Source organism: Methanobrevibacter olleyae, assembly GCF_900114585.1.
GTDB lineage: Archaea > Methanobacteriota > Methanobacteria > Methanobacteriales > Methanobacteriaceae > Methanobrevibacter > Methanobrevibacter olleyae.
Genome location: NZ_FOTL01000001.1, coordinates 1 through 115,343 on the forward strand (window position 1 = coordinate 1; position 115,343 = coordinate 115,343).

102 protein-coding genes and 2 pseudogenes (1 of these 104 running past the window's edge) are annotated in these 115,343 nt (G+C 27.4%); 32 read left to right on the forward strand and 72 right to left on the reverse strand.

Translation table 11 applies throughout. From position 1 onward, the window contains the following. A pseudogene (locus BM020_RS00005) lies at positions 1–310 on the forward strand (ISNCY-like element ISM1 family transposase); the annotation flags it as partial. Between the two features lie 108 nt (positions 311–418). Here the strand turns inward: BM020_RS00005 and BM020_RS00010 are convergent. From BM020_RS00010 to hypD, 3 genes are all read right to left on the reverse strand, one after another. Next, positions 419–1,723 carry a TldD/PmbA family protein gene (locus tag BM020_RS00010; RefSeq protein WP_067147557.1) on the reverse strand — a complete coding sequence of 435 codons (1,305 nt, stop codon included), beginning with the start codon at positions 1,721–1,723 and terminating at the stop codon, positions 419–421. A gap of 117 nt (positions 1,724–1,840) precedes the next feature. Next, positions 1,841–2,545 carry a phosphoglycolate phosphatase gene (locus BM020_RS00015; protein WP_074797794.1) on the reverse strand — a complete coding sequence of 235 codons (705 nt, stop codon included), beginning with the start codon at positions 2,543–2,545 and terminating at the stop codon, positions 1,841–1,843. Positions 2,546–2,637: 92 nt separating this feature from the next. Continuing rightward, complete coding sequence (hypD, locus tag BM020_RS00020) at positions 2,638–3,681, reverse strand: hydrogenase formation protein HypD (protein ID WP_067149109.1); 1,044 nt, start codon at positions 3,679–3,681, stop codon at positions 2,638–2,640. Positions 3,682–4,043: 362 nt separating this feature from the next. Here hypD and BM020_RS00025 point away from each other — a divergent pair, with 362 nt between their 5' ends. The 5 genes from BM020_RS00025 (at position 4,044) to BM020_RS09525 (ending at position 10,386) form a co-directional block, all read left to right on the forward strand. After that, entirely contained in the window at positions 4,044–5,762 is a 1,719-nt protein-coding gene (locus tag BM020_RS00025) for a cytidylyltransferase domain-containing protein (RefSeq protein WP_074797796.1), read from the forward strand. Between the two features lie 129 nt (positions 5,763–5,891). Beyond that, positions 5,892–6,962 carry an N-acetylneuraminate synthase family protein gene (locus BM020_RS00030; protein ID WP_074797798.1) on the forward strand — a complete coding sequence of 357 codons (1,071 nt, stop codon included), beginning with the start codon at positions 5,892–5,894 and terminating at the stop codon, positions 6,960–6,962. 120 nt (positions 6,963–7,082) lie between these two features. Further along, positions 7,083–8,717: a sialyltransferase gene (locus BM020_RS00035; protein ID WP_074797801.1), complete on the forward strand. Its 1,635-nt coding sequence runs from the start codon at positions 7,083–7,085 to the stop codon at positions 8,715–8,717. Next, entirely contained in the window at positions 8,718–10,160 is a 1,443-nt protein-coding gene (locus BM020_RS00040; RefSeq protein WP_074797804.1) for an oligosaccharide flippase family protein, read from the forward strand. 79 nt (positions 10,161–10,239) lie between these two features. After that, positions 10,240–10,386, forward strand: a complete 147-nt coding sequence (locus tag BM020_RS09525) for a hypothetical protein (RefSeq protein WP_159428546.1) — start codon at positions 10,240–10,242, stop codon at positions 10,384–10,386. Between the two features lie 59 nt (positions 10,387–10,445). On the opposite strand, the gene BM020_RS00045 is transcribed toward BM020_RS09525, so the two are convergent. From BM020_RS00045 to BM020_RS00070, 6 genes are all read right to left on the reverse strand, one after another. Continuing rightward, entirely contained in the window at positions 10,446–10,952 is a 507-nt protein-coding gene (locus tag BM020_RS00045) for an acyltransferase (protein ID WP_067147575.1), read from the reverse strand. Positions 10,953–11,048: 96 nt separating this feature from the next. Further along, a complete protein-coding gene (locus tag BM020_RS00050) occupies positions 11,049–13,094 on the reverse strand; it encodes a hypothetical protein (protein WP_074797806.1) in 2,046 nt (681 codons plus the stop codon). Positions 13,095–13,443: 349 nt separating this feature from the next. Beyond that, positions 13,444–14,643 (reverse strand): glycosyltransferase, encoded by a 1,200-nt coding sequence (locus tag BM020_RS00055; RefSeq protein WP_067147581.1) that lies wholly within the window; start codon positions 14,641–14,643, stop codon positions 13,444–13,446. A gap of 137 nt (positions 14,644–14,780) precedes the next feature. After that, positions 14,781–16,697 (reverse strand): glycosyltransferase family 39 protein, encoded by a 1,917-nt coding sequence (locus tag BM020_RS00060; RefSeq protein WP_074797808.1) that lies wholly within the window; start codon positions 16,695–16,697, stop codon positions 14,781–14,783. A 70-nt stretch (positions 16,698–16,767) separates the two neighbouring features. Further along, the gene (locus BM020_RS00065) at positions 16,768–17,640 is read right to left on the reverse strand and encodes a UbiA family prenyltransferase (RefSeq protein ID WP_067147586.1); all 873 of its coding nucleotides are present in this window, start codon (positions 17,638–17,640) and stop codon (positions 16,768–16,770) included. 177 nt (positions 17,641–17,817) lie between these two features. Next, entirely contained in the window at positions 17,818–19,305 is a 1,488-nt protein-coding gene (locus BM020_RS00070; RefSeq protein WP_200781232.1) for a glycosyltransferase, read from the reverse strand. Between the two features lie 332 nt (positions 19,306–19,637). Here BM020_RS00070 and BM020_RS00075 point away from each other — a divergent pair, with 332 nt between their 5' ends. Both BM020_RS00075 and oadA read left to right on the forward strand, forming a co-directional pair. Beyond that, positions 19,638–20,732: an inositol-3-phosphate synthase gene (locus BM020_RS00075; RefSeq protein ID WP_074797810.1), complete on the forward strand. Its 1,095-nt coding sequence runs from the start codon at positions 19,638–19,640 to the stop codon at positions 20,730–20,732. A gap of 482 nt (positions 20,733–21,214) precedes the next feature. Then, the gene (gene oadA / locus BM020_RS00080; RefSeq protein ID WP_067147591.1) at positions 21,215–22,945 is read left to right on the forward strand and encodes a sodium-extruding oxaloacetate decarboxylase subunit alpha; all 1,731 of its coding nucleotides are present in this window, start codon (positions 21,215–21,217) and stop codon (positions 22,943–22,945) included. A gap of 214 nt (positions 22,946–23,159) precedes the next feature. Here oadA and BM020_RS00085 read toward each other — a convergent pair whose 3' ends face one another. Further along, positions 23,160–23,768 carry a hypothetical protein gene (locus tag BM020_RS00085; protein WP_074797813.1) on the reverse strand — a complete coding sequence of 203 codons (609 nt, stop codon included), beginning with the start codon at positions 23,766–23,768 and terminating at the stop codon, positions 23,160–23,162. Between the two features lie 193 nt (positions 23,769–23,961). Then, complete coding sequence (gene larC, locus BM020_RS00090; protein WP_067147597.1) at positions 23,962–25,236, reverse strand: nickel pincer cofactor biosynthesis protein LarC; 1,275 nt, start codon at positions 25,234–25,236, stop codon at positions 23,962–23,964. 243 nt (positions 25,237–25,479) lie between these two features. Between larC and BM020_RS00095 the strand changes: the two genes are divergently transcribed. Together BM020_RS00095 and cobS are read left to right on the forward strand one after the other, a co-directional pair. Beyond that, the gene (locus BM020_RS00095) at positions 25,480–26,682 is read left to right on the forward strand and encodes a phosphatidylglycerophosphatase A family protein (protein ID WP_082762154.1); all 1,203 of its coding nucleotides are present in this window, start codon (positions 25,480–25,482) and stop codon (positions 26,680–26,682) included. A gap of 34 nt (positions 26,683–26,716) precedes the next feature. Continuing rightward, positions 26,717–27,553, forward strand: coding sequence for an adenosylcobinamide-GDP ribazoletransferase (gene cobS / locus BM020_RS00100; RefSeq protein ID WP_067147600.1), 837 nt, complete (start codon positions 26,717–26,719; stop codon positions 27,551–27,553). A 537-nt stretch (positions 27,554–28,090) separates the two neighbouring features. On the opposite strand, the gene BM020_RS00105 is transcribed toward cobS, so the two are convergent. The 5 genes and pseudogenes from BM020_RS00105 to BM020_RS09760 all read right to left on the reverse strand — a co-directional run. Then, entirely contained in the window at positions 28,091–28,849 is a 759-nt protein-coding gene (locus tag BM020_RS00105; RefSeq protein ID WP_067147604.1) for an ABC transporter ATP-binding protein, read from the reverse strand. An 8-nt stretch (positions 28,850–28,857) separates the two neighbouring features. Beyond that, positions 28,858–29,904 (reverse strand): FecCD family ABC transporter permease, encoded by a 1,047-nt coding sequence (locus BM020_RS00110; protein WP_067147608.1) that lies wholly within the window; start codon positions 29,902–29,904, stop codon positions 28,858–28,860. Continuing rightward, the gene (locus BM020_RS00115) at positions 29,905–30,954 is read right to left on the reverse strand and encodes a methyltransferase (protein ID WP_158499601.1); all 1,050 of its coding nucleotides are present in this window, start codon (positions 30,952–30,954) and stop codon (positions 29,905–29,907) included. 21 nt (positions 30,955–30,975) lie between these two features. After that, a complete protein-coding gene (locus BM020_RS00120) occupies positions 30,976–32,091 on the reverse strand; it encodes an ABC transporter substrate-binding protein (RefSeq protein WP_074797817.1) in 1,116 nt (371 codons plus the stop codon). Between the two features lie 247 nt (positions 32,092–32,338). Further along, positions 32,339–33,024 (reverse strand): annotated as a pseudogene (locus BM020_RS09760) (IS5/IS1182 family transposase); the annotation flags it as partial. Between the two features lie 189 nt (positions 33,025–33,213). Between BM020_RS09760 and BM020_RS00125 the strand changes: the two are divergent. Then, positions 33,214–33,771 carry a tRNA (cytidine(56)-2'-O)-methyltransferase gene (locus BM020_RS00125; RefSeq protein ID WP_067147618.1) on the forward strand — a complete coding sequence of 186 codons (558 nt, stop codon included), beginning with the start codon at positions 33,214–33,216 and terminating at the stop codon, positions 33,769–33,771. 60 nt (positions 33,772–33,831) lie between these two features. Here BM020_RS00125 and BM020_RS00130 read toward each other — a convergent pair whose 3' ends face one another. The 6 genes from BM020_RS00130 to rplJ all read right to left on the reverse strand — a co-directional run bounded on the left by BM020_RS00130 (position 33,832) and on the right by rplJ (position 41,024). Beyond that, a complete protein-coding gene (locus tag BM020_RS00130; protein ID WP_067147621.1) occupies positions 33,832–34,953 on the reverse strand; it encodes a DUF763 domain-containing protein in 1,122 nt (373 codons plus the stop codon). Positions 34,954–35,109: 156 nt separating this feature from the next. Beyond that, positions 35,110–35,610, reverse strand: coding sequence for a fumarate hydratase C-terminal domain-containing protein (locus tag BM020_RS00135; RefSeq protein WP_067147624.1), 501 nt, complete (start codon positions 35,608–35,610; stop codon positions 35,110–35,112). Positions 35,611–36,070: 460 nt separating this feature from the next. Continuing rightward, positions 36,071–36,448 (reverse strand): hypothetical protein, encoded by a 378-nt coding sequence (locus BM020_RS00140; RefSeq protein ID WP_067147627.1) that lies wholly within the window; start codon positions 36,446–36,448, stop codon positions 36,071–36,073. A 293-nt stretch (positions 36,449–36,741) separates the two neighbouring features. Next, positions 36,742–37,908: a tyrosine decarboxylase MfnA gene (gene mfnA, locus BM020_RS00145; RefSeq protein ID WP_074797821.1), complete on the reverse strand. Its 1,167-nt coding sequence runs from the start codon at positions 37,906–37,908 to the stop codon at positions 36,742–36,744. 197 nt (positions 37,909–38,105) lie between these two features. After that, entirely contained in the window at positions 38,106–40,379 is a 2,274-nt protein-coding gene (gene ppsA / locus BM020_RS00150) for a phosphoenolpyruvate synthase (RefSeq protein ID WP_067147633.1), read from the reverse strand. A gap of 162 nt (positions 40,380–40,541) precedes the next feature. Further along, positions 40,542–41,024, reverse strand: coding sequence for a 50S ribosomal protein L16 (gene rplJ / locus BM020_RS00155; RefSeq protein ID WP_067147636.1), 483 nt, complete (start codon positions 41,022–41,024; stop codon positions 40,542–40,544). Between the two features lie 682 nt (positions 41,025–41,706). On the opposite strand from rplJ, the gene BM020_RS00160 reads away from it, so the two are divergent. Both BM020_RS00160 and BM020_RS00165 read left to right on the forward strand, forming a co-directional pair. Next, a complete protein-coding gene (locus BM020_RS00160; RefSeq protein WP_067147639.1) occupies positions 41,707–41,952 on the forward strand; it encodes a KEOPS complex subunit Pcc1 in 246 nt (81 codons plus the stop codon). A 208-nt stretch (positions 41,953–42,160) separates the two neighbouring features. Beyond that, positions 42,161–43,375, forward strand: a complete 1,215-nt coding sequence (locus tag BM020_RS00165; RefSeq protein WP_067147643.1) for a B-box zinc finger protein — start codon at positions 42,161–42,163, stop codon at positions 43,373–43,375. A 392-nt stretch (positions 43,376–43,767) separates the two neighbouring features. On the opposite strand, the gene BM020_RS00170 is transcribed toward BM020_RS00165, so the two are convergent. From BM020_RS00170 to BM020_RS00310, 29 genes are all read right to left on the reverse strand, one after another. Continuing rightward, a complete protein-coding gene (locus tag BM020_RS00170) occupies positions 43,768–44,502 on the reverse strand; it encodes a peptidylprolyl isomerase (protein ID WP_067147647.1) in 735 nt (244 codons plus the stop codon). A gap of 465 nt (positions 44,503–44,967) precedes the next feature. Next, positions 44,968–46,113: a nucleotidyltransferase family protein gene (locus tag BM020_RS00175; RefSeq protein ID WP_394326397.1), complete on the reverse strand. Its 1,146-nt coding sequence runs from the start codon at positions 46,111–46,113 to the stop codon at positions 44,968–44,970. Between the two features lie 41 nt (positions 46,114–46,154). After that, positions 46,155–46,334: a hypothetical protein gene (locus tag BM020_RS00180; RefSeq protein WP_067147651.1), complete on the reverse strand. Its 180-nt coding sequence runs from the start codon at positions 46,332–46,334 to the stop codon at positions 46,155–46,157. 503 nt (positions 46,335–46,837) lie between these two features. Beyond that, positions 46,838–48,079, reverse strand: a complete 1,242-nt coding sequence (locus BM020_RS00185) for a dihydroorotase (RefSeq protein ID WP_074797825.1) — start codon at positions 48,077–48,079, stop codon at positions 46,838–46,840. A 341-nt stretch (positions 48,080–48,420) separates the two neighbouring features. Continuing rightward, entirely contained in the window at positions 48,421–49,653 is a 1,233-nt protein-coding gene (locus BM020_RS00190) for a 4Fe-4S binding protein (protein WP_067147657.1), read from the reverse strand. Positions 49,654–49,668: 15 nt separating this feature from the next. Next, positions 49,669–51,093 (reverse strand): Ni/Fe hydrogenase subunit alpha, encoded by a 1,425-nt coding sequence (locus tag BM020_RS00195; protein WP_067147660.1) that lies wholly within the window; start codon positions 51,091–51,093, stop codon positions 49,669–49,671. Between the two features lies 1 nt (position 51,094). Continuing rightward, positions 51,095–52,021, reverse strand: a complete 927-nt coding sequence (locus BM020_RS00200) for an NADH-quinone oxidoreductase subunit B family protein (protein ID WP_067147663.1) — start codon at positions 52,019–52,021, stop codon at positions 51,095–51,097. Between the two features lie 20 nt (positions 52,022–52,041). Continuing rightward, a complete protein-coding gene (locus BM020_RS00205; protein WP_067147666.1) occupies positions 52,042–52,467 on the reverse strand; it encodes a hydrogenase iron-sulfur subunit in 426 nt (141 codons plus the stop codon). Positions 52,468–53,544: 1,077 nt separating this feature from the next. Next, entirely contained in the window at positions 53,545–54,786 is a 1,242-nt protein-coding gene (locus tag BM020_RS00210) for a SufB/SufD family protein (RefSeq protein WP_067147669.1), read from the reverse strand. After that, positions 54,758–55,516 (reverse strand): Fe-S cluster assembly ATPase SufC, encoded by a 759-nt coding sequence (gene sufC / locus BM020_RS00215; protein WP_067147672.1) that lies wholly within the window; start codon positions 55,514–55,516, stop codon positions 54,758–54,760. The genes BM020_RS00210 and sufC overlap by 29 nt, the downstream gene beginning before the upstream one ends. 369 nt (positions 55,517–55,885) lie before the next feature. Beyond that, positions 55,886–56,164 (reverse strand): PRC-barrel domain-containing protein, encoded by a 279-nt coding sequence (locus tag BM020_RS00220; protein ID WP_067147675.1) that lies wholly within the window; start codon positions 56,162–56,164, stop codon positions 55,886–55,888. A 421-nt stretch (positions 56,165–56,585) separates the two neighbouring features. Further along, a complete protein-coding gene (locus BM020_RS00225; RefSeq protein WP_067147678.1) occupies positions 56,586–57,218 on the reverse strand; it encodes an NTP transferase domain-containing protein in 633 nt (210 codons plus the stop codon). Between the two features lie 181 nt (positions 57,219–57,399). Beyond that, a complete protein-coding gene (locus BM020_RS00230; RefSeq protein WP_067147681.1) occupies positions 57,400–58,878 on the reverse strand; it encodes a methanogenesis marker 14 protein in 1,479 nt (492 codons plus the stop codon). A gap of 837 nt (positions 58,879–59,715) precedes the next feature. After that, positions 59,716–60,654 carry a tetrahydromethanopterin S-methyltransferase subunit H gene (gene mtrH, locus BM020_RS00235; protein WP_067147684.1) on the reverse strand — a complete coding sequence of 313 codons (939 nt, stop codon included), beginning with the start codon at positions 60,652–60,654 and terminating at the stop codon, positions 59,716–59,718. Positions 60,655–61,423: 769 nt separating this feature from the next. Further along, entirely contained in the window at positions 61,424–62,356 is a 933-nt protein-coding gene (mtrH, locus tag BM020_RS00240; RefSeq protein WP_067147687.1) for a tetrahydromethanopterin S-methyltransferase subunit H, read from the reverse strand. Positions 62,357–62,371: 15 nt separating this feature from the next. After that, on the reverse strand, positions 62,372–62,620 hold the full coding sequence (gene mtrG / locus BM020_RS00245; RefSeq protein ID WP_067147690.1) for a tetrahydromethanopterin S-methyltransferase subunit MtrG: 249 nt from the start codon (positions 62,618–62,620) through the stop codon (positions 62,372–62,374). An 11-nt stretch (positions 62,621–62,631) separates the two neighbouring features. Beyond that, positions 62,632–62,838, reverse strand: coding sequence for a tetrahydromethanopterin S-methyltransferase subunit F (locus BM020_RS00250; RefSeq protein WP_067147693.1), 207 nt, complete (start codon positions 62,836–62,838; stop codon positions 62,632–62,634). Positions 62,839–62,852: 14 nt separating this feature from the next. Then, positions 62,853–63,590: a tetrahydromethanopterin S-methyltransferase subunit A gene (gene mtrA, locus BM020_RS00255; protein ID WP_067147696.1), complete on the reverse strand. Its 738-nt coding sequence runs from the start codon at positions 63,588–63,590 to the stop codon at positions 62,853–62,855. Then, complete coding sequence (locus tag BM020_RS00260) at positions 63,591–63,908, reverse strand: tetrahydromethanopterin S-methyltransferase subunit B (protein WP_067147699.1); 318 nt, start codon at positions 63,906–63,908, stop codon at positions 63,591–63,593. 13 nt (positions 63,909–63,921) lie between these two features. Beyond that, positions 63,922–64,740 carry a tetrahydromethanopterin S-methyltransferase subunit MtrC gene (gene mtrC, locus BM020_RS00265; RefSeq protein WP_067147702.1) on the reverse strand — a complete coding sequence of 273 codons (819 nt, stop codon included), beginning with the start codon at positions 64,738–64,740 and terminating at the stop codon, positions 63,922–63,924. A 1-nt stretch (position 64,741) separates the two neighbouring features. Beyond that, entirely contained in the window at positions 64,742–65,443 is a 702-nt protein-coding gene (gene mtrD, locus BM020_RS00270) for a tetrahydromethanopterin S-methyltransferase subunit D (protein ID WP_067147705.1), read from the reverse strand. Between the two features lie 12 nt (positions 65,444–65,455). After that, entirely contained in the window at positions 65,456–66,328 is an 873-nt protein-coding gene (mtrE, locus tag BM020_RS00275) for a tetrahydromethanopterin S-methyltransferase subunit E (protein ID WP_067147707.1), read from the reverse strand. Between the two features lie 783 nt (positions 66,329–67,111). Continuing rightward, a complete protein-coding gene (gene mcrA, locus BM020_RS00280; protein ID WP_067147710.1) occupies positions 67,112–68,764 on the reverse strand; it encodes a coenzyme-B sulfoethylthiotransferase subunit alpha in 1,653 nt (550 codons plus the stop codon). A 15-nt stretch (positions 68,765–68,779) separates the two neighbouring features. Next, on the reverse strand, positions 68,780–69,532 hold the full coding sequence (gene mcrG, locus BM020_RS00285; RefSeq protein ID WP_067149118.1) for a coenzyme-B sulfoethylthiotransferase subunit gamma: 753 nt from the start codon (positions 69,530–69,532) through the stop codon (positions 68,780–68,782). A 2-nt stretch (positions 69,533–69,534) separates the two neighbouring features. Continuing rightward, positions 69,535–70,131, reverse strand: a complete 597-nt coding sequence (gene mcrC, locus BM020_RS00290) for a methyl-coenzyme M reductase I operon protein C (protein WP_067147713.1) — start codon at positions 70,129–70,131, stop codon at positions 69,535–69,537. A 23-nt stretch (positions 70,132–70,154) separates the two neighbouring features. Continuing rightward, the gene (mcrD, locus tag BM020_RS00295; RefSeq protein ID WP_067147716.1) at positions 70,155–70,610 is read right to left on the reverse strand and encodes a methyl-coenzyme M reductase operon protein D; all 456 of its coding nucleotides are present in this window, start codon (positions 70,608–70,610) and stop codon (positions 70,155–70,157) included. A gap of 99 nt (positions 70,611–70,709) precedes the next feature. Further along, positions 70,710–72,041 carry a coenzyme-B sulfoethylthiotransferase subunit beta gene (gene mcrB / locus BM020_RS00300; RefSeq protein ID WP_067147719.1) on the reverse strand — a complete coding sequence of 444 codons (1,332 nt, stop codon included), beginning with the start codon at positions 72,039–72,041 and terminating at the stop codon, positions 70,710–70,712. Between the two features lie 610 nt (positions 72,042–72,651). Further along, positions 72,652–73,905 (reverse strand): methyl coenzyme M reductase-arginine methyltransferase Mmp10, encoded by a 1,254-nt coding sequence (gene mmp10, locus BM020_RS00305; protein ID WP_067147722.1) that lies wholly within the window; start codon positions 73,903–73,905, stop codon positions 72,652–72,654. Positions 73,906–74,163: 258 nt separating this feature from the next. Then, positions 74,164–75,078 (reverse strand): methanogenesis marker 7 protein, encoded by a 915-nt coding sequence (locus tag BM020_RS00310; RefSeq protein WP_067147724.1) that lies wholly within the window; start codon positions 75,076–75,078, stop codon positions 74,164–74,166. A 340-nt stretch (positions 75,079–75,418) separates the two neighbouring features. Between BM020_RS00310 and BM020_RS00315 the strand changes: the two genes are divergently transcribed. Continuing rightward, the gene (locus BM020_RS00315; RefSeq protein WP_067147726.1) at positions 75,419–75,787 is read left to right on the forward strand and encodes a hypothetical protein; all 369 of its coding nucleotides are present in this window, start codon (positions 75,419–75,421) and stop codon (positions 75,785–75,787) included. A 60-nt stretch (positions 75,788–75,847) separates the two neighbouring features. Here the strand turns inward: BM020_RS00315 and BM020_RS00320 are convergent, their stop codons facing one another. From BM020_RS00320 to BM020_RS00335, 5 genes are all read right to left on the reverse strand, one after another. Further along, positions 75,848–76,537, reverse strand: coding sequence for a nitroreductase family protein (locus BM020_RS00320; RefSeq protein ID WP_234970487.1), 690 nt, complete (start codon positions 76,535–76,537; stop codon positions 75,848–75,850). Next, entirely contained in the window at positions 76,521–76,646 is a 126-nt protein-coding gene (locus tag BM020_RS09765; protein ID WP_234970488.1) for a 4Fe-4S binding protein, read from the reverse strand. The genes BM020_RS00320 and BM020_RS09765 overlap by 17 nt, the downstream gene beginning before the upstream one ends. Before the next feature lie 116 nt (positions 76,647–76,762). Further along, on the reverse strand, positions 76,763–77,302 hold the full coding sequence (locus tag BM020_RS00325; RefSeq protein ID WP_067147729.1) for a glutathione peroxidase: 540 nt from the start codon (positions 77,300–77,302) through the stop codon (positions 76,763–76,765). A 155-nt stretch (positions 77,303–77,457) separates the two neighbouring features. Beyond that, positions 77,458–77,916, reverse strand: coding sequence for a flavodoxin family protein (locus tag BM020_RS00330; RefSeq protein WP_067147732.1), 459 nt, complete (start codon positions 77,914–77,916; stop codon positions 77,458–77,460). A gap of 227 nt (positions 77,917–78,143) precedes the next feature. Next, positions 78,144–79,274 (reverse strand): low temperature requirement protein A, encoded by a 1,131-nt coding sequence (locus BM020_RS00335; protein ID WP_067147735.1) that lies wholly within the window; start codon positions 79,272–79,274, stop codon positions 78,144–78,146. Positions 79,275–79,432: 158 nt separating this feature from the next. Here BM020_RS00335 and BM020_RS00340 point away from each other — a divergent pair, with 158 nt between their 5' ends. Continuing rightward, the gene (locus tag BM020_RS00340) at positions 79,433–79,783 is read left to right on the forward strand and encodes an arsenate reductase family protein (RefSeq protein ID WP_067147737.1); all 351 of its coding nucleotides are present in this window, start codon (positions 79,433–79,435) and stop codon (positions 79,781–79,783) included. Positions 79,784–79,984: 201 nt separating this feature from the next. Here the strand turns inward: BM020_RS00340 and BM020_RS00345 are convergent, their stop codons facing one another. The 4 genes from BM020_RS00345 to BM020_RS00355 all read right to left on the reverse strand — a co-directional run bounded on the left by BM020_RS00345 (position 79,985) and on the right by BM020_RS00355 (position 82,961). Continuing rightward, entirely contained in the window at positions 79,985–81,187 is a 1,203-nt protein-coding gene (locus BM020_RS00345; protein WP_067147740.1) for a MalY/PatB family protein, read from the reverse strand. Positions 81,188–81,248: 61 nt separating this feature from the next. Beyond that, positions 81,249–81,764 (reverse strand): nitroreductase family protein, encoded by a 516-nt coding sequence (locus tag BM020_RS00350; protein WP_074797828.1) that lies wholly within the window; start codon positions 81,762–81,764, stop codon positions 81,249–81,251. A gap of 161 nt (positions 81,765–81,925) precedes the next feature. Continuing rightward, a complete protein-coding gene (locus tag BM020_RS09530; protein WP_158499603.1) occupies positions 81,926–82,096 on the reverse strand; it encodes a hypothetical protein in 171 nt (56 codons plus the stop codon). Positions 82,097–82,121: 25 nt separating this feature from the next. Beyond that, the gene (locus tag BM020_RS00355; protein WP_067147746.1) at positions 82,122–82,961 is read right to left on the reverse strand and encodes a potassium channel family protein; all 840 of its coding nucleotides are present in this window, start codon (positions 82,959–82,961) and stop codon (positions 82,122–82,124) included. A 273-nt stretch (positions 82,962–83,234) separates the two neighbouring features. Between BM020_RS00355 and BM020_RS00360 the strand changes: the two genes are divergently transcribed. After that, a complete protein-coding gene (locus BM020_RS00360) occupies positions 83,235–83,726 on the forward strand; it encodes a DUF308 domain-containing protein (protein WP_067147751.1) in 492 nt (163 codons plus the stop codon). A 136-nt stretch (positions 83,727–83,862) separates the two neighbouring features. Here BM020_RS00360 and serS read toward each other — a convergent pair whose 3' ends face one another. Together serS and BM020_RS00370 are read right to left on the reverse strand one after the other, a co-directional pair. Beyond that, positions 83,863–85,140, reverse strand: a complete 1,278-nt coding sequence (serS, locus tag BM020_RS00365; protein WP_067147754.1) for a serine--tRNA ligase — start codon at positions 85,138–85,140, stop codon at positions 83,863–83,865. Between the two features lie 254 nt (positions 85,141–85,394). Next, positions 85,395–86,018 (reverse strand): hypothetical protein, encoded by a 624-nt coding sequence (locus BM020_RS00370; RefSeq protein WP_067147757.1) that lies wholly within the window; start codon positions 86,016–86,018, stop codon positions 85,395–85,397. A gap of 292 nt (positions 86,019–86,310) precedes the next feature. Between BM020_RS00370 and comB the strand changes: the two genes are divergently transcribed. The 5 genes from comB to BM020_RS00395 all read left to right on the forward strand — a co-directional run bounded on the left by comB (position 86,311) and on the right by BM020_RS00395 (position 91,554). Then, positions 86,311–87,063 (forward strand): 2-phosphosulfolactate phosphatase, encoded by a 753-nt coding sequence (gene comB / locus BM020_RS00375; protein WP_067147760.1) that lies wholly within the window; start codon positions 86,311–86,313, stop codon positions 87,061–87,063. A gap of 210 nt (positions 87,064–87,273) precedes the next feature. Further along, the gene (locus BM020_RS00380; RefSeq protein WP_067147763.1) at positions 87,274–88,440 is read left to right on the forward strand and encodes a TraB/GumN family protein; all 1,167 of its coding nucleotides are present in this window, start codon (positions 87,274–87,276) and stop codon (positions 88,438–88,440) included. A 96-nt stretch (positions 88,441–88,536) separates the two neighbouring features. Then, the gene (locus tag BM020_RS00385) at positions 88,537–88,797 is read left to right on the forward strand and encodes a DUF1922 domain-containing protein (RefSeq protein WP_067147767.1); all 261 of its coding nucleotides are present in this window, start codon (positions 88,537–88,539) and stop codon (positions 88,795–88,797) included. Between the two features lie 313 nt (positions 88,798–89,110). Further along, positions 89,111–90,451: a hemolysin family protein gene (locus BM020_RS00390; protein WP_067147770.1), complete on the forward strand. Its 1,341-nt coding sequence runs from the start codon at positions 89,111–89,113 to the stop codon at positions 90,449–90,451. Between the two features lie 179 nt (positions 90,452–90,630). Next, positions 90,631–91,554: a calcium/sodium antiporter gene (locus BM020_RS00395; RefSeq protein WP_256379548.1), complete on the forward strand. Its 924-nt coding sequence runs from the start codon at positions 90,631–90,633 to the stop codon at positions 91,552–91,554. Positions 91,555–91,876: 322 nt separating this feature from the next. Here the strand turns inward: BM020_RS00395 and BM020_RS00400 are convergent, their stop codons facing one another. Beyond that, positions 91,877–92,728, reverse strand: a complete 852-nt coding sequence (locus BM020_RS00400; protein WP_074797831.1) for a TIGR00269 family protein — start codon at positions 92,726–92,728, stop codon at positions 91,877–91,879. Between the two features lie 205 nt (positions 92,729–92,933). Between BM020_RS00400 and BM020_RS00405 the strand changes: the two genes are divergently transcribed. Further along, positions 92,934–93,254: an MTH1187 family thiamine-binding protein gene (locus BM020_RS00405; RefSeq protein ID WP_067147776.1), complete on the forward strand. Its 321-nt coding sequence runs from the start codon at positions 92,934–92,936 to the stop codon at positions 93,252–93,254. A gap of 73 nt (positions 93,255–93,327) precedes the next feature. Here the strand turns inward: BM020_RS00405 and BM020_RS00410 are convergent, their stop codons facing one another. Next, complete coding sequence (locus tag BM020_RS00410; protein ID WP_067147779.1) at positions 93,328–94,425, reverse strand: DegT/DnrJ/EryC1/StrS family aminotransferase; 1,098 nt, start codon at positions 94,423–94,425, stop codon at positions 93,328–93,330. A 364-nt stretch (positions 94,426–94,789) separates the two neighbouring features. On the opposite strand from BM020_RS00410, the gene BM020_RS00415 reads away from it, so the two are divergent. The 3 genes from BM020_RS00415 (at position 94,790) to mptA (ending at position 98,553) form a co-directional block, all read left to right on the forward strand. After that, positions 94,790–96,001: a tRNA (guanine(10)-N(2))-dimethyltransferase gene (locus BM020_RS00415; protein WP_082762159.1), complete on the forward strand. Its 1,212-nt coding sequence runs from the start codon at positions 94,790–94,792 to the stop codon at positions 95,999–96,001. 599 nt (positions 96,002–96,600) lie between these two features. Continuing rightward, positions 96,601–97,080 (forward strand): Lrp/AsnC family transcriptional regulator, encoded by a 480-nt coding sequence (locus BM020_RS00420; protein ID WP_067147782.1) that lies wholly within the window; start codon positions 96,601–96,603, stop codon positions 97,078–97,080. Positions 97,081–97,614: 534 nt separating this feature from the next. Next, entirely contained in the window at positions 97,615–98,553 is a 939-nt protein-coding gene (mptA, locus tag BM020_RS00425; RefSeq protein WP_067147785.1) for a GTP cyclohydrolase MptA, read from the forward strand. A 485-nt stretch (positions 98,554–99,038) separates the two neighbouring features. Here mptA and BM020_RS00430 read toward each other — a convergent pair whose 3' ends face one another. After that, entirely contained in the window at positions 99,039–99,311 is a 273-nt protein-coding gene (locus BM020_RS00430) for a zinc ribbon domain-containing protein (protein ID WP_067147787.1), read from the reverse strand. A 529-nt stretch (positions 99,312–99,840) separates the two neighbouring features. Here BM020_RS00430 and BM020_RS00435 point away from each other — a divergent pair. Together BM020_RS00435 and cofG are read left to right on the forward strand one after the other, a co-directional pair. Next, complete coding sequence (locus tag BM020_RS00435; RefSeq protein WP_067147790.1) at positions 99,841–100,293, forward strand: DUF2120 domain-containing protein; 453 nt, start codon at positions 99,841–99,843, stop codon at positions 100,291–100,293. A 32-nt stretch (positions 100,294–100,325) separates the two neighbouring features. After that, positions 100,326–101,456 (forward strand): 7,8-didemethyl-8-hydroxy-5-deazariboflavin synthase subunit CofG, encoded by a 1,131-nt coding sequence (cofG, locus tag BM020_RS00440; RefSeq protein WP_074797834.1) that lies wholly within the window; start codon positions 100,326–100,328, stop codon positions 101,454–101,456. Positions 101,457–101,480: 24 nt separating this feature from the next. Here cofG and BM020_RS00445 read toward each other — a convergent pair whose 3' ends face one another. Then, on the reverse strand, positions 101,481–102,245 hold the full coding sequence (locus BM020_RS00445; RefSeq protein WP_067147799.1) for a class I SAM-dependent methyltransferase: 765 nt from the start codon (positions 102,243–102,245) through the stop codon (positions 101,481–101,483). A 743-nt stretch (positions 102,246–102,988) separates the two neighbouring features. Between BM020_RS00445 and psmB the strand changes: the two genes are divergently transcribed. The 4 genes from psmB to comC all read left to right on the forward strand — a co-directional run bounded on the left by psmB (position 102,989) and on the right by comC (position 108,425). Continuing rightward, positions 102,989–103,612: an archaeal proteasome endopeptidase complex subunit beta gene (gene psmB, locus BM020_RS00450; RefSeq protein ID WP_067147802.1), complete on the forward strand. Its 624-nt coding sequence runs from the start codon at positions 102,989–102,991 to the stop codon at positions 103,610–103,612. Between the two features lie 408 nt (positions 103,613–104,020). Next, the gene (locus BM020_RS00455) at positions 104,021–105,931 is read left to right on the forward strand and encodes a beta-CASP ribonuclease aCPSF1 (protein WP_067147804.1); all 1,911 of its coding nucleotides are present in this window, start codon (positions 104,021–104,023) and stop codon (positions 105,929–105,931) included. 257 nt (positions 105,932–106,188) lie between these two features. After that, positions 106,189–107,208 (forward strand): phosphoribosylformylglycinamidine cyclo-ligase, encoded by a 1,020-nt coding sequence (gene purM / locus BM020_RS00460; protein ID WP_067147807.1) that lies wholly within the window; start codon positions 106,189–106,191, stop codon positions 107,206–107,208. Between the two features lie 188 nt (positions 107,209–107,396). After that, positions 107,397–108,425, forward strand: a complete 1,029-nt coding sequence (comC, locus tag BM020_RS00465; protein WP_074797838.1) for an L-sulfolactate dehydrogenase — start codon at positions 107,397–107,399, stop codon at positions 108,423–108,425. A 619-nt stretch (positions 108,426–109,044) separates the two neighbouring features. Here the strand turns inward: comC and BM020_RS00470 are convergent. From BM020_RS00470 to BM020_RS00495, 6 genes are all read right to left on the reverse strand, one after another. After that, a complete protein-coding gene (locus BM020_RS00470) occupies positions 109,045–109,437 on the reverse strand; it encodes a hypothetical protein (protein WP_074797840.1) in 393 nt (130 codons plus the stop codon). A 34-nt stretch (positions 109,438–109,471) separates the two neighbouring features. Continuing rightward, on the reverse strand, positions 109,472–109,858 hold the full coding sequence (locus tag BM020_RS00475) for a putative zinc-binding protein (protein WP_067147816.1): 387 nt from the start codon (positions 109,856–109,858) through the stop codon (positions 109,472–109,474). A 127-nt stretch (positions 109,859–109,985) separates the two neighbouring features. Then, positions 109,986–111,905 carry a DNA-directed DNA polymerase gene (locus BM020_RS00480; RefSeq protein ID WP_074797843.1) on the reverse strand — a complete coding sequence of 640 codons (1,920 nt, stop codon included), beginning with the start codon at positions 111,903–111,905 and terminating at the stop codon, positions 109,986–109,988. A gap of 67 nt (positions 111,906–111,972) precedes the next feature. Then, entirely contained in the window at positions 111,973–113,028 is a 1,056-nt protein-coding gene (locus BM020_RS00485; RefSeq protein WP_074797847.1) for an AI-2E family transporter, read from the reverse strand. A 146-nt stretch (positions 113,029–113,174) separates the two neighbouring features. Continuing rightward, positions 113,175–113,984 (reverse strand): dihydroorotate dehydrogenase electron transfer subunit, encoded by an 810-nt coding sequence (locus BM020_RS00490; RefSeq protein ID WP_067147826.1) that lies wholly within the window; start codon positions 113,982–113,984, stop codon positions 113,175–113,177. A gap of 81 nt (positions 113,985–114,065) precedes the next feature. Continuing rightward, complete coding sequence (locus BM020_RS00495; protein ID WP_067147829.1) at positions 114,066–114,974, reverse strand: dihydroorotate dehydrogenase; 909 nt, start codon at positions 114,972–114,974, stop codon at positions 114,066–114,068. A gap of 296 nt (positions 114,975–115,270) precedes the next feature. Here BM020_RS00495 and BM020_RS00500 point away from each other — a divergent pair, with 296 nt between their 5' ends. Beyond that, positions 115,271–115,343, forward strand: the 5' portion of a protein-coding gene (locus BM020_RS00500) for an NOP5/NOP56 family protein (RefSeq protein ID WP_074797852.1). The gene runs 1,154 nt beyond the window's last position; only the first 73 of its 1,227 coding nucleotides appear in the window; its start codon is at positions 115,271–115,273; the stop codon falls past the right edge of the window.

Below are 115,343 nucleotides of genomic sequence, written 5' to 3' on the forward strand. Positions count from 1 at the left end.
AAAAATTGTTTTAAACAAAATTCTTCAAAAAAAGCGATTGAAAAATTTAAAAATTATTATAGAAAATTATGATTCGATTCCAGAAGTTTTAATGCAATTTGTAAACAAACATGTCTTAAATCACTTCAAAAGATACATAGAATACTTAGATGATGAAAATATTGAAAAAACATCAAATAAAGTAGAAAATTACTACAGACAAACAAATCCAGAAAAAATTAAGAAAACTTACAAAACTAAAAATGGAATTCTAACATTTTTAGACTACCAAATGAAAAACTGGACAAAAAATCACATAAAAATAAAATAAGCCTATAAAATTTTACAACCTCTAAAAATTTAAAAAAAGCTTTTTATCATTAAAGTGATAAAAATTTTGCTTAAATGTTTTTAACTCAAAGCTCAAAAAGCTTGGTGGTTAAGTACCAATAATCCTCACATCATGTAAAAGCAATTTAGGAATAATGAATGATCCTCTTTGTTTTAACTCATCACCTACAGCTATAGCATCAGCTAATAAATCATAAATATTACCAGAAATCATAGCTTTTTTAATAGGTTTCTTATCACCTTTATTTATTAAAAATGAATTGCTTGCTTCAACTGAAAAATCACCAGTAATAGGATTAGCTGTATGGGCACCTAAAAGATCAGTTACTAAAAATGCATCCTTTATTTCAGATTCTAAAACAGAATTTTTAAAGTCAAAAATAATGTTTGAACCACTTACTGAAGGTGTTCCTGCATAAGAAGCTCTAAAACCATTTGAAGTACTTTTTACCCCATCTTTATTTGCTGTGTAAATATCATATAAATATCCTTTAAGAATCCCATCTTCAACTAAAGTAGTTCTTTTTGAAGCAGTACCTTCATCATCTGAAATTGCAGAGTTTAATCCACCGTCATGAGTTCCATCATCAAAAATAGAAAGATTATCAGTTACAACCTTTTCACCAATTTTACCAGCAAGCCTTGATCTTCCTCTTTGGATATTATCTGCACTGAAGCCACTCATAAATGTAGAAAGTAATCCAGTTACTGCATGATAATCTAATACAAGATCTTTATTTGAAGTTTCAATATCTTCTCCACCTAAAGAAGATTTTGCTAAATTACAAATATCTTCAGCTAATTTAATTCCATCTAAATCATAAACACATGATGAGGCAGAATCATAAGCAGTTGTTAAATCACCATCTTTTACAGCATTAATTGAAATACCTAATGAAAATCCAGTAGATTTATCATAAGTTTCTACACCATTAGAATTTAAAATTAATCTTTCTTCTTCTGCAGCTGAAAATCCTCCAGAAGTAGTTTGACAACCATTATCCTCAACACAATTTAAAACTGATTTTAAGTAAGTTGTAAGTTCATCTAAATCAAGCTCTCTGAATTTTTTATCAAGAGTTCCCTTTATTTTTGGTAATTTTTCTACTTCTGCAAATGAGAAATTTTCATCTTTAGAGTTAAGTTTAGAATTTAAGTAAGCATTTTCACAAGTTTTTGCGATTTTTTCCATATCTGATGTAAAAGCAAATCCTACTGCACCATCTCTAATAATTCTTATACCAATTCCTAAGTTAATTTCTTCTTTTGCAAAATTCAAATCAGTTTTTTGAGAATCTAATTGTAATAATTCCATATTATCCAAATAAATTTCATAATCATCAGAATATTTTAAAATTTCCCTTTTTGCCTCTTCAGCTAATTCATATAACATACTATCACACAGTAAAAATAAAATTCTATAGAATAAAGTAAAAATAAAATAAAATATAATAAAAATAAAATATAATATAATAAAAGTAAAATAAAAAAGTGACTAGATAAACTTTCTCTAACATTGGTTAAAGAGGAATTTATCAATAGCCTCTGCTACTCCATCACCATATTCCTTCTGACAAACATAATCAGCTATTTCTTTAAGCTCATCACATGCATTAGCTACTGCAACTTTAAATCCTCCAGCAAGTAAAAAATCTATATCGTTTTCACTATCACCAATACACATAATACTCTCAATATTATAATCTAAAAGTTTAGCTAATTCAACTAAGCCAGTCCCTTTATCAACATCCAGGTCTGTTAAGTGAAGTGCAAATCCACTATCATAAACTTCTACATCAAAGTCCTTTAATAATTCTTTAAGGGGTTTTGAATCCATATTTTTATAGAAAGCAATTTCAGAAACCCTTGCATCTGAATCTTCTACAATCTTAAATGGAATATCTTCACCAAATTTCTCAAGTAAAAAATCATAAGCTTTTTGGGCTTTTGAGATATCTCCTAAAATGATCACTTCATTGTTATTATACCCATCTTGATAAATAACTCCACCATTCTCACAAACTAAACCTCCAGTAGTTCCAACAAGTGTAGCTACTGCATAAGAAAAGTGAGAAATATTTCCAGTAGAGATTATAACTGGAATTCCTGCATCTTCAGCTTTACGAAGAGCATCTAATGCACTATGACAAATTCTTCTTTTACCGTCTGTAATTGTTCCATCTACATCTACAGCTATTGCTTCTATTTTAACCATTAAAACCACTTAAATTAAAGACTCTTAAAAATAAACTAAAAATTAAATTTATCTTAAATAATGAGAAAATTTTCTATTGAAACTAGAGAAATTTATCTACTGTATCTATGGGCAATATTACAAGTTCCCTCTTTACTAACCATACATGCACCAATTGGATGCATTGGATTGCATGCTTTTCTAAATAATTTACAATCAGTTGGTTTAGCCATACCTCTTAAAATAGGACCACAAATGCAGCCTTTAGGAGCTTCAGTAACCTCTTTTACTTCAATATCATATTTTTCTCTTGCATCCCAACTAGCAAATTCATCATTGAGCTCTAAAACAGAATTAGGTATTTTAGGGAAACCTCTCCATTCCCTACTTTCTACATGGAATACTTCTTCCATCATTTCTTTAGCAATGATATTACCTTCAGCTCTTACAGCACGTTTATATTCATTGTCTATCCTTGGAGTTCCATTTTCAATTTGCCTTAAAATCATATAAACAGACATTAAAATATCTAAAGGATTGAAACCTGCAACTGCTTGAGGAATACCATACTCTGTAGAGAATTTTTCAAAGGGTTCCATTCCAAGAATTGTACATACATGTCCTGGTTGAATTAAAGCATTTAAACTAGTTTCACCAGAATTAATCAAAAAATCAAGTGCTGGTGGAATTAATCTATGACATGATATGATTGAAAAGTTTTCAGGTGGTTTATTTAATAATTCAGAGGCAGTTGCTGGAGCAGTTGTTTCAAAACCTGCAGACATAAATACAACATCATTATCAAGTTTTTCTGCAATTTCTACAGCATTTGGAATACCATAAACAACTCTTACATCAGCTCCTTCAGCTTTAGCTTCAGCAAGAGAGCCATTAGAACCAGGAACTCTTAACATGTCCCCAAAAGTAGTAACAGTAATTCCTTTTTCGATTAATTCTAAACATTCATCGATTTCTCTTGAAGGAACAACACATACAGGACATCCAGGACCTGCAACAATTTCTACTTCCTCAGGAAGTAAAGATCTAATACCATGTTCCATAATAGTGTGTTCATGAGAACCGCAAACATGCATAATTTTAATGGGAGTAGCTAAATCATTAATTCTTTTTATTAAAGTATTAGCCATCTCTTTCATACTAACCATTATAACACCTAAAATTTTTTAAAAATACATTATCAAAATAAATCTCTTTATAGAAATATAAAATTTTTCAATAATTCTTTTTAAAAGAGAATCTAAAAAATCAATTCTTAATATAATTAATAAAATTTAATATCAATTAAATTTAATATTATATAAAATTTAATATTAATTAAATTTAATATTAATAAAACTTAATATTAATTAAATTTAATATTAATTAATAATATACTATTATTAATTTGTCTTAATTAATAATATTTTAATATACTATTATTAGTTTCTCTTAATTAATAATATTTTTTAAAATTTAGAAAAATATTCATATAAAATAATCAATAGCTAAAGGTTTTAAAATGTATAAAAATAATAAAATTTTAGTTGTGATACCTGCTAGAGGTGGTTCTAAAGGTATACCTCGAAAAAATATGCGGCTTCTAGGAAAAAAACCACTTATAGCACATACAATCCAAATGGGAAAATCATCAAAATATGTTGATGACGTTCTTGTATCAACAGATGATAATGAAATAAAATTCATTGCTGAGAAATTCGGAGCAGAAACAATTAAAAGAGATGGAAAACTTGCTGAGGATTCAATTCCACTTGATCCTGTAATTTATGACGCTACAATTCAAAAAGAGAAAAAAGTGAATGTTAAATATGATGTTGTAATTACTGTACAAGCTACTTCCCCCCTTCTTAAAACAAAAACTTTAGATTTAGCTATTGAAACTTTATTAAATCCAAATAATGATAATGAATATTATAGCACGATTATAAGTGTAGTTGATGATAGACACTTAAGTTGGGGTTATAGTGAGGAAAATAAAAAGTATTTCCCACTTTATAAAGAAAGATTAAATAGACAATACTTACCAAAAGCATATAAAGAAACTGGAAGTATTTTTGCAACAAAAAGAGAATTTCTTAAAGAAAATAGTCGTCTTGGAGATAATATTGGACTTATTGAAATATCTAAAGAAGAAAGCATAGATATTGATAACTATGAAGATTGGTGGGTAGCTGAAAGAATCTTAAAGAAAAAGAAAATCCTAATCAAAGCAGATGCTTCTCATGAAATAGGAACTGGACATATCTACAGAGGATTATCAATAGCCTCTAAATTAGTCAATCATGAAGTTGTATTTTTACTTGATGAAGCACAGCCATTAGGGATTGAAATAGTTAGTAATAACAATTATCCTTACATAACTCATAATAGTGATAAAGGTGGAGGAAAAGAAGCTGATGATAAAGCTAAAGATGAAATAATTGAAAAAATAGTAGAATATGACCCAGATATTATAATAAATGACATACTTAATACAAATTCCAAATACATAAAAACCCTTAAGAGCAAAGGTTTCTTTATTGTTGACTTTGAAGATCTTGGAGGTGGAGTGAAATATGCCAATATGGTCTTTGATGCATTATATGAACATAAGATACCTCTTAAAAATCTTTACTCCGGACATAAATATTATATTTTAAAAGATGAATTTTATTACCAGCCATTTAAGGAAATTAAAGAATCTGTAGATAAAGTACTTCTTACCTTTGGAGGAACAGATCCAAACAATCTTACTGAAAAGGTTCTTGAAGCAATCTTAGTAAGTAATTATAAAAACAGAATAGAAATAATATTGGGTCTTGGATATGCTAATAAAAATGAAATCCAAGAAAAATACAAAGATAATGACAGAATAGAAATCTATGAGAATGTCAGAAATATGAGTGAGCATATGCACAGTGCTGACTTGATATTCACTTCAGCTGGAAGAACTATGTATGAAATAGCTTCACTTGGAGTTCCTTGTATCTGCCTTTGTCAAAATGAAAGAGAATTAACTCACATCTTTGGAAATGTGGAACATGGATTTATTAACTTAGGTTTAGGTTCTGAAGTTTCTAAAGAAGAAATCCTAAAAACATTTGAAAACACCGTTGATGATTTCCAATTAAGAGAAGAAATGAATAAAAGAATGGGTGAAGTAGATTTAAAACACGGATTTGATAATGTAAAAAAACTGATTAAAAAATCCTATAAAGAATGGAAAGAGGAAAATAAATAATTTTTATTAAATAAAGTCATACGAAATTAAATTAAATTAAATTAAATTAAATTAAATTAAATTAAATAAAGTCATGTCAAATTAAATTATTAAAATTAATCAAAAGTTATAGGTCAATAAGGTGAAAATATGAGCATATTTAATGAAGAGCCATTTTTAATAGCTGAAATTGGTGTAAACTACTATGATATTGCAAAAAAAGAAAAGATGAGCAATATTGATGCAGCTAAATTGATGGTAAAAGAAGCAAAAGATGCAGGTTGCAATGCAGTTAAATTCCAATCATATAAAGCAAATACAATAGCTTCTAAGAACTCTCCTGCTTATTGGGATACAAAAGAAGAACCTACAAAATCACAATATGAATTATTTAAAAAATTTGACTCATTTGGAAAAGAGGAGTATAGGGAAATAGCTGATTACTGTAATGAAATTGGAATTATGTTTTTATCAACACCTTTTGATTTTGACTCAATAGACTATTTAGATGAATTTATGGATGTTTATAAAATATCCTCCTCAGATTTAACAAACATTCCATTTATTAGAAAAATAGCTAAAAAAGGAAAGGATATTATTATTTCAACAGGAGCTTCTAATCTTGATGAGATAAAATTAGCCATTGATACAATAGAAGAAACTAATGAAAAATACACCAATAAAGAAGCAGGAATAGGGATTATGCACTGTGTTCTTTCCTATCCAACAGATAATAGTGATGCTAATCTGCTCATGATTAAGAATCTTAAAGATTTATATCCAAACTATGAAATAGGATATTCAGATCATACTAAACCCGATGAAAACATGCTTATTTTAACAACCGCTTATCTTTATGGAGCTACAATCCTTGAAAAACATTATACCTTAGATAAAACTTTACAAGGAAATGACCATTATCATGGAATGGACCCGGAAGATATAAGAAAATTCTATAAAAATATAGAACTTATTAAAGCAATCAATGGACAATATGATAAAATTCCCCTTCCATGTGAAGGAGAATCTAGAAAACAAGCAAGACGTTCTATTATTACAAAAGAAGAAATAAAAAAAGGAACTGTAATTACAGAAGAGATGCTTACATATAAAAGACCGGGAACTGGTATTTCACCAAGTGAAATAGCTAATGTTATTGGAAAAAAAGCTAAAATAGACATTGCTGAAGATGAATTGCTTAAATATGAATCTTTAGAATAAAACAATGAAAAACTTTAGATTATTTAAAATAAATCTTCATAATAAAACACTGAAAAACTTAGATTATTTAAAATAAATCTTTAGAATAAAACACTTAAAAAACTTTTAAAAGGAATAAATATGGCTTTTACAGTAAAAGAAATTTGTCAAAATATTTGGAATCTTGAAGAAAAATATGAATTAAACCATAAAGAGATTCAAGATTGCTACCCTTGGCAATTAATTAGAATGTATTTATATTATGAAATAACAAGAAAGACAAATCTTTTTGAATCTGCCCAACAATCAAGTCTTTCTTTATATAATAAAATAACCTCATTATTACCTTTTATTAAAAACAGCATATTGTCAAATCCTTTAAGTGGAAAAGAAAATCCAGATGTTTTAATATTTGACCATCCAAGAAAAGTCATATTTAATGATGAATATCAGGATATTTATAGCTATTTTTTAAAAGATGCTTTAAATGAATATAATAAAAGTTTTGAAACTATAGAATCCCCCTATCTCAATCAACATTTTAGAAATGATATAAATAAAAAAGAAAATAATGTTAAATTTAATGATAGAATTCTATTAGGTTCATTTATTCACAAAACAAGAAATAGGGGGAAAGTTCCATTTACAGATAAAGAAAAAGAATTAATAAATACTGTAAAAGAAGAGCTTGAATCTATTTTTAAAATAAAATTAGATTTATTTAGAATTTTAGAAGATCATATCCTTAATTTCCAATATGACTATAAAAAGTATATAGAACTTCTAGAAAAAAGAAAAGCAAAATTTGTATTTCTAGTAGTAGCTTATGAAAATAAAGCATTAGTTGCAGCTTGTAAGAAAATGAATATTCAAATTATTGAATTACAGCATGGAACTATAAGCCCATATCATTTAGGATATAGTTATCCAAAAAATACTATGAAATTCAATGATGAAATTAAGAAAATTGAATACTTTCCAGATAAAATACTAAGTTTTGGTAACTACTGGAAGAATGCTAGCTATTATCCTTTAGAATCTGATAATATTATCTCAATTGGTTTTCCCTACTTTGAAGAAAACTCAAAAAACTATATAAAAATAGCTAAAAATAAAGGAAATAAAAGTAATAATAAAAATAATGAAAATGAAAATAATAATAATGAAAATAATGAAAATGAAAAACAAATTTTATTTATTTCACAAGGAGTTATTGGGAAATATTTATCTAAATTAGCTTACGAAACAGCAAATTCTTTAAATAAAAACAACAATAAAGAAAATAAAACCAATAATACTTTAAATAAAAACAACAATAAAGAAAATAAAACCAATAATAATCAAAATTACAAATTTATCTATAAACTACATCCTGGAGAATATGGAACTTGGAGAGAAAATTACGAATATCTAAACAAAGCAGTGAGTAAGTTTGATAATTTTAAAGTTGTTTATGAAAGTCAACCTCCATTATATGAATTATTTGCAAAAAGTGATTATCAGATAGGTGCATTTTCTACAGCAATCTATGAAGGACTTGCGTTTAATTGTAAAACATTTATCATAGATGTTCCAGGAGTAGAATATTTAGATGATTTAATTGATAAAAATATTGTAAAAAAAGTTAAAAATAGTGAAGAACTAATAAATTATTTAAAAGAAGAAAAAATAGATTTGAAAGAATATGATAAAGATTTCTTCTTTAAAAATTATGACAAAACTGTTTTTGGTGAAATTTTAAATAACTTAGATTCTAAAAAATATAAGTGTGATTAAATGAGTGAGTATGTGCGATTTATACAGAGGATAGGTTTAGTGGGATTAACCAATATTTTAATCTCCCTAAGTAGTCTTATTTTCATACCTATTATTACAAAATCCTTTACCACAGCAGAATATGGCATGTGGGCACAAGTAAATACAACAATCGCACTGGTTCCAAATATTGCCAATTTAGGCCTTCCATACACAATGGTAAGATTCTTATCTGCAGAAAAGGATAAAGAAAAGATAAAAGATTCTTTTTATCCAATGATTAGCCTAACATTTATTTCAACAATAATCCTATGTACACTTTTCTTAATATTTGGAAATATTATTGCAGATACACTATTTAATGGAAGTATGCAAGTATTATACATTACAACTGCAATTTCCTTCTTTGCATCTATGAATTTAATGTTAATTACTTTCTTTAGAACTTTCCAGCAAATGAAAAGATACTCATTATTCTTAGTTTTCCAAAGTTATATAGGAGTCTTTGTAAGTATTTACCTTACATATGCAGGTTATAATATTGAAACTGTTGTACTTGGTCTTTTAACAGGTTATGCTACAGTGTTTATTATGATGGCATTCTTAATTCTTAGATATCTTGGAATTGGATTTGGAAAATGGTCTAATTTAAAAGAGCAACTTGCATTTGCTATACCCACTATCCCAAGTAATGTATCTAGTTGGGTGGTTGATTCAAGTGATAAATATGTTATTGGTATCCTTATAGGATCTGTTGCTGTAGGATGTTATTCACCAGGATATGCATTAGGAAGTATATTACTAATGTTTCTCTCTCCCTTTGCTGTACTACTTCCTGCAATTTTACCAGAACATTATGAAAAAGGAGATCTTGCTGAGGTAGATAAATATCTTAGTTACTCTATGAAATACTACCTACTCTTAACTGTTCCAGCAGGAGTAGGTATGAGTGTACTTTCTAAGCCATTATTATATATTATAACAACTCCAGAAATCGCTCTTGGAGGTTATATGGTAACTCCATTTGTCTGTCTAGGGGCAATATTTATGGGAATCTATGGAATTATTAATAATATTCTTATTTTAGAAAAAAATACAATGATCCTTGGTAAATTGTGGATTTTTGTAGCTATTTCAAATATAGTTCTTAATTTATTACTTGTACCCTATTTAAACATTCTTGGAGCAGCTATTGCTACACTTTTATCCTATATTATTGCTTTTAGTGTAACAACTATTGCAAGTAGTAAAACTATGAAATTATCATTTAATATTAAAGATATACTAAAAATAGTTATTGCTTCAGCGATTATGGGAGTTGTAGTTTATAATATGAAACCAGATGGAATTATTAATGTTCTGATATCCATCCTCGTAGGTGTAATTGTATACTTCGCCATCATCTTCATTTTAAAAGCAGTGACAAGGAAAGAAATTGCAATCTTTAAAGATTTACTTCATTAAATTGAAGCTAAAATTAATTTAATCAAATGAAAATTCTAATTAAAAAATAGATTAAATGAAATTAGTAAAAATAGAATAAATGAAATTAATGAAAAATATAATAAATGAAATTAGTAAAAATATAATAAATGAAATTAGTAAAAATATAATAAATGAAATTAATAAAAATATAATAAATGAAATTAGTAAAAATATAATAAATGAAATTAATGAAAAAAAGTTTTAAAAAACATTAACAATCAAATTATTTAATTAAAAATAATTAAATAATAGATTTAAATAGAATTAATGGAATTTACCTTCTTTTTTTAACTTATCATAATGATCTTTATCTCTTGAAGAAAAGACTTTTGCAGGGTGACCTCCAGCAATTGCATATTTTGGAATGTTACTTACTACAACACTACCTGCTTGAATAATGGCTCCTTCACCAATAGTAACACCGGGAAGTATAATTACACGATTTCCTAACCATACATTATCTTCAATAATCACATCTTTAGAAATAACAGTAGAATCATAAGGGATAGCTTTACCTTCGTAATTATGACTATCAGTAATTATCATACACTCAATTCCAGAATGAAAATTATCTCCAATAATCACATCAGCTGTTCCTTGAATTTTCATACCATTAAAGTTAACATTATTTCCTAAAGAAGTTTTAGGGGTAATATAAGAATAATTGTTAACTCTTAAATCATATCCACATGATTTAGATACTCTTTTTACTCTAAAAGTATAATATTCTCTTTTAATATTTTTAATAAAATTGAAGATATTTGAAATCATATAATCACGAGATAAATTAATATATAAATAAAGTTCTTAAAAAAATAAAAAATAGCTGTTTTAAAAAATAAATAAAAAAAGTGAAAAATTAAATTATTATACTACAGAACAATCTGTAGAATAATAAGATAGAAGTCTTGCTATTTTAGCAACAGTTAATTCATCAATTCTTCTTTGGCCACGAATCATTTTATTAAATAATTCATCAATAAACAAGTCTTCATTTGTAAGAATAACATTTAAAATAGCTAAATCATCATTTACAAAACCTATAAGAGGTTCAATATAAATACCGCTAAATCCTTTATTATCTAAGAAAATAGCTAAGTCTTCATTTAATTCTAAAGCTTTACGTTTTATTTGACTATTATTTACAAAATGAATTTCCTCATTACCAAATTGGAACCTTGATTGATTATCATCATAATCAGTTTGAAGTTCTAAAGTATTTTTCCTATCCATATAATTTTGAATGGAAGCAGAATCATTTACCATTGCATCAGTTTCATTATCTGATTTTACTTTATTTTTATACTCCTTTGAATCGTATCTTTTAGATAGAATAGTAAATAATCCAGTTGGTCCAACAACTACATGGTTAATAATATCTTTAGATTGTGGTGGTTGAACTGCATAGAATACATAAAAATCACTTGGAAGAGCAAGTAATCTTTCACGAATGATTCTTCCACGAGCAATATAATTATTAAAAGTGTATTTTTTATAAATACCAAAACTTAAAATAAGAATACCTAGCGCTACAGTAATTAATACATACCATATTCCACTTACAAAGAAATAATAAGCAGCAAAAACAATTAAAACAAATGCTCCCATCAATATATAAACATCTGCATAGGTTTTTTTAGGTTCATATGCTCTATTTTGAGATTTCATTAGATCAATTGTTGCTTGATTAACTAAAGCATCATCTTCACCTGCAGTTAAGTTGCCACGTTTAACACTTTCTTCACCTTTTTTAATTAAACGTTTAACAGAGCTCTCTTTATAAAATTCTTTGTCCATTGATTTAATATAATCATCTTTAAGAATATCTATTATAAATACATAATATTTATATCTGGCAAGTTTAAATGCCTCATATTCCTCAGGACTATCGAAAACCATTTCATTTTGAACTCTTGAGAATAATTTTTGGTCTTCTTCAGATAATTCTTGTCTTCCTAAAGAAACTGGTGATTCTGGCAATTCATCTTCTGGGATATCTGTCACTTCAACTAGCCTAGCTTCTTGGCTTTCAAGTTCCTCTGCATATTGGTAAATATCACTACCATCATAATTTGATTTATATGCAAAACCAGAAGAAATGTCTCTTGAAGTTTCCATATGTCTTTTTTCTGCATGAATAGGAACTATATCATCACTATCTCCTAATGAAGAATCATATATAGAACCATAGGAAATCATTTCCCCCTCATCATAATTAGATTCTAATGTATCTACATCAGGTAAAGCTGATTCAGTTTCATAATAATAATCACTATCTAAATATTCATCACTTTGAGCATTAAGCTCTCTATGAATAGGAACAATCTCATCTAAACCATCATCAAAATTAGCTTCAGCATGAATAGGAACAATCTCATCTAAACCATCATCAAAATTAGCTTCAGCATGAATTGGTATGATTTCATCAACTTCAGACTCTGCATAAATAGGAACAATCTCATCAACTTGAGACTCTGCATGAATAGGAACAATCTCATCAACTTGAGACTCTGCATGAATAGGAACAATCTCATCGATTTCAGTTTCATCATCAATAACTATGTTTTCAGTGAGTGGGTTATCTATAAAATTAGTAGAAGTAGTAGAATAGGTTGATGTAGAATCCATATTTGAAACATAATCTAAAGATCCTCCACAACTATTACATTCAAATTCATTTATATCATCATCTTCAGTTAATTGATATTTTAATCCGCAATTTGTACAATAAACAACTATTGAATTAGAAACATTCTGCGAATTATAATCTGAGGAAACTCCTTTTTCATTATTTGAGAAATTTTCAAATTCCTCTAGATTTCCAGAACAAACAGAACATTCAAATGCATTAATATCATCTTCATCATCTAGTTGATATTTTGCACCACAGTTCTTACAAACTACCACTTTCATCTTATCCCTACTCAATTTGATTAATAATCTTAGATTTAATTAAAAAGTTTAATCGAAAAAATAATTAAAAAGATTACTTTATTAAATAAATATTAATATAATCTTTATAATTTATTAGATTTAAACATTATGTATTTATTTAATCAGAAAAATAATATTCTTTAGATTAAAATTTAAAAATTTAAAAAAATATTGATTAAATTATAAAAAGAATAAGGTAAAAATAGATTTTAAAGAAATAATTATTTTAAAATGAATAAAAAACAATAGAACAGCAAAAAATATTAAAAAATAATAAACAGCACAAAAAAGCATGCCAAAAATAAAAAAAAGCATTTAAAAAAGTTTCTTAAATAAATTTCTTATAAATTTCTAAAATTTGATTATTAATTATATCCCAATTATATTTCTCTTTGATAAGTTTTTTGCCATTTTCACCATATAATTTAGACAAACCCTCATCAAATAATATTTCTTGAATAGCAATTCTTAAAGAATCTTTATCATAATCACAAGCTAGACCAACATTTTCATCAACCCAGTTATGAATATGATTGTTTTTTGTTAAAACTAATGGTTTAGAACATGCCATTGCTTCAAGGCCACTTGTTGTAAAAGATTCATATTTAGAAGGCATGACAAATAAATCACAATCAACTAAAGCTTCTTGTTTTTCTTCTTTATATAATGGACCTGTAATAATTAGATTTTCTTCAAGAGAATATCCTTTAATCTTTTCTTCTAATTTAGATAAATAACCATCATCAGGACCGACAATAGCTAATTTAATTCTTTTACCATTATTTTTATTATCTTTATTATCACCATTTAAATGAATTAAATCATTAAATGCATCAATTAATAAATCAAGCCCTTTAATTTCATGAATTCTACCTACAAAAAGAATTAATTTATCCCCCTCATCAATATCGAATCTAGATCTAAATTTACCGTAATCCGGAAGAGTTTCATACTCTTCTAAATTTATTCCTAGTGGAACAATCTCAATTTTATCCTCATCAATACCCATTTTTAAATATTGCTGCTTTTCTACTTCACTAAGTGCAAATACGCAAGATGCATTATGAAGGATTTTAAATCCGAATATTTTATCAAAAAGATTTTTTAAACCTTCTTTTTGGAAAAAAGGAAGTACAGAGCCGTGAGCTTGTACAATGTATGGAATATTATTACGACGAGCAAAATAACTTACAATAATAGCTAAGGTCTGTCTATGTTCATGAATATGTATTATATCATAGCTTTTTATATCCATTCTAATCTTAAAAGGAGCAGATAAAGGAGTATCTAACATAGTAGAAAGTTTAAATTTATTAGATAAATTTTTAAAGTAATCGACTTTAATTCCATTAACATCTACATCATATCGGCCATTTAAGAATTTTAATCTTTCTTTACATGAATCTGAGCTAATAACTTTAATATCATTATCAATGCTCTGTTTAGATGCAATCTGATAACTTGCATTAACTACTCCCCCTGCAGATAAACAAGGATAAAAGAAATGGGCAACATGTAAAATTTTCATAAAATTCACCTTCGTTAAAACTAAATCCAATTAATTAAATTCATAGAATAGACAATATTCCATAAATTAAAATAAAAAACTAAATCAAAATTAATTAATCCTCTCATATAATACTAAAATAAAAAACTAAATCAAAATTAATTAATCCTCTCATATAAATACAAACCATTTTTATTATAAATCATAGTATAATTTTCTAGCTTAAAATTATCATCCGAAATATAATAATCAATATCGCTTGATTCTAAGAAACTTAATTGATTATCTGTTAATGGAATAGTGTACATTTTTAAAAACCAATTATAAGACCTCTGATTAAATACTGCAACATCTTTTGAAGCATAATTTGAATCATACTGGATTAAATAATCTGCAATCACTTTATTTTTATTAAAATCTTCCTTTAAGTGAACAGTTGAAGGAAATGTAAATGCAGAGAATATGCAAAATATTATTAAAATTATTGGAATAATATTTAAAAGATTCTTTTTCTTAAACTCAAAAAACTTAAATCTAGAAGCGAAATCTAATATCCCATTAATAGCAAAAATTACAAAGTAAATAAAAGCTGGAAATACAGTTATAATATATCTATTTACCTTAATATTCAAAAATGTAAAAAAGATAAAGTAAACTAAAAACCATGCTAAGAATAAAATATTTGAGGAATATAATTCTCTATTAATATCATTTTTCTTTAAGAATGCAAACAGAATAACTAAATCAACTAATAAAATAGTTATTGTTATAATTGAATTTATCTTAAAACTTAAAATTGAGATAAATAATAATAAAACAAATAAAATACCTACAAAATACTTAAAATATTTTTTTATATATTTATTGTTCAATCCATTAAACTCTCTTAATTCATTATCACTTTTTAAATCTTTATCACTTAGTCCATTAAACTCTTTCAATTCATTATCACTTTTTAAATCTTTATCACTTAGTCCATTAAACTCTTTCAATTCATTATCACTTTTTAATTCACAATTTAACTTGTTTTCCCTAAGATTATCAAACCTAAAATCCTTTTTTCTTTTGCTATTAAATAAATTATATATAAATAAGAAAATTCCAATAGCAAATAGTCCAATTAGCAAATATGATACATAGTTTGAGCCAAATAATATAGGTATTACTCCATCAAATTTTACATTATCTGAAAATAAGAAATTTGGAAAATCATGAAGATAGAAAAACGTATCATTTGTATAGGCATTATCAATAATTTCTCCTTTAGAACCTGAAGCAAATGTAGAAGTTTGAGTTAAAAATGACAAATTAGAGCCATAATTTAAAATTGAAGCTGAGAATAGAATTATTAAAATTAAGGCTAAAATGCAAGATTTTAATATATTTCTAAATTCTTCACTTTTTAGGTATAATCTAATTTTTAGAAAAAATTCTTCTCTATTTAAAAATAATAAATCTAAATTACTAAAGAAATCATGATAAGAAATATAATATAATACTATCAAAGGTAATAAAAATAATGCTGTATAACGTGTGAAAATAGCTAAAACTAATAAAGGAATTGCAACTTTATAATATTTTGAATCTTCATCAATAGCAAGAAGTGTGAAAATAATTACCCATATAGATAAAGCAGCTGCAGGTACATCTAATGTCCCATTTGCCCACCAAAGTAAATTAAGAGAGAAACTGCCAAAAAGAAATGCACCACAAAGAGATAATAAAGAACTAAACTTATTCTTTAGAAGTACATAGATGCCAATATTTCCAAAAATACAGAAAACGCCAGTTACTAAGTAAAGAGATATTTCAGATAAAAAGCCCAGTCTAAATAAAATAGATGTTAAAAAGCAGATGAAAGGAGCCAAATACAAATATAAAATACTGGAAGAATAGCCTGCAAAAACCAATGAATTAGATAAATAAATAAAAACATCTGAACAATATATTCCAATATATTCGTTAAGATTTATAAGGACATATGTAATGAGAATACTGAAAACTGTTAAAATAAATAAATATAAAAAATCATTTCTAGAGATATTCAAATCCTCAAAAACACTTTTAAAAGCCATTTTAACACTATTCCCATCACTATTGTTCCAATTTAAATATGATAACATTATTTAAAAACTATTCTAAAAACTATACAAAATTAAAAAAATTAAAAGATCCTACTACAAATGCTAGAAAACTAATTAACATAGCTATTTTTAGATTTTTAGAAACTTTTGTACATGTTTCTTCAGAAGGATTTAATTTTAAACTATATGCACTATATAAAAAAATGACTATTGGAATAATCATAATAATCATATAAGAAATATTAAAAATTTTAAAAATATAAAGAATGGGACAGATTAAAGTTGTAGCAACGATCAAAATAATTGATATAAATGAGGGAATTCTCTTGCCATATAAAATTGGAAAAGTTCTTGCACCCTCTAATTTATCACCTTCAATATCCTCCATATCTTTAACAATTTCACGAGCTAAAGTCATAAAAACAGCAAATAATCCTAAGTAAATTGAAATAAATAAAATATTTAATGACTCTGTAGCACAGGCTATGACAGTACCTGCAATAACAAAGCAGAAGCCTGTTAAAATAGCAACAGTAATATTTCCTAGTAAAGGCATCACTTTAAGGTTTTTTGCATATAAATACATTATAATTACTGCAGGAATAACAATTACAGAAGGCCAAATAGAATTTACCAAATAACTATCAATGATACTTAATATGATTCCAATTCCAAATAATAAATAAGAGTAATTTCTTGCATTTTTAAGACTAATTCTTCCTGATGGAATTGGACGATTAGGCTTGTTAATTTTATCTATTTTATAATCAAAAACATCATTAATAGTATTTCCTGCTCCAGTAGATACAAATACAATTAAAGCACAAAGTATTATAGCTAAATCATAATAATGACCAACAAACATCATCAAAATTACAGCAATAGCTGCCATAATTGCATTTCCTGGACGAATTATTTCTAAATAAGCATTCATATAATACCTCACTATTTTCCAATATAAACTATATAACTTTATAAGTATAAATTTATTTATTCTATCTATTATCTAAGTCATTGAATTAATCATTTTATTACTAAAGTCATTAAATTAATCTATCCATTATTAAAGTCAATGAATTAATCATTTTATTACTAAAGTCATTAAATTAATCTATCTATTATTAAAGTCATTTAACAAATCTGCGAATTTTTTTGCCATATTTTCCATAGAATAATCTTCAATATTAATATCTGAATTAAACTTAACTGTTCCGTTTTCAATAAATTCATTATACATGTTTAGTAAAACTTCTTTAGTTGATTCTAAATCAGAAACATGATACCCTACCTTTGTTTGATTGATTAAATCTTTTAAAGAACCTTCTTTATAACCAATAGATAAAACAGGTTTTTTTAATGCGAAGTATTCATAAATCTTACCTGGAATAAACATTTTTTCCTTTTCATTATCCCAAGATATTAATAAGAGAACATCACTATCCAATTGTCTTTTTAAAACTTCTTCATGAGATATTTTACCACCGATTTTAAGAATATTTAAAAGATTGTATTGGCTAGCTATTTCTTCTAAGTTAGTACTATCCCCATAAAATTCAATAGAGAATTTAGAGGAATCTAATTTATATTCATCTTCTAATTGACGAATAGCTTTAAATAAATTACTAGGATCTCTTTTTCCACCATATAATGATCCCGCATAAATAAATTTTAGTTTATCTGAAGAAGAATTTGAAAAATTTGAATTAAGCAAATTATCTTTATTAACTAATAAATCATCTAAATATTTAAAATCATCTTCATCATAACCAGATAAAATTGGAACTATTTTATTATTTGGATGTAAAGTTTTTAATGTTTTTGAAGCTAAATCTGTAGTAGTTGTTAAAATATCTGTATTTTCAAAGGTTTTTAACTCTAATCTCATCTCAAAATACTTTCTTATAAAAGTATGTGAAACATAAGGATTTAAATTCCAAAGATCCCTCAAATCAGCTATCCAAAAAATATCATATTTATCTTTTAAACCTTTTGCAACAGTGTGACATGTAATTGGCCATGAAGAACTTATAATCCCATAGATTTCTTCTTCTTCAATGATTTTAGAAGCCTCTTTAAATGCAGAATTATACCAATATTTCATAGCATCAGGATATGCAAAAACTTCACCAGCTATTGAAATAGCTTTAGAAACTATTGGATTAGAAAAAGATGTGGAATCTTTTAGTTTATCTTCCACATTACTATTTTTTAAATCTTCTTTAGATTCATATTTAAAATCATTTTTAAAATTATTATTATCACTATCACCATTACTATTACTATTACTATTACTATTACTATTACTATTACTATTACTATTACTATTACTATTACTATTACTATTACTATTACTATTACTATTTGAGTCAATAGACAGTTTAAATTTATTTAAAAAATGAGCAAACATATCTTCATAATCGGTGTAAATGATTCTGCAATTTAAATCATTATTTTCTTTAGGAATAAAACCTAAATCTGGAACTATTATAATAGGTTCCCATCCAAATTGAGGTAAATATTTTGCTAATGCTCTTAAACGTTTAGAGGCAATCTCATTTACCTGATTGAAATAAAATGCTATTAAGATAACTTTTTTCATTTAACCACCAACTAAGAAAAACTTAGCTAAATTTATAAATCTTATTTGATATGTTTTAAAAAGATTTATATAAACAATAAATAATATATTAAAATAATTATAAAATATATTTATACAACAATGTTTATATAAATTTTTAAAAATTATATTTTAAATAAAAAAAAAATATATTTAAAGTAAAAAAATTACATTTTAAGTAAAAAAAAAAAAAAAATATATTTAAATTAAAAATTACATTTTAAGTAAAAAATATATTTAAATATATTGATATAGATAACTTCTATAATATAACTTTTATAAAAATTTTTATTATTAAAATTACTGGTGAAAATATGAGTAAAATTAAAATAGCCGTTGTAGGAATTGGAAACTGTGCAAGCTCACTTATACAAGGAATTCATTATTATAAAGATAAAAACCCTAAAGATGCAATTGGTCTTATGCACTGGAAAATTGGTGAATGGGATCCAACAGATATTGAAGTAGTAGCTGCTTTTGATATTGATGAGCGAAAAGTAGGAAAAACTATTGATGAGGCTATTTTTGCAAAGCCTAATTGTACCACTATATTCCAAGCAGAAATCCCTAAAAGTGATGTGAAAGTTTGTATGGGACCTGTTTTAGATGGTGTAAGTGAACATATGACTGATTTTGAAGATGATTATACATTTAAAGTAGCAGATTGCAAACCAGTTGATGTGGTTGAAACCTTAAAAGAAAGTGGTGCGGAAATATTACTCAGTTATTTACCAGTTGGTTCTGAAGAAGCTGCAAGGTTCTATGCACAATGTGCTTTAGATGCAGGAATTGCTTATATTAACTGTATGCCAGTATTTATTGTAAGTGATTCAGAATGGGATGCGAAATTCAGAGAAAAGGGACTTCCAACAGTTGGTGATGATATTAAAGCACAAATTGGTGCAACTATTACTCACAGAACTTTAAGTAATTTATTTAAAGAAAGAGGAGTTAAGTTAGACCACACCTATCAAATTAATACCGGCGGAAATACTGACTTTATGAATATGCTAAATAGAAAACGTTTAGACTCTAAAAAAGAATCTAAAACTGAAGCAGTTCAATCAGTACTTGCAGAAAGAATGAATCCTAATGACATTCACATTGGCCCAAGTGATTATGTACCATGGCAAAAAGATAACAAAGTTTGTTTCTTAAGAATGGAAGGTAGAACATTTGGTGATGTGCCAATGGAAATTGAACTTAGATTAAGTGTGGAAGATTCACCAAACTCCGCAGGATGTGTAATTGATGCAATCCGTTGTTGTAAATTAGGCTTAGAAAGAGGAATTGGTGGACAATTAACATCCATTTCATCCTATGTTATGAAACACCCTCCAATACAATTTAATGATGATGAAGCAGCAGCAAATGTTGAAGCATTCATTAATGGAGAAATAGAACGTTAATTAGAATATTAAGAATTTATTTCTTAAGTTTTTAACTTTTCTACTTTTTAATATTTTAACTTTTTCATGATTTTTCTTATATTTTAAGTTATCTTTCTATTATATTTAATTATCTTTCTATTATTCTTACTTTTCTTCTATTAGACTATTTTTAATAATTTAAAAATTATTTAATCTTATTTTTATCATTAACTAAATTTATTTATCTATTAAAAAAATACTTAATCAAATCTGTTAAAAAAACACTTAATCAAATTAATAGAATTAGAATAAAATAGATAAGTATTATTAGTAGTTATAACAATAAATAGTAATATAATGTAAATTAATCTTATGTGTTTTATAAATGACATTATTTATAAAAATAAAAAAGTCATTTTTGTAAATTTTTTATAAATTTTTTATAAATCTTTTATAAATTTTTTTGAAATTTTTAAATCATATTTATTGAAAATATTTGAAAATTTTAGTGAGGTGTAAAGATGAAAGTAAAAATTACAGAGACCGCATTCAGAGATGCACACCAATCCCTTTTAGCAACTAGAATGAGAACTAGAGATATGCTGCCTATTGCTGAAGAAATGGATAAAGTTGGATATCATGCTATTGAAGCATGGGGTGGAGCTACCTTTGATACTTGTATAAGATTTCTAAACGAAGATCCATGGGAAAGATTAAGAATATTAAAAGAAAACTTTACTAAAACTCCATTACAAATGCTCCTTAGAGGTCAAAACCTATTAGGATACAAGCATTATGCTGATGACATTGTAACTAAATTTGTAGAAAAATCCTATGAAAGTGGTATTGACATTTTTAGAATTTTTGATGCAATGAACGATACAAGGAATATGGAACAATCTATTAAAGTAGCTAAAGCACAGGGAGCCCATGTTCAAGGAACTATCAGTTACACTATTAGTCCAGTGCATACTGTAGACAAATTTGTGGAATTTGCTAAAGAACTTGAAGCTTTAGAATGTGACTCAATAGCTATTAAAGATATGGCAGGGTTAATTAATCCAGCAACTGTTTACGAGTTAGTTATAAGATTAAAAGAAGAAACTGATTTATTAGTTAACTTACATTCACACTGTACCAGCGGTATTACTCCCATTAGTTATTATGCCGCTTGTCAAGCAGGAGTGGATATTTTAGATACTGCAATTTCACCTATCGCTTGGGGTACTTCCCAACCTCCAACAGAAAGTATTGTAGCATCATTACAAGGTACTGAATATGACACTGGTCTTGATTTAAAAGCATTAAACCAAATTAAAAAATACTTCGAAAGTCTTAGAGAAAAATACGAAGGATACATAGATCCAATTAGTGAAAGAATTGATACTGATGTATTAATGTACCAAATCCCTGGTGGAATGCTTTCTAACTTGATTTCACAATTAAAACAACAAAATGCATTAGACAGATACCAAGATGTATTAGAAGAAATGCCTCGTGTAAGAGAAGATATGGGATTCCCTCCTCTTGTAACTCCAACAAGCCAAATTGTTGGTATTCAAGCTGTAATGAATGTTATAAATGGAGAAAGATACAAAATCGTCTCTAACGAAGTTAAAGAATATATGAAAGGTAACTATGGACGTTCTCCAGCACCAATTAATCAAGAAATTGCTAAAAAAATCATTGGTGATGAAGAGCCTATTGAATGCAGACCTGCAGATTTAATAGAACCAGAATATGAAAAATTCAAAAAAGAAGGGGAAGAGTTAGGAATAATCAAAAAGGAAGAAGACATTCTTACTCTTGCAATGTTGCCTCCAGTTGCTAAACAGTTTTTAAAAGGTGAACTTGAAGAAGAACCATTCCCTGAGGCTCATAAAATTGGAGACTCTGGTGAAAGTGATTTTGGAGCCATTCCAACCGAATACTCTGTAGAAGTTGATGGAGATGTTTTTGATGTTAAAATCATGCCTACCGGATACTTACAAATCGAAGCGAATAAGGATGGAAACATAGGACCAATAACAGGTGCGCTTACTGCATCTATGCAGGGTATGGTACTTAAAATCAAAGTGAATACTGGAGATAAAATCCAAAAGGGCACTGTAGTTGCAGTTCTTGAGGCTATGAAAATGGAAAACGATATCTATGCTGAAGAAGACGGTATTGTAGAACAAATCTTCATAGAGGAAGGAGATACTGTAAATGCAGGAGACAACTTAATGTTGATTAAGCCTTTAGAGGAATAATGGTAATCATTTTACCATTTTTTTATTTTTTTTATTTTATTAAAATATTTTCAATCTCCCTACACCTTTTTAATCACTTAAAACCACTAAAACACAAATCGTTAATAAATTATTAGTTCCTTTCAATGAAATATTCAAGTTTAATAAAACTATTTCTTTAAATTTAAAATTAGAAAGAGCTGGAAAAAATAATAAAGAGAACTAAAATATAATATTATCCATTTCCAATTCCTAAAAAGAAATAATCATAAGTATTATCTAATGTATCTGGAGCCATCCAAGGATAAGTTTTAGCTAAATATTCTTTTATTTCATCACAACGTGTAATTACATCTGCTTTATTTGCAAATTTCTGAGATCTGAAATAATCATTTAAATCATCACTAATCTCACGAGATTCCTCATATAAGTACATTAAATGAGCTGTTGGAACATTAGGTAAAATATCATGAAGTATTTCAACAGGAATTAAATCAAAATGATTAGCAATTGCAAAATTAAAAATCACATTTAGCAATAAATCTTTTGTATCAAGAACAAAACGCTTTTGAATAGAATCTGCTTGTTCTTTAGAAATTACTCCATCTTTTAAAGCTCTGTCTACATCTGTTTCAACAACTATCTGAAAAGATTGATTATATTTACCTTGTTTTAATCGAATAGCAAATATGACCATAGAAATAATCGATAAAGAAGCACATATTAGAGAAATTATTTCTAATAAATCAGATTTAAGATAGAACTCATTATAAATCCATAAAACAATAGCTAACATGATAAAAAATCTTGAAATGAATGCTAAGTTTAAACTTGGAAGTTTCATATTTTCACATATAATAGTTATAATTAGTCCTATTTATAAATTTGGTAAAAATTATTAAATCTTAATTAGGTTTATTTATAAATCTAGTAAAAATTATTAAATCTTAATTAGCTTTATTTATAAATCTAGTAAAAACTATTAAATCTTAATTAGCTTTATTTATAAATTTGATTTATATAAAATTGATTATTTCCTACTGTCTATTATTCTCTAAAAAGTCACGAATCATTGTATTTGCAACATCTCGAACTTCAATTAAAGGAATATCTTGTTCTACAGATATTCTACGTAAATCTTCATATTCTGCCCTATGGGAAATTATTTCATCACCAATTAAACCTATTTTAAAGTTTATTGTATAAACATGATTCCCTACATTAATATCTAAAGGAACAAATTGCCTCTCAGCAACTCCCCTATGAGTATTTTCAGAAATTCTAATACCTAAAGTACCAGTCTCTTTAAATAAAATATTAACTAAATGATCAACTAAATTTGGCTTAGAAATAATCTTTATTAAATGCCCTGGCCTATTTTTCTTCATAGTAATAGGAACCATAGAAACATCAGAAGCTCCTTCGATTAATAATAAATCAAACAAGAACCCTAATTCCTCTCCAGACATATGGTCAATATTTGTTTCAATAACTGAAATTCTATGTTTTTCATTTGTCTCTTTTGACTTAATAACTCTTAATATATTTGGGAAATCAAAATCTTTTGAACCACAGCCATATGCAATTTCTTCAGGAGACAAGATCGGAGCAAATTCTAAAAATTCATCACAAAGTTCCATATATAAAGCACAGCCAGTAGGTGTTGCAAGTTCACTATTTATAGGACCTCCAATACATTTAGCTTCTCCTTTTGAAAAGTCTCCAAATTCATCATCACTTAATCCTTTAAGAATATCTATAGTTGCAGGAGCTGGAACTGGGATTATACCATGAGCAGTTTTAACTACTCCTCCACCTACTGCAATAGGAAGTCCAACTACCTTATCTTTATCCATACCTAAGTCATAATAAGCACAAATAGAACCTAAAACATCCGCAACTGCATCTGCAGCCCCAACTTCATGAAAATGAACCTCTTCAAGAGTTTTACCATGAACTTTTGATTCAGAAATAGCTATTCTCTTAAATACCAATTTAGCCCTTTCAACCATTTCATCAGTTAAATTTTCAATATCTGCAAATTTTAAAAGGTCAATTTTTTCTATAAACTCTGGAAAATGAATGTGATGATTGTGTTCATGCTCTTCATTAATAGTTTTTACATTACAAAATGTAGCATCAATTCCAGCTTTATTTACTTTAGTTAAAGATACTTTCACCTCACCAAAGTCAATTGCTACATCTTCCATAAGATTTTTTATTTTTTCACCATCAGCTCCTAAATCTACTAGAGCTCCAATAATCATATTCCCAGAAATTCCTGCATTCTGAGGATCTATAATATAAGCCATAAAATTACTTCCTTAAGTTTTAAAAAATCATAATAAATATTAATAAAAATGAAAAGTTATTTATATTAAATTTTCTAATAATATCTGAACTAATATATATAATTACAATTAAATAATATTTGTTATAAAAATATATCTATTAAAATATTTTAATCGATTAAGAATTATAAAAGTCAATTAGAAATAAAAATTCAAAAAAGATTAATATTGTATAATAATTAAAATTTAAAAAAGAGGAATCTGATGGCTAAAAAAAATAAAAACATTAAAGAAATCAAAAGCATCAAAAATAAATTATTAAATGGGGAATTGATAAAAAATGAAGATGTTTTGTATATTAATAATCCAAATTATTTTTTAACATTCAGCGATTTAGAAATTAGTGATGGAATCGATATAATTGAAAATATTATGGTTCTATCAGATGATTATATAAGCTTTAATAGGCAAAATGAAGATGAAACATTAACAGATGTTGAATTGATGGAAATTACTGAAGAGTATAAAGAAAATAAAGCTATTGATGGAGGGTATATTTGCCAAAGCTTTGATAAAATAGACTATATAATTAATTCTTACAATGACATAACTGTTATTACAGTAATTTCTAATGATCTTGAAGTTCAAGAATTCTTTAATGAATTAAAAGTAGTAAATAGTTGGAAAGGATTTAACAATGCAAAGGTTGATTTTGGACAAATAATCCTATTAAACCATGCATTTAGTCCAAAATTACTTATACAGCTTTATAAAACAGCTATTAAACAAAAAACTAAATTCTTTGAATCTCTTCATCTGCCAATACATATAAACAATATTTTAAATAATGAAGATTTCTTAGTTATTGCATCCAATCTTCCAGAAGAAACTTTAAACCAAGATTATATTATGGAAATTGGTTTAGATATAACCAATATGGAATATGAAGATGATAATATAGATTTAGATGAATTTATTGAAAGAATTGAAGATGCAGTTGTTATAAGCTGTGAAGATGCATTAGAAAAGATTAATTTAAAAATGGGAATATTAGATTATCTAGTTAGCAAAGGTATTCTTATTGGAGATTTAATTGAAGTGGGAACAAGCCTTTTAGAAGATGTAGAAGCAAGTGATGAATTAAAAGAAAAATTAGAAAACCAACTACTTAAATCAATAAGTGATAGAAACATTAACGCTCTTTTAATGGGAGCTATTAGAATGGAAGAAGACATCCAAAAAGGAAGAGTTCGTGAAATAAGCTTAAATGAAAAACTAATTCATTTCTATCCAGATGAACTTATTGGTGCTACAATTGCTAATCAAATAGCTGGAACAAAAGCTATATTAAACTTTAGAAGATATTCTAAAAATAAACCTGGAATATTATATGGATTAGGACCAATTTTGTCAAATACTTTTGCTGGTTTAATTGCAGGCTCCATAACCAAGACACTTGAAGAATGAAATTATTAAATAATAGATTGGCAGATTTGATGATATGAAAGAAAAGAACAATGATGATTATTTTGAAAAACAAAATCCTTCTATCCTACGTTCAATAGGGGGATTATTAACTTTTTCAACAATCCTACCTTTAAATATTTACACAACAATTGATGAAATGGCAAAAATTACTTGGTTTTGGCCAATTATAAATGGAATTATAGGGCTAATAGCTACAATTATTGCTTTTATATTAATAGAATACATACATTTTGATGCATTATTGATAGCCACCATAGTTTATGGATTTTTATTAATTATTAATGGATTTAACCATTTTGATGGGCTGATGGACTTTGGTGATGGGATAATGGTTCATGGAAGTCCTGAAAAAAAATTAAGTACTATGAAAGACCCTATGACTGGTGTTGGTGGAATAGTTAGTGGATTTATAGTAGGAACCATTACAATTGCATCATATTGTTCTCTGATTGATTATGCATATGCAATTAACTTAGATTTAATTTTATTAATTATAGTTGCAGAAATTTCTGCTAAAATAGGATTAACAACTTGTTGTATAAGTTCTAACCCATCAGAGGATGGGATTGGAAAATACTTCATTAAGTATATGAACTTTAAAAATTATGTTTTTGGATTAATTATTTCCTTTTTAATTTCTCTATTACTTAGTTCAACTATAGGATTCCAAATAGGTATTATGGGTATTATTGGTGGAGCATTTGGTGGTGCTTTAACTTCATTAATTGCAAACAAACATCTTAAAATTGCAAATGGAGATGTTCTTGGAACTTCTAATGAATTAGCTAGGCTTTTCTCATTACTAGCAATGTTAATTGTAATTTCAACAAGTTTTACTACCTTAATCTAATCAAACAGATTTTAAACAGTTTTAATACCTAATTTAATACTAAAAATAGTATTTTAAGAAAGTTAGTGCTTATAAATTGAAAAAATATTAAAAAATGATTATATAGACTCCCAGATTTTTCACATTTTTACAGGCTTTTGTAGGTCTGTTTTTGTGGTTTAACCTTGTAATGTGATGATTCAGCTAAAACAACATTTAAATATACTGTTCTTTTTATCGTGTGTATATTTGTGTATATTTCACATGTTGAGTCCATCTTCAGATATGGAAGTCTTCTATTTTGCCTCTTATTTGGTTTTTATTTTTACTATGAAAAATCATAGGATATTGAAAACATAGAAAATAATAACAAAAAATACCCTAATTTTTAAAAAAAATCTAGGATTCTAATTTATTTTAATAATCATATAATTTCTTTGCAATTTCATTTAATATAAAAAAACAAAAAATAGCAAAATTAGATAAATTTCTAAAAGTGCAAAGATATAGCTTATCAAAATAAAATATAAGAAAAAATATATATTAAATTAAAAAATATTAATAAGGCTTTGGAATAACTGTTTTAATGCCATTTATGTCTTTAACATAAGCATCTATACCATATACTTCTTTTATAGTGTTAACATTAATAATATCTTCACCACCACAACTAAAAACCTTTCCATCTTTTAGTAGTATAAATTTATTAGAATATCTTAATGCTAAATTTATATCATGTAAGACAATTATTGGAGTTATTTTTTTATCTTTTGCTATTGTTTTAAGTAAATTCATTACATCATATTGATTTTTTAAATCCAAGTCACTTGTAGGTTCATCAAGAAGAAGAATTTCAGGATCTTGAACAAGTGCACGAGCTAAAACAACTTTTTGTAACTCCCCTCCACTAAGTTCATTAATATATCTTAATGCATATGAGTTTATATTTAATAATTTCATCATATTTTTTGTTATTTCAATATCTTTTTCTGATACATTCCATGTTATATATGGTCGTCTGCCTAATAAAATAGCATCAAAAACAGTTGACCTTTCAACTGAAAATTTTTGTGGTACATAAGCAATTTTCTGTGCTATTTTAAAGTTGTCAATATTTTTAATATCTTCATCATTTAAAGAAATAGAACCACTTTCATAATTTAATATTTTATTTATACATTTTAAAAGTGTAGATTTTCCAGATCCGTTAATTCCTAAAATAGAAACAAAATCTCCCTCTTCAACTGTAAAATCTATTCCTTTTAATATTTTCATATCTTTATACGAAAACTCCATATTATTAACTGATAAAAGCATATAATCACTTAATACCTCATTTTTATAATTATATAAAGAAACATAGGGGCTCCCATAAATGCAGTTATTATACCTACAGGTAAAATAATTGGTGCTAGAATTAATCTTGATAATGTATCTGAGATTAATAAAATCAAAGCCCCTAATAGTCCTGATGATGGAATTAAAAATCTATGGTCATTACCAAGAATTCGTCTCATAATATGTGGAGCTATTAATCCTACAAATCCAATAACCCCTAAAAAAGCAACAGTTAATGCAGATGTGAAAGAAGATAATAATAAACCAATTAATCGAATTTTTTCAGTGTTAATTCCAAAACTTTTAGCAGTAGTCTCTCCTGCAGAAAGACTATTATAATCCCAAGAATGATAAATAAAATAACTTATACTTGGAATAAGTATTATCAACATAATCCAAAAATCATTCCAAACAGCCCTACTAACATCCCCAAATGTCCAAAATATAGTTGCAGCAACTTGAGTATCACTAGCAAAATACTGTAAAAACATAGTTCCTGCTGAAAATAATGCACTCATTGCAACTCCAGCAAGTATCATTACTTCAGGAGCTAAATTTCGAATTTTAGAAATTATAATTATTGCAACAACACCAATCAAAGCACCTAAAAAAGCAAAAAACACTGTTAAATAAGGATTATTTAATATTACAGCATCTGCTTGAGAACTATACAATGTTCCTGCACCTAAAATAATTATAGAAAATGATGCTCCAAAAGCAGCACCCTGTGAAATACCCATTGTATAAGGACTTGCAAGAGGATTTCTAAGTACACATTGCAGTATTGTACCCTCAACACCCATAAAAATTCCTGCAACAATAGCAACAACAATTCTTGATATTCTAATATTCCAAATTATTGATGAATCCTTTGTATCAAAAAAAATAGATAATACTATCTCTTTAAAACTTAAATTAGTAGCACCGACTTTTATTGAAAATAGAGATACTATTAATAATAATATAAATAAAATCAAAATGATTATAAATTTTCTATTTATATAGTCTTGGTATGATTCAGTACTTAATTTCAACTATCTCACTTTTTTTGCAATTATTATTTTATCTTCAGCTGTTGTTCCAAAAGAGGCATTATGATGATTAATTGGGAATATATCTAAAATATCAAAGCCAAGATTTTCTAAATTTTTTAAATAGGAATCATAAGATAAATCATTTTTAAATGTATATCTTATTTTTCCTTTATTCGATTTATCAAAGTTTGTAAAATTCCATTCTAAATTATTTAAAATATCATCTAAATTTAACTCTTTTTTAGTTGGAAAATATTGTTTATTTATAAAAAGTCCATTTATGTTTAATGAATTATATATTTTTTCTGCAATTTTTGCATTTTTTCCACCAGGATTATAGGAAGAGAATATTATATCATAAGAACCTTCTAAATCATCTTCATAGAAATTTCCAGGAATCAGAATTATATCTGAATTATATTTATCACAAAAATTTTTAGTTTCAGTCAATACATCTGGAAAGTCAAACACAAATGCTTTTAAATTTGGATTTAATTTTTTAAATCCAATAGCATACAAACCATGTCCTCCTCCAATATCTAATAATGTTTTAGAATTTTTAAATTCAACATAGTTTTTAACTATATTTAAAGTTTCTTGCAACTCTCCAGATACTGCATCCTCAGCCATTGCTTTAATAATAAATTTAAAAAAATTTTCATCCTGCTTTATTTCTTTAGAATGCAAAATATTCTCTAAGTCATTCCAATATGCCAAAGGTTGATTTAAAGATTTTATTATTGTTTTTCTTTGGAAATGAGAATTTGAGTTTAGATAAATATTAGAAATCTCTTTATTCTTGTAATTTCCATTATTTTCCTCAATTAATCCTAATTTAACTAAAGATTCTAAAATATAGTAAAATACATCATAGTCTATTGAAAACTTATTAGAAAGTTCTAAACAACTATGTTCTTTTTCTAAAACATCAAATAAACCCATATTCACTGATGCTTTTATAATATTAAATACTTTAATTCCTTTTGTTGCAAAATTTAAAATTCTTTCAAATTCTAAAACAGAAATTGAAGGTTCTTCCATTATATCCATAAACATCATCCAAAGATTAAATTAAATTGTTGTCGCTTCAAATGCATTATAATGAGATATTATATTTTTTGCAGTCTCTCCACCATTTTCTCCATTGAATTTAATGAATATTTCCTCAGTTTTTTTATCTACATCAACATCCTTAAATTCATCAGGATATAAAATTTTACCAACATAATAAGAATTTGCAAACATTTCTTCCTTATTATAGCTATATAAACAGTAAGTTAATAAATTATAAACTTTTTTATTCTTTATAGCACTTATGTTTTTATAATCTGGGTTTTTAGAAATATCATCTTTAATAACTTGATTACTTGCACCTTCAATAAAAATATAATCAGGATCCCATTTAATTAATTGTTCTTTATCTATTTGAATCGCATGTAGAGTTGCATTGTCCCCACCAACTCCACTTACAACATTTGTAGCATTTAAATGCATGAAAGAAGGGTAATAAGGATTAGTAGAAGTTATACTATGAACACCATAAAATGCTTGTCCTGCAACATATACTTTTTTATCTTTATTAGCATTATTAGTTCTATCTTTAAGATCCTTTTCAATTTCATCCATATAATCAATTAATTCTTTAGCTCTATCTTCTTTGGATAAAACTTTCCCCATCATAGTTAATGATTTTTTATATTTTTCCATTTGTTCCTCTGTTCCAACAGATCCAACATAGCTAACAATTGTTGGAATACCTGTTTTATTTTGAATTAAGTTAGCTTGTTCTGGAGTTCCTGCAAATACAACATCTGGTTTAAGACTTGATAGCTTTTCATAATCAACAGTATCTGTTTTTGCATTACCAATTATTGGTAATTTCATTAAATCTTCATTAGATTTCATATATGGTAACTCATTACCCCAAGCGCCTTGAGAATTAGATTCTATCTGTTCAATTCCCACAATTTTATCTTCTGCATCAAGATAAACAATCTCTCTTGCACTACATCCAACACCTACAACTTTTTCCACATTAGCAGGAACATTAACTGTTCTTCCAGCCATGTCTTCTACTGATATCATTCCATTTGAACTTTCATTAGAGTTATCATTATAATTAAATGCTAAAATAGCAATTATAGCAATGACAACAACAATACCAACATATAATATTTTTTTATCCATTTTGACACCTATAAAATAACAATATTTTAAAAGTATTACTTAAATAACTAAAAATAGCAAATTAGTAATACAAAAAAGTATTTAAATAATACTTTTATTATTTAAAGTTATTTTTTTATTACTATTTAAATATTATTAAAAATATTTAGGGTTTTGAATTTTTTAGTTTTCTGAAAGTTTTTATGGTTTTAAATTGTCTTTTGGAAAAATAAAAAGAAGAATCTCTATTTATTAAGTATTATTTTATATAAGTCCAATATCCATTCAAAGAGCAAATATCTCTTCTTTTCTTGATTATTCCTATTTTTTTAAAAGTTTTCTAAAATCCCTTCAAAAAAGTTTTGCATTGATTAAAACTCCATGAATGGATTAAAATACAAATCAGATTTATAGAATCCTAATCCATTTACGGTTGTTGCTTTAAATCCAATACAATAACCTTTAGATGATGAATAGCTCCATTTTTGATATTTAATTTTTGAAGATGTTCTTTAGTCTTTTTATTTCTATGAAAATTAATATCTAAGTCCATTAGAGTCTCATCCAACAATGAAAATCTTTTTTTCATCTTCTTTTTATCATATTTCTTGAGTTTAGGATTCTGTTTAAAGATTTTAAAAGTTTTTTTAGAGTTTATTCTTTATTAAAAAATTTTATAAAACTTAATTTAGAGTTAAAAGTTCTGAAAATATTAAAATGTTTTTAGGAGATATTTTTTAAATTTAAATTCATTTTATAATAAAATGAAATCTTAAATCTGAAGATCATTACTTATAAAAATGATTAAAAGTAAATATTGTTCTATTTAAATTTTTAAATCCATAAGATACTAATATCATTTTTTAGATTTTTCTAGAATCCAATAATTTTAAATATTTCTTTTAACAAAGTATAATTTGGGCCTTCAATATCTAAATTTAATCTATGCTTCATTATTATCATAAATAATATATTTATAAAGTATTTTATTTAAATTTAACTATATTTAAGACCTATTTTTTTATATAACCAAAAATACAATTGTATTTTTAGAAATAAAACTAATTTTTTACGATAATGAATAAAAATACAGAAAATTCAAACCCCCTAAAATTATTATATTATTAAAAGAAGAGTGAAAAAATGAATATTAATGTTTTAAGATTAGATCATAGAATTGGAAGAGATACTCGTATTACAACACATGTATGTTTAACTGCAAGGGCTTTTGGAGCAAGTAAAGTATGGTTAGCTGGAGAAGAAGACCATAGCATGATGAAAAGTGTTAAAGACATTGCAAACAGGTGGGGAGGAGACTTTGAAATAGAGTATAATAACTCTTACATGGAAGTAATAATGAACTGGAGAGAAAATGGAGGAAAAATAGTTCATTTAACTATGTATGGTTCTCAAGCTCATGAAATTGTAGATGAAGTTCGTGAAACTGGTGAGGATATATTAATCATTGTTGGTGGAGCAAAGGTATCTACAAAAGTTTATAAAAATGCTGATTGGAATGTTTCTGTAACTACACAACCTCATTCTGAGGTTGCAGCACTTGCTATTTTCCAACATTTATTAATGGATGGAAAAGAATTTGATTTAGAATTTGAAAATCCTGTATTTGAAGTTATTCCAACAGCTCATGGAAAAAATGTAAATATTCATGATGAAAATAGGAAAATCCATAAAGAAGAGTAATTATTATTTATACCTATTAAAAAATAATAATTTTTAAGCTTTATTTTTCAATTTTTAAACCTAAGAAATAAAATCATCTAATCGTTTTAAAGCTTTCATTTTATCATATTTATCTAATTTTGCTTGATAAAGAGCATCTTTTACAGTAGATATAGAATTATCATAAGTATCCCTATCAACAGGATAGGGAAAGCCATCTTTACCTCCATGACTAAAAGAATATTTAACAGGATCTCTCCAACTAGCAGGTTCACCAAATACTAAATCTGAAATTAATGCCAAAGCTCTTATCTTTTTTGGGCCAATACCTTGAAGTAGAATCAACTCTTCATAATTTTTAGGCTGAATTTCCCATGCATTTTTTAAAACTTCAAATTCTTTATCAGATAAATCCATATCTAAAACTTGATGATGTGGAGCTAAAGTGAGAGAATTTGTTTCATTAATGCTAAAATCAGTTAAAAGAAGTTGATTAGAATCTTTCCTTTTAAAATAATTTCTTAGGTGGGATGGATTATCGTTAATTAAATCAACCCCAATTTTTTGAGCTTCAACACTTTCTTCTGAAGCCATATTCAATGCTTCATTTTCTTTTTTATCACAAGATATTCCATTATGTGGGTCTTCTAAGAAACTATCTACATTTTCTCCCATCCAATGATAACGTCTTGCATATTTTGTACTAGTATTCATCCCTTGTTGTACAACTGCCCAATCTCCTTTTTCAGTGATAAAGAAATTGTGAACATATAATGTATAGCCATCTTGAATACATGAATTATCCACCTTCGCAGATAGTTTACTTGAATTAATCATATCAACTATATTAGAATTTTTTAGATTAAATATCTCTCCAGCAAACTCTATTCCTTGAGGAGTTTTACGAGAAGCCGAACCTTTACCACCAGATATATAAACTCCATGCTTTTCAGGGTCAATTGAGGATTTTAATGCTCCGAGAGTTGTTGTAGTTGTACCTGAAGAATGCCAATCAAAACCTAGTACACATGAAAATGCTTGAAACCAGTAGGGATTAGATATACGGTTTAAAAACTCATTAGGGCCATATTCATCAATGACAACTTCTGAAATTGCACCAGATAATTTAGCCATTCTATCAAATAACCATCTTGGTGTATGTCCTCCATGTAATGGTAAATTAGTAGTACCTCTTCGTTGCATTAGAATACTCCTAAAAATAGTTTAAAAATAATCTCTTAAAAATAGTTTACAAATAATAATATCTTAAAAATAGTATATAAAATTTAAAAGAGCATTTGAAAAATAATGATAGAACAATAAGAAGAATAAAAGAAATAAAAAAATGGCAATGATTAATTATAAAAATTCACCATGTGCAATAGCTACAATACCTGGAATGTCTTTAACTTCTAATTCAAAAAAAGCTTCCATACCTTCTTTTTCATAAGCTACACACTTTTTAGAGATTATATTATTTGTTAAAAGTGCTGCTAGCGGAGGGGTAACAATAAAAATAGAATTATATTCTTTTAAACTTTTTTTAGTTTCACAAGATAAAGAGCCTTTACCTATATGAAATTTAACTCCTGCTTTAGATAATGTTGGAATTGATGATTCAATTTCTGCTTTATTACTTGTAGTTGGAGCAATACCTGCAACACTAAATGCTGTATGCATAATAGCCATGCCTTTAAAATCAAAAGGATACCTATCAATATCCTCATTTTCTATAGATTTAACTAATTTTGGTAAAGCTGCATCTCTGCCACAATACATTAAACCTGAAAGAGATATTTTATCTCCAACTTTTAAATCATTTATTACATCATCACTAATAGGAGTTTGTATTTTTTTCATATAATTAAATATTTTTTTTAGAATTTATAAAATTTTCCAAGCATGTGAAAAATAATAATTGTCTAAAAGTGAAAATCTGCTAAAAAATTAAATATGTTTTAATTAAAAGTATGATTGATTAAATAATAAGTATTAGTAAAAACTAATAGAATTATAATATAAAATTTTAATATAATTAGAGCATATTCTAATTAATAATTTATGTACAGCTAATACTATAGATAAGGAGGTGTAAAAATTAAAAAATATTAAAAATTAAAAAAATAAAGAGAATAGAATAAAAAAATAATAAAAATTAAAACTAAAAAAGAATTAAAAATAGAATTAAAAATAAAATTAAAAATAAAATTAAAAAAGAATTAAAAAAGAATTAAAAAATAGAATTAAAAAAAATAAAAATAGAATTAAAAAAAAGAATTAAAAAATAGAATTAAAAAAAATAAAAATAGAATAATAAAAATTATTCTAAATTACCATCAACAACACCAAGTTCTTCTTGATCTTCATCATAAGAAGAACCTATAAGTTTTCCAGATGACTTATCATATTGGCGGAAACCACCATCTTTGTAAGTGACTTCACGGAATTGGCCTTCACCATTTTGATGATTAAATTTAACTATTTCACTTACAATATCACTACCACCATCTGAAGAGCTACTTGAACTAGAACTATCAGAAGATGTAATTTTGTCTACTTTATTAGCTATTTTATGAAAAGTACCAGAGTCACCATCATCACTAAGATCTGCAATCTCATCTACAAATGTATATGCAAAAGCACCACCTACAACAAATACTGCTAAAACAATACCTAAAATTAAAACAGAACTTTTCATATTATCACCTCTTTTAATCTTTCATTTATTTTATTTGCTATGATTATTAAAATACTTTTCTATTTTTCTAAAAATAAATAAATTTTAAAAAAGGATTAAAAGTGATAAAAAAACTTCAATAATAGCAATATAAGCCCCATAATAAAATAAATGAAAATCATATGGTTAAATATGAAATATTCTTATATTAATCTCGTAAGCTAAAAAATAAGAAAATTTTAATTTATATAAAATAAATAAAAATAGAACAAAACAGGCAGGAAAAAAATTAGAAAAAAATGAAAATAGATCAATTAAATAGACCTAGATATCTCATCCAAATCATTAATAAACTCAATTAGATGTTCTTTTTTAATATGATTCATTAAAATAATCCTAATTGCCTTAGGGTAAGAAGAACAAGATATTTTCCAATTTCTATCTTCAAGCAATCTTGCTAATTCACCAGTTTCTAAATTCGGATGATTAAAGACAATTATATTTAATTTAGGTTCAACAATCAAATCATAACCTAATTTTTTAATATTTTCTGCTAAAAAATGAGTTTTTTCTAAAGCTATTTCAGCATGCTTTCTATAGCCTTCCCTACCTAAGTAACTCATTACAGCATAGGTTGCAGCTGCTGAAGCACCTAAACGAGTACCAACAATAGTAGATTGATTTTTAATAGTTAAATAAGGAGAATCAACAGACATTGCATCTAAAAAGGATTGATTCCTGAATAAAATACATCCTGAAGGAATAGGTGAGAGTCCCATTTTATGAGGATCTATAGTAATAGATTTAACACCTTCAATTGAAAAGTCAAAGTTTGGTAAATCATAGCCCTTTTCTTTTAAGAAAGGAATAGAAAAGCCACCAAATGCAGCGTCTACATGTAGGTGAATATCATTTTGGGTAGCAATTTTAGATAAATTTTCAATTGAATCAATCATTCCTAATTCAGTAGTACCTGCAATACCAACGATAGCTACAGTATTATCATTAATATTTTCTTTAACTAAATCAGTATTAATGGAATAATTTTCATCCAAAGCTATATGAATTAATTTTAAATTAAGCATATCTGCCGCTTTTTTAAAAGAAAAATGAGCAGATTTAGAAACTATAATTTCACCATTTTTAATCCCTTTACTGCCTCTTGCAATATTTCTTGCAGATCTAATTGCCATGATATTTGCTTCTGTACCACCTGTAACAATATGACCTACAGGATTTTCTATTGATAAAAAAGAACCAATCATTTTTAAAGCTTTATTTTCAATTAATTTAGTTCCTTTAAAGAGACCTGGATCCCCTAAATTAGAATCAATAAATTTAAAAAAGGCTTCTTTTGCAATAGGATGGGCCTCTGTACACATAGAACCTAAAATTCTACCATCAGAATATTTACAATCCATTGCTTGAAATTTATCTAATTGATTAAAAATATCATCATGGGATTTTGGTTTTTCATTCATAAAGATTACCTTAAAATTAAAATAAATATTCTATTTTTTAAATACTGTCCAATAAACATTAACCTAAAGAGATAATTAGGAAAAATAAATTAAAAATAAGCTAAGTTAATTAAAATAATATTAAAAAAATAAAAATAATTTAAAAATAAAAAATAAAGATTTAAAAGAATAAACTTTTAAATCAAAGCAATTTAGAATTATAATTGCTTTCTTGCCACATCAAGCACAATTTTCTTTTCAGCTCTTGCAACAGTTTTTCTTACTTCTTCTACAGCATCGATATTAGAAGAAACACTAGTGATTCCGAATTTAACAAGTTTTTCTACAATATGAGGTACACTACCTGCTTGGCCACAGATACTACAAGCTACACCTGCTGCTGCACAATGTTTGATAGTTCTTTCAATTAATGCCATTACTGCAGGGTGTTCTTCACTGTAGTGTTTTGCTACATATTCATTGTTACGATCAACTGCAAGTGTGTATTGAGTTAAGTCATTAGTTCCAAGACTTACAAAATCAATTCCTTCTGCAATGTAATCATCAATGATGATAGCTGCTGATGGAACTTCAACCATCATACCAAATTCAACATCAACTTGAGGTACTAAACCTACTTCTGCACATAATTCTTTTGCTCTTCTAAGTTCAGATGGATGTTGAGATAATGGAATCATAATTCCAATATTTTGATATCCTTTATCATGAAGCTTTTTAATTGCCTTAAATTCTGCTTTTAAGATTTCAGGTTCATCTAATTCTCTTCTGATACCTCTCCAACCAAGCATTGGGTTGTGTTCTCTTGGTTCATTTTCCCCACCTTTAAGGGTAATAAATTCATCAGTTGGAGCATCAAGAGTTCTGTACCATACTTTTTTTGGATAGAATTCATCAGCTACTTTTAAAACACTTTCAGCAATCACATTTACTAATTTATCTTCTTCACCATCAAGGATGAATTTTTTAGGGTGAATACCAGTAGATAACATCATATGTTCTGTTCTAAGTAAACCTACACCATCAGCACCAGTAGCTGCTGCTTTAGAAGCTGCTTCAGCCATACTTACATTAGCTTTAACTTCAGTAACAGTAATTAAAGGAGTTGCAGATACCTGTACTGCACTAGCACTAGTCTCTTCAGATTCAGCACCTTTGATGATTCCTTTATATACTAAACCTTTTTTACCATCTGCAGTTACTTCATCATTTTCTTTTAAGCTAGTAGTTGCATCCCCAGTACCTACTACACAAGGAATTCCTAATTCTCTTGAGATAATAGCTGCATGGCAGGTTACTCCACCTTCATCAGTTACAATACCGGTAGCTCTTTTCATAGCAGGTACCATATCAGGAGTAGTCATGGTAGTTACCATTACATCTCCATCTTGAACTTTATCAAGCTCATCAAGACTTAAGATAACTTTTACAGTACCAGACGCTAAACCTGGACTTGCTCCAAGACCTTTAATCAATACTTCCAAATCCACTTCTTCAGAAGATTCCTTTTCTCCATCCCCTAATGTAGTGATTGGTCTAGATTGTAATAAGAATAATTCCCCATCATGGAAAGCCCATTCAGTATCTTGTGGCTTACCGTAGTGACCTTCTACTCTTTTAGCCATTTCAACAAGTTCTATTAATTCTTCATCAGATAAAACTCTTTCATTTCTTAATTCTTCAGGAACTTCTACTTGAATAGAGGTTCCACCTTCTTCATTAGTGAACATAGTTTTCTTATCACTAATTTTAACATTTAGAATTTCATTGTTTTCTTTTGCTACAGCATAGTTATCAGGAGTAACAGACCCACTAACAACAGATTCACCAAGTCCCCAAGATCCTTCAATTAATGCAATATTTTCACCAGTAGATGGATTTACAGTAAACATTACACCTGCTTTATCAGAATCAACCATTTGTTGAACTACTACTGCAATATAAACTTGAGAATGTTCAAAGTTATTTTCTTCCCTATAGAAAATAGCTCTTGCCTCAAATAAAGAAGCCCAACATTTTCTTACATATTCAATTACATTTTTTAAACCTTGAACATGTAAAAAAGTATCTTGCTGACCTGCAAATGATGCCTCTGGTAAATCTTCAGCAGTAGCAGAAGAACGAATAGCTACATCTGCTTCTTCTTCTCCAACTCTTTGAGATAATTGATTATAAGCTTCAATAATATAAGTAGAAATATCTTCAGGTATAGGAGTTTCAATGATAATTTCTTTAATTTCCTCAGCAGCTTCTTGAAGCTCTTTAGTGTTATTAATATCCACTTGGTCTAAAATATCCATAACACTATTAAAAATCCCAGTATCTCTCATAAACTTATCATAAGTTTTAGAGGTTACAACAAAACCTGGAGGAACAGAAATACCTGCTTGGGTTAACTCACCTAAATTAGCGCCTTTTCCACCAGCAATACCTAAATCATCTTTGCTTAAATCTTCAAACTTTTTAACATACATTGTTCTTCACCCTTAAATAAACACATTTTTTAAACAATTTACACTAAAATTGAATGATAATAATGTTTGGATATAAATAAATTCCAAATAAATATTATATAATTAAAAAAAAATTAAGTTTTAAAATTTGATTTGAAAGCTTTAATTAAAAAGTCTTAAGACTTATTTAATTAATTCTGCACCTTTTTCAATAACAATTCTACAAGAAACTGGTAATTTCATACTTGCTCTTTTTAAAGCAACTTTAGCATCTTCGAAGTTTTTAGGGTTTACATCAATAGACATAACTTTTTGATTAGTTTTTACAAGTGCTTCTACACTAATTGCCTTACCAAAAGCATTTCTCATACCACTTTGTACCCTATCTGCTCCTGCACCAGTAGCCATTGGATTTTCTCTTACAATGTTATGAGGGTATACTCTTAATTTTAAATGATATCCTAATCTACCAGCAGATCTTTGCATGTATCTATTAGAAGCAATACGAGCTGCTTCTAAAGCATTATGCCTAATTTGAGCTGGTTTTTTAACTGCTAAAGATACTCTTACTGGGAAATCCTCAGATAAATTACCCATATCATATTGAACAATTCTGTTATTTGGTATTTTTCTAATATATTCTCTTCTTGAATAAGCACGAACCATTAAAAGTCCTCCATATAATCATAATTAAGAACCATTGTATAAAAGTTCTTTAGATATTCTATCAATTAAATGAAAATTCTAATTAATATTTTATCAACTAATATCTATTTAATTTTAAATGTGTTTTAATACAATTATTCTTTTAAAATTTTTAAATCAACTTAAAGTTGAATGTAATAGTTCTATCGGAACATTTGAAAAAATAATAGCTAATTTAAGTACAATCCCATATTAAGAAAATATAATCTATAATTATATTCTTATTATTATACTTATCACATATACTAGCCATATAAAATTGAAAAAATTAATAAATACATAATCATTATTAATTTATAAAGTTAGATAGAATAACATTATTTATTTTTTTAAACATTAATAAATGTTATTGTTATAAGATTGAAATTTGAAAAAAAATCTATAAAGAACTAGAAAAAAATAAAAAAATTCAAAGTTTACAAAATTAAAATAGAAAGTAATAATAAAAAAATTCTTTTCAAATTCCAAATTATAATTGAAATCATAAATTAGTTACAAAATTTAATAAACAATATCAAAATAAAATTAATAAAATTAATAAAATTAATAAAGTTAAATTAGAAATAAATTAATAAATTAAAATAGCATATTAAAATAGATCAACTTTAATAAATTAATTAACATATTACAAAAAGGTAAGAATATGATTATTAAATCAAATATAAAAATTGAATATGAAAGTCCAAAATATTCTGAAATTGTTTATAAATCTCTTGAAGTAGATAATGAAGGTTTTGTAGAAAGTGATTTAGAGGAAAATACAATAAATTTTAAAGTTGAAAGTAAAAGTTTAGCTAGTTTTTTAGCTACAGCTGATGATTTAATAGCTTCTGAGATACTTGCTGAAAATATAATAAAAAATACAAATAGTGAAAAATTTAGAAAATGATAATAAAAAACTTAAAGAATATAAAAAATAAGATTTTAAAAGATAAACTTAATAACAATTAAAACTATAAATATATATCAATATTTTTGTTTAATCAAAATTAAATAAAAATTTAAAAATTTATATTAAATATTTTAAAAATTTAATATTAAATATTTTAAAAATATTTTAAATTTATATTTATTATTAATATTGATGAAGTGTTAATATGGAATGTCATAATCATCCGGATAGAGAGGCTATGGCAAATTGTTCAGTTTGTGGAAAAGCAATTTGTCAAGATTGTAGTATGGAAATTGCAGGAAATATTTATTGTAAAGATTGTGTAAATGAAATCGTTACAAAAAGTATTTTGGAAAAGGCGACTCAAGAGCAAAATAATGCTCCAAAGCAAACATTAACTGAAAAACCTATAGGTGAAATTAAAGATGAACCTATGGATCTTATTGAACCAATAGAACCGATTACCCCAATTCAAGCAGAAGAGCGTGAAAGTGAGGAAGAACTTATAAATCAAGTAGAGAAAGCTCCTGAAAACTATGAAACTGATTACGAATATGAAACTGAATATGTCGAAACTTATGAAGAAGATGGTACTGAAGATAGCTACTATGAAAATCCTGAGCTAATTCCAGAACCCGAACCTGAATACAAAGAACATGAAAGACAAGTAAAAGCAAAAGCTAATGCAAAAAAAGACTCTATTGAACCAATCCATACTGGAAATAGAGCTGAAGATTATTATGAAGAACCTATTCCTAGTGAAGCTCCGAGTAATGAACTTGAAGCAAAATATGAAAGATACTTAGAAGATCTATATTATGACGAAGAAGATGTAGATAATGTAATTCCTCAAGAGCTTCTTGAAGAAAAGGTTCCTAGAGCTAGGCCTCCTAGAGAAAGACAAATAAGAAGAGGTCCAAGACCTGCAGAATATGATGAATATTATGAAGGTCCTAGAAGACATAGACCTAAAAATTATCCTGATTCAAATAATGGGGAATATTATATCAATCCTAGAGAAGAATATGAGGATGATTTTATTGTTCCTTCACATCGTAGAAACAGAAGAGATGCTGAAAGTTATGAAGATTTAAAAAGAAGAATCGAAAGAAACTATGAAAGGGAACAAGAAGCTAAGAAAAAAGATCCTTTTAGAAGATTTAAAAAACCTAGACATGACTATGATGAACTAGAAAATATCCAAGAAATGCATAGATTCTCAGAATTAGGGGAAGAAGAAAGTGAAAAACTTACAGTTACTGAAATCATTCTTGCAGTAATCTTAATCATTTTAATTATAATGCTTATTTTATATGTGGTATATTTATTTAGATTAAGCGGAGATTATACTAGTTTCATTGAAGCTATTATTGGATTAGTTCAAAATCCTGGTGAATTTATCAGTAATATGTTAAATTAAATTTAAATAGAGAATTTTATATTCTCTATCTTTTTATTAACACTTTATTTTATTTTTTTTATTAATTTTTACTATTTTTTATTTTTTCTAAATTTTTTAGTACTGTTTTTTCAAATCAATTATTTTTAATGAATTTTTAATTAAATATTTCCATCATACAACTCGATTTTTTTTTAACTTTTAATTTTAATACCCTATAAAAAATTCATTCTAATAATTTTAAAAAAATATCTAATTTTAAATAATATATAAAATATTTAAATAGAATATAAAAAGTTAGAAAATAATATTAAAAAAATAAAAATAAAAACTAAAAAGAATAAAAATAGTAAAAAATATTAAAAAAATAAAAACTAAAAAGAATAAAAAAAGTAAAAGAAAAATTAAAATAATTATTCTTCAGATTCTCCTTCAGGGTCTTCTTCTACTTTTTTCTCAAATTCATCTACGAATTCAACTTTTTCATAACCCATATTGTCCCAAATGTCTTTTGAAATTCTGAATCTAGCAAAAGTTACATCCATGTAAGATTTTTGATCAAATCTGGTGATTTCATCTAATTTAATACTTACTTTGTCACCATCAATTTTAATTTCAGTTTTATCTAAATCCATATTAGGGTAAGAGTAATGTAACTCGATCATACTTTTGATTTTTTCTTCATCTTCATCAATAACTTCTACTACAGAAACATCATATTCTAAGTTCTTACCTGCTAATTCATGGTTAAAATCAACTTTTACTCTGCCTCCATCTACAGAGATAATTTTACCAGTACCATTGTCAGAAGTAATTTTCATACCTCTAACAGGAGCCATACCTTGTTTTTTGAATTCTTTCATTGGTATTAATTGAATTAAATTAGGATTTCTTTGGCCAAAACCATTTTCAGGATTTACAGATACATGAATTGCTTCTCCAGCTTCAGTACCAATAATAGCATTATCAATAGCTTTTAATAAATGATTTCCTCCAACAATAATGGGAATTGGACCATAAACTTTATCTTCTACTAAAATATCTGCCTCTTTAGCGATATCTTCGGAAGTAGTATCAAACACTTCATCAGTTTCTTTTATTTTACCAGTAAAATTTAATCTTACAAAATCTCCTTCTTGAATTGCCATAAATAATTCTCCTATAATCTTTATGTAGATTAATCACATTATATCATAAAAAATATGTCATTAACTTTCACAGACATACTCATAGTACTCCAATTGAAATTTAATCTAAATTAATATTTAAAATATCTGAATTAAAATTACCCATTAGAAATAAAATGTAATTAACAATAAAATTGAATAATAAATTTAAAATTTAACATCCATAATTAAAATATTAATTAATCAAAAATTTTATAATTTTAAATTTTTTATTTATAATTTTTTCAACTAATCAAATATTCATTATATATTTTTAATAAGTAATATTATATAATATTTACTAAAAAATATTAACTTTCAGGTATTAAAAAAACATGACAAAAATAGTTTAAAAAAAGAAAAGATAAAAATTAAAAAATTTATTATTTATACACTATTATCAAAAAACTAAAAAATTTCAGTGCTTTTTAAAATCATTACTAAAAATTATAAAACCTCAATATTATTTACAAAAATTTTATCATTGAAGAAGACCTTTTCTTTAAATTCATTTAATACCTTCTCATTTTTATAATTTAAAACACGAACAGTGCTAGGATAATTATTAATATATTCTGAAATAGTATCTGCATTAATCCTTGTTTCTAATATACTCAAAACTCTATTTTTAAAATGACTGCTAAAGCCATAAAAAATAGAATTTTCAATTTCTGAAACAGATTCAAATGGTTTTATTTCACGTTGATTAATTAATTCATTAGCTAATTTATCATTGAAGAAATTTAATTTAATCAAATCATCGAAAGATAAGTTGTTCGCAGAATCAATTATATACTCATCAAGTCTTAAATCATGTAGTGGAGCTCTATCAGCATTAATTTCTCTTTCTAAAATCCTAATTGTTTCACTAGGTAACATGAATTTAACAGATTCTAAATCATTTAGAGAACAGGCTTTACGAATTAAAGTTCCGCTAACACCTTCAATCCTTGGAACAAAAATAAATTTATCCTTAAAATCAAAGCCTATTTTTTTTAATGATTTAGAAAAGGATACTATAACATAATTATCTTCCTCTAATTTCCCATTATAAATTACTTCATTAGTGTCCATATCAACAATTTTATAAGGTTTTGGAGCTATGCCATGACCTAATGAAATTTTTTCTAAAATCTTTTCATAAGCATCAAAGGGCCTATAACCTCTAGGAATAAAATCAGTATTTAAAGCTTGAAACATTTTTGTTAAACATAAAGAATATTGTCCAGATCCCATAATTCCCATAGGCGGTCCTTCAACAACAATATCTGCACCTACAGCAATAGCTATTTCTGATCTGACATTCCTGTGCAAAATATATGGTAATCCTCTACCACTTCTCTCAAATAATCCTGGAACAATAGCTACAAACAGTCCATTAGGAATTTTAGATTTAGCAGTTTTCATACAATGAAAATGACCATTATGAAGAGGAGAATATTCTGTAAAGTCTGCAATTAAAGGTCTTGAATCATCTGAGACTTTATTTGAATTTTCATATTCAAAATGATTAACTTGGGCTTTTTGTGAATTTTCAAAATCTTTGAAAAATGTTTTTTTATCCTTTTTTTGAATATTTCTAATAAAATCAATTGAAGGCATATTATATAATATAAACATTAGAATTTATAAAACTATTCAAAGTCTTCATCAATATTCTCTTCAATCCATAAATTAACTGCTTCCTCCATAGCTTTACTATACCATTTTGGTTCAAATTTAAATTTTTGAGAGGCCATTTTTCTAAATTTATAATCTAAACTTTTATCAATAACAATTGTAACTCTTTTTTCACCGCTTTCTTTATAAACCATATAATCACAGCATAAGAATTTTATAATCTGTTTTACCATATATAACCATTTATAAAAAAACCATACAAAATTAAGTTTTTTTAGAATCACTATAATATATAGTTTTCATTAATAAAAAGATTTTCTATGAAGCTTTAAAATTAAAAAATAAGACTAATAATCAATAATTGACTTAAGATTAGAACAATTTTATAAATTTTTACTGAAATTTAATTAATGAAAAAATTAAAAAAATAGAAAAAAATTAAAAAAAATTAAAAAATAAAGTAAAGTAAAAAAATTAAAAATAAATTTAGTAAAAATTAAAAAATAAAGTAAAGTAAAAAAATTAAAAATAAATTTAGTAAAAATTAATTATAGAAAAATCGGAATAAAAAATCCCTATGAATAATTAAAATAATGATTGAATAAAATAAAATAAAATAAATAACCATCAAAAATATTTATCGAATAATAAAATAAAATAAAGTAGAATTAAAAATAGATAATTTTAATACAAACTATCAATATGTACATTCATCATTTTCCATAATTATATCCCCATTTACCATAGTCATAGTTACTTTACCTTTATAATAAAGTCCATCAAATGGAGAATATTCTGCTTTTGTATAGAAATTATCTATATCAAAGACCCCTTCTTTATTTAAGTCTAAAACAACCAAGTCTGCATCAAAACCTTCTTTAATAAACCCTTTATTTTCAAGATTAAATCTTTTAGCAACATTTTCTGAAAATATTTTAGGAATTAAACTTAAATCTAAATTTGATTTATTCACCTCAGTCAATAGTAAAGATAAAACAGTTTCTAAAGAGGGAATACCTGGGCTAGAATCCCAAGTTCCTTTTGTTTTTTCTTCTAAACTATGAGGTGCATGATCTGTAGCTATTATTGAATTTTCATTTAAATCTTGAATAGTAATCTTTTTAGTTTTTTCTCTTAAAGGAGGATTGGTTTTAATAATTGTCCCAAATTCATTAAATGCTGTATTATCATATAACAAGTGATGGGGAGTAAATTCAAAACTTACATTATTAGAAATTGCTAAATTCATTGCATTTTTAGTACTTAAATGACAAATATGTAAATCGTTCCCATATTTTTTAGAAAGTGCAATAGCTTGAGCAACAGATTCATCCTCAGATTCTGCAGGACGGCCATAGCTATATGCAATAGCTTCAGTTTCATTAGACAATTTTTTAGTGTATTCTAAAACCATGTCTCTTTTTTCACAATGAGCTGTTACAATTGACTTTTTACTTAAATCAGATATGTCCTTAAAGATTTTATCTAAATCTTCATCAGTTTCTAAGTCCATGAATATTTTAAATGACATAGGGTTCAATTCAAGAATTTTTTCCATTTCTTCAAGTGTAGAATATCCTGCATGAAGCCCAAAATTAACTATAGATTTAGATTCTGCAATTTTTAATTTATCTTTAAATGATTTATATGTATTAGTTTTAGGAACAGTATTAGGCATATCCATTACAAATGTAAATCCGCCATGTGCTGCAGCCATAGAACCAGTTTTAAAATCTTCTTTATATGTTAAACCAGGGTCTCTAAAATGAACATGAGGATCAATAAGCCCCGGAAATACTAATTGCCCTTTAAGATCTATTTCTTTTTCACCTTTAATTGAAGATTTTGATATTTTTGCTATTTTACCATCTTCAATTGCTATAAATAATTCATTAGAATAATCTAATAATTTTAGATTTTTTAAAACTAGATCAAACATAAAATCACTTTAAATCTTTAATGAAAATTCATAAAATTAATTTTTTTAAAATTTTTAATTTAATATTTAATTTTAATATTTAATAAATTTGTTTAAAAAATAAAAACAATATTAAATAAAAATAATATTCAAAGCTTAGAAATAAAGATTAGAAATCTTAAAAATAGTAAAAAAAGTAAATAAAGATTAAAAATCTTAAAAACAGTAAAAAAAAAAAAGTAAATAAAGATTAAAAATCTTAAAAATAGTAAAAAAGTAAATAAAAAAAAGGCACTTAAGCTCATGTTAAGTGCCTTATACCTAAACTTAGGTTTTAATTTTGTTTTGTGTTTATAACTTATCTATTTTAAACTAAGAGCTTCTGGAGTACATTTTGCGATACATTGTTCACAGAGAGTACAGAATCCAGCAATAGGTAAGTTAACTTTGTATGCTTTATGTAACATATCATATGGACATGCGTCAATACATTCTCCACATTCATCACATTTAGATGGGTTGAAAATGATTCTATCTCTAGATACAGTTTCACCATCAATTTCTTTGTCAACAGAGTCTAATTGTAATGCATCGTTAGGACATACATTAGCACAAGCACCACATCTTACACACATGGTGAAAGATTGCTCGCCCATATCTTTTTGACGGGAAGGTACTTCCATTCCTCTTTTGGTAACTACTTTTATAGCTTCAGTAGGACATTTTAAAGCACATCCTCCATCATAGATACATTTTTCTTCATCCCTACAAATTCCTTCAGTTGAACTGAATTTAGATGCACCATACTCAACATCTAAATCAATTGCATCTACAGGACATACATTTACACAAAGACCACATGCAGCACATACTTCAGGAAGAACTACAGTCAAGTCAGATTTAGGGGTAATGAAGCTTCCAGGACAAATATCAACACAGGAATTACAACCGATACATGTATCAGCATCTAAAGTAAATGATTTCATTTCTTTAGTACGTTTTACAGGGTTTGCATTTTCTGCGATGAAAATTGCATTCCATGGACAAGATTGTGAACATACTCCACATTGGATACATTTATCTTCATCTACTTCGATAGGTTCTCCGTAAGCAGATAAGGTGATTGCATCTACAGGACATTCAGCTACACATACTCCACATCCTTTACAATCTTCAATGTATACAGGACCTTCTGGTTTAACAACTCTCTCTACAGGTTCTTTTACTCCAGGAACTCCGATAACGTCTACAGGACAGATGTCAACACATTTTTGACACATTACACAGAATCCTTTTAAGAGTTGAGAATCTTCTGCATCTAATTTAAGAGTTTTAGAAGGACATGCTTCTACACAATCTCCACATTCATTACATTTAGTTTTGTTAAAGATTAATCTTACTTGAGTGTTTCCTTCTTCATCAATAGCTATGTCGTCTACTTGTAAAGCACCATTAGGACATACATCAGCACAATTAGGTGCTCCACCACAAGTATCACAGTAAACGATGTGATCGCCTACTTCAATAGCTGCTGTAGGACAAACACCTTCACATGCTCCACATTTAATACAGCTATTTTCATTGAATACTATCATTTTAACACTCCAAAGTTAGATTTTGTTTATTAAGTTTCCTTCACTATCATATACTTCGACAGTAGCTAGTCTCATTTGACTATCCATAGTGTGGGTAGCACAAGATAAACATGGGTCGTGAGCTCTGATAACCATTTCCATTAAGTTAAATATTTTATCATCTACTTCTACACCCGGTTTGATGTAATCTTTAGCTACTTGTTGAATACCCATTTCCATTGCAGGGTTGTTTTGAATAGTTGCTACTATGATGTTTGCATTGGTAATTAAACCATTGTCATCAGTTTTGTAGTGGTGGATTAAAGTACCACGAGCAGCTTCTACAATACCTGCACCTTCTCCAGCACTTCTTTCTAATGCATCAGGGAATTTGTCACCAGATAAATCTTGTTCTAAAGCAGCAGCAGCCATTTCAGCAGAAGCTAACATTTCGATTAATCTTGCCCAGTGGAATAACAATGGGTATTGTGCATAACCGAATCTTTCTCTGAAGTCTTCTAATGCAGCTTGTGCTAAAGGAGCATCATCAGGCATTTTGTCACAAACATTAATACGAGATAATGGTGCTACTCTGTAAATACCTTCAGGGTATCCTAATTCTTTAATGTAAGGGAATTTTAACCAAGAGTATGGTTTTACATGCTCTGCAACAACATCAGTATATTCGAGGTTGTTATATTCAGTGTAAATAGATCCATCTTTGTCTTTTATTCTTACATTACCATTGTATACATCCCATACACCATCTTTTACAAGACCGCAGTGACGAGTGTCACCGAAGTAACCTAAAGTTTTAACAAGGTCAATTTTTTCTTCTAAGATAGGTACTGCTAATTCAATAGTAGCTTGAGATAATTCAATATTTTCTTTAGCCTTTGCTAATAAATCAGCCTGGGTTTCTTCATCTAATTCAGTAGAAATACCACCAGGAGTAGAAGAAGTTGGGTGAATTGGACGACCACCAGTTGCAGATACAATATCTAAACCGTTTCTTCTGATTTTAATAGCTTGTAAAGCAACTTCTGGCATATCTTGGATAATTTGGAAAACATTTCTAGTTTTTCTGGTTCCATCAGGAACTACTAAATCTGGAGCTGCTAAGAAGTAGAAGTGGAGAGCGTGTGAATGCATGAAAGATCCCCAGTTCATAAGTTCTCTCATTTTGTAAGCAGCTGGTAAGATTTCATCATCATCAAATCCGTAGATTTGGTCAACAGCTTTAGCAGCAGCTAAGTGGTGTTGTACATCACAAATACCACATATTCTAGGTACGATACGAGGTACTTCCTCAGCTGGACGTCCTTGTAAGAATTTTTCGAATCCTCTAAATTCCATAACATGTAATCTAGTGTCTTCTACATTTCCTGCATCGTCAAGGTGTACAGTAATTTTTGCGTGACCTTCAATACGAGTTACAGGTTCCATAGTAAGTTTTACCATATTATTTTCCTCCTTTTTGCATTTTAGCAGGGACTAAAGCAGCTGGTAAAGTGTAAGTGTAGAAAGTACCTACAATATCATCTAATTGATCAGCTACTTGTTCAGGGTCTACAGTTTTATCTTCGTTAACACCGTAGTCAGATGCAATTGCAGAAATCATTTTTGCACCTGCATCATTTACTTTTGCAGTAGGTCCATAGCAACCTCTACATGGGATAGCAATACTTGGGCATTGTGCACCACATAAAGATACGGTTGCAGGTCCCATACAAACTAATCCTTGAGCAATTAAACATAAATCATCTTCAGGTTTACCAACTTCGAACTGTCTTTTAATGAAGTCCATAGCGAGTCCAGCAGGTGGTTTTTCTCTAGGGCATACTTCACAAAGGTTAGTGGTAGGTAATTCTATAGTTTCTCCTCTTAATAAAGTGAGAATAGCTTCAGCTACTACATCAGATTTTGGAGGGCAACCAGGAATCATTAAATCAACTTGAATAGCTTCATATAATGGTCTTACTCTGCTTTCTAATGAAGGCACATCTTCATTAGGAATAATACCAGCATCGTTGTAAGTACTTACAGAGTTAATGTAAGCTTCGGTAGTTAATTCTTCAACAGTATGTAAATTACCAAGACCAGGAATACCACCATAAGCTGCACAAGTACCATATGCAATAACGAGGCCAGCTTTTTCTCTTAACATTTCTGCTAATTCTCTGTTTTCTTCGTTTCTAATTCCACCTTCTACAATAAGTACATCTAATTCAGGTACTTCATCGTATTTAGTATCACATAATACTGGTGAGAATTCGAATTGAGCTAATTCTAAAACATCTAATAAAGATTCGTGGAAATCCGCAATGGATAAGTGACAACCAGAACATCCTCCGAGCCACATAGTTCCTATTTTAACTTTATCTGCCATAAATAATCCTCCAGTTAAATCTAATTTTCAGCATCTAGTTGTGCTTTTAATGGGGAAGGTCCTAAATCTTTAATTCTGTTTACCATCATTTTTACAGAACTAGCGAATTTTTCTCCTTCAGAAGCAGAAATCCAGTCATGATGGACTCTTTCTCTTCCAATTCCCATATCTTCGACTAATTTATAAACTAATCTCATTCTTCTGTCAAGTTTATAGTTACCTGCATCGTAGTGGCAGTCACCCATGTGGCATCCTGCTACGAATACACCGTCAGCACCGTCTCTGAATGCTTTTAAAATAAACTGAGGGTCAATTCTTCCAGAACACATTACTCTTATAACACGAATGTTAGGTGGGTATTGCATTCTTGCAGTACCTGCAGTATCTGCTCCACCATAGGAACACCAGTTACAACAAAACATTACAATTTTTACATCTTCAGACATAGAGTTTATCCTCCTCTATTTAAAATATTTAGTTTATAGTCCTAAAATAAAATTTTAATCTTCTAGTCTAAGACTGATCCAACTATCTCAATCTAATAATCATTAAAAAGTATTTATAAATCATAAATAATACAATTTAAAAGAATTTAATATCGATTGAAAATATTAAACTTTTATTATAATTGAAATAATTAAGATACTCAACCTAAATAGTCTAACACTATTTTTAACCTATAAAGATCCAAATCAAAAAATCTTAATAGATTACTTTCTTGAATCTAAATCATAAAATTCAAGAATTCCATTTAACTTTAAAAACCCAAATCAAAATTTTTAAAGTTAGTTTTCAATCTAATTTCTTTTTTAAAAAAGTTTTTCAAATCTATATTAAAATATGTTTGAGGCATACCTTAATCTCAAATCATCGTACGCTAATGAGCTAGCTCAGCTTAACATTAATGTACTAGTTATATATTATATTTAAATTAAATATAAAGGTTACTTGGAAACAAAAGACACAAACTTTATATATTATAATACTTTTTTAAAAAAAGATATTACAAAATTCAAAAATTAATTTTAATTTATACGAAATAATATTGAAAAATAAATTGAATTATTAATAGATATATAAAAATAAGAAATGAATTTTATCTAATTATGAAATAAAGAAATAAAATAAAAATAAATTAAGTTATAATATATTAAAACAATTTTTATAATTAAGAATAAAATCTAAAAAAATAGCTAAAAATTAAGGAATGCCTAAATAAAAGAATATGGGAGATTTTTGAAAAATTTGAAATTATAAAAATTAAAAATCAATGTAAAACTAATTACAAAAACTTAAAAAAAATTAGTAAAAAATTAGTAAAAAAAATTTATTAAAAAATTAAAAAAATTAGTAAAAAATTAGTAAAAAAAATTTATTAAAAAATTAAAAAAATTAGTAAAAAATTAGTAAAAAATTAGTAAAAAATTAGTAAAAAATTAGTAAAAAATTAGTAAAAAATTAGTAAAAATTAAGAAAATAAAATAAATCTTAATAATAAAAAATAATAAATGAAATGTAAATAATTACATTCCTTCTAAACTCATATCAATCATTTTTTGAGTTTCAGCAGCTAATTCATTAGGTAAACCTGTAATATCCATACTTAAGAAACCTCTAACAATCATAGAAGCTGCCTCTTCTTCAGTTAATCCTCTTGAAGTTAAGTAATAAATTTCTTCTTCATCAATTTGACCAACTGCTGCTTCGTGAGACATCTCAAGGTTTGCTGCATTAGCTTCAAGTTCCGGAACTGCATAAATAGATGAATTATCATCTAAAACTAAACCATGACATTCTAAGTGTCCTTTAACATTAGGAACATTTCCAGATAAATGCCCTCTAGAATAAATTTTAGAATCATCATTAGCTACAGCACGAGAAATAATCTCTGCACTTGATCTAGGAGCATTTAAAATAGCTCTAGATCCTACATCAATAATTGATTCATTAATACCACTTTGAATACTTTGGAATAATGCTCTTGCATTTTCACCATTACAATAAGTAGTAGGATAAGATTGAATAGATTTAACTGGGCTTGTTAAAATATAATTATTAATATAAGTACTGTTTTCTTCTTGGATAATTGCAGTTCTTGGACGTACTTCTACTTGTTCTGCCCAATTATGAACCATAGTAAAAGTAACTTTAGCACCAGGTTTAATATAAATTTCAGAGATACCTACATGAAGTGCAGATGAAATATCATCACCAGTTGCACATCCAGTAATAAGGTGAAGCTCTGAATTTTCCTCAGCAATAATAATATTATGTGCAGTTTGCATCACATCTTGGTCTGCAATAAACATACAAGCTTGAACTGGGAAAATTTCTTTAGTTCCAGGTAAAGATCTTACAAAATAGCCACTGTAAGCTCCATCTTTTGCTTCAGAAAGTGCTGTTTCTGCAGTATATTTGTCTACATCTGGTTTTACTGCATTCCACATATAATCTTTTAACCAAGAATGTTTATCTAATGCAACACCTAAATTCATTAGTTCAATTGAATCAGAAATAGAATGTGAAAAAATATTTGATTGGTCCATTTGGACAAAAGAACCTGCTCTTTCTTCAGCAGTTGCATCAACACCTACTTTTAAAAAAGATTTTTGAGTTTTTTTATCAACATCTTTAATATCATCAATTACATCAAAAGCATTGATATCTTCCTTAGTAAAGTTTTCAATTACAACATCAGTACCTAGTGTTGCTTTTTTGTTTTTTGCCTTCTCAGCATTATGAGTTACATTGCGCACAACTAACACATCCTTTAAATCCTTCCTTCCTAATATCCTCTAAAATTTCATCAGGACCACCAGAACAAGCAATTATACCCTGCATTAATACATGAGCTTTATCCGCTTTAATAAAATTCAAAATATAACCTAAGTGAGTAATAAGCAAACCTGCTTTTCTTCTTTGACCAGGCTTTTTATCTTTGTCTAATAAAACATTTAATTCCTCAGCTAATAATTCTACATTTTCAATGTCAACACCAGAGTCTGGTTCATCAAACATTGTAAAGAGAGGTTCTTGAGCAAGTAATTGAAGAATTTCAGACCTTTTAACTTCTCCACCAGAAAATCCCCTATTAACATCTCTGTCTAAGAACTCATCACTGAATTTTAACTTACGAGCAAGTTCTTGCATTCTTGGATTTAACTCTTCATCAGAGTCTTGTTTTGATTCAAATTTTAATAAATCTCTTACACTTACTCCACGAATAGTTGGAGGGTTTTGGAAGCTTACACCAAGACCTTTTTGAACTCTTTCAGTAGTAGTTAAATTAGTGATATCTTCTCCCTTAAATAGGATAGATCCTTCTACAACCTCATACTTTGGGAATCCTAATATAGTTAAGAATAATGTACTTTTACCAGCACCATTCGGACCTAAAAGAACATGAGTTTCCCCTTCTCTTATTGCAAGGTTTACACCATTTAAAACACGTTTACCTTCTACTTCAACAACTAAATCTTTAACTTCAAGTAACATTGTATCAACATCCTTATTAGTTTAAAATTACTAAGCATGATTTTAATTGGTATGAATATATAATCGATATTATCAAAGATTTATATTAATCAAGTTTTATTCCACTAATCTTTATTAAGGTATAATCTTTATTAACATATAACAATTATTATATTATTTTCATTATATAAAAACTTTTATTATGTGAAAATTTAACATTTAAAAATAAGATTTTTAAAAATTGAAAATAGTTTAATAAAAATATGATATAAAAGCTAAGTGGTAGGATTAATAACAAAAATTAGAAAAAATAGACTTAGTCAATTAAAAATAGTTAAATAAGTATAATGAAAAAATAAAAAAAAATAAAAAAAGTGAAAATTAGAAAAATTATTCAGTTACAATAATGAATTCTCCAACTTTTTCTATTTTGGTGAATGGGATTAATAATAAATCTCCTCTACGTTTAGCACCTTTTACATGAATATTACGTCCAGCTTCTACTTTTACAGCAATATCCACGATTTTACCAGTTTTTTCATTGATAATTAACTCATCAAGTACTCCTAAAATACGAGCATTATTAGTAGCTACTTGATAGCTTTTTATTTCACTCCATAATTTTTCTTCTCTTCTATGAGTATTAGGTTTAGCAACAGTATTTTCCATATTTTCACCAATAAATTAAATTTTATAAAAATGATTGAAGGCATGATTCGTGTTTAAGTTTTTTAAAAAACACTCCATTTAAAATAAATAATTTAATTTAAAAAACATTAGTTTACCTTACTATTTTTTATATTTAAAGAAATATATAAACTTATTGATATTTTTAGGAAAAATAATGAGAAAATACTAAAAAATCTATAAAATACTAAAAAACCTATAAAATATTGAAAAAGGATGAATTTAATAGAAATAATTAAATCAAGTTTTAAAAATCAGAAAGTTTTATGAAGGTAATGAAGTTAAAAAACATACCATTGTAAAAATGATAAATTTTAAAAAATTTCTAAAAATTATTTTTCTCTAAAAATGATAAAAATTATAAAAATTTCTAAAAATTATTTTTCTCTAAAAATGATAAAAATTATAAAAATTTAGTGGTTAATATAGCTATGTCAATAGTATTTATATTGAAAGCTAGCTCATACCTTGAAATAGTTAAAAATTCCTCCTCTTGAACAACATTTTCACTCCTAAGTATGTTAATTCCTGAAGGGACTTTACCATTAAATTCATAGGAATATTCTATCCCATACTCTTCAAAAATTTCAACTGGAACTAATGTAGATAATGCAGGTTTATCTTGATTTAAATAGTAAGTTAAAATTTCATCTAGTATTTCTCCATTTACTAAAGGCAAGTCTGCATTGATAAAAATTAAAATATTTTCTCTAGATTTAGATTCAAAAATTTCTAAAATATTAGAAAGATCTTCAACAAAACCCTTACCTAAAGTATCTAAATAAAATGATTTTTCTTCACTGTCATAAAAAGAATCATCAAAGCTGGAAAAATCTAAATCATTTATTAAGAAATCTTTTGTATTTTTGGCATTTGGACTAACAGCAACAACTGTTTTTTCAATTAATTTAGATTCATTAATATTATCTAAAACATGCTTAATTAATGGTTTATTATTTATTGGAAAAAGTGGTTTTTCAATATCAGCTTTTAATCTTAAACCTTTTCCACCAGCCATTACAAGAGCTATAATCATAAATACACCAATAATTAATTTATAAAAACAATACCTATAATAGAATAAAAATAAATAATGAAATAAAAATTTAAAAAATAAATAATTTAATTAAAATTCTAAAATCTTAATAAATAAAAAAACTTTAAAATTAAAAAATTCTAAAATCTAATGAATATTTTAATAAAAGATACCTGATAACTTATTTAATTGTACCTTGTGCTTGCATTCTTCTCTTAAGAATACATCTTTCTCCTTGGTTTCCGCCAAGAGGATTCTTTTGAGTTCCCATTGAATTCATACAACGAGCCATAATTGCAGAACCTAAAGCTAATCCATCCTCTACAAATACAACCCCATCGAATTTATCTTGAGCATATTCTAAAATAAGTTCTGGTTTTTTACCTGTAATACCTGCTCTGCCAGTAACCCCTAAAACAGAACCGTCAAGAATAAGATTCTCTTCAAAAGCAACATCAAGAATTCTGTAAACAATATTTGCACTTACATGGTCCATTGTTGCAAGCAATGTAGGAATTCCATCCTCTTCATAAATTTTAGCACCAATTTCTTCTAATTTATCTAATCCATCAGCATTTGTTCCAACATCAGAACCGATTAAACAAGTACCTGCTGCTTTAGCACCTGCAGCATCTAAAGGAACAGTACCAAACCTATCAATTCCTTCTGGGACCTTACAAATATTAATAAGTTCATGTACTTCCTGAGCATATTTTTTAGCCTTTTCCTGATGTTTTTTACCATCTGCTTTTTTAAGTAACTTTGAATCAAATATATCTAATGCCGCACCATTCTTTTGATCAATCTGATTAGAACCTTTAGCTAATGAATCGGAAATTACTCCTGCTAAACCTAAGAAGTTACCAACAGTACTTGCATAAGGTTCCTCTTTATTTACAATACGTCCTGCAAGAGTAGAACCAAAGTCTAAAGATACGCAAGGGTTTCTATAGTCTACATCAGTCCATTTAGCACCTAATTTAATACCTGCAGTAACAAGTTCCCCTTCCATTTCATTAGCTACAACTTCTTTACCTTTTGGAGGAACTACACTTACTACTGCTCCATCAAACATAACATTATCTAATAAAGTGTATTTTTGAAGCCTTTTAGGAAGGTGTGCAGTAGACATAGCTGGTGCCATTTTTTTATGAGAAATACCTGCATCAAGGCAACCATCAGCAAGAGCTTTAATTAATTCTCCCACTTCCTTGGTTGTAGCAAAGCCGGCAGTTACACCAGTAGACCTTACTACAAAGTCTAAATCTTCATCCATATCAACATGTGCCTTTTTAAGTGATTCTAAAACTGTATCTTTAATCATATCAGCAACAGATTCTTTAGAAAGTTCTACACCCCAAACAGTTTTACCAAATACCACTTCTCCTGCTTTAGGTTTTCTAACATCTCTTGTCATTTTAACAGTTTTATTAATTAAATAAGATTGACTGTTATTTAAATTTGTAGCCATAATAACACATTTGGTAGTGGTATTTCCTAATTCTACAGAAGCTGTTACATAATACTCATCAGGTTTAGCAACAACAGTACCCGGACCTTGAGGCCTGCTACCTGCTTTTAAAATACTTAAATCCCTTGATCTGCTTTCAGCAACAATTGGCTTAGGCCCTTTCTTAAAAAATTTATCTAAAAAAGACATATAAAATCCCCATAATCTTTATATAGTATATACTATTTTCATCAAATAATATAAATTTTGTTAAATCTTTTTTGAAATACCAAGAAATTAAAAAAAGAGCTTGTAAAAAATTCTAGGCTTAAAAATAAAAATTTATTATTTATTAATAATTAAAAACAAATTGAAGCCTATAACATTTTACATTAGCATAAACTAAATTAAGGATATATAGTTAAATTATTATCTAAATTATATTTTTATAATTTTTATCCATTATTGTTGAAACTAATAATAAATTAATCTTTGAAATTAATAATAAATTAATCTTTGAAACTAATAATAAATTAACCCTTATAAAAATATAATTATAGTTTTTAGCAAACAATTTATATAAAAAGAAGAATTAAAAATGAATTTTATATAAATTTAATGAAAAAACTGAATCTTAGACAAATTTAATACAAGTTAAAAACATGAAAAAACTGAATCTTAGACAAATTTAATAGAAGCTAAAAACTATAAAGATTTATTTATTTTCAATACATATATCTAATTGTTAGTTCCAAATATACAAATATGTCAAGTTTAATAAGAACTAAGCAAACATAGATGAAGCATAAGAATTAAATGAATTTTCATTTAATTCTTATTCGTGTTTGCTAAAATAATATTCTGGAGAAAATATTATTTTATTGTTTAGATTTGATAAATTAAACATATTTTTAGCTGAATTTAAATATGTTTAAAAAATTTTTAGGAAAATTAGTTAAAGTAATTTAAATTACTTTAACTATACAATATTATTCAAATTTGATGAAGAACAATATTATAACTTGAAACAGCCTTAAAATATGGATATTACAATAGTTTATTAAATGGATGATTTTCTACTGCCGTAGTCCCTATATCTCTTACTGCTTCAGCAATAAACATATCAGTTTGAGCTACAGCAGGAAATGCAATTTTAGCATTATCTATAGGGCCAAAAAGGACGAAATCTCCACCACACATTACTTGAACAATATTAGCGCCAATATCACAAACAGTATATGCAGTTTTATTACCCTCTTTTTTATAATCTCTTAACCAATCCCATGCAGAAGGTACATTATGAATACCAGAACCAAGAGGGTATCCCCATTTAGCTTTTTCTGCAAAAGAAGTCCTAGCTGCCACACCAGCACCTTGACCAAGAGGAGTTACAGCAGTATCCATCAAATACTTATCAATACCACAATCACTAGCAACTTCTAACAAACCTTTTTCATAAGATCCATCATCTCCATCTTCCCACATAGCTAATTTACCATTTATAGATGGATTCATTGGATTAAATCCTAAAATAATGGAAGCGGATATAGAAGTTTCTGCAAGAGCATCTAATTCTGCTTTATCTGCAGACATGTTAATAGAATTATATATTCCTCTATCATACAATCCTATTTCATCAACATATTGAGCTCCTGCAACTCTAGCATCAGCAGAGGTTGAGTCTATAAGAAAAGGATAATCACTAATTTCTCCTACAAATTCTAAATACTTAATGATAGCTTCTTCAGTTTGTCCAAAAACCTGTATTAAACATGGATTACCTGTAATATCAGCCATTTCTTCCATATCTTTAATTAAAGATTCTGCACGATCTTTATCAAAAACACCAGCCAATTCATCATCAATGATATTATGCCCACCATAGAAAATAGTACCTGCTAGAACAGTAGGATATTCACCAGGCTGACCACCTATTTTTACACCAGCAATATCAAAAACTTCTTGTTCTTTGTCAAATTTAAACATATCATTTAACCTCAAAAATTAATTTGATAATTTCTAATGTTTTATAATTTCTTCTTTAACAATTGAATTATTCAATTATGATTTATTAATTAAAAATATTATTTTATTTATTGATATAAAAAATTTATAAAATAAATTTTATAAAATAAATTTTATAAAAAATAAATTTTAATTTATTAACAATCATTATAAATATAAATTTAAAAAAATTATAAAGTTTATTTTAAAAAATATAAAATAAAATTGATTTGTTCAAAAAAGATAAAGGTTAATCAATAAAAGTTTTAAAAAAAAAGAGATTTTTAAAAAACAAAATATCAATTATTCTAAAAAAATGAACAAAAAAATTTAAATTATGGTTTAATTTAATTTATCAAATTAAAATAAAGCTTATTTTTAAAATAAATTAGAAAATATCATATAAATATTGATTGAAGTTATATATAAAGTTTATGTTAAAAATAAAAACTAATAATCAAGAATTAAAATTATAAAAAACAGCAATATAGTAATAAAAAATAAAAATAAAGTATTACTAATCTTAATAAATAAGATTATAGAATTTAAATAGAGATATAAAAATTAGAAAAATGTCTAATCAGCGAAATGAAAAATTTCAAAAAATTTCGATTAAATTTTTTTTAAATTTTGAAAAAATAGTAAAAATAAGAAAATTAATAAAAATAGTAGATTAAATAAATTTTTGAAAATTATAAAAAATTTAAAATAGATTAGATGATAAAAATCATCTAATCTTGAACCCTTTCAATTATAATAATTTGAAAAGTGGGTGTTCTTCAATAGGTTCGGTACCAATATCTTTTGCTGCTTCAGCAATCATGATATCAGCCATACCACATGCAGGGAATGCAAGTCTTGAGTTTTCGATAGGACCGAAAAGAACGAAGTCTCCACCAGCCATTTGCTGTACGATATTAGAACCTATGTCACAAACAGGCCATGCCTCTGTGTGTTCTTTTTTATATTGTCTTAACCAATCCCATGCAGAAGGTACGTTGTGAATACCGGAACCTACAGGGTATCCCCATTTAGCTTTTACAGCATAGGAAGTTCTTACTGCAGGACCTGCACCTTGACCTAAAGGAGTTACTGCTACATCCATCCATGGTTTTGTAATTCCACATCTTTCTGCCATTTCAAGAATACCTTCATCAATAACACTTCCACCAGATTCCCAGATTTCGAGTTTACCTGCTACACCTGGAGACATTGGGTTGAAACCTAAGAGAATAGATGCATCAATGTCAGAGTTAGCAACAGCTTCAATCTCAGCAGCTTCAGCTGCCATACTTAAGGAGTTGTATACAGCTCTTTCAGCTAATCCTACTTCTTGTACATATTCTACACCTGCAATTTTTGCAGCTGCAGCAGTTGAGTCAATGAGGAAAGGTTTGTCACAGACATCTCCTACAAATTCTAAGTATTTAACCATAGCATCTGCAGTAGCACCGAAAGTTTGTACAACACAAGGGTTTCCAGTAACATCAGACATTTCTTCCATTGTTCTAATTAATCCTTCAGCAGCGTCTTTATCAAAGTCACCTGCTTTTTCATCACTAATAATTTTGTGTCCGCCATAGAAAATAGTTCCTGCTAAAACGGTAGGGTATTCTCCAGGTTGTCCTCCCATTTTAACTCCAGCTATATCAACGACGAGTTGTTCTTTATCAAATCTAAACATTTATAATCCTCCAATTTAGATTAATCCTGTAAGTATAGATTGCATTGCGCCTACAATTCCAAATTCAATAGATACAATCAAAATTACAAGACCTAAAATTATACCATATAAAATACCAATATCTCTACCGTTTTGTTGACCTAAACGTTGGAAATATTCTCCAACAGCAAATTCTACTTTTTCTTCAGCTTCATCTAATTTTTGAGTTGCAGCTGACATATCATCGGCAGATACAATAATTTGAGGTACTGATTCTTCAGACATTTATAACACCTCTATAATCCACATAATTTAGCTAAATATGGAATAACAACTGCTAAACAGATAGCAATTCCAAGACCAATAGCCATTCCAGAAAATCTGGTACTGATTACTCCAGCAAATAATCTTCCTTCTCTACCTATGAGTTTAGAACGGTATTCTATATTACTAGAAGTATTCCTAATTCCACGAGTGTTTGGTTTGTTAGAAAATTTAACCATAATAAGACCTCCAGTTATATACCTGCTAAAGGTGCCATTAATAATATGAAACCAATTACTAAAGTAAATACTAATCCAATCATAATACCTTGGACTTTACCTGCATAGTTACCTGCCATATTTCTTTGTACAGCACCAACTAATTTTATTTGAGTATCGATGTTTCTTAATCTTGCTTCAATTAATGCAGTTTCTGAGGAAATAGGGCGAATTTCTTCACCATCATCTTCATCATCATCTCCTTCAGATACTTCAATAACCATAGCATCTTCTTCAAAAGCACCAGGATCTTTTTCTATACATTCTTTAACTTTAGAAGTGATTGCTCCACCATCTTCATTATCAATCATATCAACAAGTTCTACTTGTTGTTGGAACCTTTCTACACCCTCCATAGGAATATTTTCTACAAATGGAATAGCACCAGTAGCTCCAGTGATTTTCTTCTTCTCAGGGTCGCAACCATTTTCATGTAATGCTTGGAAACTTTGACCAGTAATGTGACCTTGTACTTCAGCACCACAAAGAACTAAAAATCTGATGTTTGGGTTTGAAATAATGTTTGCTACAACTTTTTCAATACCAAGGTTTTCAGTTTTACAAGGACCAGCAATAGCAGCACCAGCAGCAGCTGGAATATCTTCATTGTGAGAAGCTAAAGTAGTTACAGCAACAGGACTTTCAGGGTCCCCAACAACATAATCCCCACTAACAACAGGCCAAGTGTCAGAAGTAGGTTTTTTATCTACCATCTATAAAACCCCCATAGCCATTAATAAAGGCATTGCTGCCATAATAAGGAATAACCCTATAATAAACCCATAAACCATGTTGGTTAATTTACCTGCAATAACAAAGTTACCTTCTCTTCCAGGAAATGAACCTAATGGTGCTGAATTAGGATCTAAGGAATTCATTAATTCATCAGCAGCTGCTTCAACTTTTGCGATTTCTCCATTTATTTCATCCATTGAAATAATAATTAAATCTCCACCACCTGCTCCGAGAATACCGGAGTCAGGATCAAGATTTAAGTTTAATTCAGGAACAAATTGTACTAATGGTAACATTCATACATCCTCCTTATTCCTCAACTTTTGGCCATAAACCAGCCCATTTAACAGATGCAGCTGCTTCATATGAAGCATCAACAAACATTTTAAATGAGATGTACCATCCTATAAGTCCAACAATTAAAATTGCAAACCATCCGTATCCTCCAACAAAAATAGCGAGAATACCAGTGATAATCATTGATAAGAATGCAGTAGATGCACCACATTTAAGAGTCCTAACTTGATTTTCGTTAGGTCCTAAACATGCATTGAATGGGTGTTGGATAGCCATAGTAGTTAATATATAAAATACAGCAATAAATCCAGGAGCTACAACAAGGTTTAAGATTCCCTCAATAGCATATCCGCCTGCAATAGCGGAAGAGAATCCAAGTACAGCTAAAGCTGCAGCACCAGCGATTTCAGCAGTACATCTTTCCATAACAGGTATTTTCATTCCAACAATTTTTTTAGCTACAATAGCAACTATTAAACCAATAATCATAGCAAATATTAATGCAAGTATAGGTCCTGCTATTTCCAATCCAGTTAAGTTAAGTGCAGCAATAATACCTACACCAGCTAAAGCACCAGTTACACCAATACCTAAAGACATGTAACCGATAGAAGGTACACCAGTACCTAAACCGTAACTTGCAACACTACGAACAGCAATTACTCCCCAAAGAATAGCACATACAGCACCAAGACAAGAGAGAACTGGTCCAATAATAGGGTCAATACCTGATAAGTAAATACCGATTAATCCACCGATAATACCAATTGCTAATATTACATTAGCATCTACAGCACCTTCTGCAGGTGCTCCACTTCCTCCAGCAGACATCTTAAATACCTCCAATCATTAAAACAATGAAAATTGCAGCTACAAGAGAAACAATAGCACAAGCGAGGATTCCAGTAGGGAGTCTTTTGAATTTAGGATCTACGAAACCTTCAATAGTACCTCCAATGTTATAGGAAGCAGTTACTGAATTGATAAAGAACATAGCTACAGAGAGTATAGCTGCTAATCCAGCGATTACAGCAGGGCCATATCCAATTAAATTAGTAGATGCAAAGTTATAAAGTGCCCAGTAAACTAATCCTCCACCAGCACCACCAAGTAAACCTCCGATGATACCACTTACAAAACAAACAGTAGGAATACCGTGTCCTTCAGTACCTGGAGTTTTATATTTTTCTTGGTTCCAACCAGTGATTGGGTCAACTGCAGCTTTACCAGATGCTGGTACTACACCAACACCGAAAATATAAATAAAGTTACCAATAAGCATAGTGATACCCATCATTAACATTGAACCAACTGCACCTGCTAATACGATTAACCATACTGGTTGTCCTGACATAGAAGCTGCGGTAATGAGTCCAGTTAATCCTGCACCAGCTGCTAACATTGCGGTACCAGTTCCTACACCGGTAGCGGTAGCCATAGCTGCAGGAGCACCACCTACAGGAATGAAGTGTACACCTCCACCCATAATAATACCTGCAATTACAACACATATAATAAACAAAATAAGATCCATAATGTAACCTCCTTATTCCTCATATGGTCCGAATTTTTCTCTTGCAGACTTTTCAAGTAAGTAGTTACCAGTGATTAATAAGATAACAATGATAATACCTACGAATTGTCCTCCAATAGCTCCGAATACAATAGTAATCCAAAAACTAATGAAAACAATGAGTCCGAAACAGAATCCTGTTAAAGGTCCACCATATTTAGCACAGAAATTACCTACATCGATAGAGTTTTTAGCACCGAGAGGAGCTTTAGTTACAATATCCCCTTGAATAGCTACAGGAGTACCTCCTCCATAATCGAATTTTTGGTATTCGCTTTCTGCACCGTAATGAACATCCCCAGTGGATGATCCGATTGCACCAATAGTAATTCCCCAAAGTACAGCGAGTAATGGTAATGGGAATGGGTGTCCAAGTCCGTCTAATGGAAGGGTCATTAAGTAAGCCATCCCTACAATACCAAAACTAGCTATAAAACCATGAGCTGCGATAGGGCCTAAGGATTGAGTTAATACATCCATAAATAATGGTTGTTCAAATTGAGATTGACCAACAATCCTTCCCATGTGTGATGTGACTGTATAAATTGCGTGAACAAGAGCAGCAACAGTGGAACCCATTGCTATAGCTACTATAGGTATAATACCCATACTAATAGCAAGGTATGCAATAGCACCAGAGATACCACACCAGCACCCATATGCTACAGGCTCCCCAGAAGCTGCCTTATTTATCATACGGTGTAAATGTCCCATTTGTGGAGCAAGTTGAACTTGTGAGTTAGGGTTACTTTGTGAACCGATGTCAGACTCTAAGTCCTCTGCAGCACCAGCGATAGTTGCTGCTGCACCCATTAATGCGACTACACCTAATGTAATAGGGTCCATATTTTCTTTTCCTCCTTAAGTTTTATTAAATTTAAATTATTTAATAAATTGTTATGTGATTAAATTTCCATCTTTAATCACAATTAGACATATTCTGCTCAAATATAAAACCATAAAGACATAAAATAAAAATGGACTAAATAATGGACTAAAGCAAAATTTAGACCATTTTTAGAACATCTAAATGATTTTATACTTTATGATTATACTTCAAAACTTAAACAAATATTTTATAAATCAAATAAGCCAATGAAGAAACCACTCAGCTTTTAATCTAGCTAGATTAAATCCTTAAAGTGTTAAGAATGAAATATTTGATGAATAAATCTAAAAATCTTAATAATTAAACCTGAATAACTAATAAGATAAACCACTAATTTTTTCAAGTTTACTTTAATTAAAATAAACTTAAAATTAATTAATTTACAGACAGTTAACTGCCTATATTCTATAATTTTTTTAAAACACTATATATAAGTTTTACTAAATAATCTCAAATTTTATCAAATATTTTTAGCATTACCTAATTTTTTAAGCTAACTATCAAAAATAATTGATAACAAGTCAATTTATTTTAAGAATGATTTTTATAAAGAGATTAATTTTTTTTAAATATCCTCAAATAAAATATATTTTATTATATTCAAAATCAATTGATAAAAAATCCATTCTACTTTATACAAACTAATTTCTTATTGAAAAAAATAAATAAGGTAAAACATTAAATTCCTAAGAATATAATGTTAAAAACCTTATTTATTAAAATTCCCATTTAAACCAAACTTATTTTGCTGGAATGATGATAGATCTTTCACCTGCAGGTTCGAATTCTCTTAAAGCACCTTTAGCAAATTCTGCTCTTACTTTAGTGAAGTCGAATGCTAAGTTTTTATCAGCAAATGCAATTTTTACAAGAGGGTTAACTGCATAAGCATCTTTACGAGCACTGTGAGGTGCTTGTGCAATACCTGCGTACTCACCTTGGTGACCAACATTCATTGCATAGTTAGGATAGTTAGGTCCTCTTAATTCAAGTGGTAAACCTTCGTCGTTTCTAATAGCGAATACGTTAGCTGCACCACATTGGTCTTGTAAGTCGTAACCATAGAATCCTAATCTGGAATGTTGTTCTTTGTGTAAGTATTGTGCTAAGTACCATGCAGATAAACCAGTTTGTGCATTACCTGTTGCAAATGCAGTGGAAATACCGGAAGCTGCGGAAATAACAGCAGCTCTTTGAGAACCACCGAAGTGGGTTTCAAGTAAAGCTGGGTATTCTTCGTATTGTTCTAAGGAGTAGAATGCTACTTCAGAACCTACATCAAGAACAGTGTCCATGTTGTTTGGAGCTTCACATAATCCACCGTATTTGTCTTCTACATAATCTTTACCGAAGTAAGAGAAGTCATCTAATACATTATCAGTATATGCTGCGGTAGCATATTGAGTAAATCCTACACCACCAGACATGTAAGATCCTAACCAAATTTGGTCGTATAAAGCAGCACCTAAAGCTACTACTTCTAATGAGGATTTTACAGGGTCATCAGATACTCTGGTAGCTTGACAGATATCTGCCATAAATCCGAATGGAACACCACCAAGTTCGTTATCTGCTCTTGCTCTTCTGATAGGTAAGTAAGTACCCATACCAATAACTTCTGCGTGTTTAGATGCGTAAGCAAAGTCACCAGTAGCTCCTTCACCTGCACATTGACCGTATGCAGAAATCATTGACATACCAATTTGCATTGCAGACCATCTAGAGGTAGTACCACCATCACAAACTCTACCTACAACAGATGGAATTCTTACTATTTGCCAAATTGCTCCCCCTACTTCAGATTTTAAAACTTCAGCTTGTTCTTCTGGGAACTCTTTGTTAATATCTAATACAAATGCAGCATCTATTTCATCTGCTAAGTCATCATCACCAGTAAAGATTTTTACATAGGAATCTTCTACTAATAGTGGGTTGGTTTCTACCATATGTTCTTGAATAACAGCTGCACCAGGCATAGCGTGGTTTACAACTTCTAAGTAGTTGGTAATGGTTTCAGGAGTTACTTCCATACCTAATCTTTTTTCAAGTACATTGTGAGCAGTGTTTAAACCTACAATTACAGTTCTTCTAATATCGTCCCAAGCTTGTTGCATTGCTGCGTTGTTGATAAAGTGTAAGTCATCACCTTCAACAAAAGTGTCAGTACCAGATAATTGGTAGGACATTAAAGCTCTTTGTCCAAGAGGGTTACCAATATCTGGGTTGTACATTGGAATTCCTCTTTTCTCAGCGATTGATTTACCTTCGTTTACAAACTCAGTTTTTCTTTCAGATTGAGTCCAACCACCCATATTATAGAAGGTAGTAGTTCTTTCATCTGGAGCTTCTTTGAATTTTTTAGTCATTGCATCTAAGAATTTTTTATCAGCCATTTTAATAAACCTCCCCTATAATTCTGGGTTGTAACCAAAATTAGATCTGGTGACGTGTATTTGATATAATACATCTACAGCGTCTTTATCCTCTCTGTAAGCTTCACCATCAATTCTGTAAATAGTGGTTTTTGTTCTGAGAGTTTCTTCATCTAATGGTTCACCTAATACAACAGGTTCATCTAATTCACGACCAATTTGGTCTTTTACCATTTCAATTTTACCAGTTTCTTTGTTGAATACTTGTCTTCTAAGCATGTCAAACATTAAACCGTTTTCATCGAGTCTTAAAGAGTGACCGTGTACACCTGCACCTCTGATACCAGAAGTTGCTGGATCGTAGTATTCGTTTTCTATTAATTCTTTAGAAATACGTTCTACATCTCTTTCACGAGCTTCGATAATTTGTCTACCGGATAAAGTACCAGTATCAATACCTCTGTATCTGTAAAGGTAAGATCTTGCTCTTAAGTAAGGTTGAGCTGGAGCAAAGTACATGGAGTCAGCGAATTGAATATATCTTACTCTGTCCCCTGCTTTTGCACCTGCAATAGGTTCTACGATTTCTCTAATAATGTCATCAGGTTCGTCCATCTCATCGAGTGGTGGGTGAACAGATTTATATTCTTCACCTGGAGCTCTGTGACCTAAAATTTTTACTACATCTTCATCAGATATTTCTCTTAAAACTTCTAATTCCACATCTGGGTTAGTGAATTTTCTTCTGTTTTCAGCTACCTGAGAAGTTCCTGGATAATATTGTGCCATAATCATGCATCTCCTAATGTTAATCTAACTTTTCTAATAATCTCATCTAATTTCTCTTGAGAGACTGTTTGTCCTCTTATAACTCCTGAAACTATATTCATAATTTTGCCTCTAGTTTTTACCTCATCAGGCATAACTTTTGCGGTTTTAACACCAATTTTCGCAAAATCTTCAAAATCTACAGGATATTCACAAATAATTACACAAGGTTTATCTATATTACGCAAGATTAATCTTGCTTTGTATGTAATATGATTTCTTACTCCACCTAAATGAACCACAATAACTTTAAATTTTTGCATTTGTTCAACTTCTTTATCAGTTAAGCCAAAAGCATTACCTGCACCACCTGCAGGGGCATCATGTGGAACACCACTACCTGCATCTAAAATCATAGTACTGGTTAATAAGTTAGCTTCACGTAAACCAAAGGTAATCTCACAAACTGGTTTGGTAATATGTCTACGACCTGGAGACATAGCAACTGCCAAAATATCACTTCCACATTCTGCAAAAGTTCCTCTTTGAGCAATTCCTCCTCCTTCACCAAGACCTCTTGTTTCCCTACAGTCTACAACATGAGTACATCTTCCAATCATATTATCAAATACCTAAATGATATCTATTCTCCACTATCTTTTCTTAGAATAGAGACATGGTCCTTAAATTTAGAACGTTGATCAGAAATACCGATCAATTCATCAGGAATTTCTGTACTATCACCATATTTCATATTATCAGTAACTGTTCTTTGTTTCCTGATATATTGTGATTTACTAGTATTAATATCAAAACCAGTGTTAATGTGTTCACTACATATATCTCTAATTTCTTCAATACCAGTTTCTTCATATAGTTCTACAAAAATCCTACCAGTTTTTACTTTTAATTCAATTTTTTCACCATTTACCACAATGATTCTACGGTCACCATAAATGCGATCAATATCATCTTGTGGTGGGAGTCTTGGCCCTTGAATAACAGTTCTTTTAACTGAATCTAAAGATTCTAAATCATTTAATAATTTTTCAGTTGTATCTGTTCCTAAAATTCTATGTGGAAATATTTCAATATCCATTATTAAACCTCAACGAAATCCAAATTAAACTTTTAATTTGAATAACCTTAAATGTGATAGTAAATTAGATTTTAATTAATTAAACAATTAATTCGATAATTAGATGTCACCTTTTATATCAGCAGCTGCTAAAGCAACATATTTGAGTGGTTCTCTGAATTCATCAATCTCACTGTAAATCTCTTTAATTAATCCAGAAGTAGCTTCTGGAGAGAAGAGTTGGGTACCAGCATCTAATGCCATACCTGCAGCTACACAAGGAATAGTAAATCCTTTACTGTGTCTGGTTACTACGTGGTTACCGTTGAATAAACCAGGACCTCCTCCACCATAGATAGAGTGAGAGAAGAAAGAGAATCCAACAGCTACACCTTCTGCTCTACCAAAGTCAATACCTGGTAAACCAGTAGCGAATTCAATGTTGTCATTGAAGTAAAGAATAGTAGATGGAATACCTTGAGCAGCTCTTGCTGCACCTACGTTAACCATTACAGCAGCAGTACAACCAGCAGCAGCATATGCATTCCATTTAGCTGTGTCATTAGTTGCATACATGTTGAAATCGGTTAATTCTTTTTCGACAGCAATTACATCATCTGCTTCAGCTTTAGCAATGGTATCTTGTACAATAGAACCTACAGTTCCATCTTTTGCATTGTCTTGTACTAAACCTAATACCATGTTGTCTGCATTTAATCCTTGATAAGCTAAACCTAATAAGTGCATTCTTTCGAAAGCACCTACTGCATCACCCATTTCAAACATAGCAGTTTGTTCGAAAATACTTGCAAGTGCAGTAGCTTGTAAAGTATTTTTCAAAGTAGCAGCAACGAAGTCGTTTGCTTTAATGTTTCTTAAAGAGTAACCAGGACCTTCTAATTTTTGTGGAATGTCTAACATGGTTTTTATGTTAGATCCCATATATTCTACAGATTGTGGGTATCTTCCTAATATTGCAGCTTTAACCATATTTGCATCGTACATATCTACATCAAACTCGTTAATAATAGCTTGAGTTAATGCAGTAGCAGTAGCTAAAGTAGCAACAGAATATTCTGCTGAAGAATCTAATCTGATAGTTGGAATTTGAACTAAAATTCTTTTTCCACCAGAAAGTACTTGAGATACAGTGTCATCGCCTTCATTTACTTGAAGCATTTCTTTTACAGAAGCAGCAATAGAATCTGCTTGACCAACAACATCAAGATCTATTTCTCTTCCTAAGATTTTAGATTTTGCTCCACCAACGGAAGCAGTTTTTAAAGATTTCTCGATACCTTCTAAGTTTACAGCTACAGTTCTTTTTACACCGCTAATAATATCTTTAATAGCAGGATTACGTAACGGACTTAGAGCCTCGATTGGTACATCAGCTTCCACTAATGAACCTCTATCGTCGTATAAATCGACTTTATCATCAAACTTTGCCAATTTTTTCCCTCCTAATTAATAGAGTTTAATATACCACCCAATAAAAACTTTTTTAGTAATTATTGAGTAAGCTATCAAGCAAAATTTTTTGCAATAGCCAGCTATTTGGTATACGAATATATTTTTATTTAAAATATAATATAAACATTCGTTTAAGGATTAAATAGAAACATTTATAAGTAATAAAATATTTTAATTTATTTATTATATAATATCTAAAAAGTAATACTTTTTTAAATTGATTAAACTAAATTAAACTAAAAAGATAAATAAAATATTGCCTAATTTAAAAAAATAAATAGAAATAAGTTTATCATTATCAAATAGCCAATAATTGATTGTTTAAAATCAAAATAAAGAAAAAAACAAAAAACCATAAAAATTTTAAATATTACTAAATTTAAAAAAAATTAATACTTTTAGTATTTAAAAAAACAGTTAATTTTTTTTTAAAAAAATAAAAATTATGCAAATTAAACAAAAGTTTTCATAAAAAGTTTAAAAAAATAGAATAATAAAATTAGATAATTTTGAAAAATTAAAATTAAAAAAATAAAGATAATTAAAAAATTAAAAAAAGTAAATATAATTGAAAAATTAAAAAAATAAATTAAAAAGCTTTTTTCATTCCAAAGAAGTTTATAGCATGTATAAGATCTATAAATGATTCAAGTTCAGATTCAATAACATCTTCTTCACTCATACCACTACTTAATTCACCATCAACACTTAAAGTATCAGGACCATAAGCTATAAAGCGACTTACACCATCTTCACTCAAGATTCTTTCAGCATCCAATTGATGAATAAAAGCTCTTCCTGGAAGAATAACAGTTTCTTTAACATCCTCTAAATCTAAAACTTCTAAGTCTTGCTTTGTCATTAAACATGCAATATCTTTCTTTGTTGGGAGAACATTAACATTATCTGGAGCAATTTTATTGAAAATCTTTTTTAAGAAAGGAGCTGCAATTTTAGAAGTTAAAATTGTTGCCTCACCAGTAACTTGAGGTAAAATCCCTAAAAATTCTTCATATTCATCTTTTGCTAATATAAACGGTGCCCCAATAGTCGGATCTGATAAAGGTGTACCTGTAACTCTAAGATTATATTCAGAATTAATTTCTTTAACAAGTTCCTCAAATTCAAGTGGTTCATGAGGAATAATTCCCTCAACAACAGGTTCATTACCTAAAATCAATCCTTGATCATAGCTATTTGCAAAACGCATCATCATTAAAGCTTTTGCACCCCACTCTTCTAATTTTTCACAGGTATTTTGTAAAGCTGCACCGTCATTGACCCCTGGAATAATTACTGCTGCAGCATGTAAATCTGCACCTTCTGCAAAAAGTTGGGCGGCTTTAAGAGATTCTTCAGGACTTGGATCTAGCATCCATTCTTTTCTAAGCTTTGCATCTGCTGCAAAAATAGTATAAGTAACCTCATCTACTCCCTGATTTAAAAATTGGGTAGCTATATCTCCATCATCAATTCCTTTTCCACTTGTATAACCTAAGTGAATTGGTAATTGCCATTGATATAAATTAGAAATCAATTCTTCAAGGTAAGGGTAACAACTAACATCCCCTCCACCACTGATGTTAACTTTAAGCTTGGCATCTCTTATAGGGTTCATCATCAGGGTCATTTGAACTTCATTTAAAACAGCAAATGGTTGTTGGAATTCCTTTCCTGACTCTTGAACTCCTTCTAAACATCTTTGGCATCCAACATTATTAGGTGGGCAATGCTGACATCCAAGAGCTTCTGTTAAAGGTTTTACTTTTCTAAAGTAGCAAAACTTACAAAAACCTCTACAATCTTTTCCAGGAGTTCCACCAAGGTCTGCTATAACTTGCATTCTTACACTTCACAACACTTAGATACTTTAAAGTTTACAATAACCTGCATTTACACTTCACAACATAGATAGTTTAAAGTTTACAATAAAAAAATTACTCAATTAAAGCAATTGATATAACTTAAACAAAAGCTTAAACAAAGCATATTATATATAGTGACTTTTATAACATGAAAAAATGAAATAAAATTGAAAAAATTTTAAAAATAATATGATTAAAAAAATAAAATCTAGACTAATGAAATTAATATTATTAAATTAGTCAACTAATGAACTTTCAGTTAAAAGTTCTACAAGAATATAATCATAAAAATGAGATTTTTTAATATCTGCGATTTCTTTTAATTTTTGCTCTCCAATCATTACATTTTCAATTTCTTCATGATATTTATCATAATCTAATTTTACTCTTAAACCACTAAGTTGGCTTGTTACAGGAGTTGGAGAAATGACTTCTTTAATAGCTGGAACTTGACTTTCAATTTCATTTTTAACTAAAATTGAAGGTGCAATTGGAGGATCTTGAGCAAGCTCTTTTTTACGTTTTTCTAAAAGATCTTCAACAGTTTCAACTAATTTTTTCAATGCCCTTATATTTTCTCCTCTTTTTAATCTACGAGGGATTCTACCTAATCCTGAAACATAAGCATCTACACCAGGCAATTCTTCTAAATCAATTTCAGGAGCTCCAGTAACAATTACTGGAATATCAATATCATTATAAAGATAAGCTTTATCAACGATACATTGTTTAAAACTACCTAATGCAAAAATAGCTATATCATGTTCTTCGATTAAGTATTTTTCTTCTTGAGAAATACCCGCAGTTCCTTTACCATGACCACGAGCTAAACCAACCATATTATCTTTTGCACCATAACGTCTAAGGTATTCAGAAATATCACAAGCTGCATGAGGAAGGTGATGTCTTGCAAGAGTTGGTGAAACAATAGCTATTTCAGAACCTGCCATAGGTGCAATAGAAATTTCACCTAAAAGTTCTTTAGCTTTAGCCTTAATAATATCTACATCATCAATAGGAATTGCCATATTTAAAACAAGTTCCATTTGCAATATATTGGATTGAAGAACAAAACCTCCTAAGTCTTCAATCAGCTCTCTCATTTCCTCACTTTTGTGAATTCCACCAGTGTAGGTTAATGTTTCATACATAATTGCATCACCTTAAAAATCATATAATAATCAATCTATTTTATTTATTAGTTAAATTCATTCTATTTTAAATAATTAAAATCTAAAAAATTACGATTTTAAAATATCTTGATTTAATATATTTTCTTATTCTATTATATAATTTATTATTTTTACCATGAAAAATTTTATATCCTACAAATAAAAATAAAATCATATAAAATAAATTTTTTAAAAAAAATGGAGTTTAAAAATAAAAACTTATTATTAATTTATAAATAAGCTAATTAAAAATAAACTTAAGCTATAAAATTTTACAGTTTCTAAAAAATAACTACTATTTTTAACAATAGGTGACATTATGGTTGAATTAGATAGGGATGAATTATACAAAGAATTAGAAGAGATGGAAAATGATTTAAGACTTTATCCAATTGAAGAAGGATTAGAAGATGATATAATTGATTTTATTAATGAAAAAGAATTAAATGAGAATGAAAAATGGGATTTGAATAATAGGCTTGAAGATTTCTTCTATGGTGCTAAACTTAAATGCAGAAAACCTACTTATTTCTTTACAGATGGATTTGAGTTTTATGTTACTGAAATTTATATAGACTTTAGAATTTTAGAACATATTAAAAAATCATTTCCTAAATTTAATCAATTATCAATCTCATCTGAAATAGAAGCAGGGTTTTCAACTTTATCTGTTAAATTAACATTATAAAAAAAATCTTTCAGAACCCCCATTATCTATTAATTGTTTTTTAATTAAAACTTATAATAATCACTTAAAATAAACATCTATCTTTTTATGAGGAACTGTTCTTCTATATCTTACCCTTGGATAACCTATTACAAAAGCAGAATACATGTGTTTATCTGAATCTATTTCTGGGAAAAATTCCATTAATTTGTCATGATTTATTTCATCTGCTTTAAGAGTGAATAAAGAATAAAACCCTCCAAGACCCATGGTATAAGCTAATAACTCTAGCCTTGTATTTGCAATTAATGCATTAGCTTGACTTTTAGAAAATGATAAAATCATTTGATGGCCTTCCCAAAGAAGTGGGTGCTTTTTATTATCACATTTCCCTCTAAGATATTCTCCAAATTGTTTTATCCTAAAGAACTTATCTTCTTCAGCACTGATTATATCATAAACTAAATGCATAAAATCATCTAATTTTTCATCAAGTACAACAAATTCAACATCTTGAGCATTTTGAGCACTTGGGCTGTAATAGGCAGCTTCAAATAACTTACCAAAGGTTTTTTTATCTATTTTTTTCTTTTTAAACCAACGAATGCTTCTACGTTGTTTTAAAAACTGTAAAAAATCCTCAGAGTTTACTGGAATTTCACAAGGATCATAATCTTCAACAGGATTAGATTGATCTTTAAATACATTAAGGGAAATACTTTCAGTTGGACAAATAGCTAAACAATGCCCACAATCAAAACAATCCCCCATTATCTACTTCCACCGCCTTTTTATCAATTACTTGAATATTATCTCTAATACAAACCATTTCACATAGTTTACAAGCAATACAAGTTTCATTATTAATTTTTAATTTCATTAAATCACTTAATTAATAATTTTAAAATAAGCACATATAAATAAAATAAAATAAAAAAAAGTAGAAAAAACATTAAAAAATCATTTTACTATAAATAAATTAAAATTTATAGATAATTATAATAATCCTTCAATTCTTGCTTTAACATCATTTAAGCTTTCAGTTGGTTCGAATCTTTCTACAACATTACCCTCACGGTCAACTAAAAATTTAGTGAAATTCCATTTAATATCATTGTTGTCTTTATAATGTTTATCCATCATTTTAACAACCATTTTTAATTTTCTAGCACCATCACCTGTAATATCTACAAAGGGTTGCTTTTCTTTAAGGAAAGTATATAAAGGATCTTCATTTTCACCATTTACATCAATTTTTTCAAATATTGGATACTGTACTAAGAAAGTTGCCCTACAAGTTTCTGCAATTTCTTCTCCAGTTCCAGGAGCTTGCTTACCAAACTGATTACATGGAAAATCTAAAATAGTGAATCCATCATCTTTAAATTTATTATAAATTTCAGTTAATTCATTATATTGTGGAGTAAAACCACATTTAGTAGCTGAATTAACAATTAATAAAACTTGTCCTTCATATTCTTTAAGAGATACCATATTTCCATTAATGTCTTTAACTTCAAAATCATAAATTGACATGTTTTCACCTTTAATTTTTATCAATTAAAATCTGTAATAAATCTTTAATAAATCTGTAAAAATTATATTAAATAAAAATCTGCAAATATAAATAAGTTATTAAAAAATAAACCAAAAAATAATTTAATTAACCAAATAAGAACAATTAATCAAATCTATTCTATAAATGAAGCTAAATCTTCTTTAAATTCATCATGTTTAACTTGTTTTGCAGTAAGTGCTAATGTTTTTAAAGGAGCTTTACCAACACATTTTTCTAATTGTGCAAATGCGCCTTCGAATCCACTTCCACCTGCAGTTACAAAGAACTTTACATTATTAAATTTACCTTCATTTTGTTTAATATAGGAAATCATAGGGTTAGCAGCTTTTCCAACCCAAACTGGAACGCCTAAATAAACTAAATCATAATCTGCAGGATTATAATTTAATGGTTCTAAATCAATAATCTTTTCTGAAATAGCGTCTTTTCCACCACGAGCAAAGCCTATTTTACCTCCATATTTTACTTTTGAAACTATCTCTTCAACATTCGCACCCGTTTCATTTGCAATAGCTTCTGCTAATTTTTTTGTAACATCTGTTCTTGAGTAATAAGCAACTAAAATATTCACAATATCACCAATTTAAAAAACTATTTTCTAAATCTAAACTACATTATTTTCTAAATTTAAACTACAATTAAATTTTAAAAATAAATTATTATATGAATTATTTTAATCTAAATGAATATTAATAATTTTCTTTACTTAATCAACTTAACACTCTAATTAAGCTAATAATTTTTTAACTTAAAACTAAGTTAGTTAATTAATAAAAATTTAAAATAAACAGCTATTAGTTAATTAATCAATTTATTCTTTAAAGACTTTTGATACTTATCTAATAATATCTCAAAATTGCCAAAAGTAATAATTAATGCACCAATTAAAAATCCATATAAACTACCAATAAATCCTAAAATAACGAAAGAACCTATTAAAGTAACTAAAACCATTGAAAAAATGTTTTTTCTAGTTAATTTTATACCTTCATAATAATACTCTTTATTAGCCATAATTGATAGATAGAATACAATTAATGAAATAATCAACATTAAACTTGGTATCCAATAATTAATTTCGCCACTATGAATCAACTCAAAAGCAACAGTAACCAAATTAATACTTATTACAATAAAATAATGACTAAACATTAATCTTAAACTTCTTTCTTCTCTATGATGATTAACTAAATCATGTATTTGAACTACATAAGATCCAAACATAGTTATAATTATCAAAAATACTAATATTGGAACCAAATCAAAACTACGTACTTCAAAAAAGTGAGTCATTCCTACAATAGCTTCTCCAAATGTAATAATAGTTAATAATTCAAAACGTTCTGCTAAATGAGGGAAGCTGATAATAGATTTATCAAAGTTACCCCTAATAAAAAATGGTAAAAATGCTCCTGTTAAAATTGCAAGTACATTTAACCAAATAACAAAATCCATATATCCAAATATAATTGCTAAAGAGGATATTAAATAAATAATACATACAACAAGTAAAATTTTAATTGAGTTGCCTGAAGCTCCATTAAATGATTTCTCTTTATTAGCATGAACTGAATATAAAAATACAACTGTAAATAACATTATTAGCATTGAAATATTAAACGCAACCGCTAAATAATTATTCCAAGTTGCAGAAATAGTATTTGCCATATAAATTACTGCAATCATATTTATAATTGCAACTATATATTCATACCACTTCCACTGGCCATAACGATTTACATAGTTAGTAAAGTATAACCATGCTTGTAAAATTACAAATGAAGTGATAATGTAGTTAAATAGACTAAATGGAGGAATTTCACCATTAACTGGTATATTTATAATGGATGTTAATCTTGAAATTGCATATACAAATATTAAATCATAAAATAATTCAATTAATGCTACTTGTTTTTCTTTAACTGGCAAATTATCACTTAAATTTTTTTATTTAAAAACTATTGTTATTTAAAAACTATTGTTAATACTTTTTTAATTTTTAATATATAAAAAATTAATTATATAAAGTATAAAAATTAAAGAATAAATTAGTTATACATTAATAACAATTTAAAAGAGGTTTAAAAATGTTATTTATATATTATCCAAGATGTAGTACATGTAGAAAAGCAAAAAAATGGTTAGATGAAAATGGATTTGAATATAAAAAGCAAGATATCGTTGAAGACAATCCAAATTATAACCAATTAAAAGCATTATATGAGAAAAGTGGATTACCATTAAAAAGGTTCTTCAATACTAGCGGTAAAATCTATAGAGAAATGGAATTAAAAGACAAATTAGCTGAAATGAATGAAGAAGAACAATTGAATCTTTTAGCTACTGACGGTATGCTTGTAAAACGTCCAATAATAGAGACTGAATCTATAGTGCTTACTGGATTTAGGCAAAAAGAGTGGGAAGAGAAATTAAAATAATATTCCCCCATATTTATTTTTAACTAAAACAATAGTTCTTCCTATTTATTTTTAACTAAAACAATAGTTCTTCCTATTTATTTTTAACTAAAACAATAGTTCTTCCTATTTATTTTTAACTAAAACAATACTTCACCATATTATTTTTATTAACTAAATTCATTTTTATTTAAATCTGATTCATTAATTAATAAATAGGAATTATTTATTATTTTTACTATTTTTAAACTTAATCAGTCCTTCTTTTAATGCATTTAATCCTTCTTTCAATAGGCTTTTAGGACATGCAACATTCATTCTTAAGAAATTATCTCCATTTTGACCAAATTGAATTCCTGGAGATAAAAATAAACCAACTTCCTCTCTTAGAACTTCAGAAAAAGTATTAGAATCAGTATTAAAATCCTGATTTAATTTACTAATATCTAACCATAAAAGATAAGTTGCATTTGAAGGAACCAATTTAATTTCAGAAATATTCTCTTTTAAAAAATCATTAACAACAGTTTTATTTTCAAACAAGACTTCTTTTAGTTGACTTAACCATTCTTCACTTTGATAGGCAGCTATAGTAGCATCAACTGTAAATACATTAGGTCCTGAAAAGAAATCTTTTACAAGCTGAATTTCTAAAGTTTCATAAAACTCTTTATTTCTAGTAAAAACAACTGAACTTTGAAGGCCTGCAATATTAAAAGTCTTAGTTGGAGATAAACATGTTAAGCTATCATTAGTTAAATCATTGTCAATAGAGGCAAATGGAGTATATTGAATATCCGGATCTGTTAAATCACAATGTATTTCATCTGAAACTACTAAAACATTATATTCATTTGCTAAGATAGCTATTTTTTCCAAATCCTCTTTTTCCCATATTCTTCCAATAGGATTATGAGGATTGCACAAAAGCATTATTTTTGTTTTAGGATCAGATAGTTTTTCTTCTAAATCTTCAAAATCAATCTTATAAACAGTTTCAATATCTTCTGAATTTGGATTGTATAATAGTGGATTTTCTAAAACTTTACGGTTATTATTTTCTATAACATAAGAGAAAACATGATAAACTGGAGTTTGAATAAGTATATTATCTCCTTCACTACTAAATGCACGAATGATGCTAGTTATTGCAGGCATAACTCCACTTGCAAATAAGAGCTCATCTCTTTTCATATCAAGATTATATTTTTTCCACCAATTAATATAAGAATCAAAATAGCTATCTGTTAAAATAGAGTATCCATAAATACCATGTTCAGTTTTTTTATTAACAGCTTCATAAATTAAGGGAGCTACTTTAAAATCCATATCTGCAACCCACATAGGATAATCATCATCAAAAAAATCCCATTTAAGTGAGTTTGAGTTTTTTCTATTAATTATTGACTTAAAATCGTATTTCATAAAAATTTACCTTATACAAATAGTTTAAACTTTTTTAATAGTTATACTGAATGCCATTTAATTAATAAGTTTCATAATGAATTCTTGATGAGTCGAATTTATCCATAAACTTATTTTCCAAACCTTCAGCAGGATACCCTAATGTAATTATACAAAATGGTTTTAAATTTTCATCATTTTCTATACCAACGATTTCTGCAATTTTATCCATTCTTTCTTCTTCTGGCGCTATACCATTCCAAAGGCCACCTAAACCAAGATTAACAGCTTCAAGAAGCATATTTTCTGCTGCGGCACTCATGTCCTGTTGCCATACTAATTTATAAAAAGATCTTTCAATATTTGCAATCAAAAGAATAGCTACAGGAGCATTAGTAACACGAGGTTTAATTTCTCCAATTTTAGCTAAAGTATCCTTATTTTTAATTATGAGAAATTCCCAGGGTTCTGCACCTAATCTACTTCCAGGTGCTTGCATACCTGCCCTTAGGATTTTTTCTATTTTCTCATCTTCTACTTCTTTTGTATCATATTTTCTTATACTACGTCTTATCCTAATTACTTCATCAAAATCCATACTACCACTTAAAAGAATTATTAACTATTATTTAATATGATATAATTCTTAATAGTTTAAATAATTAATTAATAAAATTTAAAAAAAGTAGTGTAAAAGTTGTAAAAAAAAGTTCTAGAAAATAAAATATAATAAAAACTAAAACTATCATATCTTTATGATTATTTAATGCATTTTTCTGTTTGGCTTTCATTATCTATTTTTTTATTAAATAATCTCATACTACTATCTATAGAATATTTAATTTTTTCATCCTCATATTCTCTTAACTTCTTCAGTTTTGTACAAAAATTAGCATTTTCATATTCAGCTACAACTATTACAAAACACAATCCACCTTCTCAAATAATATCCTCACTAATCATTTTCTTTAATTAATTCTTTTAGTTCCGTTAATTCCTTCTTTAATTCTTCGGAATAGATATTTGATATTTCTAATTCTTGTTTAACTTCATTTAATTCTTTATTAGTTTTTTCTAATTCTCTTTCATGAAAATTTAATTTTTGGTTAATGAAGTGTAAATTTTCATCTACACTAATACCACTTTCTAATAACCTATCTGTGAAAAATGATGATATTACCCCTGTAATTGTACTGAAAACTACCACACCTGCAACAATCAAAAAAACCGAAATAAGCTTTCCTAAAGGTGTTGTAATAATATCATCCCCATAACCTACAGTAGTTAAGGTAATTATAACAAAATAAAAACTATCATAAACGCTTTTTTGTTCAGTAAAACCTAATAAAAGAGAAAAAATTAGGACTAGTACAATTACAATTACTAAAATTTTATCTATACCTGTACGTTTGATGACCTTTTCCAAACCATATTTTTTTATGATATTTACAGCTCGAAGTACTCTAATGATTCTTATTAATCTTAAAAAACGAGTGATATTAAGAAGATTAAAACTTGAACCTATTAATGTCAATGCTATTAAATCAAATGGTATTGAAGCAATTAAATCCAAAAAATGTTCTTTAGTGAATTTAAGTTTTGTATCTGATTTTAATAATCCATAGAAAAATTCAGTTAATAAAAGAGCACAAATGGTTAAATCGAAAAATTGAACATATCCTGCATATTCAATTAATTCAACACCAGGTATGGAAAGAATAATAAGAATTAAATCTATAAATATCAATATATCAAATATAATCCCTAAATCAGAAATAATTCTTTTTTTATTCATACAAACAACCCCTACTTTAAATTTGTTAAAAATTAGTCAAATAAAGGTTTATCAATATATCTATATATAGCTTTTGATTTAATATTAAAGCTTTAAAAAATAATAAATAGCTTAAAAATGAAAATAAAAGAAAATAAACTAAAATAAATAAGAATAATGAAAACTAAAATAAGATAAAATAATAAGATAAAATTTAATATAAAATTAAAGATAAAGATTTATATATATCTTAATAAATAGAATATAAACAATAAATAGGAATGAGGTAATAAAATGGAGTCAAATAAAATTTTAGCTATTATATCAATCATTATTGGTTTAATATTCATTATATTCCCAATGTTTAGTGCTAATTTAATTTCTATCCTTATTGGTGCTAGTGTATTATTATTTGGTATAGGTTTAGCGTATACTGGAATTATTTCAAAAGAAATATCAGGTGCTTTCTCATCAATTTCAGCAGTATTTGGAGTTGTAATGATTATTTTAGGGTTAGCATTTATATTCGGAACTAATGCAATTTCATTCTTAATAGGATTGCAATTTTATATAGTCGGATTTATGTTAATTGTAGCTTCTGTAATTGGATTACTTGGAGGCCCAACTGCTCAAAAAACTGGTTCTATAATAAGTTTAGTATTAGGAATAGTTATTCTATTTATTGCAGTCTTTGCAGCAAATAATCCTGTATTAATTACTATAATTTTAGGTATTGCATTAATAGCACATGGAATTTCTGCATATTTACATGCAGATGAATACTAATGAAGGATAATTATTCTTCATTTTTCTATTTTTTTAACTTTTATAAAATAACCAAAAAGAGAATAAAAAAGTAAATGAATAAATAATTATTCTTTTACAACTAAAAAGAGAATAAAAAAAATAAAAGAATCAATAATTATTCTTTTGCATCAATAATTGTTTTTCCTCCCATGTAAGGTACTAAGACCTCTGGGATTTTTATACTACCATCAGCTTGTTGATAGTTTTCTAAAATACAACAGATAGTTCTTTCAGTAGCTATCGCAGTACTGTTTAAAGTGTGTAATGTTTGAGCATCACCAGATCCAGCTCTACCCTGTCTTGTTTTAGTTTTTCTTGCTTGATAATCTTTACAGTTAGTGCAAGATACTAATTCTCTAAATGCACCAGAGCCTGGGAACCATGCTTCAAGGTCATATTTAATAGCTGCATTGTCATTTAAAGCTGAAGATACAATAGCTATAATTTGATATGGAAGAGCTAATTTTTGATAAATTCTTTCAGTAACTTCCATTAAATGATCATGTTGGTTTCTAGAGTCTTCTGGAGTTGAATAGATAAATTGTTCGATTTTTTCAAACTGATGAACTCTAAAGATTCCTAAAGTGTCTTTTCCATGAGAACCTGCTTCTTTTCTAAAACAAGTTGAAAGTGCACAGTATCTTAAGGGTAAGTCTTCAGGATTGATGATTTCATTTCTGTGAAGTGCTGCTAATGTTTGTTCTGCAGTTGCAATTAAATACATATCTTCATTTTCAACTTTGTATAAAGTTTCTTCAAACTCACCAAGTTCAGAAGTTTCAGCTGCAACATCTCCTTTTACAAAAAATGGAGTTTGCATAGGAATATAACCTTCCTCTTCAAGTTCTGCTAGGGCAAATTGAATTAAAGCTAAGTTTAAATGTAAGATATCTCTTTTTAAGTAATAGAATCTTGCACCTGCAATACTTGCTGCAGTTTCAAGGTCAGCACCATCAATTTTTTTAATTAAGTCCACATGATTCAATAATTCAAAATCATGTTCTGGAATTTCACCATAGGTTCTTACAACCAGATTATCATCTTCAGTATCTGAAATAGGAACATCATCATCAATAATATTTCCTACCCTATATCTATAATCATCTCTAAGTTTAAGATAATCTGCATTTTTAGCACTTAACTGCTTAATTTCATTTGCTACTTCTTTACTTTTAGCAATAACCTCTTCTAAATTACCTTCTTCTTTTGCTTTTTTAAATGATTTAGATAATTTATTTTTTTCTGCTCTTAAAGAGTTTAATTTCCTTTCACCTTCTCTCCATAAGGTGTCATATTCAATAACCTTCTCTGCATTTTCCATACTTCTAAATCTTTTTTTCTCAGAGTCAAATATCATTTCGGGATTTTCTCTGAATAATCTTATGTCTAACAATTTTTATTCTCCTTCTAAATGAATAAATAATTTATAATTATAATTTAATAATGATTTATAAACTTTTTATTTAATAAAAAGTTGAAAACATCCTATATAAAAATTTTTACTATAAAATATTATATTTTTCTTATTTAATAATTATTTTGATTAAATTAACTTATTTAAAGAAAAACTTTAAAGAATATTTTTATTAAATTAACTTATTTTAAGAAAAACTTTAAAAAAAATTAAAAAGATATCCTTAAATTAAACTAGATTTCATTAATCAAAAGTGAATATCTTAACTCTGCTTTTAATATTGGATCTTTAGAGATATTATTATGAGTTAATACTTTAATAAGTTTAAAATCATTAGAGTCTAAATTTTCTCTTTTTAAAACTTCTTTTTCTAAATAATCCGGATAGACTAGATAATCAAAGTCCATTTTTAAATCACTGCTTTCATCCTTATCAAATTTAAAATCAATTACAGTTGCTCCAATATCTGAAACTATGTCTTTTAAAAATTCAGAATAAACTTTAACTTTTTTATCTTTATTATTTTCTCTGATTTTATTAAATCCTTCTTCATCTAAAATAGCATATTTAATATCTTTTTCTTTATAATTATTAAAAATAGCTTCAATAGCTTCATCTTCAATAGATTTATCAATTAAATTCCTTTCTAAAAGACAACCCGATACTTTTTTAATACTTTCTTTAATTTGACTAAATGTATTTATCTTAATAGCTACCGAATACATATTTACTTTACTTTCAGAAAGTAAAATAGCTAAATCTCCCTCTTCTGTATCAGGATGTTTATTTACTTTAAATTCATTAAGTCCTGCCCATTCAACAATTTGCTTACACATTGGAGTTGTAACAACTATCATAATATTCCTCTAAAATTAGATAAAAGACAAAAGATTTCTAATACATTAAAAGATTTCTCAAATTTTTAAAAATTCATATAAAAAATATTAACACTTATTAAATATTATATATTACTAAATATAAAAATTATATTATCTAAAAATAGATTATCTAAAAAGTATATTATCTAAAGAAATATATTATCTAAAAATAGATTATCCAAAAAATATATTATCTAAATAGATTAATTAAAATAGATTAACTAAATCAATACTAAAATAGTATTTAGAATAATTTATTAGAGGCTAAAAAGTGAAAGTAAGTTTAAGTTTTGAAAAAGGTTCTTCAAAAGATCTTTCTATTGTAGTTGATGCACTTAGAGCAAGTACTACAATAACAGTTGCCCTAGATAAATTTAAAGAAATTTATCCTGCATACACACCAGAACAAGCAATAGAAATAGCTAAAGAAAAAAATTTAATCTTAGCAGGTGAAAGAAAGGGTAGGAAACTCGAAGGCTTTGAATTGGGAAATTCTCCAACTGAGATAAAACAATATGAAGCAAGTAAAGATTCGTTAGTTCTTACAACAAGTAATGGAGTAAGAATTATGGAAAATATGGAATCTGAAATCATATTAATTGGAGGATTTGTAAATGCTAAAGCATGTGCAAAACTAGCATTAGAATTAGCAACTGAAGAGATTGAACTTGTTATGGGAGGTATTAATAAAACTTTTGCAATAGAAGACTTTTTAGCTGCAGGTGAAATATTATATTGGATTCAAGAAGAGCTGAAAAACAATGCATCTGAAGATAGATTAAATAGCAATGATGAAGATTACTTTAAAGAAGAAAGTGGAATAAGTGAATATGCACTTTCAGCTATTTTAGCAAGTAGAGATAAAGAATTAGCAGATAAAATTTGTATTGAATCTAAATCAGGACGTCGTCTTACTTATTTAGGATATAAAGATGATATTACCCTATGTATTAAAAGAAATATTAGTGAAAAGGTTGGAATTTATAAAGATGGAAAAATTAGATTATATAAACCAAATAAATAATTATAATTAAAAATAATAGATTATAACTAAAATTAAAAAATTATAATTAAATTTTCATAAAATATATAAATATAATCAATCAAATTTAAATAACTGAAATAAAATTATATAAAATAAGTTAAATATTTAAAGAAAAATTTTTAAAATAAAAATAAAATTATATAAAATAAGTTAAATATTTAAAGAAAATATATCAAGAAGGATTATCTAATGATTAGAGAATATTTAAAAATTATAGGAACTGCACATGTATCTCAAAATAGTGCAAATGAGGTAAGAGAGACTATTTTAGAAGACCAACCTGATGTAGTAGCTATTGAATTAGATAGAGGACGATACATTAGATTAATGAATGAAAAAAAGGGTATTGTTGAAGATGATCAAATTCATATTACCAAAATCATTAAAGAAAACAAAGTAGGGGTTTTCTTAGTTACCAATATTCTTTCTTATATGCAAAATAAAATTGGTGATGATTTAGATATTAAACCAGGTTCTGAAATGATCAGTGCAATTGAAGCATCTGAAGAGATAGGTTGTAGAATTGCATTAATCGATAGAGATATAAATATTACTTTACAAAGAGTTTTAAATCAGATGACAACTTGGGAAAAATTAAAATTCCTGTATGGCCTTGTTTCTTCATTATTCTCATCAGATGAAGAAGAAATGGATATTGAAGAGTTAAAGGAACAATCTAACATAGACCAAGCTATGGAATACTTTAAAGAAATATCACCTGGAGCATACACTGCACTTGTAAAAGAAAGAGATGCATACCTTGCAAAAGGAATACTAGGCATTCCAGAAGATAAAGTAATAGCTGTTGTAGGTGCAGGACATAGGGAGGGAATAATTGAATATTTAAATCATCCTGAAACATTACCTCCTTATTCTGAATTAAATGATATGAATAAAAAAGGAGGAATTCCTTGGTTTAAAATTATTTTATCTTTAATCCCAATTTCATTTCTTGTGATATTTTTTCTTGCTTGGGTAAATGGAATCCAAATTGAAGAAGATATTGTGCAATTTGTAGTAATTAGTATGATAATGGGATTTATAGGTTCTATTTTATCCGGCTCCAAAATTCAATCTGCAATCATTGGAGGATTAGTAGCTCCACTCACTATTATTCATCCATTACTTGCTGCAGGATGGTTTTCAGGGCTTGCAGAAGCAAAATTTAGAAAAGTTAGAAAAAGTGATATCAGTAATTTAGGTAAAATTGAAAGTTTAAGAGATTTATGGAGTAATAATATCATTAGAATTTTACTTGTGGTTGTTGGAACTAATTTAGGAGTTAGTATAGCAACTTTAATTATATTACCATCACAGGTATTTATTCCATTGTTTATGAAAATATTCGGAGGATAAATATCTTAAAAATATTTGGAGGATAAATATCTTAAAAATATTTGGATGATAAATATCTTAAAAATAAATAAAAAAATTATTTTTGGAGGCTAATGAATGTATTTAATATTTAGATGCGACTGTGGAAGAGTACTTTATGCTAAAAAAGGAGTAGCTACAAGAAAATGTACTTGTGGAAAAACAATTAAAGTAAAGAGTCGTAGAATCCTTCAAAAAGTAGAAACTGCAGAAGATGCATCTTATGCTGTGCAAAAAATGCAAGAAGAAATTTATGGTAGCACTAGCTTTAGAACTGCAGATGAAGTTAAAAATAATAAGTTTTTTAAACAAATAGATAGAAAAATAAAAAAATTATAATTAATTTAAAAATTAAAATAAAGTTAAAGTTTATAATAATCTGTAAAAAAATAACAAAATCATTATAAAGTTATAAAAATAATCTAAGTTAATTACTTAAAAAACATTAAATTTATAAATATAATTAATAAATATCATATTGCTTATTATAAATTATAAATTTTAAGAAATATAAATTATAAATTTTAAGAAATATAAATTATAAATTTTAATAAATATAAATTACAAATTTTTAAGAAATCTTTGTTAAAAATCTAATTTTATAAAAATTTAAAAAATTTTAAAAACAAAATCATTTAAGGACTTAATAGAAATGGACTCGATAATTATAGGAATTGAAATTTTAATAATAGCCATATTAATCATACTTAATGGATTGTTATCCCTTGCTGAGATTGCAGTTGTATCTGCTAGAAGAATCAAAATTCAAAAAATAGCAGATGAGGGAGATAAAAGAGCTATAACTGTTTTAGATTTCATGAATCATGTAAATGAATTTTTATCTACTGTACAAGTAGGTATTACTTTTGTTGCAATTATTACAGGGGCACTTGGTGGTAGTACTTTTTCTGAACCTTTAGGAATATATTTAAGTCAATACATTCCCTACAGTTACCAAGTAAGTTTTATAATCATTATTCTTATTACTACATACTTTACAATATTAATTGGAGAAATTGTACCTAAAAGAATGGCATTAAATGACCCTGAAGCATATTCATTACAAACTGCAAAGTTCATGCAAATAACTTCATTTGTTTGTAAGCCAGTTGTAAGATTACTTGATGGTTCTACTAATTTTGCATTAAAACTTGTTGGTTCTGAAGCAAGAGAAGATATTGTTACTGAAGAAGAAGTTAAATTACTTATTGAAGAAGGTATTGAATACGGAACAATTGCTGAAGAGGAAGAAGACATTATTAAAAGAGTATTCCGTTTGGATAACCAGAAAGTAGATATGATAATGACTCCTAGAAGTGAAATCATTTGGTTAAATTTAGAAGATAAGCTTGAAGAAAATAAAGAAAAAATAATCAACAGTAAAAGGTCTATCTTCCCTGTTGCTGAAGAAGAATTAGATGATTTTATCGGTGTTGTTCAAGCAAAAGATATTTTAAGCAAAATCTTTGAAGGTAAAGATGTTGATATTAAATCTAATGTTAAATCACCATTAGTAGTTCCTGAAAGCATGCTTTCAATGGATTTACTTAAAGAATTTAAAGAAAATAGAGAATACGTCCATATGGTACTTGTCGTAGATGAATTCGGAAGTGTTGTAGGATTAATTACCTTAAACGACCTTCTTGAAGGTATTGTAGGAGATATACCAGGTATCGATGAGATTGATAATCCTAAAGCAACCCAGAGAAAAGATAACTCTTGGTTAATTGATGGAAGATTTTCTATTGAAGACTTTAAAGATTTATTTGAAATTGAAAAAGAAATGCCTAATGAAGTGGAAGATGGATATACCACTATTGCAGGATTTATTCTCTCCCATGCAGGAAAAATCCCAGAAACTGGTGAAATATTCCATCAAGGTGAATTTACTTTTGAAATTGTAGATATGGATGCAAACCATATTGATAAAATCTTAGTAACAATTAACAAAGAAGATAAACATAAATCGGATACTGAAAGCAAATTAGAATAATCTTCTTTTATTTTTTTATTTATTTTTAAATATTGTCCAATTTATTATAAACTTAAGCTTTAACTATTATCCCATTTAATATAAACTTAAGCTTTAACTATTATCCCATTTAATATAAACTTTTAAATTAAAAATTAAACTCCAAAGGGGGAAAATAAACGATAGAAATATTAATAGAAATTATTTTACTTATTGTGGGATTTGTACTTTTAATTAAAGGTGCAGATGTATTTGTAGATGGTGCAAGTAATGTTGCATATAATTACAAAATACCTACAATAATCGTAGGTTTAACAATAGTTGCATTTGGTACAAGTGCCCCTGAAGCTGCAGTTTCTATAACCGCATCTTTTGCTGGAAGCAATGCTATCTCTTTAGGTAATGTTGTAGGAAGTAATATTTTTAATATCTTAGGAGTGATTGGTGTTTCTGCATTACTCGGCAGTTTAACTGTTGATAAAGTCTTAATTAAAAGAGATTTTCCATTTTTAATAATTTCCACAATAGGATTACTTCTTATTGCACTATTATTTGGTGAAATAAGCCAAATAGTTGGAATAATCTTTTTAATCATTATTATTGCCTATGTTTATTATCTTGTTAAAAAAGCAAGGGAAGATAAAGGAGTGATGTCTGAGGAAGTTGAAGCTAAGCTTACCATACCAAAAGCAGTTTTATACATTATAATTGGTATGCTTGGAATCATTATCGGTTCTGACCTTGTTGTAGATAGTGCAAGTTTTATTGCAAGAATTTTTGGCTTAAGTGATGTTTTAATTGGTCTTACTATCGTTGCATTAGGTACTTCATTACCAGAACTTGCTACATCAGTTACTGCACTTAAAAAAGGAAATAACAGTATTGTTATAGGTAATGTACTTGGATCATGTATTTTCAATGTGTTGTTCATTTTAGGAATAAGTAGTGCAATAATGCCAATGCCAATAGCACCTGAGATGATATTTGATATCTTTTTAATGACAATAGTCACTATTGTAGGTGCATGGTTTACATATACAAGAAATGAAGTAGATAAAAAAGAAGGACTAATCTTATTAATCTTATTCATTATTTACATGATTTTTGTTATTTTAAGAAACTAAATTATTTAATTTCTTTTTTTCTATTTTCATTGACTTTTCTATTTTTAGCGATTTTTTATTTTCATTGATTTTTCTACTTTTTATCAATTAATAAAAAAATATTTAAAAATTAGCTTATTTTATTACCCTTTTATTATGATTTAAAAAATTACTATTTGAGGGTGTGTCACAAATATTTTGTGTTCAAGAAAAAGTCCAAATATTTATAATTGTTTAAATTTATAATTTTAAATTAAAAAATTTATAAAAATATATTAAAAATTTAGACAAAAATTTGAAATTTGAAATTGTGACCCTCCCTCTATTTTTTTAAAAAAAAAAATTATTCTATATTCCCACGTATAATGTCTTTTATCTCACAAGATTTACAAATTTTACCAGATGTTGGCTGGCCACATATTTCACATTCATTTAAGACTGTGTGAACGTTTTCAACATCAAGGATTTTAATAAAGGAATTTAAAACATTTTCTTTTGTACCGGGATGTTTTGATTCTGTTTTATTTAAAAATTCTTTAATTTTAGCTCTTAAAGATAAATTAGAATAAGGACATTCATCTAAATGAATCTCAATATCATTAAGAATAGCCCAGATACCTACCTCTTTCTCAGGTGTGTTCCATAATGGTTTAATTCTTGGAACTAGTTTTTCATGAATTTGATTAAGTTCAGGGCCAAATTTAGAAAACTTAACTGTGTCCCCTCTTGAAAAACTCATTAAAAATGATTGAATTTCATCATCAAGATTATGTCCAGTAGCTATTTTATTAGCACCTATTTCATAAGCTGTTTTATTTAAAATATTACGTCGAAAAACACCACAAGGAATACAAGCACTTTTAAAATAATAATAAATATCATCTAATACAAAACCTTCTTCCTCTTTAAAAGATTTTTGAATAAGTGGAATATCTAAAAGTTCTGTATTACTTACTGCAGCATCAATTCCATGTTGGCGATAAGCTTCAATACCCTCATCAACTGAAATGGCTACTAATTCAAAGTCAAAATTAGCATTTAATTGATAATTTTTAAGTGCATGAAGAGTTAAAACACTATCTTTTCCTCCAGATAGGGCAATAGCTATTTTTTCATTCTCTTTAATTAATTGATAATCATTTATTAATTTATCAATTCTTGAGAATATTTTTTTATTAAATCTTTCTTTATTCATATTACCACTTAAAAATCAGATAAAAAATTGGAAAGTTATAATATTGCAATTTAACATCATTTTAATATTATAAATTAGCATCAATTTTTAATATTATAAATTAACATCAATTTTTAATATTTTTTTAATTTAATTTAATTTTAGGATTAGTTAATAAAACTAAGTACTAATAAATTTATATTAAAACAAGTATAAAATAATAACTATGATAACCGCAGATTTTTCTATATTGCCTATGGGCATAGAAGGAACCGAAATTAGTGAATATGTAACAAGAGCAGTTGAAATTATTGATGCATCTGGATTAAACTATCAATTAACTGCTATGGGAACTCAAATAGAAACAGATGATTTAAGAAAATTATATCAAGTATGTGCTGATGTTCAAGAAGCAATATTTGAAATGGGTTCTGGAAGAGTTTACAGTGTTTTAAAAGTAGATGATAGAAGAGATAGAGAAAACAGAACTTTAGAAGCTAAAATAAAAACTGTAGAAAATTTAATGATGAAAAACAAGGATAAATAATTTAAAAAAGTAAAAAAGTAAAATTAATAATTCTTTAAAAAAGCTAATAAAAAAGTAAAAAGTATTAAAGAAATTAATTAAAAAATTCTTTAATTACTTTAATAATATAATCTAAGTCTTCCTTAGATAAAGCGGGATGAACTGGAAGTGAGAGAACCTCTTTAACAATTTCTTCAGTTACTGGAAGACTTTGGTCATAACCCATTTTTGTATAAAGAACTTGATTGTAAAGAGGAATTGGGTAATAAATTCCATTTCCAACACCATTTTCTAGTAGGTGTTCAGACAATTCATCTCTTTTACCATCTTTTATTTTAATAGTGTATTGATGGTATACATGTTTATAACCCTCTTTTACAACAGGAGTTTCAATTAAATCAATATCAGCTAAGCCTTGATTAAGGAGTTTAGCGTTTTTAATTCTTTTTTCATTGAAAGTATCTATTTTTTTAAGTTGTTCTAGGCCAATTGCAGCAGCAATGTCAGTCATTCTAAAATTATACCCTAAAACATCATGATGATATTTAGTTGCTGATCCATGAGCTCTATAGATTTTTGCATTTTTAACAAATTCTTCATTATTAGTGGTAATCATACCACCTTCACTAGTAGTCATGTTTTTAGTAGGATAAAAACTAAAACAAGCCATATCACCAAGACAACCTACTTTAACACCATTATATTCAGAACCATGAGCTTGTGCAGCATCTTCAATAACAACTAAATCATAATCTTTTGAGATTTTCATTATAGCACCCATATCTGCAGATTGTCCATATAGTTGAACAGGCATAATTGCCTTAGTCTTATCAGTAATAGCATCTTCAACTTGGTTAGGGTCTAAAGTAAAAGTTTCAGGGTCTATGTCTACAAAGATAGGCTTTGCACCAGTGTATAAAATAGAGTTTCCAGTAGCTGCAAATGTAAATGGAGTTGTAATTACTTCATCTCCTTCTCCAATTCCTGCAGCTAAAAGAGCTACATGTAAAGCAGAAGTTCCAGAATTAGTTGCAATTCCATACTTTGCACCAACATATTTTGCAAATTCTTCTTCAAATTCAATGACTTTTGGCCCTTGTGCAATCATACCAGATTTCATTACTTCAATTACTGCATCAATTTCTTCTTCTTCAATAACAGGACTAGCTATTGAAACTTTAATATCTGCCATATTTTCACCTATAATGAATAAGATTAATTATCTATTAATTAAAAATCTTAATTAAATTTATTAAAATTTAGATATTCTAATCTAAAAATATTTTTTTCTAGTTAAATAGTTTATAATAATTATTTATTCCTAATATTATATTAGTTTTACTTAAATATTCTTAAATAAGATATAAAAATAATATTTATAGAAATACAAACAAGCAATTCAAATTTTTAACTTATTATTAAATAAAAAGAAAAATAAATATAAGATAATACTATTAATAAATAAATAAAAATTAAAATTTATCAATTATAAGATAAATTAAAATTTATCGATTAATAAAGAAAGTATATTAATCAAAAACCACAAGGATAAAAATATGCAAACAAATCAAAACAATCCCAATTATCAAAATATTGAAATTGAAACATATAGTGAAGATGAATTAAAAATTATTAAAGAAGGAAAAGTAGAAATAAAATTCCCAAACTTTGATAAAGTTTCATCAGATGCTCCTGTATTTTACAATCCTAAAATGGAATTTAATAGAGATACATCAATTCTTGCACTTCAAGCATACCAAAAAGAAGTAGATAGAGAAATAAGCATATGTGATCTATTTGGAGGTAGTGGGATTAGAGGAATACGTTATAAAAAAGAAATTAATGCTGTTGAAGATGTTAGCATAAATGATATAAGCCCATTAGCTAATGAATTTACAAGAATCAATGCTGAGTTAAATGACGTAGAAGTTAAAATTGAGCAAAAAGAAGCAAATAACGAATTAAGAGCAAATATGGGGAGATTCGATGTGATTGATATAGATCCATTTGGAACTCCCTCTCCTTTTGTAGATTCGGCAGGATATAATTTAAAAAGAGATTCATTACTCTGCTTAACTGCTACCGATACATCTTGCCTTTGTGGAACATACAAAGAACCATGCATTAGAAAATACAATGCAAAACCATATAAAAGCGAATACTGTCATGAAAATGGCATTAGAATTCTTATAGGATTTGCTGCACTTACTCTTGCAAAATATCAAAAATATATCGAAGTAAAAATGTCACATAGTAGTGAACATTATATGAGAACATATCTTAAAGTAAAAAAAGGATCTAAAGCTACTGATAAGTCCTTAAAAAATATAGGATACATAGCACATTGTAAACACTGCCTATATAGAAAAGAATACAAAGGACTTGCAAGTAGTATTCCTGAGTATTGTCCAGAATGTAGGGAGAAATTAATAATAGCAGGTCCCATGTGGTTAGAATCCATACAAAATAGAGAATTTATTGATTCAATGATTGAAATAGCAGCCGAAAAAGAGCTTAATCAAAAAGATAAAGTTTTAAAATTATTAAATTCATGCAAAATAGAAGCAAATGCTCCTTCAACATTTTATGACATTCATAAAGTCTGTAGAGCCTTAAAAATTAGTGCACCTAAACTCGATAAAGTATTTGATAAACTTGAAGAGAAAGGATTTATTGCAGTGAAAACACACTATAGTCCACTTGGAATAAAAACCAATGCTACGAATAAGGAATTAATGGATATTGTAGAAGAACTAGTTGAAAAATAATTAAAACTAAAATTAAAGTAAGATTTAGTTAAAATTTTAGCATATCTTAAATTTAATCTAAGATAATTTTTAGCTATTTATTTTGTAATTTATTATGTATTAAATAAGATATTAAAAAACTATTAAATTATTAAATTAAGTTATTAATAAACTATATTAAATAAAATTTATTTCAAAAATATACCCCAATATTTAAATTATTAAATAAAATTAATCAAAATATAGATAAAAATAATCTTAATGAGGTAAATAAAAAAATTTATATAAAAATTTATATATAAAAATTAACAAAATTATTGATGTAATAAACACGTTATTAATTATTCTAGATAATTTAAAAAAATATATTTAAATATTTAAAATAAAATATATTTTCTAGAATAATCAACTATTATATATAATAAAAAAAATATATTTAAGTTAAAATATATTTTCTAGAATAATCAACTATTATATATAATAAAAAAAATATATTTAAGTTAAAATATATTTTCTAGAATAATCAATTATTATATATAATAAAAAAAATATATCTAAATATTTAAATCAGAATATGTTTTCTAGAATAATTAAAAACATAAAACTCAGAAAGTGAAATTATGTGTGCAAAAAAGAATGAAGATATAATTAAATTAGACGAAACTGATATTAAAATTCTAAAAATCATCAATGATGATGTTAGAATTTCATATAGGCAAATATCCCGTAATTTAGGGATTTCTGTAGGTACTGTACACAATCGTATTGATAAAATGATTAAATCTGGTGTAATTGAAAAATTCTCACCAATATTAAGTCATAAAAAATTAGGTTATACACTTACAAGTATTATTGGTGTTAATGTAAAAGGTCAGGAATTAGAAAATTGGGAACAAAAAATCTCAGAAAATAAAAATGTCGTAGGCCTTTACGATGTAACTGGACAATACGATGCTATTGTAATTGCAAAATTTAAAGATACTGATGAATTAGATTCTTTCCTTAAGGAATTACTTAAATCTGGGTGTATTGAAAAAACTATAACCCAAACAGTACTTAATGTTGTAAAAGAAGATATTGGATCTGCAAATATCCTCTAATATCTAAGTAGATTCTAAATTTAAAACTAATAGTAATTAAATATATTTTATAGTTAAACCCCTTTTTTTATAGCTATAAAATTATTTTAATTATTATTAATATTCCTTTTTTATAAAATACTCTTTTTAAACCCCTTTAAATATATAAATACCCTATTTTTTTAGAATTTAAAATATTATTTTTCTTAAATACCAAATGCTTTTGTAATTACAATATATTAGTTATAATATATTAAGGGAAAATAAAAATAAGAAAAATAGAAAATTATTAAATTATTAATAAAAAATTAAAAAAATGTAATATTTTTTAGGGAATTTTTCTAAACAAAACCATAAAATAGAATTGCTGTGAAGAGCTCTTTATAGAAAATTATATTAAAGATTTAAACAAAAAAATATATAAACACACAATTATATTATTGTAATTATGGAAAAGGTATTTTAAAAATAAATATGGATTTTTAATAATTTAAAAAAATATTTATTAATCTTTAGAATAATTATTTTAATCAACTATAAAGAAGGTAAACAAAAATGGTAGTTTGTCTCCCAGACACACAAGATGATGAACCACGTATACCTATTCACTTAAGTAGAGTAGGTGTTACTGGTGTCAAAAAACTTTTAACTCTTAAAAGAAAAGAAAAAAGACCAATCATATTATTACCTACTTTTGATGCTTTTGTAGATTTACCAAGTACTCAAAAAGGTACACATATGTCTAGAACTCCTGAAGCTATCAGTGAAGTTGTTGATGAAGTTGCAACACTTGCTTCTGCAAGTGTTGAATCACTTTGTGCAGATATTGTTAATAAGATGCTTGAAAAACATGAATATGCTAAACGTGTTGAAGTAAGAATGACAAGCGATTACATGTTTATGAAAGAATCTCCAGTAACTGACAATAAATCCCAAGAAATGGGTAAATTAATTGCTAATGCAGTTGGTATCCGTGAAGATGATGAATCTATTTCTATTAGAAAATGTATTGGTGCTGAAGTTATTGGAATGACTGTATGCCCTTGTGCACAAGAATCTGTAAGAGAAGTAGATAAAAGCAACTTACTAAAATTTTTAGATGAAGAAACTTGTGAAAAAGTATTAGATACTGTAACTTTTGCTTCCCATAACCAAAGAGGAATAGGAACTGTTTTAATAGAAGTTCCAGAAAATGAATACATCGATGGTGAAAAAATTATTGAAATCATTGAATCATCTATGAGTTCCCCTGTTTGTGAACTTTTAAAGCGTCCTGATGAGAATGCAGTTGTAATGAATGCTCACCAAAATCCTGTATTTGTAGAAGATTGTGTTAGAACAATGAATGAAAAAATAGTTAAAGAATTTTCACATTTACCTAATGATACTTTAATTACTACAAGACAAGAAAATCAAGAAAGTATTCATAGACACAATGCTTTTGCAGAAAAAGTTTCTACTTTAGGTTCCTTAAAAGAAGAGCTTAATTTATAATTAAAAATTTATTTAAAGAAAGAACAATTATAAACTTTTATTTTTTCTTTTTAAACAGATGCAAATATTGCTTATTTGCTTATTTTTTAAAAATAAAAACGATCTATTTTTAAATTTAATAGAGCTAGCTAATATAAGGTTTATTAATCTCTTTTTAAATTAAAATAATAGACCTAGCTAATATAAGGTTTATTAATCTCTTTTTAAATTAAAATAATAGACCTAGCTAATATAAGGTTTAAAATTATCATAATAATCTTATAGAAAATTAGGTAAAATTATAATCCCTTTTTAATGAAGAAATAATTTAAAAATAGATTTTAAAAATTTAGATAAAATTTATTAATATATTTTTATAATTGGAAAAAAAGTAAATAATTAAGTTAATTTAAATTTATGAAAAAATATTAAAAAAAAGTAAATAATTAAATTATTTAAAATTATGAAAAAATATTAAAAAAAGAATAAAATTAAATTAATAAAAATTAATCATTTGACCATCTTTTCAAATTAGGGAATACTTCACTCATCATTTTAGAAGCTTCTTCTTTATTGATTTCTGGATGAACTTCCACCATTTTATCTATGCAGAAATTCATCATTTCTTCCATAGACATATCGGAAGTAAATTCCCCATCTTTAAAGCAGTAAATACAATAATCTTCATTTTTAGATCCATCAACATTAGTTCCAAGAAGTTCATCTGTTAATGGCATTGCACAAGATTGACAAAACTTTTGATTTTCAAAATCATTCATAATAACCACATAGATAATATTTATTTGATGTTTATTTATATTACCCAATAGTGTTTATATGTTTTTTGTAAGAGCATTTTAAAACTATTATAGACCATCTTCAATGATATGGCATCTAAATGAACATTTACAATATCACCATTATAGGTTACTACCATAAAACTGGGCTTGGATAACAATGAGAAATGCTCTTGCACCTATCACTAATAAAAATATTTCCTATTTTAATTTTATAAAAAACTAAAAAATATCCCATTAAATAATTTAATAAAAAACTAAAAAATATCCCATTAAATAATTTAATAAAAAATTAGTAGAATGAATAAATCTTACTTTCTATTACTACTAAGTAAATTACTAATTAAAGTTTATTATTCATTATTTATGCTAACTTTGAAAAATTAAACAAAATATTTTTAAATAGGGTATTTTGTAAAATTTATATACTATCTAAATTAAAAATAACTATATAATTTTTACCAAATATAAATAAAAAATATTTAATTTAGAAAATAATTTAAGTGATTTTATGTCAGAGATATTACCAAAAATTACAGGACAAGTTATAGGGCATTTTAATGCATTTAAAGGTTCAAGACCAGCATATCATTCAGAACATATTCTTATTGTAAGAGGAATAAGCCATGATAAAATTGAATTAGATGAGATGGAAGATAAATTAGCAGAACTTAAAGACATTCTTGATGCAAGAGAAGTTGATGTTTTATCAGATTCTGGAAAAAACTTTGTAGAAAAAGTAGATTCATATATGCGAGAAGATGTAGCTGTTGATACAGCGCCAGATAGTGGGGGATTATTAAGGATGAAAGACCAATTAGAAGCTATGGGATTAACTGTATATTATAAACTCTTTTTAATGTCCCATGCAGGTGCTTTTGTAGCTATTTGGAAGGATAAATCTGGATTTGGCCCATTATATGTTGAAGTAACTGTATCTGAAAGAGGAGATACTGACAATTAATTAGCGATAAAAAGCTCTAAATCAGGTGTAAAATGTCTAATTTATCCAATATTGATTTTGAAAACTTAAGTCGTGAGGACTTAATAAGCATTTTAGAATGTGAAAAAGAAGATATTCTAAAAATAATGAGTTTGGCTAACTCTAAAAGAGAACATAATTATGTTACATATTCAAAAAATGTATTTATACCGCTAACAAAAATATGTAGAAATGATTGTGGATACTGTGCATTTAAACAAAACCCTGATGATCCTGATGCAATTATTCTAAAAGACAAAGAAGAAGTTTTAGAAATCTTAAAAGAAGCTGAAAAATATGGTTGTAAAGAAGCATTGTTTACAATGGGTGAAGATGCAGATACTGAAGAGGCTGTAAAGGTTAAATTAGATAAATTAGGCTTTAAAACCATGGCTGACTACATTTATGACATCTGTAAAAGCACTGCTGAAGAGACAAGTTTACTGCCCCATACAAATGCTGGAAACTTTTCATATGAAGATATGAAGATGCTTAAAGAATACAATATCTCTATGGGAATGATGTTAGAAAGTTCATCTGAGAGATTGACAAGGACAATTGCTCATGAAAAAAGTCCTGGAAAAAATCCTAAATTACGTCTTGAAACTATAAAAAATGCTGGAAAACTTAATATTGCATACACTACTGGAATATTAATTGGAATTGGTGAAACTAAAGAAGAAATAGCTGATTCTTTACTTGCAATTAAAGAACTTTGTGATAAATATGGACATATTCAAGAGGTAATTATACAAAACTTTACTGTAAGCCCTGGAATAGAAATGGAAAATTATGAAGAACCAAGTCTTTTAGATATGCTTAGAACTGTAGCAGCTGCACAGTTACTTTTTGATGAGGGTGTTTCAGTTCAGGTCCCACCTAATTTGAACTATGAAACAAGCCAAATATTCTTACTTTGTGGCACTGACGATTGGGGTGGAGTTTCACCTTTAAGTGAAGATTATGTTAATCCATCTTCACCATGGCCAACCCTGGAAAAACTTGAAAAGCTAACTAACGATGCAGGATACCAGTTAAAAGAAAGATTAGCCATTTATGAAAAATACATAAATGAAAAATATATTAAAAATCCAGAATTACTAGAAAAAACAAAGCAAACTCAAAAAAAATTAACAAATAAATAAGCTCAAAATAAACAAGCCATTAAGCTAATGAATTTTAGCATCTAATACAATATGGTCTACTCCTGGAGAGTATTTTTTAATGTGTTGAATGTTTAAAACTTCTACTTCTCTTTCACCACATTCATATGCTAGTTTTTTTACTCTCTCATATGGACGTGATTCTATAAGTTTTTCGGGAACAGTTTCATGATAATGAATTATTCCTCCATCTCTAACACATTCCATAGCTGGCTTTAAAAATTTATGGGTTGTTTTAACATATCCCATTATTATTCTATCTGCAGAATATTTAGGTGCTTCTATAGCGCAATCTCCTAAGATTGGAATCATTCTATCGTATTTTGCTTTTTTATTTATTTTATTTAGTTCAATATTATTTTTTAAGAAATAGAAAGAGTTTGGATTTATTTCAATTGAATAAATCTGCTTAGCTTGGCTATGAACACCAATAGGAATAGAAAAATAACCAATTCCAGCAAACATATCAAGGACAAGTTCATCTTTTTGGACTAATTTAGCTATTCTTAATCTTTCATTATTATTTCCTTTAGCCCACATTACTTTAGATAAGTCTAAATTAAATAAACATCCATTTTCTTTATGAATGGTTTCTGTTTCTTGACCATATAAAAGACTTATAGTGGGTTCTCTTTTTTTACCTTCAATCTTATCAATTTTAATAATTGATTTAACTTTATGCTTTAAAGCAATAGCTTCTAAACCATATTCAGAATCATCACTAAACTTATTATCAACTATTAAAATATCTCCAATTTTCTTCCATTTCAAATAATCACCAAAGAAAATGAATAAAAATATTCTATTATTAAATTCAATGAATATAATTTATTTTAATAAAATATAATATTTTTTATAAAATAACTATAAAAAATCTAAAAATTAATATCATACTATTTTTTATAAAATAATTAGAAGAAATTTATTAAAATATTCCAAAAAACTTAAGAAAATAAACTATCAATGGAAAATATTAAACTAATTTAAAAAGATTTAAATAATACAAAGTTTATAATAAAAGTAAATACATTAAAATAAATTAAAGTTATTAAAATCAATATTCTTTTATTTAATAAAAATATTGATTTAAATTAGGTAGTTTTAAAAAAAAATAAAAAAATCGTAGTAGAATTAAAAATTAAAACTTAATTAATCTTTTATAAAAAAATGCTTTAAAATTAGTTAAATAAAAAATTATAAAAAATTAAAAAAATATTCAAAATGATATAAATTAATTAAAAATTATTAAAAATAACGAAACTATTATATATAATGTGTAACATAATAAGAGTAAGTTAGGAAGTCATAGTTATATTGTTACAAATACTAAAATTAATTTTATGAATTTAATATAGCTTATAGACCTAACAATTTCTAATTTTAATTAATAATAATTACAATCATTATTAATATTATATTAAAGTTTATATTATATTTTTAAGATTATTTTTTATTATTTAAGATTATTTTATACTTTAAATTTAATTTTACATTATTATACGAGGTGTATTAATATGACTAATAAAAACACTTTTGAAGGTACAACCACAGTAGGTATTACTTGTAAAGACGGTGTTATATTTGCAAGCGAAAGAAGAGCAAGTATGGGAAACCTTGTTGCTCACAAAGTAGCTGAAAAAATATTCAAAATTGATAATCATATTGCAGCAACCATTGCAGGATCTGTTGCAGATGCACAAAGTTTAATGAAAATCATTAGTGCTGAAACTGCATTATACAGATTAAGAAATGGTAAAGATATTAGTATCGAAGCAGCTGCAGCTGTAAGTTCTAACATATTACACTCATCACCAGCATATGTACAAACTCTTATCGGAGGAGTAGATGACAGTGGTGCATCTATCTATTCTTTAGATGCAGCAGGAGGTATGATTAAAGATACCTTTATTTCTACTGGTTCTGGTTCTACATTTGCATATGGTGTTCTTGAAGACAGATTCCATGAAGATATCACTGTAGAAGAAGCAAAAGAATTAGCTCTTAGAGCTATTAAATCAGCTACAGAAAGAGATACCTACTCTGGAAATGGTTTTTTAGTAAGTGAAGTTACTAAAGATGGATACAAAATGTTAGAAAAAGAAGAAGTTGAATCTATTATTGAAAAAATTAATAGCTAAAAAATATATAAACTAATTATTTTTTAACTTTTATTTTACAACTAATTTTACATATTACAGTATAAATAGTATATGCAAATTAAGTAAACATCTTCTTTATGACACAATAGCTGTTTATTTAATTAAAAGAATATTGATAAATTCGTAGATTAAATCAATATTCTTATATTTTATTTTAATAATCCTCTAATTTATCTAGTTATATTCAGGATTATTTCTTATAAATGGCTTATTTAAAAATTAACCAAAATTTGCTTAACGAATATTTTTCTAAAAATAATACTCTTATAAAAAATATTAGCTAAAAATAATATTCTTATAAAAAATATTACAAATAATTAAAATTAGAAAAATATTGATTTTATATTCATATACTACTTTTATACGTCTATTTTTCGAAGTGATAATATGGCTTCAAATGTTTTAGAAGAAATTAAAGAAAAAATTACAAAAAAACTACCTGCTGAAGTTCAATTAGCAAATATTGAATTTGAAGGCCCTGAGGTTGTCATTTATACAAAAAACCCAGACATTGTAGCAGACAATGGAGATCTAATTAGAAATTTAGCTAAAGAACTTAGAAAAAGAATCATAATTAGATCAGATAAATCAGTTTTATTAGATTATGATGATGCTATTAAAAAAGTAGAAGAAATAGTTCCTGAAGATGCTGAAATTGCAAATATTACTTTTGATGAAGTTACAAATGAAGTAGTTATAGAAGCTACTAAACCGGGACTTGTAATTGGAAAATATGGAGTTACCTCTAGAGAAATCGTTAGAAAAACAGGATGGGCTCCAAAGATTTTAAGAACTCCCCCAATAAGATCTGAAATAATTGATAGAATCAGAAATACTTTAATGTACAACAGTAAAGAAAGAAAAAAGATCTTACAAACATTAGGTGCAAGAATCCATCAAGGCGGAAAATATCCTAATGAATGGACAAGATTAACTGCTATGGGTGGATTTAAAGAAGTAGGGCGTTCTTGTATGTTATTACAAACTCCAAATAGTAGAGTATTGCTTGATTGTGGAGTGAATGTAGCAGGACAGGATGAAAAAAGTTCATTCCCAATGCTTGGAGTTCCCGAATTTTCAATTCAGGATTTAGATGCAGTTGTAGTGTCTCATGCTCACTTAGACCACTGTGGGTTTATTCCTTACCTATACCACTATGGATACGAAGGACCAGTTTACTGTACTAGTGCAACTAGAGATTTAATGACTTTATTACAATTAGATTATATTGATATTGCACATAGAGAAAACAATCCCCTTCCATTTAATGTAAAACATGTACAGAAAATGATTAAACACACTATTACTCTTGATTACGGTGAAGTAACTGATATTTCACCAGATATTAAACTAACCTTACATAATGCAGGACATATTCTTGGGTCTGCAATGTGCCACTTCCACATAGGTGATGGAGTGCATAACTTACTTTATACTGGAGACTTTAAATATGAAAGAAGTAGACTCCTTGAACCTGCAACTACAAAGTTCCCAAGAGTGGAAAGCTGTATTATGGAAAGTACTTATGGTGGACATGAAGATGTAACCCCTTCAAGAAACAATGCAGAAAAAGAATTAATGAAAACCATTTATAAAACCCTAAAACGTGGAGGGAAAATATTAGTTCCTGTATTTGCTGTAGGAAGAGCACAAGAATTAATGATTGTACTTGAAGAATATATGCGTCATGGAATGATTGAAGAAGTGCCAATACATCTTGATGGTATGATTTGGGAAGCAACTGCAGTTCATACTGCAAGGCCCGAATATTTAAGTAAAGATTTAAGAGACCAAATTTTCCATATGGGTAGAAATCCATTTATTGCAGAATCCTTTAACAAAGTTCAAAACAATGCTGAAAGAAAACAAATCGTAGAAGGTGAACCTTCAATCATACTTTCAACCTCTGGTATGTTAACTGGAGGAAACTCCGTAGAGTACTTTAAATGGTTATGTGAAGATAAAAGAAATACCATCGTCTTTGTAGGATACCAATCTGAAGGATCTCTTGGTAGAAGAATCCAAAAAGGGCATAAGGAATTGCCATTTGAAGATGAAAATGGAAAAACAAGAGTTTATGATGTTAAAATGGAAGTTAAAACCATTGAAGGATTTAGTGGTCACTCTAATAGAAGACAACTAATGGAATTTGCAAAAAGATTACATCCAAGGCCGGATAAAATCATTACTTGTCACGGAGACCCATATAAAACTGTTGATTTAGCATCAAGTATTCACAGAAGTTATAAAGTGGAAACTAAAACTCCACTTATCCTTGAAGCAACTAGACTTCAATAATTAACTATTTAAATTTTAATTATTAAAAAATATTAATTCTTAAAAAATATTAGTTATTAAAAAATATTAATTATTAAAATATTTAATTAAAGAAGTATTAGATAACTAATACTTATCTTAATTAATTAAATTCCATTAATTATTAAAAAATATTTAATATAATATAAATAATAGCTAAAACAAATATTAGAATGTTATTTATCATATCCTTTGATAAAAATAAATCTTAAATTAAAAATTATTATTAGGTGAATTTTATGGTTACTTATTCAGAATCTGGTGTAGATATCGATCTTGAAGCATTAACTGTTTCAAAATTAGCTTCAAAATTACAGCCAACATTAGAATACAGAAATATTATTACTGATAGTGGACATTTTGCAGCATTAGTAGAGCTTGGTGATAAAGCTATTGCTATGAGCACTGATGGTGTAGGAAGTAAAATATTAGTTGCAAAAATGATGGAAAAATATGATACCGTTGGAATTGATATGATTGCAATGGTAGTTAATGATATTCTTTGTGTAGGTGCAGAACCTATTGCATTAGTAGACTACTTAGCAGTTGAAGAACCAGATCCAAAAATAGCTGAAGAAATTGCAGACGGTCTTGTTCAAGGAGCAAAAGAATCTCAAATTGCAATTATTGGTGGAGAAACAGCTTCCCTTCCAGGTATTGTTAAAGACTTTGACTTAGCAGGAACTGGAATTGGTTTTGTAGATAAAGATAAAATCATTACAGGTGAAGATATTCAAGAAGGAGATATTCTCATTGGACTTAGAAGTAGTGGAATTCACAGCAATGGTTTAAGCTTAGCAAGAAAAGCAATATTTGAAGATGGCGGTTACACTGTAGATGATAAAATGCCAAATTCAGATATTAGCATCGGTGAAGAATTATTAAAGCCCACCCAATTATATGTTAAAGCTATTGTTGAATTATTAAAACATGACTTTAATATTAAAGGCTTAGCTCATATGACTGGTGGCGGAGTAAATAACCTTTCAAGACTTAAAAAAGGTATTGGATTTGATATAACTGATTATCCAGAACCACAAGACATTTTTAAATTAATATACCAACAAGGGGTTCCTTTAGAAGAAATGTATAAAGTTTTCAATATGGGAATTGGATTTACTGTTATTGCAAGCCCTGAAGAAGCTGATGCAGTTGTAGAAGCATTAAATGAAAATATTGAAACTTATAAGGTAGGAACAGTTACTAGTGAAGAAAAAATAACTGTTAAAACCTTTGAAGGAACTGTAATTGACTATTGAAAATAAAAAAATAAACATAAATTCTAATAATAATTTTAAAAATGAATTTAAAAACATTAATTGTTAATTAAGAATAATTTTTAAAAAAAATATATTAAATAAAAATTACAATTAAAAATAATTTTTATAAACATGAATAAAAATTACAATTATTTCAACAAATACCAATCATTGATAGGAGTGAAAATATGAAGATTAGTGTTGAAAAAGAAAGAGAACTTGTTAATGAAATTTTAATTAAAATCGGAGTAAAAGAAGAACATGCAAAAATAATTGCAGATGCAACATTAGACTCTGATTTAAAAGGTTTCACTTCACATGGACTCGGTAGATTCCCACAATACATAAGAGGAATTAATAAGGGTTTTATCGAAACTGAGGGTGAATTTGAAATTGTTAAAGAAACTGATTCTGTTGCTTTAATCGATGGAAAAAATCTCTTTGGACAATATGTCGCACATGAAGCTATGAGTCTAGCAATTAAAAAAGCAAAAGAAAGTGGTATTGGTGCAGTAGGTGCATTTAATTCTAACCACTTTGGAGTAACTGGATATTATTCTGATTTAGCTATTAGAAATGATATGATTGGTATTGTAATATGTAACACTGACCCTGGAGTAGCACCTTTAGGTGGTAAAAAAGCTATTCTTGGAACAAACCCTATAGCTATAGGAATCCCTTCTGAAACTTATATTGCAGTTGATATGGCAACTTCTGTAAGTGCTAGAGGAAAATTATTAGAAGCTAAAAGAAAAGGGGAAGAAATTCCTCCAGATACTGCCATTGATAAGGATGGAAAACCAACTACTAATCCTGAAGCTGCTTTAGAAGGTACCATTCTTCCATTTGGTGGAGTGAAAGGATATGCTTTAAGCTTTATGATTGAAATTATGTGTGGGCCACTTGTAAATGCAGCATTTGGTACTAAAGTAACTGGTACTGCAGGAGATTATAAAGAAGATTGTAATAAAGGAGATTTATTTATTGCAATTAATCCTGAACAATTTGTTTCAATAGACAAATTTAAAGAAGAAGTCGAAGAATTCGTCAAAGAAGTTAGAGAATCTGGAAACACATTTGTACCGGGGGATTTAGAAGTTAAAAGAATTGCTGAAAATGAGAAAAACGGATTGCCAATAGATGAAAAACTATACGAAACCTTAAAAGAAATCTGTGATAATTTAGAAATTGATTTAGACAGTTATTTAACTGATTAAGCAAATTTTAAAAAAAAATTTGATTAAAACTTTTTCTATTTTATTTTTTACTATTTTTAACTTTTACTATTTTTTAGCTGAGTATTTTTTATATTTTTTTTACATTAACTTACTCTATAAGTTTACTAATTTTATAACTTTATAATTTCAGCATATACTAACAATTTATGAATTTTATGAATTTTTTAAATATTCAAATTTTTTCTAATATAATAATTTCAGCTATTTTTCTATTTGGCAAATAAAAAGCTGATAAAAAAATTCTAAAATTTTAACAACGAACATCCATTATAATTTTAATAATAAAAGCTCATTAAAATATAGTTTTAATTAAAAAGTATTAAATTAATTAAGCATATCTTCAAAATACTAAAAGCATGAATAATATTATAATACTTGCTAATATTGTATATGCATCACAGAAGTGAAAAATGACAAAATAGTTAAAAAGTGAAAAAACAATTTTATGGATATGTGCAAATATGAAAAATAGAAAACATGAATAATTGAAATTATGAAATTTTGAAAATGTGAAAAAATAGAAAAATAAATTTTAAATAAAACTAAAAAATAGAAAAATAGAAAAATAAATTTTAAAGAAAACTAAAAAATAAAAAAATTAGATTGCACAGGAAGGTTTAAATCCTAAATTATTTAATAATGTATCAAGACCTTTCTCAGCCATAACAACATCATCAACTAAACAAAATATTCCCAGCTTACCTTCTTCAATTAAGCTTGAAAGTTTACTTGCATCATCTAAAAGTTCTAATGCATCATCTTCAGCTACTGTAAAGAATAAATCAGTTTCCATCATATTAATAGAACTATTTACATTAAACTTAGAATTAATAACTCCTTCTTTTCTTTCAATTAATAAAAAATTCTTATCAGTTTCACCAACAAAGAAAGCAATTTTAGTATCTGGATTTAAAACTGCAAAATAATGTTCTGATTCCTTTACAAATTTATCCCATAAACCCTTATCATGAATTTTATCTGGTTTTATCATAACATCACCTCAATGAATAGATAAATTAAATAAATTATTCTAACTCAATTTCATTAATCTTATTTTCAATAGTATTTTTAACTATTTTTACACAGATTTCCCCTTCATCATCTAATCTTGCAGCATCATTAGCTTTGTATTCTGTTTCAGCTAAAATGTCTCCAACATTAAGTTCATCAATAACATCTACACCTTTATCTTTTAAAATTTTACCAACACAATTACCTTCACAACCATTGATTGCTAAAATAGGATACTTATTAAGTACTCTTGTAAAACCTTCAACATCTGCTGAAGTTGAACCCATACAAATAGATACAATCTCATGATCATCAATAGCTAAGTCATGAACTGCAACTCTTGCTACTAAACCATTTGGACTCATTCCACTACATGCTGCTAAAGCAAATTCTTCTTCCATAACTACACTTCCTCTTTTAGTTTAATTATTTAATTTAATATTTAATTTATTACTTAATTATTTAATTTAATATTTAATTATATAAATATTAGTTATTTAATAGAAATAAATTTTTATGATTTAACTTTTATTCTTTCTTCATTTCAGGAAGATATTTAGCATAGAACCCATCAGTATCTGCATAAATCACCTTAAAACCATAAGCTTCAGCTTCTTCCATAGCTTTTTTAATATGTTGACGCCCCCATGCTGTAATAGCTTGAGCACATTCAAAGGAATACCAACGGAATCTTAAAAATCCATAAACTCCATACATTGTATTAGCTAAGCGTTTTAAAGCTTGCTGTTGAACACTTAAACTCTTTTTTAAAACTGGATTATCTGTTGCTTTCATTTTATTTTTAACAGCAAAACGTTCATTTAAAATATCTTCTAAAGCAGAAGGAATAAAACCTTGAGGTTCTTTTTTAAATTTAAAAAAGTGTTCTGGTGAGATATAATAATCTTCATCATTATCCATATCTGAAGATAACTCTTCCTCTTTAATATTATCTATATCATCATAACCTGTTTCAAAATCTTCAAATTTAGTATTGTGAGAGTTATTTTCTTTTACTAAAACATCTGGAGAGATATTTTTTGAAATAATCAAGGTAGGGTACAGGCTTTTAAAATCGAATTGTACTAAATTTTCATGTAGGCCAATTTCAGGTTCTTTAACATAACCTCCAACATTGCTTCCTCTCTCTTTAATATTTTTCATAGTCATATTCGGTTTATTTGGAACCACTTCATCTACTTCATAAGCCTTTCTAACTAAATACCATTCTGCTTGCTGGCCTGTTGCCATACGAGTTACATCAACAAAAGGTTGTCCCACTATACGAGTTAACTCTAAGTTTAATGGTAAAGTTTCTTGAGCTATTTTTAAAGTAGATACTACATCATCTAGAGAATATTTAAATAAATTTTTAAGTTCATTACCGCCATTGTCCCAGAATTCATAAATTCTATCTCCTGGAACATCTATCTTTTCTTCTCCAAAGAACTCAAAGTAAACTCTTTCTAAAGTATACCTATCAAGAGACATGTATCTTCTCATAACTAAATACAAATCAACATGTAAAAGACCTTTAAATGTAGCTGCATTATTAAATCCTCTTCTTATAAATTTAATATTAGATCCATCTAGACCTAAATCTAAATCAATACCCCATATTTTTGCTCTGTCTTTAAGATATGGAAAGTCAAATAAATCAGAGTTATAACCAATAATAATATCGATATTATTTTCCTTTACAGTTTTAATAAATGATTCAATCATTTCCTTCTCAGAATCAACCTTTTCTATAAAACACATTTCAGAATCGTTAGAAAATTCATCTCCTTTAGTAGATATTACTTTCCTAATTCCCACATTGCTGTCGATACCAATCATAATGATTTCATCTTCCTCAGGATTAGGCATACCATGAGGGTTTCTAACTTCCAAATCAAAACTCATCATCCTAAATTGTTGAAAGTCCGTGTTTGCAGTTTTAGGAGGCTCAGAGAGTTTAAAAATTTCAAGAGAGTCATTGTTAGAGTTTATTGTTTCAAAAGAATCTATAAGTTCTCCTTCCAATTCTAATTCAGCCATAGGAACTAATGCATTATCTATCAAATAGCGTCTATAAAAAGGAATATCATGTTCTCTCAATTGTTTTACAGAATCTAAATCCCAAATAATATCCCTGTATTTTGGAACATCTTGAGGATGGGTGAAACTAATTTTAATAAATTCAGTTGGAACTTGAAAATCTTTTTTAATTACCTTTTCAAGTTTAGTAAATTCTAAATTTCCATTTCTCTTAAGTTCTTCTAAATCTTTAATAGATTTATCAATATTACCAGAAGGTAAAATATACAAATAAGGAACAAAAGAGTCATCTAAAGCAATTAAATCATTAGAATTTTCTCCTTTTACTTTACCAAATAAGCGCATAACTGGTTTTTCTTCATAAGTAATATAATCAATATCTAAAAGAACAATGTTTCTTTTTACCATCCTATCAACCTAATAAATATTTATATACAATTTTAAATCTAAGTTGTTATTTACTACATTAAACTATTTAATCACTTTCTAATTTAAGATTTTCCAGCTCTTCTTTAAGAGATTTAATAACTGCATAAGTTATTCCTAAAATTAAAGGCCCTAAAATAAAACCAACTATTCCAAAAACATAAGGACCTGCCATAAATCCTACTAAAAGGATTAAAGAATGAATATCTGCATATTTACCTGCTAAAGCTGGACGTATGTACATATCACTTAAACTAAGTACAAATCCCCAAAGTATTGTAAGAACTGCTTGAAGGATGTTTCCAGTTACAAAAACGTCATAAGCTGCTAAAGTCCAGTAAACTGGCCATGGCCCAAAAATAGGAATTAATTGAAGCACTCCAGTAATAACACCCAATAATAATGCAAATTTATATCCTAAAAGGGCATAGCCAACACCTCCCATAATTCCAATAATTACAGCAGTTAAAAAGTGGCCATAAAAAATACTTTTTAAAACATTAGCAATCTCATCAATAGTTTTATCAAAGAATTCTTTGTGAGTATCTGGAATAAATGCAAATAAATAATCCCAAAAACTGTCTCCATCCTTAGCAAAGTAATAAATTGAACAGAATAATACAAATAATTGTATTATAACATTGGAAAAGCTTTTAACTAAATTTACAATAGATCTTAATAAATAGGATAAACCTTCTTGTAAATATGAAGATAATGAATTTAAAAAGTTTTGTGCAGTTAATTGTGCATCAACTGGTAAACTTTGAACAAGATTTGTAATCCCCTGTTCTAAAGTTAAATCACTTCCACTTGTAGCAGTATTTGAAGCAAGAAACATTGTAGCAAAGTTAGAAATTTCCCAAAATATATATCCGAATAATAAAATTAAGGGAATAACTACAACGATCATTGCTAAAATAATGGATATTGAAGGATATTTTAATTTATACTGTATTCTACCAGCAACTGGTCTAATACCATAAGCTATCATTGCACCTAGCAATATCATATTTAAAACTGGAGCAATAGTAAAAAATGAAAGTACCAACAAGATAATTATAATAAATATATGTAAACTATATTTATTTTCACTAAGATTAAACATTTTATCAGTTAAATAATTATGATTTTTTCTACAATAAATGAAATTAAATAATATTTTATCACTTAATAATTATGACTTTTCCACAAATAAATGAAATTAAATAATATTTTATCACTTAATAATTTTATAAACATTATTTCATAAATTTAGAAATATTCTCTTAAGCCAGATGCAGTTCTATGGTATTTTCCAAACTCAACAATTTCAGAAATCTGGTCAGATGAGAAAACAGGTCCCTCTGCACATATTCTCCAACCAGTATTGTCAACACAACAGTGTCCACAAACACCAATAGCACATTTCATATAACGTTCCATAGAGTATTCCCCATCAATCATATGAGTTTCTAAGCTACCATATAATGGCCTCATCATAACTTCAGGACCACAAACAACAGCCCAATCATATTCTTTATGTTCAATTAATTCAAGAACCCTATGAGTTGCAAAACCTTTAAAGCCACAAGATCCATCATCAGTACAAGTGTAAACATTAGCTCCTCTTGCTTCTAAACGTTTATCAAATAATAATTCTGACTTTGTTTGTGCAGCACAAACAACATCTACTTGGGCTTTATTTTTTAAAGCTTCTTCAGTGAAAAAAGCTATAGGAGCCATGCCAACTCCTCCGCCAATAGCTAAAACCCTTATATCCCTTAAATCAGTGTCAAAACCATTTCCATAAGGTCCTCTAAGACCTAATTTCTCACCTTCTTTTAGTGAATGTAAATTTTCACTAAATTTCCCTACTTTTTTAACAGTTATACCAAGTTCTCCTTTAGCAACATCAATATAAGAAATAGACATTGGTTTTTCGTCATTAAAATTCCATACCATAATAAATTGACCAGGATATGGAATATTTTCACCAACCATAGTCCAATCAAAAATAAAAGTTTTAATTGTAGGGGTTTCCTCTATAATCTTTTTTATCTCTATAACTTGAGGTACATTCATTTTATCACCAAAACCTTATACAAAACACGAAACAATATACAATCCCATAGCAAAAAACTATATTAAAATTTAAAGCCCTAGTTATTCTTTATGAGCAAAACCTACCATATCACTAATTGAATTAAATTCACTTTCTTCTATAAAGTCTTCTAAATCACTTGTAATTCTTCCAAATATTTCAGGGCCTTCATACATTATAGAAGTTCCAATTTGAACGGCACTTGCACCAGCATATAAAAATTCTATAACATCTGTATAATTACGTATTCCGCCAACACCAACAATTGGAATCTCAGTTCCCTCATATACATCATAAACACAACGAACTGCTATAGGTTTAATTGCAGGTCCACTCATTCCACCAAATTTATTAGCAAGTATTGGATTTCCAGTTACTATATCAATTTTCATACCTGGACCTAAAGAATTAATTAAAGTTAAACCATCTGCCCCTCCTTCTTCAGCTGCAACTGCAATTTCTAAAATATCTGTTACATTTGGAGTTAATTTTGCAAGGATTGGAATATCAACAGCTTCTTTAACTGCTTTTACAACATTACGAGTTAATTCTGGATTTTGACCAATAGATGCACCATAACCTTCCATAGCATGAGGGCAAGATACATTTAATTCTATAATATCAACTAAATCTTCTACTTTTCCTGCAACATATGCAAACTCTTCAGGGTTTGCACCATAAATAGAAGCAATTGATTTACCTATTATACGATTAACTGATTCTAACTCATCAATAAAAGCTTCTACCCCTGGACTTGAAAGTCCAATTGCATTGATTATACCTCCTTCTACAGCAACAGTAGTCGGATTTCTATAACCATCGTTTGGTTCTTTTGAAAATGATTTAGATACAACAGCACCAGCACCGGATTTTAAAATCCAATTAAGAGAAGATGCATGACTTCCTAATACTCCTGCAGCAAGCATTAATGGATTTTTTAATTTAATACCGCATAATTGAGTTTTTAACATGAATAACCTCCCATAAAAACATATAAACTTGATAAATTAACTTAATTATTTAAGAAATTTTCTAATTATTCTAATTCAATAACTAAAAATTTCTACATTCTTAGATTATAAAACTCTATACTACTTTAATATATGAAAACTATAAGATATAAAATATTTGATTTTCAGCTAAAAATTTTAAATTAACTAAAAATTTTAAAAAACTGAGAAAAAATTACCAAATAAATAGAAAAACACCTCCGCCAACTCCCTATTAAATGTAAAATATATTAGAAATAAAAATTAAAGATAAGATTATGGAATTTTATATAACACAATGTATTGCAGGATTTATTGCATTTGATGAAAATTTTCAAATAGCTAAATACA

What these genes read in the sequence shown, in the direction of transcription:
- BM020_RS00355 (WP_067147746.1), bottom strand. Translation starts at nt 82,961, where the DNA reads ATGAATAAAAAAAGAATTATTTCTGATTTAGGGATTATATTTGATATA.
- BM020_RS00260 (WP_067147699.1), bottom strand. Translation starts at nt 63,908, where the DNA reads ATGTTACCATTAGTACAATTTGTTCCTGAATTAAACTTAAATCTTGAT.
- BM020_RS00380 (WP_067147763.1), top strand. Translation starts at nt 87,274, where the DNA reads ATGATTAGAGAATATTTAAAAATTATAGGAACTGCACATGTATCTCAA.
- BM020_RS00165 (WP_067147643.1), top strand. Translation starts at nt 42,161, where the DNA reads ATGGAATGTCATAATCATCCGGATAGAGAGGCTATGGCAAATTGTTCA.
- oadA (WP_067147591.1), top strand. Translation starts at nt 21,215, where the DNA reads ATGAAAGTAAAAATTACAGAGACCGCATTCAGAGATGCACACCAATCC.
- mfnA (WP_074797821.1), bottom strand. Translation starts at nt 37,908, where the DNA reads ATGAATGAAAAACCAAAATCCCATGATGATATTTTTAATCAATTAGAT.
- BM020_RS09765 (WP_234970488.1), bottom strand. Translation starts at nt 76,646, where the DNA reads ATGAAATTAAAAATTAATAATGAAACTTGTATTGCTTGTAAACTATGT.
- BM020_RS00060 (WP_074797808.1), bottom strand. Translation starts at nt 16,697, where the DNA reads ATGGCTTTTAAAAGTGTTTTTGAGGATTTGAATATCTCTAGAAATGAT.
- BM020_RS00360 (WP_067147751.1), top strand. Translation starts at nt 83,235, where the DNA reads ATGGAGTCAAATAAAATTTTAGCTATTATATCAATCATTATTGGTTTA.
- BM020_RS00180 (WP_067147651.1), bottom strand. Translation starts at nt 46,334, where the DNA reads ATGGTTTATAAAGAAAGCGGTGAAAAAAGAGTTACAATTGTTATTGAT.
- mtrC (WP_067147702.1), bottom strand. Translation starts at nt 64,740, where the DNA reads ATGTCTGCTGGAGGAAGTGGAGCACCTGCAGAAGGTGCTGTAGATGCT.
- ppsA (WP_067147633.1), bottom strand. Translation starts at nt 40,379, where the DNA reads ATGTATGTTAAAAAGTTTGAAGATTTAAGCAAAGATGATTTAGGTATT.
- BM020_RS00085 (WP_074797813.1), bottom strand. Translation starts at nt 23,768, where the DNA reads ATGAAACTTCCAAGTTTAAACTTAGCATTCATTTCAAGATTTTTTATC.
- BM020_RS00185 (WP_074797825.1), bottom strand. Translation starts at nt 48,079, where the DNA reads ATGTTTGATCTAGTTTTAAAAAATCTAAAATTATTAGATTATTCTAAT.
- mtrA (WP_067147696.1), bottom strand. Translation starts at nt 63,590, where the DNA reads ATGGTAGATAAAAAACCTACTTCTGACACTTGGCCTGTTGTTAGTGGG.
- BM020_RS00390 (WP_067147770.1), top strand. Translation starts at nt 89,111, where the DNA reads ATGGACTCGATAATTATAGGAATTGAAATTTTAATAATAGCCATATTA.
- BM020_RS00065 (WP_067147586.1), bottom strand. Translation starts at nt 17,640, where the DNA reads ATGAATGCTTATTTAGAAATAATTCGTCCAGGAAATGCAATTATGGCA.
- BM020_RS00055 (WP_067147581.1), bottom strand. Translation starts at nt 14,643, where the DNA reads ATGAAAATTTTACATGTTGCCCATTTCTTTTATCCTTGTTTATCTGCA.
- BM020_RS00115 (WP_158499601.1), bottom strand. Translation starts at nt 30,954, where the DNA reads ATGGATATAATGGAAGAACCTTCAATTTCTGTTTTAGAATTTGAAAGA.
- BM020_RS00490 (WP_067147826.1), bottom strand. Translation starts at nt 113,984, where the DNA reads ATGAATGTACCTCAAGTTATAGAGATAAAAAAGATTATAGAGGAAACC.
- BM020_RS00340 (WP_067147737.1), top strand. Translation starts at nt 79,433, where the DNA reads ATGTTATTTATATATTATCCAAGATGTAGTACATGTAGAAAAGCAAAA.
- BM020_RS00480 (WP_074797843.1), bottom strand. Translation starts at nt 111,905, where the DNA reads ATGGTAAAAAGAAACATTGTTCTTTTAGATATTGATTATATTACTTAT.
- BM020_RS00370 (WP_067147757.1), bottom strand. Translation starts at nt 86,018, where the DNA reads ATGATAGTTGTTACAACTCCAATGTGTAAGCAAATTGTTGAATGGGCA.
- BM020_RS00010 (WP_067147557.1), bottom strand. Translation starts at nt 1,723, where the DNA reads ATGTTATATGAATTAGCTGAAGAGGCAAAAAGGGAAATTTTAAAATAT.
- hypD (WP_067149109.1), bottom strand. Translation starts at nt 3,681, where the DNA reads ATGAAAGAGATGGCTAATACTTTAATAAAAAGAATTAATGATTTAGCT.
- BM020_RS00345 (WP_067147740.1), bottom strand. Translation starts at nt 81,187, where the DNA reads ATGAAATACGATTTTAAGTCAATAATTAATAGAAAAAACTCAAACTCA.
- mtrH (WP_067147684.1), bottom strand. Translation starts at nt 60,654, where the DNA reads ATGTTTAAATTTGACAAAGAACAAGAAGTTTTTGATATTGCTGGTGTA.
- BM020_RS00190 (WP_067147657.1), bottom strand. Translation starts at nt 49,653, where the DNA reads ATGATAGTATTCAATGAAAATAGCTGTATTAAATGTGGAGCATGTGAA.
- purM (WP_067147807.1), top strand. Translation starts at nt 106,189, where the DNA reads ATGGTTACTTATTCAGAATCTGGTGTAGATATCGATCTTGAAGCATTA.
- BM020_RS00040 (WP_074797804.1), top strand. Translation starts at nt 8,718, where the DNA reads ATGAGTGAGTATGTGCGATTTATACAGAGGATAGGTTTAGTGGGATTA.
- BM020_RS00160 (WP_067147639.1), top strand. Translation starts at nt 41,707, where the DNA reads ATGATTATTAAATCAAATATAAAAATTGAATATGAAAGTCCAAAATAT.
- BM020_RS00470 (WP_074797840.1), bottom strand. Translation starts at nt 109,437, where the DNA reads ATGATAAAACCAGATAAAATTCATGATAAGGGTTTATGGGATAAATTT.
- BM020_RS00350 (WP_074797828.1), bottom strand. Translation starts at nt 81,764, where the DNA reads ATGGATTTTGATGAAGTAATTAGGATAAGACGTAGTATAAGAAAATAT.
- BM020_RS00130 (WP_067147621.1), bottom strand. Translation starts at nt 34,953, where the DNA reads ATGCAACGAAGAGGTACTACTAATTTACCATTACATGGAGGACATACA.
- BM020_RS00135 (WP_067147624.1), bottom strand. Translation starts at nt 35,610, where the DNA reads ATGAAAAAAATACAAACTCCTATTAGTGATGATGTAATAAATGATTTA.
- cofG (WP_074797834.1), top strand. Translation starts at nt 100,326, where the DNA reads ATGTCTAATTTATCCAATATTGATTTTGAAAACTTAAGTCGTGAGGAC.
- BM020_RS00035 (WP_074797801.1), top strand. Translation starts at nt 7,083, where the DNA reads ATGGCTTTTACAGTAAAAGAAATTTGTCAAAATATTTGGAATCTTGAA.
- mtrG (WP_067147690.1), bottom strand. Translation starts at nt 62,620, where the DNA reads ATGTCTGAAGAATCAGTACCTCAAATTATTGTATCTGCCGATGATATG.
- mmp10 (WP_067147722.1), bottom strand. Translation starts at nt 73,905, where the DNA reads ATGCAAGTTATAGCAGACCTTGGTGGAACTCCTGGAAAAGATTGTAGA.
- BM020_RS00025 (WP_074797796.1), top strand. Translation starts at nt 4,044, where the DNA reads ATGTATAAAAATAATAAAATTTTAGTTGTGATACCTGCTAGAGGTGGT.
- BM020_RS00430 (WP_067147787.1), bottom strand. Translation starts at nt 99,311, where the DNA reads ATGAATGATTTTGAAAATCAAAAGTTTTGTCAATCTTGTGCAATGCCA.
- BM020_RS00105 (WP_067147604.1), bottom strand. Translation starts at nt 28,849, where the DNA reads ATGCTTTTATCAGTTAATAATATGGAGTTTTCGTATAAAGATATGAAA.
- mcrA (WP_067147710.1), bottom strand. Translation starts at nt 68,764, where the DNA reads ATGGCTGATAAAAAATTCTTAGATGCAATGACTAAAAAATTCAAAGAA.
- BM020_RS00415 (WP_082762159.1), top strand. Translation starts at nt 94,790, where the DNA reads ATGCAAACAAATCAAAACAATCCCAATTATCAAAATATTGAAATTGAA.
- BM020_RS00015 (WP_074797794.1), bottom strand. Translation starts at nt 2,545, where the DNA reads ATGGTTAAAATAGAAGCAATAGCTGTAGATGTAGATGGAACAATTACA.
- BM020_RS00435 (WP_067147790.1), top strand. Translation starts at nt 99,841, where the DNA reads ATGTCAGAGATATTACCAAAAATTACAGGACAAGTTATAGGGCATTTT.
- rplJ (WP_067147636.1), bottom strand. Translation starts at nt 41,024, where the DNA reads ATGGTTCGTGCTTATTCAAGAAGAGAATATATTAGAAAAATACCAAAT.
- BM020_RS00405 (WP_067147776.1), top strand. Translation starts at nt 92,934, where the DNA reads ATGATAACCGCAGATTTTTCTATATTGCCTATGGGCATAGAAGGAACC.
- BM020_RS00420 (WP_067147782.1), top strand. Translation starts at nt 96,601, where the DNA reads ATGTGTGCAAAAAAGAATGAAGATATAATTAAATTAGACGAAACTGAT.
- BM020_RS00475 (WP_067147816.1), bottom strand. Translation starts at nt 109,858, where the DNA reads ATGGAAGAAGAATTTGCTTTAGCAGCATGTAGTGGAATGAGTCCAAAT.
- mtrH (WP_067147687.1), bottom strand. Translation starts at nt 62,356, where the DNA reads ATGTTTAGATTTGATAAAGAACAACTCGTCGTTGATATAGCTGGAGTT.
- mcrD (WP_067147716.1), bottom strand. Translation starts at nt 70,610, where the DNA reads ATGGATATTGAAATATTTCCACATAGAATTTTAGGAACAGATACAACT.
- BM020_RS00495 (WP_067147829.1), bottom strand. Translation starts at nt 114,974, where the DNA reads ATGTTAAAAACTCAATTATGCGGTATTAAATTAAAAAATCCATTAATG.
- sufC (WP_067147672.1), bottom strand. Translation starts at nt 55,516, where the DNA reads ATGTTACTTGAAGTTAAAGATTTAGTTGTTGAAGTAGAAGGTAAACGT.
- BM020_RS09525 (WP_159428546.1), top strand. Translation starts at nt 10,240, where the DNA reads ATGAAATTAATGAAAAATATAATAAATGAAATTAGTAAAAATATAATA.
- BM020_RS00320 (WP_234970487.1), bottom strand. Translation starts at nt 76,537, where the DNA reads ATGGGGGATTGTTTTGATTGTGGGCATTGTTTAGCTATTTGTCCAACT.
- BM020_RS00075 (WP_074797810.1), top strand. Translation starts at nt 19,638, where the DNA reads ATGAGTAAAATTAAAATAGCCGTTGTAGGAATTGGAAACTGTGCAAGC.
- BM020_RS00195 (WP_067147660.1), bottom strand. Translation starts at nt 51,093, where the DNA reads ATGGTAAAACTTACTATGGAACCTGTAACTCGTATTGAAGGTCACGCA.
- BM020_RS00120 (WP_074797817.1), bottom strand. Translation starts at nt 32,091, where the DNA reads ATGGATAAAAAAATATTATATGTTGGTATTGTTGTTGTCATTGCTATA.
- BM020_RS00230 (WP_067147681.1), bottom strand. Translation starts at nt 58,878, where the DNA reads ATGTCTTTTTTAGATAAATTTTTTAAGAAAGGGCCTAAGCCAATTGTT.
- larC (WP_067147597.1), bottom strand. Translation starts at nt 25,236, where the DNA reads ATGGCTTATATTATAGATCCTCAGAATGCAGGAATTTCTGGGAATATG.
- mcrG (WP_067149118.1), bottom strand. Translation starts at nt 69,532, where the DNA reads ATGGCACAATATTATCCAGGAACTTCTCAGGTAGCTGAAAACAGAAGA.
- BM020_RS00400 (WP_074797831.1), bottom strand. Translation starts at nt 92,728, where the DNA reads ATGAATAAAGAAAGATTTAATAAAAAAATATTCTCAAGAATTGATAAA.
- mcrC (WP_067147713.1), bottom strand. Translation starts at nt 70,131, where the DNA reads ATGATTGGAAGATGTACTCATGTTGTAGACTGTAGGGAAACAAGAGGT.
- BM020_RS00325 (WP_067147729.1), bottom strand. Translation starts at nt 77,302, where the DNA reads ATGTCAATTTATGATTTTGAAGTTAAAGACATTAATGGAAATATGGTA.
- BM020_RS00170 (WP_067147647.1), bottom strand. Translation starts at nt 44,502, where the DNA reads ATGGCAATTCAAGAAGGAGATTTTGTAAGATTAAATTTTACTGGTAAA.
- psmB (WP_067147802.1), top strand. Translation starts at nt 102,989, where the DNA reads ATGACTAATAAAAACACTTTTGAAGGTACAACCACAGTAGGTATTACT.
- BM020_RS00030 (WP_074797798.1), top strand. Translation starts at nt 5,892, where the DNA reads ATGAGCATATTTAATGAAGAGCCATTTTTAATAGCTGAAATTGGTGTA.
- BM020_RS00205 (WP_067147666.1), bottom strand. Translation starts at nt 52,467, where the DNA reads ATGTCTGAAGATGTAAAAATTGTAATGTTTTGTTGTAACTGGTGTTCC.
- BM020_RS00220 (WP_067147675.1), bottom strand. Translation starts at nt 56,164, where the DNA reads ATGGAAAATACTGTTGCTAAACCTAATACTCATAGAAGAGAAGAAAAA.
- BM020_RS00315 (WP_067147726.1), top strand. Translation starts at nt 75,419, where the DNA reads ATGGTTGAATTAGATAGGGATGAATTATACAAAGAATTAGAAGAGATG.
- BM020_RS00095 (WP_082762154.1), top strand. Translation starts at nt 25,480, where the DNA reads ATGGCTAAAAAAAATAAAAACATTAAAGAAATCAAAAGCATCAAAAAT.
- BM020_RS00310 (WP_067147724.1), bottom strand. Translation starts at nt 75,078, where the DNA reads ATGTATGAAACATTAACCTACACTGGTGGAATTCACAAAAGTGAGGAA.
- BM020_RS00125 (WP_067147618.1), top strand. Translation starts at nt 33,214, where the DNA reads ATGAATATTAATGTTTTAAGATTAGATCATAGAATTGGAAGAGATACT.
- BM020_RS00485 (WP_074797847.1), bottom strand. Translation starts at nt 113,028, where the DNA reads ATGTTTAATCTTAGTGAAAATAAATATAGTTTACATATATTTATTATA.
- BM020_RS00455 (WP_067147804.1), top strand. Translation starts at nt 104,021, where the DNA reads ATGGCTTCAAATGTTTTAGAAGAAATTAAAGAAAAAATTACAAAAAAA.
- comC (WP_074797838.1), top strand. Translation starts at nt 107,397, where the DNA reads ATGAAGATTAGTGTTGAAAAAGAAAGAGAACTTGTTAATGAAATTTTA.
- cobS (WP_067147600.1), top strand. Translation starts at nt 26,717, where the DNA reads ATGAAAGAAAAGAACAATGATGATTATTTTGAAAAACAAAATCCTTCT.
- mptA (WP_067147785.1), top strand. Translation starts at nt 97,615, where the DNA reads ATGGTAGTTTGTCTCCCAGACACACAAGATGATGAACCACGTATACCT.
- BM020_RS00045 (WP_067147575.1), bottom strand. Translation starts at nt 10,952, where the DNA reads ATGATTTCAAATATCTTCAATTTTATTAAAAATATTAAAAGAGAATAT.
- BM020_RS00200 (WP_067147663.1), bottom strand. Translation starts at nt 52,021, where the DNA reads ATGGCAGATAAAGTTAAAATAGGAACTATGTGGCTCGGAGGATGTTCT.
- BM020_RS00410 (WP_067147779.1), bottom strand. Translation starts at nt 94,425, where the DNA reads ATGGCAGATATTAAAGTTTCAATAGCTAGTCCTGTTATTGAAGAAGAA.
- mtrE (WP_067147707.1), bottom strand. Translation starts at nt 66,328, where the DNA reads ATGGACCCTATTACATTAGGTGTAGTCGCATTAATGGGTGCAGCAGCA.
- BM020_RS00140 (WP_067147627.1), bottom strand. Translation starts at nt 36,448, where the DNA reads ATGAAAAGTTCTGTTTTAATTTTAGGTATTGTTTTAGCAGTATTTGTT.
- BM020_RS00050 (WP_074797806.1), bottom strand. Translation starts at nt 13,094, where the DNA reads ATGAAAGTGGTAGTTTGTAAGAACTGTGGTGCAAAATATCAACTAGAT.
- BM020_RS00070 (WP_200781232.1), bottom strand. Translation starts at nt 19,305, where the DNA reads ATGAAAAAAGTTATCTTAATAGCATTTTATTTCAATCAGGTAAATGAG.
- BM020_RS00225 (WP_067147678.1), bottom strand. Translation starts at nt 57,218, where the DNA reads ATGATTATAGCTCTTGTAATGGCTGGTGGAAAAGGTTTAAGATTAAAA.
- BM020_RS00385 (WP_067147767.1), top strand. Translation starts at nt 88,537, where the DNA reads ATGTATTTAATATTTAGATGCGACTGTGGAAGAGTACTTTATGCTAAA.
- BM020_RS00250 (WP_067147693.1), bottom strand. Translation starts at nt 62,838, where the DNA reads ATGGTTAAATTTTCTAACAAACCAAACACTCGTGGAATTAGGAATACT.
- mtrD (WP_067147705.1), bottom strand. Translation starts at nt 65,443, where the DNA reads ATGGATCTTATTTTGTTTATTATATGTGTTGTAATTGCAGGTATTATT.